This window comes from Pseudomonas sp. BF-R-26 (genome assembly GCF_019947395.1).
GTDB classification, from domain to species: domain Bacteria; phylum Pseudomonadota; class Gammaproteobacteria; order Pseudomonadales; family Pseudomonadaceae; genus Aquipseudomonas; species Aquipseudomonas farris.
Genome location: NZ_JAGYGK010000005.1, coordinates 57672 through 173014 on the forward strand (window position 1 = coordinate 57672; position 115343 = coordinate 173014).

Genomic DNA, 115343 nt, shown 5'->3' on the forward strand with positions numbered 1-115343 from the left:
TACACCTTGGTCGGAAGCACCACTGGGACCTACGGGCAAATTCTGCTCAATCCGGATGGCAGCTACACCTACACCTTGACGTCCGCACCAGCGACCACGCCCAACGCTAACGACGGGCCGAACACTCTGAGCGAAAGCTTCACCTATCAGGCCACCGATTCTTTAGGCAACAGCGTCACCAGCACCATCGTGATCAACATCGTCGATGACGTGCCGACTGCGCACTGCGATTCAGTCGCGGTGGTAGAGGGCGGGACAGTCAGCGGTAATGTACTGGACAACGATGTGCTCGGTGCTGACGGCCCGGCATTGGGAGGTGCAGTGGTCGGTGTGCGCGCCGGCAGCGACACATCGACTTCGGCCATCGGCGGCTTGAACAGCCAAATCAACGGCACCTACGGCTATCTCACACTGGATGCCAACGGTAATGCCGTGTACCACAGCAACCCCAACTCGGTTGGTGAGCCGGGCGCCACGGACGTGTTCACCTATACCGTGCGCGATGCCGACGGCGATGAAAGCACCACCACCCTGACCATCGACGTGTCCAACAACTGCCTCGTAACGGTCACCGATACCGACGTGACGGTCTACGAAAAAGCCCTGGATTTGACCCGAGACGGCCAGGACCTGGCAGCGGGCACAGTCACTGGCAGCGAGCCGGGCAACACCGGTGAAACCGGCTCCGGTACGCTGGTCGGTGCGGTCACCGGCGCCAGCGGTGCGATCACTTACACCCTGGTCGGCAGTGCCACCGGAACCTACGGGCAGATCCTTCTCAACCCCGACGGCAGCTACACCTACACCCTGACCTCGGCGCCGAAAACTTCGCCCACCGCCAACGACGGCGCGAACACCCTGAACGAAAGCTTCACCTACACCGCCACCGATGCCGTGGGCAACAGCACCACCGGCACCCTTGTGGTCAGCATCGTCGATGACGTGCCCAAAGCCGTCACCTCGGACCGTTCGGTGCCCGCGGTGCAGATCGACTCCAACCTGCTGCTGGTGATCGACGTGTCCGGGAGCATGGTCGACCCTTCCGGTGTATCGGGACTGTCGCGGCTGGACCTGGCCAAGCAGGCGATCAGCGCATTGCTCGACAAGTACGACGATCTGGGCGACGTGAAAGTGCAGATCGTCACCTTCAGCAGCAGCGCCACGGACCAGACTTCGGTGTGGGTCGATGTGGCGACCGCCAAGTTGATCATCGCTACGCTGACGGAGGGCGGCGGCACCAACTACGACGCAGCCGTGGCGACCATGCAAACCGCATTCAACACCTCGGGCAAACTCACCGGAGCGCAGAACGTCGGCTACTTTTTCTCCGATGGCAAACCCAACGAAGGCGACATCGGCCCCGCGGACGAGGCCGCGCTCAAAGCCTTCCTCGACGCCAATGGCATCAAGAACTACGCCATTGGCCTGGGCAGTGGCGTCAGTAACGCCAGCCTCGATCCAGTGGCCTATGACGGCAGCACGCACACCGACACCGACGCCGTGATAGTGACCGACCTCAATCAGCTCAACTCGGTACTCTCGGGCACCGTGCAAGGCGCGCCGGTCACCGGTTCGCTGCTGGGCGAGGGCGGTACATTTGGCGCCGATGGTGGCTTCATCAAATCCATCACGATCGACGGCACCACTTATACCTATGATCCGAAAGCCAACAGCAATCAGGGTTCGCTGAGCTTCAGCGGCGGCGCCAACCACGGCACCTTCAACACCGCCAACAACACCCTGAGCATCGCCACCAATGACAGCGGCACCCTGGTGGTGAACCTCGATACCGGCGAGTACACCTACCTCTCGCAGAAAACCACGGCCGCGGTCATCACCGAAAACATCGGCTTCACCGTCAGCGACAACGACGGCGATCTGGCCAGCTCCACGCTGGTGATCAACGTGATTCCGAACACGCCGCCGGTGGCGGTCGATGACCACGTCATTACCAACGTGCTGTCGGGCAGCATTGTGCTGCCGGGCGAACTGCTGCTGGCCAACGACAGCGACGTCAATGGCGACACGCTCACGGCATCGCCGACCACCTTCAACACTGGCTGGACGGCCAGGGGCGGGGACTTTACCGGCACCAATCCGAACTTCAGTTTCACCGCCAATAACACCCAGGCAGTGACCATCGCCCGCAGCGCATTCGTCGCCAACACAGCCGCCATGACGGCGATGTTGGTGGTCAGCGGGGCGCTGGGGGCGGTCAGCGCCAACAATACCAATGATGAGGACCGGATCACCGTCAACCTCAAACAGGGTGAAACCCTCAACCTGGACCACAATCTGGCGGCCGGCCACGTCACCATGGAGTACTCGGTCAACGGCGGTGCTTTCATTGCCATCGCCGATGGCCAGACCATCACCGCCACGGCGGACGGCACGTACCAGATCCACATCACCAACATCGACGACGGCGGTCCGGGCAACAGCGGGAAGGGCGCGGAAAACTACCAGCTGACCATGACCGTCAACTACGCCGGAGCCCACGATGCCACGCCGGACTTCCACGGCACCTACACCGCCAACGACAACCACGGCGGCAGCGACTCGGCCAATGTGACCATCAGCTATCAGGATGGCCATACGCTGACCGGCACTTCTGGGGACGACGTACTGGTGGCGGGCGCGGGCAACAACGTCATCAATGCCGGCGACGGCAATGACGTGCTCACCGCAGGTTCCGGCAACAACGAAATGCACGGCGGCGCCGGCAATGACTTGCTGTTCAGCGGCGCGGGCAATGACCTGCTCGACGGTGGCACCGGCAACGACACCGCGAGCTACGCCCACGCCACTGCCGGGGTCACCGCCGACCTGAACCTGCTTACCGCGCAAAACACCCTTGGCGCGGGCACTGACACTCTGACCGGCATCGAAAACCTCACCGGCTCAAACTTCAACGACAGCCTTATGGGGGACAACAACAGCAACATCATTAACGGCGGTTTGGGTAACGATGTGCTCAACGGCGGGGGCGGCGATGACTTCCTGATCGGCGGCCTCGGCAACAACACCCTCACCGGTGGCAGCGGCGCCGACACCTTCCAGTGGCTCAAAGGCAACAGCGGCCACGACGTCATCACCGACTTCACCCCAGGCACCGACAAACTCGACCTGTCGCAACTGCTGCAAGGCGAAAACGGCACCGCGGCTTCGCTGGATGACTACCTGCACTTCACCGTCAGCGGCAGTGGCGCGTCAGTGATCACCAGCATCGACGTCAGCGCCATGGCCGGCGCCACGCCGAACCAGACCATCGACCTGGCGGGTGTGAACCTGGCCAGCCACTACGGCGTCACGCCGGGGGCGGATGGGGTGATTGCTGGTGGTCACGATACGGCGACGATCATCAACGGCATGCTCAATGATCATTCGTTGAAGGTGGATACCGTGTGAACTGAAGGCTGAAACGACAAAACCCGCCCTCCCGGTTAAACCGGAGAGCGGGTTTTTGTTTGTCCGTGCTTGAGCGCCGGTGATGCATTGCCTGTTGGATCGTCATCGCGAGCAGGCTCGCGATGACCCCCTGTGGCCTCAGTTAATGGTCAGGACGGCGGGTCGAGATTATCCAATACCCGATTCACCGACGGATCCCTTGAATTCTTACCTGAGCGGCTGATCCCCGACGAACGGTAGCAAAACCTGCTATTTCTGACAGTAGCCAGTACCTGACAGCGGGCATTAAATGAAGCCATCTCGTTAAGCGCGTATTCAATCTCAAGGCGCGCAGCCCACGCATCCTCGTCAGGGAAGACTTGCAATGGTATCGCCCAATCAACCTAACGACCTGCTTGCTGCCGAGGAACCGCCTTCATCCTTCGGGGCCACAGACGAGCCGCCGAAAGTGCCGGCGGTCATCGAGCAGGATGATCCGAACGGGCTGCTGCCAAGGTCTGCGCTAGGAGCGCGATTGGCCGTTACGTTCACGGATTTTAAACAGGGGGTAGGACCAGACGAGGAGGATTGGGTCGAGCTTGGATTCATGCCTGTTGGGACCCCCTTCAGGCGGGTCGATGACCGTTGGTATCCCAACGCCGACCCTATCGGATTTCCGCAAACGCTCTTTGTCCCTCAGGAGCTTTTGTCGATCGGCATTTACGAGGTGTCGGTCAGGGTTTCTATTTCAGGGGTTAACCCGAAAGAGTCACCCAGAAAAAAACTGACCATTGACACCCAACCGCCCAACTTCGGCAGTAAACCCGATGCCGTGGTGTTTCCTGCCGAGCTGGGCGGCACGATTACCGAGACCTATTTGACCGAACATGGGCAGGTGATCGTTGACGTACCTTTTTACACCGATGTGATGGCGGGAGATCGTGCGCCGTATTTCTGGACGGATCGAGAGCTGCCGCCCGACAACGAAATACCAATTCGTGAACAGGAGTTCAGTCAGGAGGACATTGACAATAAACGACTGCTGATCACCGTTTACGCCGATGAAATTCGCCCTTGGGGTAAAGGAAAGCGCTACCTGTATTACTCGCTTAGAGATCGGGCCGGGAATACCGGCCCCAGATCCTATCTGGCGGATATTAACGTAGACCTGACCCCCGCCCCAGGCCAGCTGCCACCGCCCAAGGTTCCGCTGCCCAGAGGGTTGGTCGATCGTCAGCAGGCCCGTGATGATGTGCAAGTGGAGATCGATCAGTACGACTTTGCGGATCCGGGGCATTGGGTCGCCATTTTTTGGGACGACACCCCGCTGGCCGAATTTCCAGTAGACCCTGCAGCTCCTATTACGGCCACGGTACCTTGGCCGACGCTGCACGCCAAAGGTGATGGACCGTTGCGGGCGAAGGTTTATTACAAGATTCGACAAGGCAGTGCGTATGGGCCGCCTTCACCGGATATTTCGGTGGCCGTCGACCTCACGTTGGCCGGGCAGGATCATGACAAGGCGCCGGCGCGTACCAATGAAGACCTCGCATTCGTGGAGGTTTACGGCGAAAAATCCGGCATCAGGAATTCATTGCTGACAGAGGATCATGGTTATCCGGCCAAGGTTCTACTGAACTTGTATAACGCGCCCAAGCCAGGGCAAGTGCTTGAACTTTATTGGGGAAGTTACCCAGGGCCCGTCGCACGCTACGAAGTCAAAGTCGGGGACGTGGCCGGCGCGTCCATTGAGTTCATGGTTCCCTGGGAAGTTATCGACACCGATAAACAGAATCCGGCGTTACCCGTTTCCTACACCACCAGCAATGGCGTTAACGAACAGCAGTCCCTGCCGACCCCGGTCAGCGTGGCAATCATCTTGATCGAGAACCTGAAGGAACCCACGTTTCCTCATGGCGGGTTGAACGGCGTACTCCACTGTTGTTCGAGGCCTCGGCTCTGGGAAGGTGTGACGGTCAGAGTCAGGGCCGACCCCCGTATCGAACCGGGCGACAGGGTGATACTCGTCTGGCAGGGGTGTGCCGGTTTAAACGGCACTGATCCCATAGAAGGTGCTTACGACGAGATTATTAAAGACCTCACCACGTTTCAGCCCGGTGAGGACATCGATATTGTCGTCGCAGATTACAACAGGTTGATTGCACCAATGGTGAATAACGGCTCCGGGCTGGCTTATTACAAGCTTGAAAAACACGATGGTGGCAGGGGCGTTTCCAAGTCGGAGTTTGTTGTCATTAATCGAACCATGCCCAGTGGTGAGGTTTGTTCGCCGGAGAAAGATCTGTGTAACGAAAACTGACTGGTTTTCGCACGTGAAGTGAATGTCCGGCATCTGTATGGATGGTCTGCAGTTGATGACAGATGACTTGACGCGTCTACTGAAAAGGAGAACGAATAATGACCAATATGAATGTGTTATCGGAAGCAGAACTGGCCCGGAGAAAGTTGTCCATCTTGCGTCAATCTTTACGCCGTGCGGCCGGTAAGGCGCCTGTGGTAGAGAATTTATTGCCTGCGATACCCGGTGATGATATTGCGAAATTGCAGTCGAGTCGTCAGGGGCAGGCCTGCAAGGTGATTCTTGAAGATGTACAGGTGCCCGACGGAGCACAACCAGGCGATACTATAATCGCGTTGTTAAAGGATGATTTTGTGGTGTCAGCATGGGAAGAGCTTCCATTGCCTGTACCTAATCCTCATGAAATGATATTGCCAGGGACAGAAACGGCTACTCCAGGAATATTTCGTTTGAAGTATAAAGTGCTCTATGCGAGTAATTCCACTGAGTCTGACCCGTCCGAATTTTTCATCGATACCGTTGCGCCCAATCATGGCCGGCCAGGTAACAAACCTACCCCGCCAGTTGAAGTGGTAGATGGTCTTATTACTCGCGATATTCTGGATTTGTTGGGTGATATTACGATGATCATTGACCCTCCGGATGATGTTAGGAATGGGGATAAATATACGCTTTATTATGGTAAAAGTATTCCTGCTATTCCAGTTGGTGTTTTTAATGTCGATGAAGATTCTAGTTCGCCAATTGAGATTAAAGTCCCCAAAGCTATGATTGAAATTGGCGAAGGTGACTTCATTTGTTACTGCAAGTTTGAAGATCGGGTGGGAAATGTTGGGCCCGAGTCAATGCCGCTCAACCTTCGTGTTGAGCTCACACCGGTGCCCAGTGGATTACAACCACCAGAAGTGCCGGAGAGCGATGACGGTGTGGTCGATTTGAATGATGCCCATCCCGATGTAGCGGTGGTTATCCCGACTTTCGATAATGGATTGCCGACAGATCAGGTCAGGGTAACGTTTAATGGCAAGGTGCAACCCCCCCAGCCCACGGACGGCACCGCTCAAGTGATTGTTGACGTGCCATTCGCGGATGTGGCGGAAGGCGGTGATGGTCCGAAGGATGTCACGGTGACCTATGCCATCGTACGAGACGGTAAGGACTTTCCGGAACCGGTTGGTAAAACGTTCAACGTTAACCTGACGATTCCAGGGCCGGCCAACCCCGAACCGGATCCGGATTTGGGTAACCCGAACCTGAATGAATTAGTGTTGAAAGGCTCAACAGGTGATAACACCTTGGTGGAAGATGATGTTGGTAATGAAATCGATATCGATCTGACGATTTATACGGGATTCAAGGACGGAGACATTGTCAACTTGAAGTGGGAGGGGAAGGTTGTACCTCCTCCGGGTGGACGTTACGCGGTAGATGGCACTGAAGATCCAGCTTTTAAAATTCCGTTTAAACTCCCGTCGGCAATATTTGAAGCGACCAGTAACGGGAAAAAAATAGCACGTTATGTAATCACCAATCCTACTGATAATGGTGAGAATGAAAATCCGTCACCGCCAACCGAAGTAGATGTGTATATTTATCCTGTTACGCTTCCAGTTCCTGTCATTCAGCATCTGTATACAAATCCTATTGGGCGGGAGTACCTCGATTGCAGTTCGCTACGGGATATACCTGTGGTGGGTAAGGCAGCGATTATCAGAGTGGAGGGGGGTGGCTCACTTGAACCTGAAATGACGTTGGAATTTAAATGGTCAGGGACGAAGTTTCCAGTGGGTAGTGATCCTGTCGATGATTATCTGTTCGAAAAAACATTGCAAGGAACTGAACATATAAACGGATTCGAAGTGTATCTGCCGTTCAATATTGCGCTTAAAACCATTGCAGACGGAGAAGGAGCCATTGTTTATACCGCGACAATTGATGGTCGCACCCATAGTTCTGTTGAGCATAAGGTTCGAGTGGTTGTGATCGATGCGGATCAAAACTTCTGCTCTGGCACTCGAGCCGAATAAGCGTTAGTTATAACCATCAGAGGTGGAGGATACTCTCCACCTCTTTGTTACATTTCAGTGAGAGTTAATTCTCGTTAAATTGGAGATAAGTCCTACAGAAAAGTCGCTTTTCTCCTTGTACTCTGCGCTCACATTTTTCATGCCTTCCTCTCGCGAGAGGACATGTCTTGCTCAATAGTTAGAAGGAGTCATCATGGAAACGTGTTTGCAGTTGTTTCCGTTACAGCGAATCAAAAAGTCTCTGGTGTGGCTGACCTTGGCCCCAACCCTGTTATCGAGCCCTCTGGTGTTTGCATTGACCTCGATCGAATCTGGGCAAACCCTGGACATCGATCAAAATACCCCGCTGGACAACTACCGAGCCCGTAATGGTGGCGTGTTGAATTCCAATGGTGCGAATACCTTTGAAGTGTTGATCAACACCGATGCGAAGTTCAATGCGGTGGGCGGCACCTATGCCGGACGTCTGGGTAATGCCGGGGTTTCGATCACCAATGCCAGTGGCAACCTGACCGATGCCACAGTGACCGGAACCCGAATGGGCATGCTCATCAATCGGGTCAGCGGAACCACGACCGGTTCGAACGTAGTGATCAGCGGCAGCCGGATCACCGGCATAACGGCCGGGATCGAAACCGGTGGCGGCAGTCTCATTCAATTGACCGATACACAGGTGACCGGTAGCGGGCCGACCGGCATCGGTCTGAACTCGTTTGGCGCAGATGTCAGCGCCGCAGGTGGCAGCATCACCGGTGGTGCGACCGGTGTTCGACTGCGGGCTGACGCAGAAGGTGTGGGAGGGGGCGCCAATCTGTCGTTGAGCAATGTCCAGGTGCAGGGGCAGACCGGGTCGGCGATTCTCGCTGATGCCGGCGTGACCACACAGATACAAGTGCTGAACAATACCCGTCTGCTCGCCGGCAACAACATTCTGCTCGACGTGAAGGACGCCTCGACCGCCACCATGACCGTCGCCAACAGCACCCTGCAAGGCAACATCAACATCGACGGCAACAGCACTGCCAACCTCACCTTCGATCAGGGCCACATGACCGGTGATGTGGTGTTGGTCGATGACCCCTCAACAGCCACCGTCACCCTGCAAAACAATTCGACGTTCACCGGCCGCCTGGACCAGGTCAACGGCGTGACGATCAACAGCGGGTCGACCTGGACGCTGACCGGCAATGACACCGTGGGTGCGCTGGCCATGGGCGGCGGTAATCTCAAGTTTGGCCCCGACGATCAACCCGATACGTTTTACCAACTCAATGTCGGGACGCTGGTCGGTAATCCGGGCACCAACCTGATCATGATGAAAGGTAACTTCGCCAGCGGCGAGCACGATTTCCTCAACGTAACCGGGGTGGCCACCGGTGATTTCGGCTTGGCGGTCAGTGCTTCCGGTCTGGATGCCGTTTCGCCTCAGGCGTTGACTCTGGTGCGTACCGGCAGTGGGCCTGCTCAATTCTCCCTGGTCAATGGGCCGGTGGCGCTGGGCGCCTGGTCCTACCAACTGGCCAGTCGCTCTAACGGCGAAGCCACTGAGTGGTACCTGGACCCGACCACCAAAACCGTCAGCCCCGGCGCGCGTTCGGTGTTGGCGTTGTTCAATGCCCCGGCGACCATCCTGTACGCCGAGGGCGCGACCTTGCGCAGCCGGATGGGTGAGTTGCGCTTCAACGGTGGCGATTCGGGCTTCTGGATGCGCACTTACGGCAACAAATACAATGTCGCCGACGGTTCCGGCGTGGCGTATCAGCAGACCCAACAGGGCCTGTCCCTTGGTGCGGATGTGCGCTTGGGTGACAGCCAGTGGCTGGCGGGTGTGATGACCGGTTACAGCCATTCCGACCTGAACATCGAGCAGGGCACTTCCGGGACGATCAAGAGTTACTACCTGGGGCCTTATGTGACCTGGCTGGATGACGAGAGTGGCTATTACTTCGACGCTCTGCTCAAGTTCAACCGTTTTCACAACGACGCCAAGGTCGGCATGAGCGACGGCACCCGGGCCAAAGGCGATTACACCAGCAACGGCGTCAGCGCTTCAGCGGAGTTCGGGCGCCACATCAAGCTGGAGCAGGACTACTTCATCGAACCCTACGGCAAACTGACGACTGCCGTGATTCAAGGCAAGAACTACGACCTGGACAACGGCATGCACGCCGACGGCGATCGCACCCGCTCGGCGCTCGCCGAAGCCGGCATGACCGTTGGCCGCAACTTCGCCCTGGGCAATGGCCGCGTGGTTCAACCCTATGTGCGTGCAGCGGTGCTGCATGAATTCATCAACAACAACCGGGTTACGGTCAACGAGAACAACGTGTTCAATAATGACTTGTCCGGTACGCGCGGGCAGCTTGGAGTGGGGGTTGCGCTGGCACTTTCCAAGGAGTTTCAGGTACATGCCGATTTCGATTATGCCAAGGGTGAGCATATCGAGCAGCCGTATGGGGTGAATGTGGGGTTGCATTGGGCCTGGTAAAACTGTATTTGCCACCGTCCGTTTACGAGGTGAGCAGAAGGACTCGACCCCGCCACCAACACCCGGATCGCTTTCAGACGCAGCATCTTACTTCAGGCTCTCGCTAGTCTTGCGGTTCGAGGTTATCCAGCGCCCGATTCACCGTCAATTCACCAAGCATGACCACCTGCGGAATACCCAGCAGGGTGTGGCGATACGGCGTGCCCAGCAACCCGGCGAAATCGCTGAGCATCACACTCGCCGAGGCCAGGGATTCGCAGGCATTGACCAGCAGCTCTTCGGTTTTTTTATCCGGCGCGACCATGAACATGGTGCTCGGTTTACGCGGAGTTGCCCAGCCGGACAAACAGTGAGGTTCGGTTTTGTCCGGCCGGCCAACATTACACCATCAATGCCATCACGGTTGGAATTGATATTAAAAACAAACAGCTATCAATTCAGTTTCTGGGTACGAACGCTACAATGCCGCGGCGGGTTATATCTGTTGGGTGAGAAGCATATGTCGAAAGTCGATATCTGTTTTCGATCGCTGACCTTACATACGCCGGAACTCCACTTGACGTGCAATAGTTAGTCGCGCTGAAGTTTAATAGCACGTGGGTAGGATTCACCAAATTGTCATTAAGCAGGCCCGAAATGTTTGTGCCGTAGTATATGTCTACGCCTCCTATTGATCTCATGTACGCCATCGCCTCTGCACTTGTTCTTGTCTGGTCATGTATCACTTTAAGGTCATAAGTATTGCGCACTTGGACCACATAACGTGCAGATTGGCCACTATTGTCAGTGACAGTGATGGTCGCCGATCCATTTCTCATACCGGTGACAGTTCCGGTCGACGAATGGACCTGCGCCACTTGGGGGGCTGAGGAACTATAGTTGTAAGGTGGACGACCCCCGCTGGGGATTCGCGTCTGACTGTATGATGGGCGAGCATGCATAGCGAATGTTGGATGAAAAAGTTTGTAACCTGACATATACATTTGGTTTGTATTGATGACCAGCACGGTCGTAACGGTCAAGGTGCGTGCTGGCGTTGACACCTGCCCACTGCCATACAGCGCTTTGGCGGTGAAGCTGTGGGCGGCCACGCTCAGGCCGGTCATGGGATGGGTCCAAATGCCGCTCGTTGGATCGGCAATAGCCTCCCCTTTGGATGTGGTGTCGTCCAGGATCCGGACTTTCTGACCGTTACTGGCAGTCCCCGTGAGTGTCACGGCGGTGTCGACGGTGATGCCGGCTTGACGAATCTCAACCCCCTTGGAGTCTTCGGCCCGGGTGATGGCGGGAGCTGCCACGGCCGTGACGGTCAAGTTGCGTGCTGGCGTTGAAACTTGCCCATCGCCATACAGCGCCTGGGCGGTGAAGCTGTGAAACGCGACGCTCAGTCCCGAGACCACCAACGTCCAGATTCCCGTCGTTGGGTCGGCAGTCGGCTGACCCTTGGACACGGCACCATCGAGTACATCGACTTTTTGACCTTTGCTGGCCGTGCCGGTCAGCGTCACGCTGGTTTCGATGGTTGTGCTGCCATGGGGGATTTCGACCCCGCTCGGCGAGCCTTTTACCGAGGAAATAGTCGGTGCGACCAATGCTGTCACGGTCAACGTCCAGGCCGCTGAGACCGCGCCCGACCCATACAGCGCCTTGGCGGTGAAGCTGTGAGGCGCGACGCTCAGTCCCGAGACCACCAACGTCCAGATTCCCGTCGTTGGGTCGGCAGTCGGCTGACCCTTGGACACGGCGCCATCGAGTACATCGACTTTTTGACCTTTGCTGGCCGTGCCGGTCAGCGTCACGCTGGTTTCGACAGTCGTGTCGCCGTTGGGGATTTCGTCCCCGCTTGAGGTGCCTTTTACCGAGGAAATAGTCGGTGCGACCAGATCCCCCACCAGTAGATTCAGTGTGCCCGAATAACTGTACAAACCAGTCGCGGCATGTTTTAGCGTGTAGCGCACTTTGACGTACTGCCCGATATTGGCGGTGACATAGTCGGCATCCACCCGAAAGCGCACCGGTTTTCCCTGCGAAACCGAGGTAATCGGCAGCCAGTCACTGGTGCTGGCGAAGGGTTTGGGGCTGGTCCAGTAGCAGGTGAAAATATCGTCCTTGAGTGTCCCAAGGTATTCGATCAGCACGTGCACGTTATCGAACACTTTCGACGGATCCAGCAAATCGCCATCGGCCTCCTCGACCTTGGGCGCCGGCAGCGTGGCCCGAATGGCCTGAACGTCAACCAACAGGTGCTCGGACTCACTCACCCCGTAAAGCGCCGCCTGATCGTTGGACACTCTGTAGGACAGATCGAGCTTGCCGTCAGCCAGCACACTGATGTGTTCACCCAGCACGTAGATCGTGATGGCCTTGCGTTCCTCATCCCCTTGGCTGACGGTGTACTCCTCCTCATGGGCGTAGGGTTGGCCGTTGGATCGGGTACCCAGCCAAATCAGATGGACCAAGTCGCCGTTGGCCATGCCCGGATACGTGATGTCCACGGTTGCAATGGTGTTGTCCGGTTCGAGGACGCTGCCCACCAGTTCCCGAATCGTCGGCGCCGGATGGGCATACACATCGCCGATCACATCGGCGAAGGCACGTTTGGAGGAGAGCGGCGGATTGCCATTGGCTTTGGTCAAGACATAGGACGCATCGGCCGAGCCCATGGCGATGGCGCGAACATCGGCGTAGGGCACTTTGAAGTCATGGATGCTCGGGATGTTGTCGACTGTCCAGGAGACGGTGTAAATCAATGGCTTGCCAACGGGCGGTGTTCCGATCCAGGTCATCGTGATCGTATCGCCGATCTTGAAGTCGCCGTCCTGTATGTGAACTTGCACCGTGACGTCCTGCTGGTTCAATTGCTTGAGGTCGATCACGCCGTTGACCGACTCCTTGATGATCGGTGCGTCCAGACGCCCGGCACCGGCTTCGACGCGGACACGGGTGCTCTGTGAGTGCCTTACTGCCCAATTCCAGACTCGGTCGTAAATATCGTACCGCAGCACCAGCGCGTCACTGTCTCCGCCATTGAGAATGGCGGCCTGATCCGCAATGATCTCGATGGGCTCCGTTCCGGCAGCTTGTGCTTCGGTGACAGTGTGGGGCGCCAGTGCGGTACTGCCCCAATGCATTAGAATCGTGTCGTGCGCAGTAATTTCCGGGTAGAAAGGAATGGTGACGGGTACTCCTTTTTTTGCCCACTCGGCATCGACTCCTTGGTCGATGACCTCTGGCGGCAATTGCACGTGATGCAGTTCGGAATGCCCGTCGGGCAGGTGAGGTTTCTTGTCGATCCCTCCAGGTCGGTTGAGCTTGACCAGCAGACGCAGGGGCGTCGAAGGGTCATCAGGCGTCGCCTCCCCGTTGCGCTGCAACCGGTAATAAAATTCCTCGATCCAGCCGGGCACGAACAATGTTGCCGGCAGGTAAAAGAACAGACGCTGGTTGACATCGTCTGCCAGCACCTCCAGGTGGAATACCGGCACCGTGTCCAGGTAGATGTCGATCTTGTCGCCCGCTTGCATGTGGCTATAAGGATTGACGACGCACAGCACGCCCTGTTCATCATCGACCACCGCGATGCTAATGCCGCCATCACCGTCCACGATCGGATGGGTCATGTCGGCCACCAATGGCGGGCGCAGCGCGAGCGGGGAGGCGGCATACTCGAAAACGGGAAACAGAAACGGGCGGAAAGTGGTCATGGCCGGAGCTCCCTGTCCAAAACCTTGCGGTGGGTTCATGTAGATGCGATGACTTTGATTGGGCCCCACGGATGCGCGGCTGGCTACTGTCAGAACTAACAGGTACGGGTGGTTTTTCGATGAGTGGTATAGGCTTGGCGGCTTTGAACTCAGGGGCTGTGGAGTTCACCAGGCATAAAAAACGGCCGAAGCGATACTGACATCGCTGATGACACCGTTGGGTTTTACAACAACGAACGGCTGCACTCGAAACCGGGAATTTGCCACCGTCCGTTTACGACCACGGCAGTAGTTGAGCCACCAATTCCCGTAGGAGCGAGGCTTGCCCGCGAAGGGCGCACCGCGGTTTAACCGAATGACCGCGTTATCGTTCTTCGCGGGCAAGCCTCGCTCCTACAGGGGTTGCAATGTAGCCAACGAAATCGAGGTCGTACGCGGACAGGTGGTGTATGTAACCCAAACGAAATCGAGGTCGTACGCGGACACCGTAGGAGCTGCCGAAGGCTGCGATCTTGGCGCCCGTTGTTTCACCGCAGACCTCCAGAAAGCCAAAAGGCCCGCATCGTTGCGGGCCTTCTTTTTTGGCGGTGGAGCACTCCACAGGTGTTCGGTGCCGGTTTTCTGCAATATCGACTTATCCGACAGCAATGACCGAGACGAAGTTGCAAAGGGGATTGCAAACAAAGATGCGGGTGCCATCTGGGCTGACGGCGACTCCATTTGGCCCCTCTATAACGGGAATGGTTTGAATCACCTCCAGCTCCACGGTATCGATTACCGAAACCGTGCTCCAAACCCAATTGCAGACATAAGCGCGGGTGCCGTCTGGACTCACAGCGACCCCTTTTGGTTGAAGGTCAACCGGAATGGTCTTAATCACCTCCCGCATCGCGGTATCGATTACCAAGACCGCGTGAGACCCACTGCTGACATAGACGCGGGTGCCGTCCGGGCTGAAGGCGAGCGCGTCCGGTTGATTCCCGACGGGAATCGTCTCAATCACGCTCAGAGTTTTAACATCCATCACCGAGACGGTGCCATTAAATGGACTGGAAATATAAATGCCGGTGCCATCTGGGTTGATAACGATTTGCGTCGGCGCGTTTCCAGCGGGAACGGTCAAAATCACCGCCAGACTCACGGTATCGATCACCGAGATCGTGTCATCTAAATTATTGCAGATATAGACGCGGGTGCCATCTGGACTGACGGCTAGTCCCGCCGCGTTATTTCCAACGGGAATGGTCTTAATCACCGCTTGAGTCGCGGCATCAATCACCGAGACTGTTTTTTCCCAACTATTGGAGATATAGGTGCGGGTGCCGTCCGGGCTGACGGCGAGCGCGCGCGGCCGAAGCCCGACGGGAATCGTCCTAATCACGCTCAGATTAAGAATATCCAACACCGATACGGTGTTATCGGTGGAATTGCAGACGTAAACTCGGGTGCCATCCGGGCTAACGGCGATAACATTCGGATCAAGCCCTGTGGGAATAGTCCCAACGCCCCCTTGGGAAGTAATACTCAAATTTGCCGTGGCGCTTGCGAATCCGCTGTCGGCGGTCAACGTGTAAGTACCAGGACTGGTATGGCCTTTGACACCGTTGACACTGAGCAGGCCGTTTTCGTCAGTCATGAATCGACGTGTACCGCTGCTGCCATCGGGATACTCAAAGTTGAGCGGGATGGTCAAGTCAATCATGCCCGAGACGGGCTTATCGTCTTTGCTCAGAAGAAGCTCAATATTCTTTACCCGGCCAGCAGGGGCAATGACATAAGGCGGGTTGGTGAGCGTCGGGATGAGCTCCAGTGCCGCGCCCACGCTGAACGTCAGCGGCTGCGAATACCGCGTGGGTTCACCCGCACGCACGACGGAATACCGCGCCGACACGGTGCCGCCGTCATTGTCCTTGATCTGTTTGGCGCTGATGTCAAACGGTACCGGTCTGCCGGCGGTGAATGAGTTCAGCAGGATCGAGTCGCGGGACAGGCCGGTTTTCGAGCCTTCCCATTCCCGGATCACTTCGTCATTGTCCAGGGTGTTGAGCCAGGTGGCGGTCAGTGTGGTGCCGTTGCGGTCCGGATCGAGCACGCCGTCGACCACGCCGTCTACCGTTGGCTCCGGCAGTTCCTGGCGGGGTTCGCCAACGTTGAGCAGCGACGCGTGCTCGGATTCGCGAACCGCGTGCAACGCCGTGTAGCGATCCAGCGTCGCCAGCACGCTGTCTTCAATCCACAACTGGTAATAGAGCTCCAGCGTGCCGCCTTCCAGCGGCTTGATATGGACGGCGTCCACGGTGATGTACAGCGACAGTTTGGCGTCGATGTCGCCTTGGGAAATCGGGCGCAACGGCAGGTCGGGCAGATAGGGGCTGTGATCCGGCAAGGTGCCGAGCCAGAACAGCTTGATCACCTGACCGGCCTCGAACGACGTGTCGAACGGAATTTCGATGCGCGTGCGCGACAGATCCGGATCGAGCGTGCCCTGGCGGGCGTCTTCGGCAATCGGTGGCTTGAGGCGCTGGATTTCACCGATCACGCTGATGAATTGCCCTTTGGAGTGAAAATCGGCAGAGCCATCGGCCTTTTGGATGCGGTACGACAGCACCATCTGGGTCTTGGCCAGGCGCCGCAGCAGCGCATTGGGGATGGCTATTTCAGGGATGCTCGGCATGTTGGTCAGCGGGAAGCCAGCCATCTCCTGGTCGATAGGTGCGCCTTCCACCGGCGTGCCCCTGACCCTGACAAAGATGGTATCGCCCAGGGCGAAAAACTCGCCGTCTTGGGCCGAGACCTGGGCGGTGCCATTGGCGTCGCCCAGCTTGTCGACATCGAGGACGTTGTTCAGCGCTTCCTTAAGCAATGGCGCAAGGGGGCGTTTCTGGTCGATGGTGACTACCACCCGTTGAGCGGCGCTCCAGTCTTCGGAGCGATTGTCGACCACGTCATAGACCTCGAACACCACCGCCAGACCGTTTACGGCGGAGTCGCCGGCCTTGCGGATCGTGGCTTCATCGACGTGCACGATGATCGGCGTCGTGCCATCGACCTGCTCCTGGGTCAGCGCCAGGCTGAACACGAAAGCGCCGCCCCAGCTCAGCCGGATCACATCGCCCACGGCGATGTTGGGGTAGCGCTCGATGGTGATGTCGACGCCGTCCGCCACGTTGTCCTGATCGATGCCGCCCTCAAGTATTTCGCGCGGAATGAGCATGATCAGCTTGGAGTGACCGTCCTCATCATTGTCATCATGGCCGCCGGGGCGGGTGAGCTTGACCAACACCTTCATCACCTCGGAAGGCTCGGGGGTCTGCCCCAGGCGGGTCACGGTGTAGGAGATATCATGAGGCCCCTCGTCGAGATGCTTCGACTCAACGAACATCGTCAATGCCTTGCCGACTTCATTCTCGTCCACGATCTCTTGCAGCACCTGATTGCCGCTGCCCCGGAAAATCACCAGCCGATCAGCGACGCCCATGGTGCCCCAAGGTCCGGCGAGGCATTGCAGGCCGTGACGGGGAAAGTTGTCCTTCACCGCCGCAATGTTCAGCCCCCAGACATCGGGGTTGGTCGATACCGGAACCTTGGTGCGGCCGGGGATGTTCAGTTCGCGCAGGAGGTTGATGGCATTATCTAGTTGCTGGGCTGAAGTCATGGTGAGGCTCCCGTCGATGAGAATGGAGTGGACGGGGTTATTACGCCTGCGCGAGGGAGAGGCCGACTACTGTCAGATCTGATAGTAGCGATGAGTGGTTATGTCCGTCGGGTCCCAAACAACGAAAAAAGCCCATTGAGCCTGTGGAGGTCAATGGGCTTTTTGCCGGGCTTGGAGATCTATCGCGACTCAGGTCGCCTCGTTCAGGTATTTGCCCACGGTCGCCACGTTGTCGAGCGAGTACTGCTTGCTCAGGTTGGCGATCATTTTGTTCAGGGCTTCGGTCACGTTGAACTGATTGGTGGAGCTGTCGGTGTTTTGCTCGCGGCCGGTTTGCAGGGCGGTTTTCAGTTCATCGCTGCTGACGCCACCGCTGCTGTCGCTATCCAGGATCTTGAGCAATGCGGCGCTGGTGTCGGTGCTGGTCGACGAGGTGCTGTCGCTGGCCAGGGCGCTGCTCAGTTCGGTGGCGGTGACACTGCCGTCGCTGTCGGTATCGAGCTGGCTGAACAGCTCTTCGCTGGACATCTGCTGAGGTGGCGGTGGCGGTGGGGTCAGGCTGGCGACGAGTTCGTCCTGGCTGACGGTGCCGTCTTCGTTCTTGTCCAGGGCCGAGAAGATTTCTGCGCTGTCGGCCGTGCTGCCGGCGCTGGTGAGGCCGTTGCTCAGCTCATCGCTGCTGATGGCGCCGTCGCCGTCTGTGTCCAGAGCGCTGATCAGCGCGTCGGCCAGTTCGGTGCTCGGTGCCTGATCATGCGGCGGCGGAGGGGCCATCGCGGCCATTTCTTCGCTGCTCAGGCTGCCGCTTTCGTCGCTGTCCAGGTCGCTGAAGTTTTTGCTCAGGCTGACCAGCAGACCGTCATCGGTTTTCTGCGACAGGGCGCTCGTGAGCTCGTCCTGATCCACCGCGCCGTCGCTGTTGCTGTCGAGTTTGGCGAGCAGTTCTTTCTGGAATTGCTGGCTGCGGGCGCTGTTGGTGGAGGTGCTGCTGGTGCTGGTATAGCTCGTGTAGTTGCTGACACTACCGATCATTGTGCTCACTCCTTGGAATGGGAAAACCGGTGAGTGCACCGGCTCATGCAGCCTCAAGGGGTGAGTTGTCGTGGGTATGTGAGGTTTGTACCGATTGGTACACACAAGTAATTGGCCGGGCTCAGATCCTGTGGAAGCGGGCTTGCCCGCGATGAGGCCGGCACATTCAACATCGATGTTGGCTGTCAGACCGCTATCGCGGGCAAGCCCGCTCCCACAGGAGAGTCGTTGTGGCTTAGAGACGGGGTAGGCGGATGACCGCCGTCAGGCCTCCCCCGTAGGTTTCTTCCAGGCTCAACTGCCCGCCCAGACGCTCCGCTGCTTCCCGGGCGATGGTCATGCCCAGGCCGACGCCGCCGGAGTTGCGATTACGTGAACCTTCCAGGCGAAAGAACGGTTCGAACACCGCTTCACGTTTATCCGCCGCGATACCCGGGCCATGGTCGATGACCCGGATCACCAGCTCCTCGCGGCTGTCCTCAAGCGTGATCAGCGCGTCCCCGGCATAACGCAGGGCGTTGTCGAGCAGGTTATTGATGCACGAGCGCAAGGCCATCGGCTGAACCTGCAACGGGGCGCAATGGCCGCTGGCCTGGACGTTGGAACCCTGGTCCTGGGCGTTTTCGCTCAGGGATTCCACCAGCGCCTGCACGTCCATCCATTGCGGCGCCTCGCTGGTGCGCTGTTCGTGGAGGTAGGTGAGGGTGGAATCGAGCATGCTGATCATGTCGTCCAGGTCCTGACGCATCTGGCCTTGCAGCTTGTCGTCATCGATCTTCTCCAGTCGCAGCTTGAGTCGCGACAGGGGTGTGCGCAGGTCATGGGACACCGCGCCAAGCATCCGCGAGCGCTGCTGCATCTGTTCAAGAATGCGTTGCTGCATCAGATTGAAGGTGTGGGCCGCTTGCCGCGCTTCCCGTGGGCCGGACTCATCCAGCGGTGGACTGTCGAGATTTTCACTCAGGCGCTCGGCTGCGTCGCTCAGGCGTTGAATCGGACGGGTCAGCAGCTTGGCGCCGTACCAGGCGGCGATGATCAGCGAGACAAACTGAAAGGTCAGCGGCACCAGCGGCCCGCCAAACCAAGGCCGTGGCGGCCGGTTGCCGAAGCGCGGGTCCGGTGGTGGGCGTTGTCCGTCGAAGCGCTCGGAAAACTCCGACGGCGGAGGAGGGGGAGGCGGTGGACCGTAATGCTTGAACCAGAGGAACGCCAACAGGTGCGCCAGTACGATCGCCAGCAGCAGCACGCCAAACAGGCGGCCGAACAGCGTATCGAAGCGCGCACGCATCAGCCGATGTCTCGTGCGTCGAACAAATAACCCTCGCCGCGAACGGTCTTGATCAACTGTGGTGCTTTCGGGTCATCACCGAGTTTCTGGCGCAGGCGCGAGACGAGCAAGTCGATGCTGCGATCAAAGGCTTCGATCGAGCGACCACGGGCGGCGTCCAGCAGTTGTTCGCGGCTGAGTACCCGGCGCGGACGTTCGATGAACACCCAGAGCAAACGGAATTCGGCGTTGGACAACGGCACCACCAGGCCATCGGCGGCGATCAACTGGCGCAGCACGCTGTTGAGGCGCCAGGTGTCGAAGCGAATATTCGCACGCTGTTCGGTGCGGTCGTCGCGCACCCGACGCAGAATGGTCTGAATCCGTGCGACTAGCTCCCGCGGCTCGAATGGCTTGGCCATGTAGTCGTCGGCGCCCAGTTCCAGGCCGATGATCCGGTCGGTGGGTTCGCAGCGGGCGGTGAGCATCAGGATCGGGATGTCCGATTCGGCGCGCAACCAGCGGCACAGCGACAAACCGTCTTCGCCCGGCAGCATCAGGTCGAGCACCACCACGTCGAAATGCTCGGCTTGCAGCGCCTGACGCATGGCGGCGCCATCGGTGACGCCGCTGGCGTGGATACTGAACCGGGCCAGGTAGTCGATCATTAATTCACGGATCGGGACGTCATCGTCTACGATCAGGGCGCGAATGCTCCAGCGTTTATCGTCGGCCGGCGCTTTTTGATCGTCGTTCTGAGGTGCTGGGGAGTTGTGCATGCGTGCGTTCATCTGCCAGATAGGCTGCCAACCACAAAGATAGGCTGCGAGGTTGTGGCTTCAGCATAGGCGTCCGGCCGTGAGGCGGGAAGTGCTGTAGGACCTGTTGCGGCTGCCGAGGGTAGCGTTGAAGGGTGTTGCGGGCGTGTCGTGTGTGTACCGAACTCGACACAATTGCTGCAGTAGCTAGTCTTGTATTAACCGCGACGACGAATTACCGATCATCGGGTCCCGCAGCGGCGCTGGTTCCGCTACAATGCGCGCCGATTTCGACTTGCCTGAGAGCCCACTCATGTCCGCCTGCCAGACGCCTATTATCGTCGCCCTGGATTTCCCTACCCGTGACGCCGCACTGAAGCTGGCCGATCAATTGGACCCGAAGCTGTGCCGGGTCAAAGTCGGTAAAGAACTGTTCACCAGTTGCGCCTCGGAAATCGTCGGCACCCTGCGCGACAAAGGCTTCGAAGTGTTCCTGGACCTCAAGTTCCACGACATTCCGAACACCACCGCCATGGCCGTCAAGGCCGCCGCGGAAATGGGCGTGTGGATGGTCAACGTGCACTGCTCCGGTGGTTTGCGCATGATGGCCGCCTGCCGTGAAGTGCTTGATCAGCGCAGCGGCCCGAAACCGCTGTTGATCGGCGTGACCGTGCTGACCAGCATGGAGCGTGAGGATCTGGCGGGTATCGGCCTGGACATCGAGCCACAGGAGCAGGTGCTGCGCCTGGCCGCGCTGGCGGAAAAAGCCGGGATGGACGGTCTGGTCTGCTCGGCCCTGGAAGCCCGGGCCCTGAAAACCGCTCACCCGTCGCTGCAACTGGTGACCCCGGGGATTCGCCCGGCGGGCAGCGCCCAGGACGATCAACGCCGCATCCTGACCCCGCGTCAGGCGCTGGAGGCTGGTTCCGATTACCTGGTGATCGGCCGTCCGATCAGCCAGGCGGCGGATCCGGCGAAGGCGTTGGCGGCCGTGGTCGCAGAGCTCGCTTAAACGCCACTAAACCTGAGGGAGCGGGCTTGCCCGCGATAGCGGTGTATCAGACAACATTGATGTTGACTGACACGCCCTCATCGCGGGCAAGCCCGCTCCCACAAGGTTTTGTTGTCGTCAGGTAATACGTTAAACCTTCAAAACCAACTTCCCGAAATTCTCGCCGCTGAACAACTTCATCAGCGTCTCCGGGAATGTTTCCAGTCCTTCGACAATATCTTCCTTGCTCTTGAGCTGCCCCTTGGCCATCCAGCCGGCCATTTCCTGCCCGGCAGCGGCGAACTGTGCGGCGTAATCCATCACCACAAAGCCCTCCATCCGTGCGCGGTTGACCAGCAACGACAGGTAGTTGGCCGGGCCTTTGACCGCTTCCTTGTTGTTGTACTGGCTGATGGCGCCGCAAATCACCACCCGCGCCTTCATGTTCAGGCGGCTCAACACGGCATCGAGAATATCGCCGCCGACGTTATCGAAATACACGTCGACGCCTTTCGGGCATTCGCGCTTGAGGCCGGCCTGCACGTCTTCGCTTTTGTAGTCGATGGCACCGTCAAAACCCAGTTCGTCGATCAGGAACTTGCACTTATCCGCGCCGCCGGCAATGCCGATCACCCGGCAACCTTTGATCTTCGCAATCTGCCCGGCAATGCTGCCCACCGCACCGGCCGCGCCCGACAACACTACGGTGTCGCCGGCTTTCGGCGCACCGACATCGAGCAGGGCGAAGTAGGCGGTCATCCCGGTCATGCCCAGCGCGGATAAATAGCGCGGCAGCGGTGCCAGTGTCGGATCGACTTTATAGAAACCTCGTGGTTCGCCGAGGAAGTAATCCTGCACGCCGAGGGCGCCGTTGACGTAGTCCCCCACGGCGAAACCCGGATTGTTCGAGGCGATGACTTTGCCTACACCCAATGCACGCATGACTTCGCCAATGCCGACCGGAGGGATGTAGGACTTGCCCTCGTTCATCCAGCCACGCATGGCCGGGTCCAGGGACAGGTATTCGTTCTTGACCAGGATCTGACCCGCCGCCGGCTCGCCGACCGGTACTTCTTGATACGTGAACGTCTCACGGGTGGCTGCCCCTACGGGGCGTTTGGCGAGCAGGAACTGGCGATTGGTCTGGGTAGTCATGACAGGCACTCAAGATGAATGAAGTCTTGTTGATAGACCTTCATTGGCGATGCTGCAAGGTTGGCTGACGCTGCGAATGCACATCGATCCAGTGCAGTGATAGTCACGGCGCCGGTTCTATCACTGCAACTCATGGGTGCCCAACCGGCCTTCTGATAGTGCTGCCGTGCCATACGCCCCTATGACTAGACTGGGCACACGCGATCCCCCGCATTCTTCCCTCCGAGGACATAACAATGAGCATGACGTTTTCCGGCCAGGTCGCCGTTGTGACAGGCGCGGCCAATGGTATTGGCCGCGCGACCGCTTTGGCGTTCGCCGCTGAAGGTTTGAAGGTGGTGGTCGCCGATCTGGACGCGGCCGGTGGTGAAGGCACTGTGGCGCTGATTCGCACCGCGGGCGGTGAAGCGACTTTCGTGCGCTGCAACGTCACTCTGGAAAGCGATGTAAAAAATCTGATGGACGAGGTCGTGAATACCTACGGCCGTCTTGACTATGCCTTCAACAACGCCGGTATCGAAATTGAGAAAGGCAAACTGGCCGACGGCACGATCGATGAGTTCGACGCGATCATGGGCGTCAACGTCAAAGGCGTCTGGCTGTGCATGAAGTATCAGTTGCCGTTGCTGCTGGCCCAGGGTGGCGGCGCGATCGTCAACACCGCTTCGGTGGCCGGCCTGGGCGCTGCGCCGAAAATGAGCATCTACGCCGCCTCGAAACACGCGGTGATCGGCCTGACCAAATCGGCGGCCATCGAATACGCCAAGAAAAAGATTCGCGTGAATGCGGTGTGCCCGGCGGTGATCGACACCGACATGTTCCGTCGAGCCTATGAAGCGGACCCGAAAAAGGGCGAGTTCGCCAACGCCATGCACCCGGTCGGGCGTATTGGCAAAGTCGAAGAAATTGCCAGCGCGGTGCTGTACCTGTGCAGCGACGGCGCGGCATTCACCACCGGTCATTCGCTGGCGGTGGATGGTGGGGTTACGGCGTTTTAATGTTCCAGTTCGCGATGAAATCTTTGTAGCAGCTGCCGAGCCCGCGAGGCTGCGTTCGGCTGCGAAGCAGTCGTGACTCCGGTCGACGCGGTCTGCCTGACGCACCGCAAGTACTGATTTTACGACTGCTTCGCAGCCGAACGCAGTCTTCGGCAGCTGCTACAGATCGCATTACGGCTTATCGATCGGCACCGGCTCCCTGAATACGCCGGTCATTGTGTTTCAAATGGTTAGAACCGAGGGTTTTGGCGGCGTTGTCGCACATCCCCCGGAGCGCTCCTGTGATTAACTGTTTTCCGCAAAACTGACAGGAGTTTGCTTGCTCATGGAGTTGAGAATCGATCGACAGGCATTGGTGCCTGTCGTGCAGCAAATCGTCGACGCACTGGCCGACTGGCTCCGTTGCGACGAGGTATCGCCGGGAACGCGTTTGCCTTCCGTGCGGCAAATCGCGCGAATCAATCTGCTCAGTCAGTCCAGTGTCGTCGAGGCCTGTGAACGGCTTGTGGCTCAAGGTGTACTGGCGACGCGCAACGGCGCGGGTTTCTTTGTCGCGGCTACGGCGCTGACCGCTCAGGGGCAACGGGATTTTCCCTGGTCCGAAGGGGTTGAGCAGCAGAGCGGCCTCGTCGACGAACTGAAACTGGGTTGCGGCGGATTACCCGAAAGCTGGCGCGAGACTGACGACCTGAGCTACGCCATACGCCAGGTCAGCCGCACCGACATGGCCGGGTTGTTCAACTACAGCACGCCACTGGGCTTGCCTGCTTTGCGCCAGCAGATCCTCAAACGGTTGAAGCAACTCAGTATCGAGGTGGATGAAAGCCGAATCCTGACCACGGCGGGGGCCAGTCATGGGCTCGATCTGATTGTGCGTACTCTATTCAAACCGGGCGATTGCGTGGTGGTGGAGAGTCCCGGTTATTCGATGCTGTTCGAGCTGCTCAGGCTGCACGGGGTCAGCATGATTGAGGTGCCACGAACCCCTCGCGGGCCCGATACCGAAGCACTCGAGGCATTGTTGTTGAAGTACAAACCCCGTGGCTTGTTCATCAACAGCTTTTATCACAACCCCACCGGCAGCAGTTTGACCCCGGGGGTGGCTCAGAAGGTCCTGCAACTGGCCAAAAACCATGGCGTGCTGGTGATCGAAGACGACGTCTATGCGGATTTTCACAGCGGTCCCGGCACACGCCTTGCGGCGCTGGGCATCGATGACAACGTGATCTACGTCAGCAGCTACTCCAAAACCCTCAGCAGTTCGTTGCGGGTCGGCTTTGTAGTGGCCAGTGCCGATGTGATTTCGCGACTGGCGCAGGTCAAGATGATCAGCAGCATGGGGGCTTCGCGGTTTAGCGAGTCGGTGCTGGCTTGCCTGTTGGCCAGTGGTGCCTATCGCAAATTGGTGCAGCGTCAGCGCCAGCGTTTAAGCACTGGCAGGGAAGCGGCCTTGCAGGTGCTCGAAGACGCGGAGTGGGAGGTTTTCGGCAAACCGGCGGGCGGCCTGTTCATCTGGGCACGGTCGCGCAAGTCTGACTACGCTCAGGTGCGAACTCAGGCACGGCGCTTCGGTGTCCTGCTGTCTTGCCCAACGGCGTTCAGTCCGACCGGCAAGGCTCATGACTGGCAGCGCATCAACGTTGCTTATGCCTGTGATCCTCGCGCACGGGCATTTTTTCAGGCCACCGCCAGGGTCTGTTGACGTTTGGTGACGAACCGCGTTGCGATGCCAAGCGTCAACAGACCCTGAGGATCGACCTCAAGCGTTCTGAAAGCGACGCGGGCGTAGCTTTTTGCCATTATTCCGACGCCGGAGACTTGTGTTGGCACAAGCCCGTTGCGAATCTGCATCAACAGACAATGGCAGGGGACTAAGCGCAATGATTTCGGCCGTGCAAGGACGTTTTGCCAACCTCGGTATGGCGAAAAAACTGGGTGTCGGGTTTGTACTGGTACTGCTGTTGACAGCCTTGGTGGCGGCCATCGGCGTATGGTCCCTGCAAACCATCAGTCAGCGCTTCGACGGGCTCAAGCAGATGTCGTCGCTCAACAGCGGTTTGCTCAAGGTGCGTTTGCTTGAGCAGGAATACGCCTTGCACGGTAATCCGAAAACCGCGGACGCCTTGCGCGCCGGGGTGGACGCTCTGATCGTCCTGGCCACCCAGCTCAAGGCCCAGTCAGCGGCCAACGTGCCGGTGATGAATGACGTCGAGCAATCTCTGGGTGCCTATCGCAAGGCGTTTGACGAGTTCGTCTCGCTGAGTCAGGCCAAGGACCTGGCGCTGGAAATGGCCAGTTGGTCAGTGTCCAGCGTGGCCAATAACCTGGACGTGCTGCAGGCCGGGCTCGCCGATGATGGTGCCTATACCTTGAAGGAATCCGAGGGCAAGGACGGCGCGCAATTCATCGAGCAGGCCAATCAGGTCAGCCAGGTTTCGCGGCTGATGTTGCAGGCCATGAACGAAGCGCGCGTACGCCTGGACCAGAGCCGCAAGGGCGACGACAGCGGCGGGCAAGGCAAGATTGAGCAAGCCGATCAGGCATTGACCCAGGCCGAGCAACTGAAAACCACGATCAAGGATGAGGGTTACCAGACCGTCCTCAATGAAGTGTCCGGTCACATCGCCGGTTTCAGTGAAAAACTTGCCGAATACACCGGCTTATTGGCGCAGGAAAAGACCGTCTACGAGCAACTTCACCAGCGCGCCGCTCAAGTGGTGGAGCGGGTGGATCAGGCCTACGTTGCCGAAGATCAGTCGATGCAGGCAGAGCTGAAAAAGAACTCGCTGTTGATCATCGGCTCCTCGGCACTGGCCTTGCTGGTGGGGCTGATTGCTTCGTGGGTAATTACCCGGTTGATCGTTACCCCACTGCGCAGTGTTATCCGTGTTGCTCAACAGATCGCCGCGGGCGATTTGAGTGCAACAATTGAAGTGACCCGCCGTGATGAGATCGGCCAGTTGATGCAAGCCATGCAGCAAATGGGCGCAGGGCTCAGCAATATCGTCAGTGGTTTGCAGGCCGGTATCGAACAGCTGGCAAGCTCTGCTCAATCGCTGTCGGCGGTGACCGAGCAGACCAACCTTGAAGTCAGCAGCCAGAAGGAAGAAACCGAGCAGGTCGCCACCGCGATGAATCAGATGACCGCCACGGTGCACGACGTCGCACGTAACGCGGAAGAGGCCGCCCAAGCGGCGCAGACTGCCGACGGCAAGGTCGAGAGCGGTCAGCAGGTGGTGCGTCAGAGCATGGCGCGAATCGAACAATTGGCGGACTCGGCCACCTCGGCCAGCTCCAGCATCGAAAGCCTCAGTGCGGAAATCCAGAACATTGGCACGGTGCTCAGCGTGATCAAAAGCGTTGCCGAGCAGACCAACCTGTTGGCGCTCAATGCGGCCATCGAGGCGGCGCGGGCCGGTGAGCAGGGCAGGGGCTTTGCGGTGGTGGCCGATGAAGTTCGGGCATTGGCCAAACGAACCCAGCAATCGACCGAGGAAATCGAACGGCTGGTCAGTGCCTTGCGCTCGGCGGCGCACTCGTCGGTGCAGCAGATTCAGAACAGTGGCGAGTTGGTGAAGCTGGCGGTGAGCGATGCGTTGCAGACCGAGAGCGCCTTGGGGAGCATTGCGGCAGCGGTGTCGTTGATTCAGCAGATGAACCAGCAGATTGCGGCGGCTGCCGAAGAGCAGAGCTCGGTGGCCGAGGAGATCAATCGCAGTGTCACCAGTATCCGCGCCAGTGCGGATCAGTCGTCGTTGGCGATGCGCGGCAATGCGGCGTCGAGTATTGAGTTGGCGCAGCTGGGGGTTGAGCTGAAGGGCATGGTGGGGCACTTCAGGCTGTAGGGGCTGCCCTCCATCAATCCCAACGCAAAAAAAAGCCACCTGACCCGGTGGCTTTTCAGCATTTGCATGATCAGTCGTAGATCGCTTTTTTCTTCCAGTCGGCATCAGCCTCGACGTCTTTGAGGCCTTCGGTCAATTGGTTCACCTCGCCTTCAACCGGAGCAATCTTGTCCATGACCTGGGCGTTGGCGCGGGCCAGGAGCTTTTCCAGATATTCCAGCTGTTCTGCGTAAACCTGCGGTTCCTGTTGTTTGCGCAGGTATTGCACGCCACGTTCGAAGGCGAGTCGAGCCTGACCGGGCTGGTTCTGTTGCAGAGAATGCTGGCCCAGGTTGTTGAAGAATTCGATGTGCAACAGGACCAGGATGTGACGGACCTCGCGGATCCAGCGTTTGGCTTCGTTGGTCGGCAGGAAACCGTCCTGTGCCGCGCGGGTGATCTGGCCATGCAGGGCTTCGAGCAGGAAACGCACGTCTTTGGCTTTGGCTTCGGTCTGGATCGGTGCCGGCGGGTTGTTGACCGGGATCGATTCGCCCTGGGCGACGAGGCCACTCAGCTCGGTAATCCGTGCTTTCAACGTGGCGTTGGTTTTTTCCAGGTTCAGCAGGCGCTGGCAGACGTTCAGTTCCAGACGGGTCAACAGCAGCTTGAGCGCCGGCGTCATCAATTGACCGGGGAAGGTCTCGGTGATTTCGCCGCAGCGACGCAGGCGGTCGTTGAGTTCAACCTTGGTGCGGGCCCTTTCCAGCTTGTTGTTTTCCACCACATGGTTCATGTAGCCAATGGCGATCAATAGTGCGATCCCGGCTACAACTAGCAGGGTGATCATGAGTGGTGTCACCGGTAAGACCTCTTTATGGGGTTCGCGTGCGAGTCGAGTGTAGTGGCTTGGCATTTGGGCGCCTAGCGCCGCTCGACGGGTTGAATCGGTTATGGCTCTGCTTATATCGGCCGTATTGCTGCATATATAAGTAAATAGCGTGCGAGGTGCACATTGCCATCATCTCGGCGCGGACTATAGCGTCTTGATGGATGCCAGAATATAGGCGCCCAGGGTCAGGCGACGGAAAAGCCTGAATCGCTGCTGAAAGCAGGGCGAAGTCATTGATTTAAATAAATTTATATCTGGGGGTTGACGACCCCTCAATCCATCCATAGAATGCGCGCCACTTACAGCGTAAAGCACACAGCGAAACGCGGTAGGGAGTGAATGTTGTACGTGTGTCCCCTTCGTCTAGTGGCCTAGGACACCGCCCTTTCACGGCGGTAACAGGGGTTCGAGTCCCCTAGGGGACGCCAATGCGGGAATAGCTCAGTTGGTAGAGCACGACCTTGCCAAGGTCGGGGTCGCGAGTTCGAGTCTCGTTTCCCGCTCCAGTTTTAAACGGCTTTGCTTTCGGGCAGGGCTGAGTGAAACCAGAACCAAATCTTCGGATGCGGATCTGGGCACCGAAACACACACCATGTGTTCCGGGCAGCGTGTCCCCTTCGTCTAGTGGCCTAGGACACCGCCCTTTCACGGCGGTAACAGGGGTTCGAGTCCCCTAGGGGACGCCATTTGCGGGAATAGCTCAGTTGGTAGAGCACGACCTTGCCAAGGTCGGGGTCGCGAGTTCGAGTCTCGTTTCCCGCTCCAAATTCAAAAAAACGCCGCTCATTGAGCGGCGTTTTTTTATGCGCGTTATTTGTCATTTGCATTAATTGGAATAAAAACCTTTGGGGCATCCGTAGCAGCTGCCGAGCTCGCGAGGCTGCGAAGCAGTCGTGAATCGGTCTGACACGGTCTGTCTGACGCGCCGCGAGTGCTGATTTTACGACTGCTGCGCAGCCGAACGCAGCCTCGCAGGCTCGGCAGCTGCTACAAAGGAGTGTCGGCTAAAATTGGTTGCGCATGAAAAACTGCCTCAACTTCCGAGGCTCTGCACCAGGCTTTCGAGCGCTTCAGCGGTTGTATCCTCCAGCGCCGGTTGTGCTGCTACCGCTCTGAGTTGGCAGGTCAAACGGTATTCGCTGGGCGTGCAGTTGACGAACTGCTTGAAGGCGCGAGCGAAGTAGGACGGGTCCTTGAAGCCAGCCTCATAGCCGATGCTGGTAATAGGCATCTGGCTGTTGTCGAGCAGTTGCTTGGCGAAGCTCATGCGCTTGTCCAGGATGTAATCGGTGAAGCCAACGCCATTGGCTTCCTTGAACAGGCGGCTGAAGCGAAAGGTCGTCATACCGCAGCGCTTCGCCAAATCCCTCTGATCGATGCTGTCCCGAAAGTGCTGATCGATGTACAGCATGATGTTGCTCAGCGCCTGGTGTTTTTGGTGCCCCGAGGTCAGGCGGATGCTGTCCGGCAGGGTCGGAGAGTGATCAATCAGCGATGTCTGGCCTTGGCCGTTGATGTTTCGGCGCAACTCGCACAGCTGCACCACTGCCGTCAGGTAGCGCTTTTTCTCAGTACCTGAGAGCGGGAGCACCATGTATTCCCAGACACTGGAGCGCATGGCCCAGACGGCCAGTTCTTCCGAGTGCTGGACGGTGAACATGGTGATCGGGATGGTGGGAGTGGTGCGTTTGATCTCCAGCAACAGCCTCAAGCCTGGTGTGTCGGGGCGGTCGAAATGGATGCAGATCATGTCTGCCTGTTCCCCGTGGGGCAACACGGAGTTTTTCGCCAATTTGCAGTCGCAGGTACCCTCGAACTGCGCGATGAGTTCCTTCGTGGAACGATCGTGGGTCAGATCGAACCACAGTAGCGATGGCCTTCTGGTCAAATTGGACGTCATGTCTCTACTCTGGGGTTCTTAGCGCCGCTCTTCGCTGAGTAGTATTGCTAACGTTCGATCACTTTGCAGACTAAATGCTTATAAGGAACTCATGCTTTAGTTCTATGCGCTCTATATTTCGTTTGAAAATCGACCCTGCCCGATTGTTTGTTAGCGTGGAATCAATGCCCCAAGCCTCAACCGCTCGTCGCTTGTGAATCAACGACAATCGCACTCGCAAGTCATTTCCTTCTTTACCCCGTCATTCCTTCCAAAAGCCAACTAACGGTAGTTGGCACCACCCGCAAAAAAGTCCTAGTGATGTGCAAAATCTTCCTAACGCCTATGCCTTGCCCCTGACTAGTGTTGCATCCAGGCAGAGCAAAACGCACTGCCTCAGAAAAAACAACATTCGAGTGAGGTGGGCAAAATGATCATGCAAACAATCAAGGCTTCGGTAGTGAAGTTCGCCAAAGACGAAGACGGCCTGACCATTGTGGAGTACGCGGTGGCAGGTGGGTTGATCACAGTAGCTGTGGTCGGGGCGTTCACGCTTCTCGGCGGGGTTGTGGATACCAGAATCCGGGCTATTTGTAACGCCATTGTTCCTGGCTCCTGCTAATAACAACAACTCTGTTAGGGAGATGCGCAATGTCCATGGAACAGCTGGTAGCGACCGTTGTGCTGATAGGACTGCTGGGCGTGGCGGTGGTGAGCGACTTGCGTCGCCACCGCATTCCCAACCTGCTGATCCTGGTAGGTCTGGCCTTGGGATTGGCCGGCCAGACTTATTCAGGTGGGATTAGCGGGATGGGGGACGGCCTGATGGGCCTCCTGATCGGTTTTGCGCTGTTCCTGCCCATGTATGCCCTGGGCGGCATGGCTGCCGGCGACGTCAAGCTGATGGCCATGGTTGGCAGTTTCCTACCCCCCCATTACGCCTTGTGGGCTGTGTTCTTCAGTCTGCTATGGGGAGGCTTGTGCGGTTTCCTGATCGTGCTGATGCGCGGTCAATTATTGCAAACCCTGGGACGTTATCGGTTGATGCTTCGGGCGCGGGCCTATATGACCCCGAGCTCGGACGAGGTGGCCGGTAAGCCCTTTCCTTATACGGTTGCGATCCTGCTCGGGACGTTGAACAGCGTCTACTGGCAACTCGTTGCCGGTGGATTTGGAGGTTAGTCATGCACGTCATCGTCGATAGTGATGCCTACCCCAGCGAACGAGAAGCGGTGCAGCGGTTGGCTCCTCAGCCCTGCACTATCCGCGAGACTGGTCTGAGCGACAGTTTCCTCGGCGAGTTGGTGTGCAAGCATTTGCATGACGCCGGCGTGCTGGACATGTCGCGGCTGGTGGAGCGCCTGGCGCTGACCGGCGCCGTACTTGAAGAGGTCCTGGCGTTCCTGCGCAAGGATGGCCGTGTTGAAGTGCTCGGCCAAATGGGCCCGCAAACAACGGGCGGGCAGATGTTGCGTTATGGCCTGACCGAACGCGGTCGCAGTGCTGCCCGCGACGCTCTGTCGCGCAGTGGCTACATCGGCGCGGCACCTTTTCCGGTGAGTACCTATCGGTCCCTGATCAAAATCCAGACCATTCACCACGGTCGCATCACTGCCAATGAAATGCACAGGGCCCTCGCCGGCGTAGTGCTCACGGAAGGGATGCTCGATCAGCTGGGCGTGGCCCTGAACTCCGGTCGCGCAATCATGATTTATGGCCCCGCGGGTACCGGCAAGACGTATGTCAGCAGTCGGCTGATTCGTCTGTTCGCCGAGGCCATCTGGGTGCCGCATGCCATCGTTATCAACGAGTCAGTGATCGAGATTTACGACCCGCAGGTGCATCAGCGTCTGGATGACAACAGTCAACAGAACAATCTGATGCTCAACGAAGGGATCGACCGTCGACTGCTGTGCTGCAAACGCCCTATCGTTATTACGGGCGGCGAGTTGAGCATGGAACAGCTGGACGTTCGCTATGACTCCTCGACCCGTCAGTACCAGGCCGCCTTGCAGCTCAAGGCCAGTAATGGCCTGTTCATCATCGACGACATGGGACGCCAGCGCATGGCGCCCGCCGAGCTGTTGAACCGCTGGATCGTACCGATGGAAGAGAAACGCGATTTCCTCAACCTGGGCGGCGGTCGGCATTGCGAGCTGCCGTTCGATCTGATTCTGGTGTTCTCCACCAACCTCAATCCTCTGGAACTGGCCGATGAGGCCTTCCTTCGCCGGATTGGCTACAAACTGCAATTCGGTTACCTGAAGCCTGAGGAGTACGAAAAGATCTGGCGTCAGGAAAGCGAGCGTCTGGGTATTCCTTTTGACCCGCTGCTGCTGCGGTATGTCCTGCAAAGACTTTATGCAAGTGAAGGCATGCCCCTGGTGCCTTGCCATCCCCGCGATCTCCTGAACATGGCGCTCGATCGTCAGCGTTATATGGGTGGTTCCGGACCATTGTCACCGCAAGAGTTGGAATGGGCCTGGCACAACTACTTCGTCCAGCTCGACTTTCTTTGATACGGAGATACTGACATGAGCTCTCGTACTCTTACCCTGGTAGGCGTTTCCCTGGTCATGGGCCTTGGTGCTGCATGGATGGCCGACTCCTGGCTGAGCGCCCGGCTCAATGCCAGCCCGGATGACCACCTACGAAGCGTGGTGGTCGCCACGGTAGAAATTCCATTCGGGCAGATGGTCGAGGCCCAACAGGTCACGACCATGCGCATGCCCATGGACACGATTCCAGACGATGCCTTCGACTCCACCGACAAAGCAGTGGGCAAGATCGCGACGTTCGACATCCTGAAGGGCGACATCATGCGCGGCGCGCGCCTGAGTGAGCATTTGGGGGGCAGCACCCTGGCTTCATTGATTGCGACAGACAAACGTGCCATATCGGTACGCGTGGACGATGTGGTCGGCGTGGGCGGATTCCTCTTGCCGGGTAACCGGGTCGATGTGCTGGCAACCAAACGCACTGATGGCAGCGGCAACAACGCCGTGTCCAAGACCATCCTCGAGAACTTGCGGGTGTTGGCGGTGGACCAGACGGCGGGTACCGACAAGACCCAACCGGTGGTGGTGCGCGCAGTAACGCTTGAGATGACGACCGCAGAGGCTGAAACCCTGGTCACCGCGCAAACGGAAGGGAAATTGCAACTGACCCTGCGCAATCCGCTGAACGCCGAGAAAAAAATCGCGACCGTTGCGCCTGCCGCACCGGTCATGGCGATGGCCGCTGCCCCGGCGCCAAAACGCGTGGTGCGCCGCGGCAATGGCGAGGTTGGTGGGGCTATCACCATTATCCGTGGGACCCAAGCCAGTGTAGTCAAACGTTGACAGGGCGGTAGGGTGCCTGGGCACCAGGTATTGGCAGCCGATCCGAGTCAGTTTCGGCAAATGAGGGCTTGATGATGAATCTTCGTATTCGGCAGCCGTTCACTGCGACGCCAAGGCGCCAGGCTGGATCGGTGAGCGTGTTGATGGTAATCGCGTTAGCGGCGATTTTAATGATGGCGGGTTTGTCCCTCGACGTGGGCCACATGTTGTTGAACAAAACGCGCCTGCAGAATGCTGTAGACGCCGCCGCCCTGAGCGGTGCCAAAACCCTGAGCCAGGTGGAAGGTGGTAGCAACCCTGCCAGCGTAACGCGCACTGCCGCGCTCAATACGCTGGCGCAAAATGCCAATGCCATGGGTAATAGCGAATTGGCCACGGCGATGGTTGGCAACGCAGGCTTCGCGGTAGTGGAACTGGCAAGCAGCGTCTATGGCCCATTTACCTATCCGGGGCCTGCGGATGCCAAATATGTTCGGGTATCGGTACCGAACTATGGCCTGACAGGATTTTTCTGGAACTTCGTCCAGACATTCGGCACTAGCGGCTTGGGGAACAAAGCAGTGTCGGCGATCGCCACCGCAGGCCCCAGCCCTACCAGCCCCTGTGATCTCGCACCTTTGATGGTCTGTGGCGATCCGGCTCAATACGACCCGGACGCCGGTATGTTCTGGGGCTTCCAATTTGGTGATTTGCAAGTATTGAAGTCGGCTGCCGGCAATTCGTCCCCCATTGGTCCAGGCAACTTTCAGTTGCTCGATTTTGGTTCGGGCGGCAGTTCGGTCAGGACAGATATGGCCGGAGGCGGCTCAATCTGCCGCAACGTGGGGGAAAATGTCCAGACCAAACCCGGCAACACGGTGGGCCCTGCGTCTCAAGGCTTGAATACGCGCTTCGGCATCTACAACGGCCCGGTCAGTGCCTCGGCCTATCCGCCCGACCTGGTGACCACGTCCAGCAATCCCGCGATCACTTACGACGACTCAGTTTCCCCACCACAAATGAAATACCAGGGGCAAACCGTCACCTCGAACAACGGCGATCTCACGGCGGGCGGCAACGCGATACAGGACTACAACGACTGGCGTGTGAGTGCTGCGGCCTGTGTGGCAGGGTCCGGCAGTGGCTGTCAGAGCAATGGGGTGTTCGAGCGCCGGATGCTGAAAATCGTGGTGGGCAACTGCACCGGCCAACAGGGCGGTACCACCTCGATCCCTGTCCTGGGTTTTGGTTGCTATTTCGTGGTGCAGCCAATGAGTAACGGCGGCACGGAAGCGCAGATCTTCGGCCAGTTTGTGAAGGAGTGCGAAGGCGACAATGTGCCCGGTCCTAATCCGACGAACGATTCCGGCCCACAGATCATTCAGCTCTACAAAACCTATCTCAACGGCAGCGGCACTCCGAGCACAGACTCATAGGAGGCGTCATGAGACTTCACGCGATTAAACATCCGCGGCGCCAGCAGGGCCTGGCCATGGTGGAATTCACCCTGGCCCTGCCGGTGCTGCTGTTGCTGTTGCTGGCCTTCGGTGAGTTCGGCCGCATGCTCTACCAGTACAACGTACTGCTGCAGGCCAGCCGTGATGCCGACCGTTTCGTCGCCAGCCAAGCCTGGAACTCGACGCTCGGTGCGGTCTCCCTGAGCAATACGCTGCAGACCCAGACGAAAAACGTCGCGGTCTATGGCGTGCCTAGCCAGACCGGAACCCCAGTGATATCCGGATTGACGGCCAACAACGTGGTCGTCGCCGCCGTGGGCACCGACCATGTGCGAGTCACCATCACTTTTACATTCTGCCCGGTGATTGGCGGTGGCAATTGCACCGGATCGCTTCCCGGGTTTTTCGGTAATCCGATTGCGCTGAGCATTCCGCTGGTCGCCACCACTGTCATGAGGGCACTGTGATGAATCGCAAACGCATGCAAGGCACCTATGTGGTGGAGTTCGCCATCATCGGCGCGCTGATATTCACGCTGTTGTTCGGCGCGTTGGAAATCGGCCGCCTGTACTTCACGATCAATGCGCTAGATGAAGTCGTGCGCCGTGGTGCGCGCCTGGCGTCGGTGTGCAATATCAGTGATCCGGTGGTGTTGCGGCGGGCGATCTTCAATGCCGCGACCGACGCCGGTGCGAGCCAGATCATCACCGATCTGGCCACCACCAACTTGACGTTGACCTATCTGGACGTAGACGGCGCTCAGGTGGGCAACCCCGCCGACACGAGTGGAGTCAACGGCTTTCGTGCCATCCGCTACGTCCAGTTGAGCCTGCAAAACTTCGTTTTCAACCTGTTTATTCCCGGGTTCGGCGTGCCCATTACCTTGCCCACATTCAGGGCAACGTTGCCACGCGAAAGCCTCGGGCGTCATTCCGATTCCGGGGAGATCACACCATGCTGAATACCAAGGAAACGCCAGTCTCCAGCTCGACTGGCAAAGCCGGGCTCCGGTTGCTGATTAGCAGCCGTGATGCCACCTCTTTGCGCGATCTGCAGAGTGTCTGCCAGCGCATGCCCGGCCTTGAGGTGAGCACTCGCTTGGTGAGCAACGGGCATGTCGACCCGCTCTACGGTCTGGACCGCATGCCCGATCTGTTGCTGTTGCGCGTCAGCCATCTGTGGCGTGAGGAGCTGGCGGCGCTGTTGCTGCACCCGGCCCATGAACGTCCGCCGATGTTGGTCTGCGGTCTGCTGAGCGAACAGGAAGGCATGCGTATGGCGATGCAGGCCGGCGCCCGTGACGTGCTGCCCGAGCCCATCGCCGAGACGGAATTGGTTGCCGCCTTGAATCGGCTGGTCATGGAGGTTCGGACCGGCAGTGGGGCGGAAGGGAAATTGATCGCCGTGATGAGCGCCAAGGGCGGCTCCGGCGGAACCCTGGTGGCCTGTAACCTGGCTCAGCAGCTCAGCGCCAGGGGCGGCAGTACCCTGTTGCTCGATATGGATCTGCAATTCGGCAGCGTGACGCATTATCTGGATGTGGCGCAGTCGCACAGCCATCTGGAGGTGTTGCACCAGATCGACGGCATGGACAGCGTCGCGCTACGCGGTTTTTGCAGTCACTTCAGCCCCACCTTGCATGTGCTGGGTGGCCGGGCCGGTGAGCTGTGTCTGCCGCAAGATGCCCAACCCGAGCAACTTGACACCCTGTTGAAGTTGGCCCGCGCCAGTTATGACTGGGTGGTGATTGACCTGCCGCGGCAAATCGACCACCTCACCGGCTCCGTGCTGGAACAGGTGGATCGGGTGTACGTGGTGGTGCAACAGAGCGTCAGCCATTTGCGCGATGCCAGCTCCCTGGTGCGGATTCTTCGCGATGACCTGGGCGTGCGCGGGGATCAATTGCAGATAGTGGTCAACCGCTATGACAAGGCGGGAGCGATCAGTCTCAAAGATATCGGCGAGGCGCTGCGCTGCACCAATCTGTCGAAATTACCCAACGACTTCAACCTGGTCAGCCAGAGTCAGAACACTGGCGTGCCGTTGGGGCTGCATGCGCCGAGGGCAGCGATTACTGCCGCACTGCGCGACATGACCGAGGACCTGGTCGGTCAACAGGTGGCCGGGAACAAAGGCTTACTCAAACGCGCCTTCAACCGTTTTTTCGGGGGATGACCCATGATCAGCGACTTTCGTAACCGCTTGCGCAAACAGTCCGCTAAACCCGCCTCATCGTCGGCGACCGACGACCTGCTGGACCCGGCAGAGGAAATAATGGCGTGGGAACGTGCGGTACCGGATGTTCTTTACGAAACCAGAAGCCAGGTCACCCCGGTGGAAGCCGAGTGGCGGGAAAAGATCTACCAGCAGTTGCTCAAAGTCATGGACCTGTCTTTGCTGGACTCCCTTGAACAGGCCGAGGCCTCGCGGCAGATTCGAGATATTTGCCAGCGCTTGCTCGATGAGCATTCGGCGCCAGTGAGTACCTCCAGTCGCCAGTTGATCATCAAGCAGATCACCGACGAGGTGCTCGGCCTGGGTCCCCTGGAACCGTTGCTGGCCGATCACAGCGTGTCCGACATTCTGGTCAACGGTTTTGCCTCGGTCTATGTCGAGCGCTTCGGCAAACTGCAACGGACCGATGTGCGCTTTCGCGATGATCAGCATTTGCTGAACATCATCGACCGCATCGTTTCCAGCCTGGGTCGTCGTATCGACGAGTCCTCGCCATTGGTGGACGCCCGGCTCAAGGACGGTTCGCGGGTCAATGCGATTATCCCGCCGCTGGCCATCGACGGTCCGAGCATGTCGATTCGCCGCTTTGCGGTGGACCTGCTCAATACCGACAGCCTGATCTCGGTGGGGACGTTGACCCCGGCCATTGCCCTGCTGCTCAAGGCGATTGTCCGTGGACGCTTGAACGTGCTGATTTCCGGCGGTACCGGCAGCGGCAAGACCACCATGCTCAACGTGCTGTCCAGTTTCATTCCACAGAACGAGCGGATCGTCACCATCGAAGATTCGGCTGAACTGCAACTGCAGCAGCCTCATGTAGTGCGCCTGGAAACCCGGCCTTCGAATATCGAGGGGCGTGGCGAGGTGAGTCAGCGGGAGTTGGTACGCAACAGCCTGCGGATGCGCCCGGATCGCATTGTGATCGGCGAAGTGCGCGGCGCGGAGGCGCTGGACATGCTGACGGCCATGAACACCGGTCACGACGGCTCCTTGACCACCATCCACGCCAACACCGCACGCGATGCGTTGGGGCGAATCGAGAACATGGTGTCGATGACCGGGGCGACCTTCCCGATCAAGGCCATGCGTCAGCAGATCGCTTCGGCCATTGATGTGGTGATCCAGCTGGAACGTCAGGAAGACGGCAAGCGCCGACTGGTCAGCGTGCAGGAGATCAACGGCATGGAAGGCGAGATCATCACCATGACCGAAATATTCTCCTTTGCGCGCCAAGGCATGGGCGAAAACGGTGAGGTGCTCGGTGATTATCGCCCCAGCGGCATGATCCCGGCCTTCCGCGATGTACTGGCCAAGCGTGGCATCGAGTTGCCGCTTAACATGTTCAGGCCTGAGTGGATGGAGGCGCGGCAGTCATGAACAATATTCCTGGTGAATTCATTCTGATGTTCCTCGGCATGGTGTTTATTGCCGCGTTCCTCCTGTCCCAGGGCGTGGTGGTGCCGGTGTTTGGCGAGGCCGGCAAGATGCGCAAGCGCATCCGCGGCCGCTTGCATGTACTGGAGAAGGCCAACAATCTGCCTAACATGCAGACAGTGTTGCGGCAGAAATACCTGACGCGCCTGTCGCCACTGGAGGCCATGCTTGAGCAGTTGCCTTTTATGGCGAACCTGACACAGGTGATCGAGCAGGGCGGACACGAATACCGGGCGTATCGGGTGCTGTTGCTCGGGCTGTTCCTGGGCGTCTGTGCGGGCATTTCGATCTGGATGATCTCGTCAGTCTGGTGGATGGCGCTGCTGGTGGGCTTCGGGGTGTTCTGGTTACCCGTGCTGAAAATTTTTCGTGACCGTGGCAAACGTTTCGCTGAGTTCGAGGAAGGCCTGCCGGATGCGCTGGATGCCATGTGCCGTGCCCTGCGCGCCGGACACCCGTTCAACGAAACCTTGCGCCTGGTCGCCGAGGAGCACAAGGGGCCGGTCGCTCATGAGTTCGGTATGACCTTCGCCGATATCAACTATGGCAACGATGTACGCCGGGCCATGCTCGGCCTGCTGGAGAGAATGCCGAGCATGACGGTGATGATGCTCGTGACCTCGATCCTTATTCACCGCGAGACCGGCGGCAATCTGACTGAGGTACTGGAGCGTCTGAGTCGGCTGATTCGCGGGCGCTTTCGCTTTCAGCGCAAGGTCAAGACCTTGTCGGCCGAAGGGCGGATGTCCGCCTGGATACTGGTGGCCATTCCTTTCGTGCTGGCGGCGGTGATCGTAATCACCAGCCCTAACTACTTGCCTTTGCTACTCAATGACCCGATCGGCCATAAGCTGATATTTGGGGCTTTTGGTTCCATGTTGGTCGGGATTTTCTGGATTCGCAAAATCATACGGATTCAGGTTTAAGCCTTATTCACCATGTGGAGGTGCAGGTCATGGACTATTTGCTGGGGTTGTTCAATCGAGTGACAGGCAATGAGGAGATGGCGCGCCTGTTGTTTGTCGGTGCGATGAGTCTGAGTGCAGTACTCGCGATCGTTACCGTGGTGCTACTGCTGTTGGGGCTGCAGGACCCCGTACAGCGTCGTCTGGCGCTGATCAAACGCGGTCATTCAGGAAGTACATCCGGGCAGGACGCACCGGGTAATCTGCAATTATTGCTGGAACGGGTCGGCCAACGCTTTGGCTCGACTGATGGCGCTCAAACGTCTGCCACCCAAACCCTGTTGACGCACGCTGGTTATCGCTCACAATCGGCTGTTCAAATGTACTGGGCGGTGCGTTTGCTGTTGCCATTGATATTGGTAGGCCTTGCGCTGTTGGTGTTGCCGATAATCCCCAAACTTTCTCTGATTACGGGGTTGTTGATAGTGTTAGCGGCGGCTGCTGTCGGCTGGCTGGTACCCGCGCTGTATGTCGGAAAACGCAAGCAGGCTAGGCAGGGCAGGCTGCGTGCCGCTTTTCCAGATGCCCTGGACCTGATGGTGGTCTGTGTGGAGTCGGGCCTGGCCTTGCCTCTGACGATCGAACGGGTGGCTGAAGAAATGTCAGTCAGTCAGGTTGAACTGGCTGAAGAACTGGCCTTGGTCAATGCGCAAATCCGCGCGGGCATTTCCAGTACCGAGGCGCTCAAGCAACTGGCTGTGCGCACCGGTCTGGATGACGTCCAAGGGTTAGTCAGTCTGTTGGCGCAGAGCATCCGTTTTGGTACCAGCGTGGCCGATACTCTGCGCATCTATGCCGATGAGTTCCGTGACCGGCGTACGCAGGCCGCCGAAGAGGCAGGGGCGAAAATTGGCACCAAACTTATCTTCCCGCTGATTTTCTGTCTGTGGCCGAGCTTCTTTCTGATAGCCATTGGTCCTGCCATGATCGGGGTACTCAAGACATTCGGGAAGTAACAAGGTCCTTGCTGTCGAACAGGATGGCCTTGCCAACCGAGCTTTTACACATCCCCCTGTAGGAGCTGACGCAGGCTGCGATCTTTTGATTTTTCTGGCAGGCAATTCGTTGCCCAGGCCTCTGAATCAAAAGATCGCAGCCTGCGTATATCTGTTAATCACGACCTGGCGCTGATTGTCGCGATACGTTCGGTGACAGGCTGGTCAAGGCGCAAGCGATAGTTACCAGACACCCCTTTAAGGAACACCGCGGTCAAGCGTAGGATCTGGCGAAGCCTGCGATCTTTTGATTTTGATGGCCGAGTGATCGTGGAAGAGCAAAAGATCGCAGCCTGCGGCAGCTCCTACAGGGTAATTCGGCCAGGCTTGGATAGTGTGTAGATGCCAATGCTTTCCTGCATGCGACGTCTGGCCCGGCTTTGCAGCCAGGCCACTCTGAACGACGCCAGAGGCTGATCACCCCTTGACGTGCCTCAGTTGCTGATGGTCATTTTTCCCGCTGCATCCTGATCAAAAAACTCCGGAATCGGGTAGAGGAAGCTGTTCAGCCAGCGCTGCATGGCCAGGTCACGTTCGGTGGCCGAAGCGGTTTGCAGTTTGGGCGAAGCAACGATGCCGCGAATCTGTAGCTGCATCCACTGCTCGGTGCCTTTTTGCTCCTTCGAAGAGGGGCCTGGTTCAAAAGCCCAGGCACTGGTGGACAGGCAAGCCATGCACACGATCAACAGCCTCTTGGTATTCATCTCGACTCCTCGTACGTTTTACTTGGTCGCACTGGATGAGGCAGCGGCTACCTCAGTTCTGCGATTCCCCTCGGATGCCACTGCTTTTTTAGCAGAAGCCTTGAGTTTTTCCGCGCGGCTCTGAGCCTCTGCGACTTGCTGAGGACTCAAGCTGGCGCGGGTCACGAGTTCGGAAGCTGCCTTCCAGTTATCCTGATAGATCAGCAGCGTCACCATATTCAGTGCCGCCAGTGAATTGGACTGTTTGAGCTCCATGGCGGTCATGAACTCGAAGCGTGCTTCAGGGATCCGTCGCTGATTGAGGTAGACCACCCCCAGGTCATTGCGCATCCTGTCGTCGGTGGGGGCCATCTTCACCGCACGCTCAAGGTGAGTGGTAGCGTTGGCGTAATCATTTTTGGCTGCGGCCAATTGGCCTAAGCCATGTTCGCCATCAGCGGCCAGACAGGTGCCGAGCAAACTTTGATACAACGGGCCTGACTCGTTACGCCCCATCAAGCGCAGCACCCGAGCCTTGCGCAGGCGAACCTGAACCAGGTTGTCGGGCAAACCTTCCAGATTCGCCAGGCTGGCATACAAACGGCCCTCACTGACCATGTTATCGGCCAAGCTCAGGGCCAGCTCTTGATCCGAAGCGGGTTTGGCACACTCAGCCGGTCGCGACGACAAGCCATTGCTGGCACAACCTGTGAGCATTATTGTCGCCGCTATTGCAATGACTGCTTTCATCGAGTGTCCTCTGGCTACAACACGTTGAACGCCTGGCCAATGGCAATAAAGCTGGCTTGGCAAGCGTTCAAGATCACCGTTACGAGTGAGGTCGAGGCAAGTCTGATTCAGGCTCATTGCGAGAGCCCGGAGCGACTGTCGAAATCGCCATTTTCGAGGAAGAACATGCGGTAGAAGTTCGGGTCGTAATTGCGCAGCTGTTCGCCAGGCAATGACGGTAGTTGTGCATTGGCAGCCAGTGGCTGGACCAGATGCGGGGTAACGATCATCAGCAGTTCACGCTCTTCACGGTTGATGCTGTTGTCGCGGAAGAACGCGCCCAGAATCGGGATGTCGCCCAGCCCCGGAAACTTGTTCACCTGGGAACTGTTGCGGGTGCTGATCAGGCCGCTGATGACGAAGCTTTCGCCGTCGGCCAGGGAGATGCTGGTGTCGGTACGTCGAATGGTCAGCGCCGGAACGATGGTGCCGGCGATGCTCACGGCGTTGGTGAAGTCCAGTTCACTGACTTCCGGTGCCACCTTCAGCGCGATACGGTTTTTCCCGATGATGGTCGGCGTCAGGGTCAGGCGGATACCGAATTCCTTGTACTCGATGGACACGTTATCGCTGCCGGAACTGGGCACTGGAATCGGCACTTCACCACCGGCCAGGAAGCTCGCACTCTGCCCGCTGAGCGCTACCAGGCTTGGCCGTGCCAGGGTGTAGGCGAAACCGCTGCCTTCCAGTGCGTTGATCGACACTAGAGTATCGCTGGACGCAAAAGCGAAGTTGAACATGCCGTTGTTCACCGGCACCGACGGCGTGACAATGCCGCCGACGGTGGGCAAGGTTCTCGGTGAGCCGAACAGGAAGTTGCCTTGGCGGCCAAAAATCGAGGCATTGGCTTCCTTGAGTTTGGTCCGGCTGACTTCAACGAAGCGGATGTCAGTTTGCACCTGGATCGGCAACAGCGGGTCTTCGGAAGGCACTGTCGAGACGCTGGTGAGCGCCGCGGTGGCCTTGCCCTTGACGAACACCATGCTTTGGCGCGGCGTTGTCGAACAGGCGGTCCAGACCATCAGGCTGGTGGTCCCCGGCGCCATACCGGTGAGCAAGAAGGCATTGGGGTTGTTGCCGCTGGGTTGCACGTCGGCGATTTTCGGATCGCCGACTGCCAGCTGTGTCACCGGGACGGGGACGCGCAGTTCATTCTGGAGCCCCTGACCGACCTCAAACGTTGTCGGCATATTATCCAGTTGCGAACAATTGGCCGGCGCGGCCTGAGCCGCATTCACGCTGAGGCCCGTCCAGAACAGGCCTTGGATAATTCGCTTGAAAGCGGGCACGGTACGATAGCTCATTAAGTGCATCCTCGCTGAATAGGCCATCTTTGAGGCTAACTAGGTTGCCTCGGATCACTACAAGGGGCCTTGGTCGGCCCTCTACCCCGCCAGACCCCTGACTAATGGCCCCGGCAATATTCCGTGGTGCTACATGCAAGCAACTGCAATACGCTGTTCTGACGGAACAACGAGCGACCTTCGCTATAACGGTTTTTAGTGATCCAGATACCTGAGCTGTCGAGCCGAACGATAGGCTCGGGCTCGACAGCAACAGCAGCTAAAGACGGCACTTTGCGCCGACCTGACTCCCCTAAAAAGCAACCGGCAATCAAAGCAAAGAGCCGGAAAATGCTTGCCAGGACCATAGTGAGGTAACTCCTTTTGCCATTCCGCTATCTGATCGCTGAACCTAACGTGGCATTTCGAACCGTTATGTCTTCTTCTTGTTTGAAAGGTAGTTCAACCAAGGCAAAGCGCCATGCTTTGAACGAAAACTTTCGATACAGATGCTGGTTTTTTTCTGAAAGCCACGGTCAGGCCACGCAATCATTGGTATTGCGCCAGATGCTGATGAAATAAGGGGTGCTTTACGCTCCCGCGAGTTTTTCTTGGGGTTTTGCGCTGCATATTTCACAAAAACGCCACTCATTGAGTGGCGTTTTTCAGGCGTGCCGGTTTGTACTTTTCGAATGCAGACCAAACCTAACAATGGCGTCTGAGGGGATATGACAAGGAAGCTGAATACGGCTGATTGTGTAGCTCTACACCTGCGAAGTGCAGGTCGGAATATTGGCCGTAATGTACTGAATCACCTCTTCAAGCGTGTCGATGTCAGGAACATTGTTCACTAATGCTTGCGAACTGCACCATGGGTAGTCCAGTTGCGATACCCACTCCATGATGCAGTGCAGATCAGTCGCCGGCAGGGTTTTCATGTGCTCAATGGTGATAGTGAGCCTCTCGACAAGCCCCGACCCGGGGCTGAACTGCCACTCATACAGACCGCAACCGACGCGGGCTTCGCCGGAGCTCTTGTCGGACATGCCGACCAGCCATTTGCACTGGAATGCTCTGGCCTGCGGTTCAGGTGGGAGTCCCAGGCAAAAGGTATAGACGTTTTCGAAGGTCTGGCCGAATCGCCTGACCAGCACATCGCCGATGGGGCCAAGGCCTTCAACGTGGGGTGGAAACGAGATAGACCCGGTGTGCACGACCATGTCCAGGATCGCGTCTGGCGCAAAGGCCTGGGGTAACAAATGTGGGCGGTTACCGTCCTTGGCGTTTATGTACTGTCGAATCGATTGTTGAGCAGTGTTCATTGTTTGTCCGTGGCATCCATATCAGGTTGAAAACAGTCCAATCCAAGGCTCACGTTACTATTTCACGCGAGCCCGCACTCATTTACAAAGCACTATTCAAAACATCCGTTACCAGCATGCAGCCGGGGGCGTGGGTGATGCACAGTGGTGGACGCGAAGTTTGCACCACCGATTGCGGAGTCACACCGCAGGCCCAGAATACCGGGATTTCGTCGGCTTCGACTGGCACGGCATCGCCGTAGTCCGGGCTGCTTAGTGAATCGATGCCGATCAGCGCCGGATCACCGATGTGCACAGGCGCGCCGTGGACGTTGGGCATGCGTGCGGTGATCTGGATCGCCTGGATCGCCGCGGCGGCCTTCATCGGGCGCATGCTCACCACCAGCTTGCCGCTCAGGCGCGCGGTAGGGCGGGTGTCTATGTTCGTCCGGTACATGGCGACATTGCGCCCCAGATCGATGTGCCTGAGGGTGATGCCGGCATCCAGCAGCGGTTGTTCGAAGGAGAACGAGCAACCGATGGCGAAGGCCACCAGATCGTCCTGCCACAAATGCTCGATATCTGACGGTTCTTCGCTCAGTTCGCCATGGCGATAGACCCTGTATCGGGACACCTCGTGGCGGATATCAATGGCTGTGCCGAGATTGCGAAAATACGGATCACCCGGTTCGGTAACGTCGAGCACCGGGCAAGCCTGCCGATTGAGCGTGCAATAGCGGAGAAACTCGTTAGCCCAATCATTGGGCAGAATCACGATATTGGCTTGCACCCGACCTTGGGCCAAGCCGCTGGTGTGGCCCTGATATTGTCCGGCAGCGATGCATTGGCGCAGGGCCAGTGGAACGCTGTGCTTCAGTTGTTCGAAAGACAGGGTGGGTTGGCTCATCACGGCATCTCTTCAGGTTCGATGACCCTTTTTAGAAAACCATGACGATGGCGTCCAACCAGGAATGTTGTTACCCCGGGACAACTAAAAGTTATTCAAGAGTCCGTCGGCTGTTGAGACCGGGTGCCGGAACCATTCGAAGCGGGCCGACATCCGCAGCGTATTGGGACACCACTTGGCGGCTCATGTCGACGATGCTTTCGATCAATTCCAGGCCGACTCCGGCGCGCCATGAAGCCACGACATCCAGCTGCGGCAAGCGGGTGCCTGGTTCCAGCTGAATCAGCTCGCCGCTGGCCAAGGGCTTGGCCACCAGCGCGGCCGGCAAGGCGCCAATGCCGAAGCCGTCACGAATCAGCCGGGTCATGGCCGACACCGAGTTGACGCAACTGACGCGTGGCGTACCGATGCCATGGGCGTGCAGCAGGTTGAGCACATCCTGATGCGGCCGGGAGTTTTTGACGAAGGTGATGATGCGCTCACTGGCCATTTCGGCCAGTGAGGCATAGGGGCGGGCATAGATTGAGTTACTGGCGGCGATCCAGTGCATGGGGTAGTGCGCCAGTTCGAGGTTGCGCACACTTTCGTGGCGGATCAGGTCCGTCTGGAACACGATGTCCAGGTAGCCCTTTTGCAGCTGATCGCACAGATTGCGTGCGGCGTCGGCCGTGATCTCGATTTCCACGGCGGGGAAGGTCTGCATCAAGGTCGACATCAACGGGCTGAGCCAGGTGTGGATCACCGTATCCATCACACCGATGCGCACCAGGCCCTGTTGCGGGTTGGTGTTGTCCAGCGAGTGTTTCAACGCTCGCTGAACCTCGAGCATCTGCTCGGCGTAGTCGAGCACCTTGAGACCTTCGAGCGTGAGCGACACACCGCGCGAATCGCGCACGAACAAACGCAGGCCCAACTCTTCTTCCAGCGAGGCAATCCGGCTGGAGATAGCGGCCTGAGTGCTGAACATTTTCTCTGCGGTGAGGCTGAAGCTTTGCAGGCGTGCGACCCAGACGAAGGTTTCGAGAAATTTGAGGTTCATGGCGGTTCTCGTGGTAGGGCGTTCACTGTTTTCCACAGAGAACCGTGGTGGGGGTGCAGTAATTGTTACTCCAGAGTTCGTCGCCGGGGGTATCAAATTTTCTTATGCATAACCTCGTTTTTTTCCCGTTTGACGCCGTTTGGCCTTGGCGCGAAGAATCCGCTCCACGACGCAGCCACTGCGTCCGCCCCCCACGACAACGCCTTCACAAAAAAATAATGAGGCGTGTCCGTCATCTTCGCTTGCTGCCGCAGGAACTCCCATGGAAAAGACCATGACTGACCACGTGCTTTCAGGTTCGGGCCGCACCGGCCCGTTCAGTTGGTACGGCCCCCTGTCGAAAAATGAAAAGCGTACCTTCTGGAGTTGCAAGATCGGCTATGCCCTGGATGGCATGGACACGCAGATGCTGAGTTTCGTCATTCCGACCCTGATTGCCACTTGGGGCATCTCCAAGGGTGATGCCGGGATGATTGGCACTTGTACGCTGCTGGCCTCGGCGGCGGGTGGCTGGATCGCCGGAATACTGTCCGACCGTATCGGCCGAGTGCTCACCCTGCAACTGACGGTGCTGTGGTTCGCCTTCTTCACCTTCCTCTGCGGACTGGCACAGAACTACGAGCAACTGCTGGTGGCCCGGACTTTGATGGGCTTTGGTTTCGGCGGTGAATGGACAGCGGGTGCAGTGCTGATTGGCGAGGTGATTCGCTCCCAGGATCGCGGCAAGGCAGTGGGCATGGTGCAGGCCGGATGGGCGCTGGGGTGGGGGCTTACGGCATTGCTCTATGCCGGATTATTCAGCTTTCTGCCGCCGGAAGAGGCTTGGCGGGCGTTGTTCATGATCGGGTTGGTGCCAGCGCTATTCGTATTGGTGATCCGCCGGCTGGTGAAGGAGTCGGACACCTTCGAGCAGGCCTGCATTGAGCGCAAGGCCAAGCCGGAGAAGGATTCGCGTTGGGCCTTCTTTGAAATCTTCGCGCCTCGGATGCTCAGTACCACCTTGCGCGCTTCGTTGCTGACCACTGGCGCGCTGGGCGGTTATTACGCGATCACCACGTGGTTGCCGACCTACCTGAAAACCGAGCGCGGCCTGAGCGTGCTCGGCACGGGCGGCTATCTGGCGATGGTGATCGTCGGCTCCTACATCGGCTATGTGACCAGTGCATTGCTGACCGATGCCATCGGTCGAAAGAAGAACTTCATCCTGTTTGCCGTCGGCTCCATGGCGATCGTTCTGGCCTACACCCAACTGCCCATCGACAACACCTGGATGCTCTGGCTGGGCTTTCCGTTGGGTTTCTTCGCTTCGGGCATTTTTGCCGGTATGGGCGCTTTTCTGACCGAGTTGTTTCCGACTCGCATGCGCGGTTCGGGTCAGGGCTTTTGCTATAACGCCGGGCGTTCCATTGCAGCGCTGTTTCCGTTGTTCATCGGTGCGCTGAGCGAAACGTTGCCGATTGGTACGGGGATCGGAATCTTCGCTGCCGGTGCCTATGGCGTGGTGATTCTGGCCGCGTTAAGCCTGCCGGAAACCCGCGGTCGCCAACTCGAATCCTGAACCACGACACGTCTGGGCAATTGTGCCCAGACGTCGCTGATCCATTGCTAATCGACAAACATCGGTCGCGATCGCAACGCCCCCGAGAGGGCTCGCTCGCGTCCGAAACAGGAGCACGGCATGCACTATTCGCTTTCCACCCAACGGTTGTACCTCCCGGTCGGCACATTGCTCGGTTTGAGCTTGTTTGGCGCACCGGCCGCTCAGGCGGATTTCATTGCCGACAGTAAAGGCAGCCTGGAAGCACGCAACTTTTACTTCAATCGCGATTTCCGCCAGGACGGCTCGCGAGACAAAGCCGAGGAATGGGCGCAGGGTTTTCTGTTGCGGATGGAGTCCGGGTATACCGCTGGCACGCTGGGGTTCGGTCTGGATGCGCTGGGCATGGCCGGTTTTAAACTGGACTCCGGCGGCGGCACGGCGGGCACCAATCTGTTGCCGCCGGATTTGTCGGGCGGCTCGCAGGATCGCTATGGCGAGTTGGGCCTGACCGCTAAAGTGCGCTTGTCCAAGAGCACCCTGAAGCTGGGGACGTTGCAGATCAAGGATCCGGTGGTGAACTCCAACGACACTCGCCTGTTGCCGTCAACTTTCAAAGGCGGCCTGGTCAATGTGCAGGAAATAGACCGTTTGAAGCTCACCGCCGGTCAACTCACGCAGATCAACTTTGTTGATTCCACTGACTATCAGGACATGACTGCCAATCGCATCGGCGGGCAAAGCGACAAGTTCCAGTTCGCCGGGGCTGACTATCAATTCCTGCCGAACCTGACAGCGCAGTACCGCTACGGCAAGCTGGAAAATATCTACCAGCAAAACTACCTCGGATTGGTCCACCTGCTGGATCTGGGGGCCGGTCAGTCGCTCAAGAGCGACGTGCGCTATGCGCGCAGCATTGAAGATGGCAACTTTCGTGACCTCGACAACCAGGCTCTCGGTGCGATGTTTACCTACAGCCTCGGCGGTCACGCGCTGGGCTTCGGCTACCAGCGCATGAGCGGCGACGATCCGTTTCCGTACATCGGACGCAGCGATCCGTACCTGGTCAACTTCGTGCAGATCAATGACTTCGCCAACGTTGACGAACACTCCTGGCAAACGCGCTATGACTATAACTTCGCCGCATTGGGTGTGCCGGGGTTGAGCTTTATGACCCGCTACATCTCGGGTGATAACGTGCAGCGCAGTGCTGCGGGTGAAGGCAAGGAGTGGGAGCGCGACACCGATATCGCTTACGTGGTGCAGGACGGTACGTTGAAAGGCTTGGGCTTTAAATGGCGCAACGCGTCGGTGCGTTCGAACTTTGGCAATGATCTGGATGAGAATCGCTTGATCGTCAGCTATACCCTGGCGCTTTGGTAAATGTCCGGGTTATCAAGCAAGCAATGAATCGACGGCCCGCTAGTCAGACTGGCGGGCCGTTTGTTTTACATCGACAGAATCAACCGGCCAGCGAACAGAATCAGGATCACCCCCATGGTTCGTTCGAACCAGTGCCCCATGCGCATGAACAGCAATCGCACCCGGGCACTGGAAAAAAACAGCGCCACGATCACGAACCACAAGGCATTCACGAAACACATCCACAGCCCGTACAGCGCCTGAATCTGCAGCGGCGTCGTGGCGCTGATGATGGTCGTGAAGATCGCCAGGAAAAACAGCGTGGCCTTGGGGTTGGTGGCGTTGGTCAGAAACCCCGTGCTGAAGGCCTTGAACAAGGTCTGCCGTTCAGCTGACGCTTCTGCACCCTTGTCGCCTTCAATTGCCGATTTGGGTTTGCTGCGTATCAAGCTCACGCCGAGGTACAAAATATAGGCACCCCCCACCACCTTGGCCACCGTCAACAACCAGGGCGTGGTATGCATCAGCGCGCCGACGCCGAGCAAGGTGTAAAGCACATGCACGGAAATGCCCGCGCCGATACCCAGAGCCGTGCAGATGCCCACTAAGCGGCCGAAACGCACGCTTTGGCGAATGGTTACGGCGAAGTCCGGTCCGGGGGCGACCACGGCCAGAAAGTGGATCGTTGCCAGCGCCAGAAATTCGCCCAGGTAATTCGAAAACATCTCAGCTCCAGAAAGTCAGGGGTGAAGCATTGCCGCGATAGCCGACAAAGAAGGAAAGGCTCAATCGCGGGTCGTCCACCCCCGGGGTCACCGAGTGCATGCAGCGCGAATTGAACATGATGAAATCACCCGGCTCAGGACGAATCTCCAGGGTCGGAGGGCCGAGCAAGGCAGGGTCGATGCCGTAACTGTCGCCACGCATTTCGTCGAACTGGTCTGGGGAAATGTCGTGGTCCCACATCTGCAACGCGCCGCCCTCGGTCGGCATGTTCAGATAAACGTTGCAGGCGAACTGCGCTTCCAGGCTTCTGGCCTGGAAGCTGTCCGGGGCATCCTTGGCGAAAATGTCGTGATGGGCGAGGAAGCACACCCCGGGTTTCACGACCCGGGATAGCCCCACATACATCTTGCGGCCATAGAGATTTTCCAGATGCGCCCCCGCCGGCCAAGACTCGTCGAGCATGCAGCGCAACGTATCGACAGGAGAGGAGTAGGGCGCACAACGGCTGCGCAATTCGGCGATATTGCTGGTGGCGCGCTCGAAGTAATCCTCGATCAGCAGCGGCTGGTTTTCCGCTTCATAAAACGCCATGCCAATGCGACCGATGCTCGGTGCGTTGATGTAGCCTTCGAAGCCCGGGGCAAGAATCTTGTCGCCGATCTGGATCGCCAGCGGCCGAGGCAACAAGCCTTTGACGCGGATGGCGAGGACTTCTTCGTTGGCCAGTTTTTGTATGCACGTCTCATCGAGACGCTCGACGTCAAGCATCATGTCTTTAGGTCCATCTATCAGATAGTCAACAGAACCCGCGAACGCAGGTTCCCCCGGCGTCAGGCGATGACGGGGCCGACATCGCCCGAATGCTCAATCCACGCTGTAGTGGACTGACAGCGTTCCCTTTTTCTGTGAGAGGGAAGCGATCGTGACCGTGCCCAAATCCTTCAGGCTCCGTACATGGGTGCCGCCGCAGCCGTAGGCGGGCAGTTCACCGAAGCCGATTTCCCGGGCGCCTTCGCGCAACGACGTCAGGCGAGGCAGGTCATGCGCGATCCATTGCTTGATGCCGTGTTGAATCGTCTGGGCATCGACCTCCTGCGCGCTTTCTGCCGGCTTGAACTGGACACGTCCTTCATCCGGCCAGTGATGAGCCTTGATCGGCATCCAGCCCATCGCCTGGACGAAGTGGCCGATCAGATGCCCCGCCGAATGCATGCGCGTGTTGAACCGGCGTCGTTGCTCGTCGACCCGAATCTGGATCATGCCGAGTTTTACCGGGTGGTCGACGAAGTGGATGATCCGGTCCGGATCCTGTACCACGCGCAGCACCTGACTTTCGCCGATCCAGCCGGTATCCCAGGGTTGCCCGCCGCCTTGGGGATGAAACAGTGTGGCGCGCAGCACTACTGCGAATTCGTTCTCGTAGGGCGTGCAATCCAGGACTTCCACATTGGCCTTGAGGTCATCACTATGGAAAAAGAGGCGAAGCGTCATATTCCATGCCCTTATTAAAGTTTCTATTTTTATTATATGAACCGTGGAATTGCGTGATAATCCGTTCAATCATCAAAGGACTGTTGCGCTGTGAGCATAAATCTTCCCCTGCCGCTGCTCGGTGAAATGGCGATTTTCGTCAAGGTTGTCGAGACCGGCAGTTTTTCCGAAGCCGCGCGTCAATTAGGTTCTTCACCCTCGGCGGTGAGTCGCAGCATTTCTCGGCTGGAGAAGGCACTCGCCACGCGGTTGCTGCAACGAACCACGCGCAAGCTGCGCCTGAGTGACGGTGGCGAAGAGGTGTTCAAGCGTTGCCAGGAGATGGTCAGCGCGGCGAAGTCGGTGATGGAAATCAGCGGTCAGTTCACCCATGAGGCAGAAGGGCTGGTGCGTGTCAGCGTGCCCAAAGCCGTCGGGCGATTCGTGATTCATCCACACATGCCGGAATTTCTGCGGCGCTATCCCAAAGTGAATGTGGAGTTGTTGCTCGAGGACCGTCAGGTGGATTTGATCGACGACAACGTCGATCTGGCGATCCGTATCACCGATCGCCCGCCTGCAGGGCTGGTGGGGCGGCAGTTGCTGACCATCGATCATTTGCTCTGCGCAACCCCGCAATACCTGGCCGAACACGGCACCCCGACTCATCCCCACGACTTGCTCAACCACAGCTGCATCTATCTGGGCGAAACCCCGAGCGATGCGCGCTGGAAATTCAAGAAAGGCAGCAAAGCCGTGACCGTCGGCGTGCGCGGACGTTATGCCGCCAATCACACGGGTGTGCGACTGGGCGCGGTATTGCAACACATCGGAATCGGCAGCCTGCCGTACTTCACCGCCCGTTATGCGCTGGAACAAGGGCTGATCGTGCAGGTACTGCCGGACTGGACTTTTCTGGCGTCCTACCACGGAGGCGCCTGGCTGCTGCATTCGCCAACCCGCTATCTACCGCCCAAGTTACGGGTGTTGATCGACTATCTGGTGGAATGCCTGGAGAAGGAGCCAACGTTGAGCAGGCCGGGCAAGCCAAGTGCAGTGGGCACGGTCGCGGTGGCGTATGAGTTGCCGGAGAGTGATGGGTTGCTTTGATTTTCACGAACCAATAAAAAGGCCCGCATGTTCAACCATGCGGGCCTTTTGCATTACTGACTGTGGGATCAGTGCTTGCTGTCCTGGTTCGACATCGCCAGCAGCTGTTTTTCCTGATTCCAGTCGAACGGCTCGTCGTTCTGTTCGGCTTCGAAGCGACGTTCTTCGAGGGCCTGGTACAGGTCGATTTCATCATCGGGCATGTAATGCAGGCAGTCGCCGGCGAAGTACCACAGCAGGTCGCGCGGGACCAGGTGGGCGATTTGCGGATAACGAGTGATCACCTGACACAGAATGTCCTGGCCCAGGTATTGGCTTTCGATCGGGTCGACCGGCAGCAATGCACGCAGTTCGTCGAAGCGCTCCAGGAACAAGGCATGGCTTTCTTCGGGAACCTGTTCGGCCTCACCTACGGCGACCAGGATGCTGCGCAGGTGGTCGAGCAAGACGAGATGATCGGCAACGACGTTGGACACGAGATAAGTCCTCAAGAGCAAAACGGGCGCGAGAGTATAAAGCTCCTGCGCCCCTTTTTCACATGGTAAAGAGCCCCCATGATAGCGAGAAGACACACGGTCTGCTGGATCAGCGAACCTTGCCTTTGGCCAATACCAGCTCCTTGGGGTCGAAATCATCGACATCGATCACCTTGCGTCGTGCCACTTCTGCCTCGCGCAAAGTCTGGGCTTCAACCGGTTGCAAAACGCCGGCCTCCAGGGCGGTATCGATGACAGATTCTCCGAGAGTGGGTTTGACCTGGCGACTTTTCAGCGCCGTATTGAGTTTTTTCTGTAGCGGTTTGGCGGCGTTCAGCAAATCGCAGGCGTGCTGCAGAGCACCGACCGAGTCTTCTGGTGATTGCGGGCGATAGCAGCCCCCCAGTAACTCCTCAAGCGTTGGATCGCCCTTGGGACGGCCGATGACGGCTGCGACGTTGGCCGCCAGTCTGTCCGACGGGCCTCTGTGGCGACGACCGAACGGGAACACCATCACCCGCAGCAGGCATCCAAGCACCTTGTTCGGGAAGTTGGTCAGCAGTTCGTCCAGCGCACGTTCGGACTGGCCGAGGCTCTCTTCCATGGCCCAGGCGAACAGCGGGTGCATATGCTCGGGCGAATCGAGATCGTGATAACGCTTGAGTGCGCCGGAGGCCAGATACAGATGGCTGAGTACATCACCCAGACGTGCGGACAGCCGTTCGCGGCGTTTCAGTTCACCGCCCAGCAGCATCATGCTCAGGTCTGCCACCAGGGCAAAGGCCGCGGCCTGGCGGTTGAGGGCGCGGAAATAGCCTTGGCTGAGTTTGTCCCCGGGCATGTGTTCGAAATGCCCGAGGCCGAGGTTCAGCACCAGGGTGCTGGCAGCATTGCACACGGCAAAACCAATATGGTCGAGCAGCAATGCGTCGAATTCGACCAGTGCCTGTTGTTTGTCTTCGCGATGGGCGAGGGCCATCTCCTTGAGTACGAACGGATGGCAGCGAATAGCACCCTGGCCGAAGATCATCAAACTGCGTGTCAGGATGTTCGCACCTTCGACCGTGACGGCAATAGGTGCACCTTGCCAGCTACGCCCCAGGTAGTTGTTCGGACCCATGATGATGGCCCTGCCGCCGTGAACATCCATGGCGTGGCTGATGCATTCGCGACCGCGTTCGGAGAGGTGGTATTTGATAATGGCCGAGGGTACTGACGGCTTTTCGCCGAGGTCGACCGCGTTGGCGGTGAGCATCCGTGCGCTGTCCATCAGCCAGGTGCTGCCGGCGATCCGCGCCAGCGCTTCCTGAATCCCTTCGAAGGCTGACAGCGGTGCGTTGAATTGTTCGCGAACCTGCGCGTATTGGCCTGTCACCAGACTGGTGAACTTACCCGCAGCGGTACCGATGGCAGGCAGCGAAATGGAACGCCCGACTGACAGGCAGTTCATCAGCATCATCCAGCCTTCGCCGAGCATCTCCTGACCGCCGATAATGAATTCCAGCGGTACGAACACATCCTTGCCGGAATTCGGGCCGTTCATGAACGAGGCGCCCAGTGGCAGGTGACGGCGACCGATTTCTACACCGGGGGTCTGGCTCGGAATCAAGGCGAGACTGATGCCCAGGTCGACTTTGTCGCCCAGTAGATGATCCGGGTCATAGGCCTTGAAGGCCAGGCCGATCAAGGTCGCCACCGGGCCGAGGGTGATGTAGCGCTTTTCCCAGTTCAGACGCAGGCCGAGGGTTTCTTTGCCTTCCCATTCACCTTTGCAGATCACCCCGGTATCGGTCATCCCGCCGACGTTGGAGCCCGCCATCGGGCCTGTCAGGGCAAAGCAGGGGATATCGTCGCCACGGGCCAGCCGTGGCAGGTAATGATTGCGCTGTTCGTCAGTGCCGTAATGCAGCAGCAGTTCCGCGGGGCCGAGGGAGTTGGGTACCATGACCGTCGAGGCCAGGTCGCCGCTGCGGGTGGCCAGTTTCATCGCCACTTGAGAGTGGGCATAGGCCGAGAAGCCTTTGCCACCGTATTCCTTGGGAATGATCAGGGCAAAAAAGCCATGTTGTTTAATGTGATCCCAAGCCTTGGGCGGCAGATCCAGCAACTGGCCGATCTGCCAATCGCTGACCATGGCGCAGAGCTCTTCGGTCGGGCCATCGATGAAGGCTTGTTCCTCTTCGCTCAGTTGCGCTTTCGGATAGGCCAGCAGCTTGTTCCAGTCCGGGCGGCCGTTGAACAGCTCGCCGTCCCACCAGACCGTGCCAGCTTCAATGGCTTCACGTTCGGTTTGCGACATCGGCGGCAGGTTTTTCTGAAACCAGCTGAACATCGGCGCCGTGAAGAGTTTTCGGCGCAGATCCGGCAGCAACAGGAAAGCGGCCACGGCTGCGAGCATCACCCAGAAAATCAGCATCAGCCAGACGGGGGCATGGCTGAAGATGCCCATCGCCAGCAAATAGACAGCGATGATGCCCAAGGCGGGCAGAGGCGCAGTGCGGCGATGGGCCAGATAGGCAATCCCGACCACCAGAACCAGTATCCACAACAGCAGCATATTCAATTCTCCATGAAGCCAAGGGCAAAACCACTTTCAGAGCTTAGACGGCATCCATAAAAGTGGAGGTCAGAGCGATAGGTCTGAGTTTGTAGGAAGCAACGGCTGAAACTTGTCAGTTATTTCGAGGGCAGACGGTTGAGCGCTGTTATCGACAGGGCGGCAAACGCTGATATTTGGCCGAAACGTCGTTATCTCTGTGCTGAAGGTGTCGCTAGACTCGTGGCTTCCCCCAGGAGATTGTTCCCATGCACGCATGTCTGAGCCCCGGCCGCTTCATCGATAGTGACCACCCCTCGGTGGTGGAGTTCGCCGAAAAACATCGTGGCGCCGGGCGCGATCCGCTTGAACAGGCGATCAATCTCTATTACGCAGTGCGCGAGGCCGTGCGCTACAACCCGTACACCTTCAGCCGCGATCCAGAGACCTTGCGCGGCAGCTATGCGCTGGCGGCGGGGGAGAGTTATTGCGTGCCCAAGGCCACGCTGCTGGCCGGTGCAGCCCGGCATTGCGGGATCCCGGCGCGTATCGGTCTGGCGGATGTGCGTAATCATTTGTCGACGCCGCGTCTGCTCGAATTGCTCAAGAGCGATGTGTTCGCCATGCATGGCTACACCGAGTTATATCTGAACGATCGTTGGGTCAAAGCCACGCCGGCTTTTAATCAACAACTCTGCGAACTGTTCAATGTCGCGCCGCTGGAGTTCGACGGGATCAATGACAGCGTGTTCCACCCCTTCAACCGTGACGGCGAGCAGCTGATGGAGTACCTGATCGATCACGGCCAGTTCACCGATGTGCCGGAAGCATTCTTTTTCGAACACCTGGAAAAGTGCTATCCGCATCTGTTCGACGAGCAACTGCCGGTGCTGCTGGGTGACATGCAGAGCGATTTGAGTCGCGCCTGATCCGGCGTATGCTGCCTGCGCATTCATCCAAAAAGGGGCGGTCATGCTGAAGATTTGGGGTCGGAAAAATTCGTCGAATGTCAGGAAGCCGTTGTGGGCGGCCGAAGAACTGGGCCTGGCCTATGAAGCCATCGATGCCGGCGGCGCCTTTGGCGTGGTCGACACGCCTGAGTACCGCGCGATGAATCCCAACGGCCGCGTGCCGGTGATCGAAGACGACGGTTTTGTGCTGTGGGAATCCAACACCATCGTCCGTTATCTGATGGCCCGTCATGCCAGCGATACGGCTTGGTATCCGACAGATCTGCAGGCCCGTGCCTCGGCGGAAAAGTGGATGGACTGGACCACCTCAAGTTTTGCCGCCCCGTTTCGCACGGTGTTCTGGGGCGTGTTGCGCACTCCGGAAGACCAGCAGGACTGGCCGGCCATCAAGGCCGCGATCAAAGAGTGCGACGGTCTGCTGTCGATGGCCGATCAAGCGCTGGCGGCCAAACCGTACCTGTCCGGCGATGAGATCGGCATGGGCGACATCCCATTGGGCTGCTTCATTTATGCCTGGTTCGAGATGCCGATCGAGCGTGCGCCGCAGCCTCATTTGCAGGCCTGGTACGAGCGCCTGAAACAGCGTCCGGCGTATCGCAAAGCCGTCATGACCGCGTTGACTTAATACTCACTATCGACACGCTTGACTGTACTTGTGCGGCAGCGACAAGCACCATTGCGCTCATGCGCCGCGGTTGCATTGCTCGCCGCCCGCCCTTATTTATTCCTTTCTTCCCTTCTTGGTGCGTAAATCCGATATGAGTTCCGCTCTGTCCATCCGGCAGTTAACCAAAACCTACGGCAACGGTTTCCAGGCCTTGAGTGGTATCGATCTGGACGTCGCCGAAGGTGACTTTTTCGCCTTGCTCGGCCCCAACGGCGCCGGCAAATCCACGACTATCGGCATTCTCTCGACCCTGGTGAACAAGACCAGCGGAACAGTGAATATCTTCGGTCATGACCTGGACAAGGAACCGGCGGCGCTCAAGCGCTGCATTGGTGTGGTGCCCCAGGAATTCAATTTCAACCAGTTCGAAAAGACGTTCGACATTGTCGTGACCCAGGCCGGTTACTACGGCATTCCGCCGAAAATCGCCAAGGAACGCGCCGAGCAGTACCTGACCCAACTGGGCCTGTGGGACAAACGCGATGTGCCGTCGCGCTCCCTGTCCGGCGGCATGAAGCGCCGACTGATGATCGCCCGTGCGCTGGTTCACGAACCGCGCCTGCTGATCCTCGACGAACCGACGGCGGGGGTAGACATCGAATTGCGTCGCTCGATGTGGACCTTCCTCACCGAACTGAACAAGAAAGGCATCACTATCATCCTCACCACTCACTATCTGGAAGAGGCTGAGCAGTTGTGCCGCAACATCGGCATCATCGACCACGGCACCATTGTCGAGAACACCAGCATGAAGCAGTTGCTCAGCCAACTGCATGTCGAAACCTTCCTGCTAGATATGAAGAACACCTTGCAAGTGGCACCGCAGTTGCTGGGTTACCCGGCCAAGCTGATCGACAGTCATACCCTGGAAGTTCAGGTCGACAAGGCCATGGGCATTACCGCGCTGTTCACCCAATTGGCGCAGCAGAACATCGAAGTGTTGAGCCTGCGTAACAAAACCAATCGCCTCGAGGAGTTGTTCGTGTCCCTGGTGGAGAAAAATCTGTCGAAGGTGGCGGTATGAGTTCCGAGCTGCAACCCAACCTCGTTGCCCTCAATACCATCGTTTACCGTGAGGTCAAGCGCTTCACCCGGATCTGGCCGCAGACCCTGCTGCCGCCGGCAATCACCATGGTTTTGTACTTTGTTATCTTCGGCAACCTGATCGGTCGGCAGATTGGCGACATGGGTGGCTTCACTTACATGGAGTACATCGTACCGGGGCTGATCATGATGTCGGTGATCACCAACTCCTACGGCAACGTGGTGTCGAGTTTCTTTGGCAGCAAGTTCCAGCGTTCCATCGAAGAATTGATGGTGTCGCCGGTGTCACCGCATACGATTCTGATCGGTTACACCTTGGGCGGCGTGCTGCGCGGGTTGATGGTCGGGATCATTGTGACCCTGCTGTCGCTGTTTTTCACTCATTTACAGGTGCATCACTTGGGCGTGACCGTTCTGGTGGTGGTGCTGACGGCGACGATCTTCTCGCTGCTGGGTTTCATCAACGCGGTATTTGCGCGCAACTTCGATGATATTTCGATCATCCCGACATTCGTGCTGACGCCGTTGACCTACCTGGGCGGAGTGTTCTACTCGATCAGCTTGCTGCCACCGTTCTGGCAGACAGTGTCACTGGCCAACCCGGTGCTGCACATGGTCAACGCTTTCCGTTACGGCATCCTCGGTGTGTCTGATATCAAGATCAGCGTGGCGATCACCTTCATGCTGATAGCGACTGTTGTGCTGTACATCGGTTGTGCGCGGTTGCTGGTGAGTGGGCGCGGGATGCGTACGTAAGGAAGGCCGAGTCGCCTTCATCGCGGGCAAGCCCGCTCCCACAGTGAATTGGCGTTGGCCACATTATTTGTGAGCGACACAGATCCCTGTGGGAGCGGGCTTGCCCGCGATGACGTCAGCCCAGGCACCGCAAAAAAAAACGGCCTCCGCATTGGAGGCCGTTTTACATTCTCACATTCGACTTTTCTTACGCCGTTTCCACTGCCGACTCACCCACCAGCGCCAATACATCATCACCAGGCAATAGGCGAGGGCACCCAGCACCAACCCCGTGACCACCGAACCGAGCAAGAACGGTTGCCACAGGCTCGAGAGTTCGCCGCTGATCCATTCCCAGGTCAACTCATCCGGCAGGCTGCGGGCGGGGACGTCCATCAGCCAGGCGCCGGTCTGGTAAGTGCAAAAGAACACCGCCGGCATGGTGATCGGGTTGGTCAGCCAGACCAGGCTGACAGCTATCGGCATGTTGCCGCGTACCACAATGGCAAGGATGGCCGCCAACAGCATCTGCAACGGGATGGGCAGGAACGCCGCGAACAGACCGACCGCCATGGCCCGTGCGACAGAGTGGCGATTGAGGTGCCAGAGGTTCGGGTCATGCAGCAGGGTGCCGAGAAAGCGTAAGGATTTGTGTTCCCTGATGCTGGTCGGGTCTGGCATGTAACGTTTGAATAAGCGCCGGGGCATAAGGCTTCTCGGTCGGTTCAGGCGGCAAGTATGTCTGGATTCTACGAACCGCCCATTCAGACTTTGTGACAATTGATAACGACAGACGTGCGACGGACCGGCTAAGCCTAGGGCGGGGACTCTCAAGGACGGGCTTATGCGCACAGGGATGATGGCGCTGGCGTTGGGTCTGCTGGCCCTGCGTTTTTTACCGGTATTACCGCCGGCGGGGTTGTGGCTGTTGTTGCCGGTAGTGGGTTTGATGTTGCTGCCGTTTCGCACCTTTCCCCTGGCATTTTTTCTGTTCGGTTTCAGTTGGGCGGGCGCGAATGCACAGTGGGCGCTGAATGATCGCCTGGCACTGAATCTTGATGGCGAGACTCGCTGGGTCGAAGGTCGTGTGACCGGGTTGCCGCAGCAGGCCGAGGGCGTAGTGCGTTTCGAACTGACGGACAGTCAGTCGCGTCGCACCAGACTGCCTCGGCACCTACGCCTGGCCTGGTATGACGGGCCGCCCGTCAACAGCGGTGAACATTGGCGGCTGGCGGTCAAATTGAAGCGTCCTGTCGGGTTGCTCAACCCGCATGCGTTCGATTACGACGCCTGGTTACTGGCCCGGCACATCGGCGCCACCGGAACCGTCAAGGACGGCCAGCGCCTGAGGGAGGCACAGTGGGCCTGGCGCGACGGCATCCGTCAGCGTTTGCAGGCCGTGGATGCCCAGGGGCGAACGGGCGCGCTGACGGCGTTAGTGCTAGGGGATGGCGCCGGGTTGAGTCGTGAGGACTGGCAGGTGCTGCAAGACACCGGCACCGTGCATTTGTTGGTGATTTCCGGGCAGCACATTGGTTTGCTGGCGGGCGTGATGTATCTGCTGATTGCCGGGTTGGCGCGTTACGGCTTATGGCCCAAGCGCTTGCCGTGGTTGCCATGGGCATGCGGACTGGCGTTCGCGGCGGCCCTCGGTTATGGGCTGCTGGCCGGCTTCGAAGTGCCGGTGCGCCGGGCCTGCCTGATGATCGGTCTGGTGCTGTTATGGCGACTACGGTTTCGTCACCTCGGCGCATGGTGGCCGCTGTTGCTGGCGCTTGACGGTGTTTTGCTACTGGACCCGCTGGCGAGCCTGCAACCGGGTTTCTGGTTGTCGTTTGCGGCGGTGGCAGTGCTGATTTTCACCTTTGGCGGACGATTGGGTGCGTGGCGCTGGTGGCAGACCTGGACCCGCGCCCAATGGCTGATAGCGATCGGTCTGTGCCCGCTGCTGTTGGTGCTGGGGTTGCCGATCAGTCTCAGCGGGCCGCTGGCCAATTTGCTGGCGGTGCCTTGGGTCAGCCTGGTGGTTCTGCCGCCGGCTCTGCTTGGGACGATGTTGTTGCCCGTTCCTTATGTGGGCGAAGGATTGCTGTGGCTGGCCGGCGGTCTGATCGATCTTTTGTTCAAGGCGTTGGCGTTGATGGCCGGGCAATTGCCTGCGTGGGTACCGGTGGCGGTCCCGTTGTGGATATGGGCGCTCGGTATGTTGGGGGCCTTTGTGCTGTTACTGCCGCGAGGCGTGCCGTTGCGCCCGTTGGGCTGGCCGATGTTGCTGTTACTGGTTTTTGCACCCCGGCACACATTGCCTGAAGGCATGGCCGAGGTCTGGCAGCTGGATGTCGGTCAGGGTTTGGCAATCCTGGTGCGTACCCGTCATCACACCTTGCTGTATGACGCCGGGCCACGGTTCGGCGATATCGACCTGGGAGAGCGGGTGGTGCTGCCATCATTGCGCAAACTGGGTGTGAACGGCATTGATCTGATGCTGATCAGCCATGCCGATGCCGATCACGCCGGCGGTGCGCGAGCGATTGCCAATGGAATACCGGTGAAGCAAATACTGAGTGGCGATCATCTGGCCCTGCCAGACGAACTGCACGCCGAGGGCTGCGAGAGTGGTCAGCAATGGGCCTGGGACGGCGTGAAGTTTCAACTCTGGCAGTGGCCGTCTGCCAGCGACAGCAATCAGAAATCCTGCGTGTTGCAGATCGAGGCCAACGGCGAGCGGTTGCTGCTGACCGGTGACATCGATGCCGCAGCCGAGCGGGCGCTGCTCGACGGTCCATTGGCGGTGCCGACAGATTGGTTGCAGGCTCCGCACCATGGCAGTCGCAGTTCGTCTTCAATGGCGCTGCTCAGCACCTTGCAGCCCAAAGCGGTGCTGATCTCCCGTGGCAACGGCAACTCTTTCGGCCATCCCCATCCCACGGTCGTGGCGCGGTATCAAAAGCGTGGTGTGGCGATCTACGACAGCGCCGAGCAAGGTGCCATTCGTCTGCAACTGGGGCGCTTCAAGCCGCCGTGGACGATGCTTCAAGAACGGCGCTTCTGGCGCGGTCCGCCACCATCCAGCCAGTAACCCGAACTATTGAAGCCCGACCGGATGCGACATCGCGGTCTTCGGTGCGTCCACCCCCTATGTTAGAGTGGCGCACTTTTCGAGGGGACTGTCACTGTGTGGGAATTGGTCAAATCCGGCGGCTGGATGATGCTGCCGATCATTCTGAGCTCCATCGCGGCCATGGCGATCGTCGCTGAGCGTCTATGGACCCTGCGTGCCAGCCGCGTGACCCCGGAGCACTTGCTCGGGCAGGTCTGGGTCTGGATCAAGGACAAACAACTCAATAAAGAAAAACTCAAGGAACTGCGCGCCAACTCTCCGTTGGGCGAGATCCTGGCTGCCGGTCTGGCGAATTCCAGGCATGGTCGCGAGATCATGAAAGAGTGCATCGAAGAGGCCGCTGCGCGGGTGATTCACGAGCTCGAACGGTACATCAATGCCCTCGGTACCATTGCCGCCATGGCCCCGTTGTTGGGGTTGCTGGGTACAGTGCTGGGCATGATCGATATTTTCAGTGCGTTCATGGGCACGGGCATGGGCACCAACGCCTCAGTGCTGGCCGGTGGTATTTCCAAGGCACTGATCACCACTGCCGCAGGCCTGATGGTCGGCATCCCGGCCGTGTTCTTCCACCGTTTTCTGCAACGCCGCATAGATGAGCTGGTGGTGGGCATGGAGCAGGAAGCGATCAAGCTGGTCGAGGTAGTGCAGGGTGACCGCGACGTGGATCTGGCTGAGGGCAAAGCGTGAAATTCCGTCGTAAACCACGGGAAACGATAGACATCAACCTCGCGTCGTTGATCGACGTGGTGTTTATCCTGCTGCTGTTTTTCGTTGTGACCACCACCTTCACCCGTGAAACCCAGTTGCGCGTCGACTTGCCGGAAGCGGTCAGCGGTTCCCCGGCCGAGGACCAGCAGGCCAAACAATTGGACATCGCCATCAGCGCCGAAGGTGTGTTCTCCGTGAACAACCAGTTGTTGCCCAAGAATGACCTGACCAGCCTGATGGAAGCGCTACAGAAAGAATCCAATGGCGATACCAACCTGCCATTGTCCATCAGCGCCGATGGCAAGACGCCTCATCAGTCCGTCATCACTGCGATGGACGCTGCCGGCAAGCTCGGTTTCAGTCACTTGCGCATGACCACTGTCGAGGCGGCGCCGGCGTCCTGATGGCCATGTCCGATCGATTGCTCGCTGCGTGGTACGGAGGCCATCCGGCGCTGAAGCTGTTGCAGCCTCTGGAATGGCTGTATCGGCGCGTGGTTACCGGCAAGCGCAAGCGTTTTCTGGCGGGTGAAGGCGAGATCTATCAGCCGCCGGTGCCGCTGATTGTGGTCGGCAATATCACGGTGGGCGGTACCGGCAAGACACCGCTGATTTTGTGGATGATCGAGCATTGCCAGCGCAGCGGGCTGCGGGTCGGCGTGGTCAGCCGTGGCTACGGCGCCAAACCGCCGCAATTGCCGTGGCGGGTCAAGGCGGACCAAAGCGCGGACGTGGCGGGCGATGAACCGTTGTTGATCGTCCAGCGCACCGGCGTGCCGCTGATGATCGACCCGGACCGCAGCAGCGCAGTCAAAGCCTTGCTGACGAGCGAGCCGCTGGACCTGATCCTCTCCGACGACGGCATGCAGCATTACCGGCTGGCCCGGCACCTGGAACTGGTGCTGATCGATGCCGCCCGGGGTCTGGGCAACCAGCGTTGCCTGCCTGCCGGGCCGTTGCGCGAACCGATTGAGCGTCTGCAAAGCGTCGATGCGGTGCTTTATAACGGCGCCACGGCCGACCGCATGGACGGTTTTGCCTTCCAGCTGCAACCCACCGCGCTGGTCAATCTGCAAAGCGGCGAACGCCGGCCTCTCGACCACTTCCCCGCAGGCCAGGCCATTCACGCCGTGGCCGGGATCGGCAATCCCCAGCGTTTCTTCACGACCCTCGAAACGCTACACTGGCGGCCAGTGCCGCATGCATTTGCCGACCACGCCGAGTACAGCGTGCAGGCCTTGAATTTCACACCGTCATTGCCCGTGGTGATGACGGAAAAAGACGCGGTGAAGTGCCGTGCCTTCGCCGCCGCCGATTGGTGGTACCTGGCGGTCGATGCTGCGCCATCGCCGGCCTTCGTGGCCTGGTTCGATACGCAGCTGGTGCGCCTGTTGCCGGCTCGTCTTTTGCCTTAACTCCGTTTCTATCCAGGGAATGTTCATGGACACCAAATTGCTCGATATTCTCGCTTGCCCGATCTGCAAAGGTCCGCTCAAGCTCAGCGCCGACAAAACCGAGCTGATCAGCAAGGGCGCTGGCCTCGCATACCCGATTCGCGATGGCATCCCGGTGATGCTCGAAAGTGAAGCGCGTACCCTGACCACCGACGAGCGCCTGGATAAATGACCACAGCCTTTACCGTTGTCATTCCATCGCGCTATGCCTCCACCCGTCTGCCGGGCAAACCTCTGCTGCTGATCGCCGGCAAGCCGATGATCCAGCACGTCTGGGAACAAGCGAGCAAAAGCAGTGCCCAGCGAGTGGTCGTTGCCACTGACGATGCGCGCATTGTCGAGGCCTGCAAAAGCTTTGGTGCCGAAGTGGTACTGACGCGCGAAGACCACAATTCCGGCACTGACCGTCTGGCCGAAGTCGCGGCGAAACTGGGCCTGGCCCCGGACGCTATCGTGGTCAACGTTCAGGGCGACGAGCCATTGATTCCGCCGAGCGTGATCGATCAGGTCGCCGCCAACCTGGCCGCCCACACCGAGGCGCGCATGGCCACCCTGGCCGAGCCGATCGAAGACGTGGAAACCCTGTTCAATCCCAACGTGGTCAAGGTGGTCAGCGACCTCAATGGCCTGGCGCTGACGTTCAGCCGTGCCACCTTGCCGTGGGCTCGCGATGCGTTCGCCAAGAGCCGCGAGCAATTGCCGGAAGGTGTGCCGTATCGCCGCCACATCGGCATTTATGCCTATCGCGCCGGTTTTCTGCATGACTTCGTCACTTGGGGCCCGTGCTGGCTGGAAAACACCGAGTCTCTGGAGCAACTGCGGGCGCTCTGGCACGGGGTGCGGATTCACGTTGCCGATGCGCTGATCGCCCCGCCTACCGGCGTCGATACCATTGAAGACCTCGAGCGCGTTCGTCGCTTGCTGGAGGCCTGATGCGGGTTCTGTTCGTCTGCCTGGGCAATATCTGCCGATCCCCGACGGCCGAAGGCGTATTGCGGCACAAACTGCGTGAGGCGGGGCTGGCCGATCATGTCGAAGTAGCTTCCGCTGGCACCGGTGACTGGCACGTCGGCAAGGCTCCGGACAAGCGCAGCCAGGCCGCGGCGAAACTGCGCGGCTACGACCTGTCCGCCCAGCGCGCTCAGCAAGTGACCCGCGCCGATTTCGCCAGCTACGACCTGATTCTGGCGATGGACAACAGCAACCTGCGTCACCTCAAGGCCCTGCAACCGGCCAAGGGCAAGGCCGAGCTGGACCTGTTCCTGCGTCGCTATCAGTCGGAAATCGATGAAGTGCCGGATCCTTATTACGACGGCGACCAGGGTTTCGAACAGGTACTGGACCTGATCGAACGCGCCAGCGACCTGCTGGTGATCGAATTGAAGGGGCGGTTATGAGTTTGCAGGTACATCCGCTGGTATCGCTCAAGCCGTTCAACAGCTTTGGCGTGGATGTTCAGGCCCGGCTGTTTGCCGAGGCCCATAGCGATGCTGATGTGCGCGAAGCCCTGGCCTATGGGTTGGAACATGATGTGCCCGTGCTGGTGATCGGTGGCGGCAGCAATTTGCTGCTGACCGCTGATGTGCAGGCACTGGTGCTGCGCATGGCCACACGCGGGATTCGCCTGCTGAGCGATGACGGCAACCAGGTGGTGATCGAAGCCGAGGCGGGCGAGCCGTGGCATCCGTTTGTGCAGCACACGCTGGCGCAAGGATTGTCGGGGCTGGAGAACCTCAGTCTGATTCCCGGCACTGTGGGCGCGGCACCGATGCAGAACATCGGCGCTTACGGCGTCGAGATCAAAGACGTTTTTGCCGGCCTGACGGCCCTTGATCGCCAAACCGGCGAGTTGCGGGATTTCACGCTGGCCGAGTGCAACTTTGCCTACCGTGACAGCCTGTTCAAACAGGAACCGGGGCGCTGGTTGATCCTGCGGGTGCGTTTCACCCTCAATCGCACCGCTCACCTGCACCTGGAATACGGGCCGGTTCGCCAGCGCCTGACGTCGCTGGGCATTGATCACCCGACGCCTACCGATGTCAGTCAGGCTATTTGCAGCATTCGCAATGAAAAACTCCCGGACCCGACGGTGCTCGGCAATGCCGGCAGCTTCTTCAAGAACCCCTTGGTGCCGGCGACATTGGTGGCGCAACTGAAGGAGCAATACCCGGAGCTGGTAGCCTACGCGCAACCTGACGGGCAAATGAAACTGGCGGCGGGCTGGCTGATCGAACGGGCCGGCTGGAAAGGCTTTCGTGACGGTGATGCCGGTGTGCATAAATTACAGGCGCTGGTGCTGGTCAACTACGGCGCCGCAACAGGCCTGCAATTGCTGAACCTGGCGCAACGCATTCAAAAAGACATTTCAGAACGTTTCCACGTCGACCTGGAAATGGAGCCCAATCGGTATTGAGGCTACGCTTTCACGGCTGATTCCAAAGCCCTGCACATCTTCAAATGTGCAGGGCTTTTTTGTTAATGCTGGGTTAACTTAGCTACCTAACGATGCATGCATTTGCTCCACCAAAGGCCCGGTGCAGACGTTGCCGTCTGCATAAGAGAGCCCATTAGCCTGAGTCGATCTGCGTGAAGGAACCCACGCGGCAGATTGCTCGACCCCATAACCTCTATAACTATGCGGGCGTGCCCATGATTACCCTGAAACTCAATGGACAAGATCATCAACTCGATGTCACCGAGGACATGCCGCTGCTCTGGGCGATCCGTGACGTGGCCGGCTACAACGGCACCAAATTTGGCTGCGGCATGGGCCTGTGTGGCGCCTGCACCATTCATATCGATGGCGCGCCTGCGCGCAGTTGCATCACGCCGATCGGCTCGGTAGTCGGCCAGAACGTCACCACCATCGATAACCTGCACGCCGACCCGGTTGGCAAAGTCGTCCAGCAAGCCTGGCTCGACAGCGCCGTGGCTCAGTGCGGTTACTGCCAGGGCGGGCAGATCATGTCGGCCACCGCCTTGCTGAAAACCAACCCGAACCCCAGCGACGAGCAGATTGAAGAGGCGATGGTCGGCAACATTTGCCGTTGCGGCACCTACAACCGGATCAAGACCGCCATCCGCCAGGCATCCACTCACCTGAAGGAGGCCAAGGCATGAGCCAGTTACCGAATGACTTTGCGCTGAGCAACCTCAGCCGCCGTGGTTTCCTCAAAGGCGTGGGCGCCACCAGTGCGCTGGTGCTGGCGGCAAGCTGGGGCTGGCAGGACGCCCTTGCGGCCGAAAAAGACAAGAAGTTCGGCGCTGACGGCATGCCCAATGGCTGGATCGATGATCCAAAGGTTTATGTCAGCATCGCCGCCGATGGCAGCGTGACCGTGGTTTGCAACCGCTCGGAAATGGGCCAGGGCGTGCGCACCAGCCTGACCATGGTGGTGGCCGATGAACTGGACGCCGACTGGGCGCTGGTCAAAGTGCGACAGGCACCGGGCGACGAAGTGCGTTTCGGTAATCAGGACACCGACGGTTCGCGCAGCATGCGTCACTGGTACGAGCCGATGCGCCGTTGCGGTGCTGCCGCGCGGACCATGCTTGAGCAAGCCGCTGCCGCGCAGTGGAAAGTGCCGGTTAGCGAGTGCCATGCGCAATTGCATAAAGTCATTCACCAACCGACCGGTCGTGAACTGGGCTACGGCGCTTTGGCCGCTGCTGCCGGGGCACTGGCAGTGCCGGCCCGCGACAGCCTGCGGCTCAAGCAACCCTCGGAATTCCGTTACATCGGCAAGGAAGGCACCAAGGCCATCGACGGTGCGGACATCGTCAATGGTCGCGCGGTATACGGCGCCGATGTGCATTTCGACGGCATGCTCTTCGCCACCATCGCGCGTCCAGCGGTCTACGGCGGCAAGGTCAAATCCTTCGATGCCAGCGCCGCGATGAAAGTCCCGGGCGTGATCAAGGTCCTGCAAATCGAAAGCCGTCCATTGCCGTCCGAGTTTCAGCCTCTGGGCGGTGTGGCCGTGGTGGCCAGCAATACCTGGGCGGCGATCAAGGGCCGCGAAGCGCTGAAAATCGAGTGGGATGACGGCCCCAACGCCAGTTATGACTCGATCGCCTACCGCAAGGAACTCGAAGCCGCGTCCCTCAAGCCCGGCAAAGTGGTGCGCAATACCGGCAGCATCGACCAGGCCATGAGCAGCGCCGACAGCACCCTCGAAGCCTCTTACTACCTGCCGCACCTGGCACAATCGCCAATGGAGCCGATGGTCGCCATCGCCCGTTTCAAGGACGGCGTGTGCGAAGCCTGGGCCCCAAGCCAGGCACCGCAAGTCACCCGCGAACGGATCGGCGAGCGCCTCGGCATCCCGTTCGATAACGTCACGTTCAACGTCACCTTGCTCGGCGGCGGTTTCGGTCGCAAATCCAAGCCGGACTTCGTCGTTGAAGCGGCGATCCTGGCCAAGGAGTTCCCGGGTAAGGCGGTGCGGGTGCAATGGACCCGCGAAGACGACATCCACAACTCCTATTTCCACACTGTGTCGGCCGAATACCTGAAGGCCAGCCTGAACAAGGACGGTCTGCCGTCCGGCTGGCTGCACCGCACGGTGGCGCCGAGTATCACCGCGCTGTTCGCGCCGGGGATGAACCATGAGGCGGCTTTCGAGTTGGGCATGGGCTTTACCAACATGGCTTACGCGATCCCCAATGTGCGCCTGGAAAACCCTGAAGCGACGGTCCATACCCGGGTCGGTTGGTATCGCTCGGTGTCGAACATTCCCCACGGCTTTGCGATTCAGAGCTTTGTCGATGAACTGGCCCACAAGGCTGGCCAGGATCCGCTCAAGTACCAGATCAAACTGCTCGGCCCGGACCGTCAGATCGATCCGCGCACCTTGAGTGAAGAGTGGAACTACGGTGAATCCCCCGAACGTTACCCGATCGATACCGCACGGATGCGCACCGTGCTGGAAACCGCCGCCAAAGCGGCCGGTTGGGGGCGTGAGTTGCCCAAGGGCCGAGGCTTGGGCCTGGCGGTGCACTATAGTTTTGTCACTTATGTGGCGGCGGTGATCGAGGTCGAAGTCAAAGACGATGGCACGTTGATCGTGCATAAGGCCGACATCGCCGTTGATTGCGGCCCGCAGATCAACCCTGAGCGGATTCGCTCGCAGTTCGAAGGCGCCTGCGTGATGGGCCTGGGCAACGCGGTGTTGGGGGAAATCAGCTTCAAGGACGGTAAGGTTCAGCAGGACAATTTCCACATGTACGAGGTGGCACGCATGTCTCTGGCACCGAAAGAAATCGCCGTGCACCTGGTCACGCCACCGGGCGATGTGCCGTTGGGTGGAGTCGGTGAACCAGGTGTGCCGCCGATCGCGCCAGCGCTGTGCAACGCGATCTTTGCGGCCACCGGCAAGCGCATCCGTAACCTGCCGGTACGCTATCAGCTGCAGGGTTGGCAGAAGGCGCAAGCCTGATGGACAGCGTCGATCTGAACGTCCTGCGCAGCGTGCTGGAATGGCGCCGCGCCGGTCAGCGGGTGATGTTGTACAGCGTGGTCCAGACCTGGGGCACCGCGCCCCGGGCACCTGGTGCCATGCTGGCCTTGCGTGAAGACGGCGTGGTGATTGGCTCGGTGTCCGGTGGCTGTGTCGAGGATGACCTGATTGCCCGGCTGCACGATGGCCGTATCCCGGCCGACGGGCCGCCGGTGCAGTTGATTACCTATGGCGTCACCCGTGAGGAGGCCGCGCGGTTTGGTTTGCCATGCGGGGGCACATTGCGCCTGACCGAGGAGCGCGTCGGCGATCCGGCGTGGGTTGCCGAATTGCTGATGCGCTGCGAGGCGCATGAAATCGTTGCGCGTGAGCTGAACCTGGCGACCGGTGAAGTGATTCTGCAGTCAGCGAGCAAGACCGATGCGCTGGTGTTTGACGGGCAGACCTTGCGCGCCATTTATGGTCCGCGCTGGCGGCTGTTGCTGATCGGCGCCGGCCAACTGTCGCGCTATGTTGCCGAGATGGCGCGGCTGCTGGATTTCGAAGTGCTGATCTGCGATCCGCGCACCGAGTTCGTCTACGGCTGGGAAGAGCAACACGGTCGCTTCGTCCCGGGCATGCCCGATGAAGCGGTGCTGACCATCCAGACCGACGAGCGCACAGCCATTGTCGCGCTGACCCACGATCCACGCCTGGATGACATGGCGCTGCTCACGGCCCTGGACTCCAAGGCGTTTTATGTCGGTGCGCTGGGTTCGCGCGTCAACAGCCAGAAGCGCCGGGACAATCTGGCTCAGCTAGGCTTGTCACAACAGGCCATCGAGCGTTTGCACGGGCCGATCGGTTTGCACATCGGCAGCCATACACCGGCGGAAATCGCCTTGTCGCTGCTGGCCGAAATTGTGGCGATCAAGAACGGCGTCGAGCTGAAACAGAAGAAGCCGTTGCAGGAGGGCGTATGAGCGACCCCATCGGCGTTATCGTAGTGGCTGCGGGGCAGGGCAGTCGGTTTCGACAGGTAGCGGGTGACGATAAGGACAAGCTGCTGGTGGACTGCACCGGTCGTGATGGCGTCACCGTGCATTCGGTGATCGAGCAGGTGCTGGTGAATCTGCCCGCCGCGGTTGAGAAGCGCGTGCTGGTGACCACGGCGGATCGCCCGCAAGTGATTCGTATGGCTCAGGCCTATGGTTGCGAAATTGTGCGGATCGAGTCGACCGGTCTGGGCGACAGCATTGCGGCGGGTGTGGCGGCGTGCTCGCAACTCGCTGGTTGGCTGATTGTGCTGGGGGATATGCCGTTTATCCTGCCGTCCAGCATTGAACAGGTTGTTGCGAATATTGCGGAGGATGCGATCAGCGTGCCGGTGCATGAGGGGCAATATGGGCACCCGGTGGGGTTCGGGCGAAGCTTCGGTCCGGGATTGATGGCATTGACCGGTGATCACGGCGCTAAGTCTCTATTCGCACAGGCGAGGGTGGTCGAAGTGGCGGTGGAGGATCCCGGGGTGTTGTGGGATGTGGATGTGCCTGAGGCGCTGGTTTTTCAATAACGGTTGTCAGCGGGATTGCATTCGCACTTTCCTCGGAATAATCGGCTCTTCCATTCGCCCATTCGTATTTATCGATGGGTGCCAGATATAAAACTCGTTATTCAGCGGGTTCTATCCGACATACGATCATGTGGCGTGTGATGTTCACAGTTGGGGTGAACATCCGGTTAGTACTCATTAGAAAAAAAAGAGCCTAGATGATAAAGCACTATATGGATGCGTCGGTCAGTGTCAGTCCTTTGGAGCTGGACAGTGATATTCAGGAGTTGGGAGCATTGGAGCGGGCATTAAGTTCTGCAGATGTTTCTCAACCTGTTCCGCGTTATGTCAAAACACTTCGAGAACTTAGAAAAGCGTCGCAAACAATTAGTTGTCATCGCGACGAGATCAAGTTCGGGGTAACTTTTGGAGAGCGTTTGAAAGAACTGGGTGACGATTTCGGTTTGTCCCCGGAGCACTTTTCGGTCAATACCAGTGGCTCACCGCTGCTCGTCAAGGAGCAGGTCGGAGAACACCTGATTTCGCCCACTCATTTTGAAAACGGTGCGTATTTCAGCCACCCCCATGCCGATCATCAACTCGATCACTCGGCGCAGGATTTGCCTTCGATCAAGATTGGACAGTATGTGCGTTTTGGTCGTAACGCTGCGGTCAATGCCGGCGGCGATGTGGATATAGGCGATGGTGTCTGGCTATCGCCGGGAAGTCAGTTACTGCGTCAGGACCATGACCCGTATGGTCGGCTCTCCATCGGCTCGCGGACTGTCGCGATGACGCGCCTGCCACCGGTGCGACTGTGCGATTACGCGTGGGTCGGGCGTGAAGCGATTGTGGGTTGGAACGCGGATTACCTGGGTAAGGCGAGCATCGTCGGAATCCGTTCCTTCCTCAATACATGGGTCGGCGATTATTCCATCGTTGGCGATCAGGGAAAGGTCCTGCAATACCTGCCGTTCAAGGCTCACCTCATGGAAACCTACCAGCCGTCGATCGAGCAGACGCTGCAAGTCAGCAATTGGGCCGCGATCAATTCGGACTGGTTGATGATCTACCGTGACAGCCCGAAGCGCGAGACGCCGACATTGCCGGCACCACTGGCGGAGTATCTCGACACGCCGGGCAAAAAGTCCGTATTGCTGATTGCCCCATCCGATAACGCTCAGCTTCAAGCGTTCGGCCAGCACAGCCTGGATGTCATTTCCAGTTCCCGGCAGCCGTTTGCCCATCACTTGCAGTGGGCTCAGGACTACGGCCATAAGCAGCTCAGGTTGCGCGCCGATCTGGATTTTTCGAGGTTGCCATTCGCATCGGCCGGCGACTTTCACTATCGCCGTCGATTGGGTTACTCACTGATTGTCGCCAACAGTTCGCCTGTCGAGGCCGAGCCTTGCCGAGTCTATGTCAATGAACTGGCCCGGGTGCTGGCGACGCAGGCACTGTTGTTGGTGCCCATTACGGATGTGTTGCAGGCGCAACTGTCTGTGTATCAAGACTTGTTCCATCTGCGAGGGGAAGTCGAGTTCGACGGTGCCTCTTTCATGTTAATGAAGAAGATCTAACGGAGGCGTCAATGCCGTACTTATTACTTTCACTCGCTGCCGTGTTCTGGGGCGGTAACTATGTCGTCGGAAAGTTGATGGTGGTGGATGTTGATCCGGTGCTGCTGTCGCAACTTCGATGGCTGATTACCAGCGCTTTACTACTGCTGATTAACTATAAAGCCGTGATCGCCAGTTTGCCGGCCGCACGTAAGTCATGGTTGACTCTGGTTATGTTGGCGATCTGTGGCCAAGTTATATTTCCGCTGACCTTATATATCGGTTTGCAATACACCAGTTCGTTGAATGCGGCGATTTACCTGTCGGCCACGCCGTGTCTGGTACTGGCCCTCAACCGTTTCGTTTTCGGTGATTTCATCTCCAGGTCGAACATGCTTGGGGTGGTCATCAGTACGGTGGGTGTGTTCTGGCTGGTGACGATGGGGCATCTGTCCGATTTGAGCTTCCTGGAAGGCTTCAACAAAGGCGATTTCTGGACCATGGCCTCGGCTGCCAGTTGGGCTGTCTATTGCTCCTTTTTGCGGACAAAGCCAAAAACCATCGCCGGCAATGCGTTCGTGACGTATTGCGCGGTGGTGGGGGCGCTGTGCCTGATTCCGTTCAGCCTTGGTATTTGGGTGTTGCACCCTGATCTGACGTTCAACCTGGGGCAGGGCGCTGCACCGTGGCTGGGCCTGGCGTATCTGGTGATCTTCCCGTCCTGGCTGTCGTACTTGTTCTGGAGCAAAGGTATCGGTGAAATCGGTGCCACCCGTGGTGAGATCTTCACTCACTTGGTGCCACTGTCCGGTGGGCTGTTCAGTATCGTGTTCCTCGACGTGCAACTGCACGCCTATCACCTGGTCAGTCTGGTGCTGATTGTATGTGGGGTGATCCTCTGTTCCATTAAAAGGCGGGCACCGGTGGTACTGCGCACGGAGGCGGCTTGATGGACAGAATCATCGATTCGGTCGACCGTCACGGTGTGCGGTGGGTGGGGATTGTGCAGGGCAAGGGGGCATCGGCTACGGTCTGGCAGGTCGAAGATGCCGAAAGTTCTCAGGCGTTGGCTGTGCGATTCATGCGTAGCAAGCAATCCTGGGAGCACTTCAAAAGCAACTTGTCCTTGGTAGCGGTGCCGCTTGAAGCGCTTTCATTGATGACCTTTAACGTGCCGCTGCGGCCCGTACGGGATGCCGTGTGCATGGTGAGCGGTTTTGGTTACACGCATCGCTCGGTCAATGGTCTGCCCATGCCTCAGAGGTCCTCGCCGGACTGGTACTACAAAGGTAACGGCAAAGGGTTGGTGGCCGCTTCCCGGGCGATCAAATCACCGTGTCATGCCAGTGGCGCGGGAATCGAGATCGAGTATGCCTGTGTGTACCTCATCGACGACTGCCGAAACCCCCGCTATATCGGTTACACCTTGGCGGTGGATTTTTCTGACCCGGTGCTGCGTCACACTCAACCCGGGCTGGCTGGTCTCTCCAAGTTGCGCAATACCGCGTTGTGCCACGAGCTGGTGATCGCAGAACCACCGCGCTACTCAGTGGTGAGGAGTTCGATTGTCCGGCGTGGTGAAACCGTGTGGGACAAACAGTCGCTATTAGGGCTGGATCAGTTGATGTTTGCCAAACGTGAACTCGAAGCCCTGTTGTTCCAGCATGAAGAGCTTTGCGAGCCCGGTACGGTTCACTATGTTTTGCTCGGTGCCTCGTTAAGTACCGACAAGGATGCCTTCGAGTTGCAGCACGGTGACGTCATTCGGGCGAGCAGCCAGGAGGATGGACTGCAACTGTCCAACCTCTTCGAGGACGAGGTGGTGCGGCAATCGTGTAACTGCTGACGGGGGCCCGGCCCGTTACCCTTCCGTCAGCGGTAAGCGGGCCGGTTTTTCGAAGTCCAGCACCCATTGCGCAAGCGCTCTGGGGGCTGGTTTGCCAGGGTGATCGAAAAACACGAATTCGGTGGTCAGCGAGGCATATGAACCACTCAGGAAATATGTTTGCACCTGTTCACTGCGGCAGCACGAATCGACCAGTGACAACGGCACCAGGGCAACGCCCACGCCGTTGATCACATTAGAAAACAACAGCGGATAAGAGCCACACTCGATGATTTTTTCCGGGGTGATATTGCCCATCATGAATAGTTCGTCGAGATTACGTTGCGAAGCGCTGCGCCGGCTGTTGACCAGGAACACTTGGCCACTGAACGCTTTCAGGTCCTGGATGGCGGGGTGTGCTGCGCTGTAGATCAAGGCCAGCGGATCGTTGAACAGCGTTACCCGGCGATAATGCGAAGGTGCAAAGCCTGCGCCGACAATCACTGCGTCGAGCTTGCCGGCCTCAAGATCCTTGAGCAGCGACTGTGTATTTCCAATGCTGACATCCACTGCCAGCCCGTCGGGATTGGCAACGATGCTTTGCAACAGGTTCTGGCGAGTAATAGTGAGGTTTTCGATGACACCCAAACGCACCCGTGTTTCGGTTTTTGTCTGGTTCAGGCTGGCTTGAGCGCGAGCAACCAGTTCGAGGATTTGTGAGGCATAGGCATAGAGCTCCTTGCCTGGCGCCGTCATCGTGATACCGCGACCGGAGCGTTCAAACAGCTTGGTATCGAGCCGTGATTCGAGTGTCTTGATGCGGAAGGAAATACTGGATTGAGCGCGGTTTAACCTGATCGCTGCTTGTGTGACGCTGCCGTAGTCAACAATCGCTTTGAAAGCGTCCAGTTCAGCAATTTCCATAGTCACGCACTCTTTGCTCCATAACGGGCCGAAGGCTTTCGGGCCGTGGCAGGACCTACTTTGAGCCCTGCACCGCTCTATTCTGCACGTTGTACAGTTCTTTCGTAATACTTGCTTACAAATATTTAAGCGGGTGTTTAGCGAGGAATGCAATCGCCTCGGCAATAAACCGTTGCCAGGTAGCGACAGGCTTCAGATTCTATAAGCAAAAAAAGCCCCGCCTGGATCACCAGGCGGGGCTTTTTAGTGGCCGATGGAATCAGACGAGGGGTTTAGGCTCGTGCTCTTTTTCCTGGGCTTGCTCGTGTTGCTCTACCGCTTCCTGAACGGAGCGAGGTGCTTCGTCGATCGCGGATTCAACCGGCTCGGCAGGGGCTTCAGCGGCCGGGGCAGGGGCTGCCTCGACAACTTCAGCAACAACCGGTGCTGGCTCGGCAGCAGCCGGAGCAGCAGTGGCAGCCAATTCGGCTTCCTTCTGCAGACGCTCGGCTTCACGCTTGCGACGACGTACTTCACGCGGGTCGTTCGGCGCACGGCCACTTGGGGTCAGAGCGCTGACAGGGGCGGCTTCAACCACCGGTGCAGCCTCTTCGGCAACAACTGGCGCTTCAACAACCACTGGAGCAGGCTCGGCAGCAGCAACCACTGGCTCGGAGACCATGGCTTCAGCAGCCGGAGCTTCAGCGACTGGCGCTGGAGCTTCGACCGCTACAGGTGGCTCGGCAACCCAGTTGAACGTGGTTTGTTCCTCGCGAACTTCACGTACCGGTTCAGCCGGGGCTTCAACCACAGGCTCTGCAGCAACTACCGGTTCAGCGACGACGGCCGGTTCAGCGGCAGCTTCAACTTCAGGCTGGGCTTCACGAACCGGTGCTACTTCGATTTCCGGAGCGGCAGTTACTTCTACCGGCGTGGTCGCTTCAACCACTGGCGCTTCAACCGGAGCGGTTTCCAGAGTGGCGGCAGTGGCACGTTCAGCTTGCTCGTTGGCTTGTGCTTCAGCAGGTGCGCTGATCACGGAGCTGGCAACGGCTGCGGTAACAGCCAGGCCGGCGGCCAGATCGGCAGCGCTTGGCGCTTCGGCGTTTTCAGCCGATTCGGACTCTTCCGAACCTTCGATCACGTTGCCGTTGGCATCGCGTTGACGCTCACGACGGTTGCTGCGACGACGCTGGCCACGGGAGCGGCGGCGTGGACGATCGCCTTCGGCGCCTTCCTGACTGTCTTCCTGCAGTTGCTCTTCGCTGGTGGTCAGCTCTTCTTCAGCAACGGCAGCAGCGGCTTGCTCGGTACGTGGCTGACGTTCTTCACGCGGTGGGCGTGGAGCGCGTTCTTCACGTGGCTGACGGGCTGGACGCTCTTCAGCGTTGGCAGCGGCGGCCGGAGCGGCATCCAGAGGCTCGCGCAATTCACGAACCGGACGTTCTTCGCGCTCGCCACGTGGCTTGCGATCTTCACGCGGGGCGCGCGGTGCACGTTCTTCACGAGGGGCGCGTGGTGCGCGCTCTTCACGCGGAGCGCGTTCCTGGGCGACTGCTGGAGCTTCTTCGCGGGCTTCGCGTGGCTCACGTGGTGCGCGCTCTTCACGCGGTGCACGTTCCTCACGAGGCTTGCGCTCTTCATCGCGGCGACCGTTACGGTTGCGGCTCTGTTGACGGCCGTTACGGCGCTCTTCGTTGCGGGCAGGGCGTTCGGTAGCTGGCTTTTCAACCACAACCGGCGCAGCAGGCTCTTCCTTGGTGGCGAACAGGCTGACCAGCGACTTCACCAGGCCTTTGAACAGGCTTGGCTCTGGGGCTACGGCAGCTGGTGCAGCCACCGGAGCGGCGGCGACTTCGGTCGGAACCGGAGCGTTGGCGCGGGCCGGAGCGGTCTTGACCGCGGCTTCCTGGCGAACCAGGGTGCGGGTCGCGGCGGCTGGCTGGACTTCTTCGACTTCGGCAGCGGCAGCGGCGATTTCGTAGCTGGACTGATTGATGCTGGCTTCCGGGCTGTCATCGCGCAGACGCTGAACTTCGAAGTGCGGCGTTTCGAGGTGATCGTTCGGCAGAATGACGATGCGGGCACGGGTGCGCAGTTCGATCTTGGTGATCGAGTTGCGTTTTTCGTTGAGCAGGAAAGCTGCAACCGGAATCGGCACTTGTGCGCGAACTTCGGCGGTGCGGTCTTTCAGGGCTTCTTCTTCGATCAGGCGCAGGATCGCCAGCGACAGCGATTCAACGTCACGGATGATGCCGGTGCCGTTGCAACGCGGGCAGACGATGCCACTGCTTTCGCCCAGCGATGGACGCAGGCGCTGACGGGACATTTCCAGCAGGCCGAAGCGCGAGATGCGACCGACTTGCACGCGAGCGCGGTCGGCTTCCAGGCATTCGCGGACTTTTTCTTCCACGGCGCGCTGGTTCTTGGCAGGGGTCATGTCGATGAAGTCGATGACGATCAGGCCGCCGATGTCGCGCAAGCGCAACTGACGGGCGATTTCTTCGGCAGCTTCAAGGTTGGTCTGCAGTGCGGTTTCTTCGATGTCGCTGCCTTTGGTGGCGCGCGCCGAGTTGATGTCGATGGACACCAGGGCTTCGGTCGGATCGATAACGATGGAGCCGCCGGAAGGCAGTTCGACGACACGCTGGAAGGCGGTTTCGATCTGGCTTTCGATCTGGAAACGGTTGAACAGCGGAACGCTGTCTTCGTACAGCTTGATTTTGCTGGCGTACTGCGGCATCACCTGGCGAATGAAGGTCAGGGCTTCGTCCTGGGCTTCAACGCTGTCGATCAGTACTTCGCCGATGTCCTGGCGCAGGTAATCGCGGATGGCGCGGATGATCACGTTGCTTTCCTGGTAGATCAGGAACGGCGCGGAACGATCCAGCGAAGCTTCTTTGATGGCGGTCCAGAGTTGCAGCAGGTAATCGAGGTCCCACTGCATTTCTTCGCTGCTGCGGCCAAGGCCGGCAGTGCGAACGATCAGACCCATGTCGGCCGGGGCAACCAGACCGTTCAGGGCTTCACGCAGTTCGTTGCGCTCTTCGCCTTCGATGCGACGGGAGATACCGCCGGCACGCGGGTTGTTCGGCATCAGGACCAGGTAACGACCGGCCAGGCTGATGAAGGTGGTCAGGGCGGCGCCCTTGTTGCCACGTTCTTCTTTTTCGACCTGAACGATGACTTCCTGGCCTTCGCTCAGGACGTCCTTGATGTTGACGCGGCCTTCGGGGGCTTTCTTGAAGTATTCGCGGGAGATTTCTTTGAGGGGCAGGAAGCCGTGGCGCTCAGAGCCGAAATCGACAAAGGCAGCCTCAAGGCTTGGTTCGATGCGAGTAATCCGGCCTTTATAGATGTTGGCCTTCTTCTGCTCGCGTGCACCGGATTCGATGTCCAGGTCGTAGAGGCGCTGGCCATCTACCAGTGCAACACGCAACTCTTCGGGTTGAGTTGCGTTAATCAGCATTCTTTTCATGTAGTACCGTCGGTTTCCGGGCTGCCGGAAACGGCGTTCGGCACACACGACTTCTCATGGTCGGTGTCAGGTGCGTCAGGAGTGGTTGGCCACTCCAGTGTCTAGCGAACCCCGGCCAATTGGGCCGGTGTCGCGACGTACGCGTCCTGCTTGCTGTGGCTACTTAAGCACTCAGTCAGGAGGAGGAATCAACCGGCGGCTGTGGACGAGATGAAGCGTCTTGATAAAGCCTATTGCTACACAGTCCAGCGGTTGTGCATCTCCACCCTACACGTATCCCTGATAATTCGGGTGCTGCCGCGCGCAGAATCCGCAGCGGGTTGGCATTTACCGTGAGCTCCGAAAGGGGAGGTCACGCATCATGGCTAATTTAGGCGGTGTTTCCGAAGCGTTCGCTCGGGGTCGTTCGCAGCTGACTGCACTTTGTGAACTGGCCGTGAATATTTGCTCGGAAGGCGAGTGAAAACTCTGCTTTGCGGCATGATTCAGGCCTTATGTCACCTGCGCTCGTTACAACTGAAAACTCTGCCGTTACGTAGCGAAAGCCCCGTAGGACGGCCTCTCGTCCTCGTGAATTGCGTTGGTCAGGGCCGGTTTTTGACCGTTAGTCCGCTGTCCAGGCCACTTTTGGCGGCGTTCGCGACTATAGCAGCAATGATTAAGTGCTTCAATTCCATAAAAAATTGTTATCATCCACGCCATGACGACTACTGCCCCTTCGACCCCAGCCGTACAACTGCTGGAGGTCTCGCCGGAATATGCCGGCCAACGTATTGATAACTTCCTTCTCGCTCGGCTCAAAGGCGTGCCCAAGACCTTGATTTATCGCATTTTGCGCAAGGGCGAAGTGCGGGTGAACAAAGGTCGGATCAAGCCCGAATACAAGCTGCAGGCTGGCGATATCGTGCGCGTGCCGCCAGTTCGCGTGCCTGAGCGCGACGAACCCGTGCCATTAGCCCAGGGTCTGTTGCAGCGGCTCGAGGCCTCGATTGTCTACGAAGACAAGGCGCTGATCGTGGTCAACAAGCCTTGCGGCATTGCGGTTCATGGTGGCAGTGGCTTGACCTACGGCGTAATTGAAGCCTTTCGTCAGTTGCGTCCGGATTGCAAGGAGCTCGAACTGGTTCATCGTCTCGATCGTGATACCTCCGGCCTGCTGATGATTGCCAAAAAGCGCAGCATGTTGCGCCACTTGCACACGGCATTGCGCGGCGATGGCGTCGATAAGCGCTATATGGCGCTGGTGCGCGGCAACTGGGCGGCCTCGATCAAGCAAGTCCGTGCGTCGCTGGGCAAGAGCAATCTGCGCTCCGGCGAGCGCATGGTCGAAGTGGACGAGGAGGAGGGCAAGGAGTCTGTGACCGTGTTCAAGGTGCTGCGTCGCTTTGGCGACTTTGCCACTATGGTCGAGGCCAAGCCGATCACGGGGCGCACTCACCAGATTCGCGTCCATACTCTGCATGCCGGACATTGCATTGCTGGTGATACCAAGTACGGCGATGAGGGTTTCAGCAAAGAGATTCGTGATCTCGGCGGCAAGCGTCTGTTTCTGCACGCCTACATGCTGACTGTGCCGCTGCCTGATGGTGGTGAGCTCAAGTTGCAGGCGCCGGTCGACGAGATGTGGGCCAAAACCGTGGAGCGCTTGAGTGCACCCTACTGATTACAAGCTGCTGATTTTCGATTGGGACGGCACGCTGGCTGACTCCATTGGTCGGATTGTCGAGTCGATGCATGTCGCGTCCGAGCGGTCCGGTTTTCAGTTGCGTGATGATTTTGCCGTTAAAGGCATTATCGGTCTGGGCTTGCCGGAAGCGATCCGCACGCTGTATCCCGAGATTGGCGACACCGAGCTGATAGCATTCCGTCAACACTATGCGGATCACTACATTGCGTCGGAAGCCGTGCCTTCTCCGCTGTTTGAGGGTGTTATCGAGTCTCTCGAAGCGTTTCGTGTCGAGGGGTATCATCTGGCAGTAGCGACCGGCAAGGCTCGTCGTGGGCTGGATCGGGTGCTGAAGTCTCACGGCTGGGAAGATTATTTCGACATCACCCGTGCCGCTGACGAAACTGCCAGCAAACCCCATCCGCTGATGCTTGAGCAGATTCTCGCCCATTGCGAGGTTCGTCCCGAGCAGGCGCTGATGGTTGGCGATTCGTCGTTCGACCTGCAGATGGCGCGCAATGCGGGCATGGATTCAGTGGCGGTCAGCTATGGCGCTCAATCTATCGACGCCTTGAAGCTATTTGAGCCGAGACTGGCCATTGATCGTTTTTCAGAGTTGCACGCCTGGCTGAATCAGCGGGTTTAATTGGTTTTTTTGCTGGGGTACATGGCATGACCGACGAATGGAAAGCGCCCGCCAAGGCGAGTGCGGAAAGCGGTGACGAGAAAAGCTGGAAGCTGCTGGAAAAAACCTTGCTGGCAGGGGTGCAGGAACAGCGTCGGTCCCGTCGCTGGGGAATATTCTTCAAGTCGCTGACTTTTTTGTACCTGTTCGGCGCGTTGATTCTATTGTCGCCGTTGGTAGATATGGAGAAGGGCGCGACCCTCGGCTCCGGCTACACGGCGCTGATCGATGTAACGGGCATGATTGCCGACAAAGAACCGGCGAGTGCCGACAATATTGTCGGCAGTCTGCGCGCAGCCTTCGAGGACAAGAAGGTCAAGGGTGTGATTCTGCGGATCAACAGCCCTGGCGGCAGTCCGGTGCAGTCGGGTTATGTCTACGACGAGATTCGTCGTTTGCGCGGCCTGCATCCGGATACCAAGGTTTACGCAGTGATCTCGGATCTGGGCGCTTCCGGTGCTTATTACATCGCTAGCGCTGCGGATCAGATCTATGCCGACAAGGCGAGCCTGGTGGGTTCCATCGGTGTGACAGCGGCCGGTTACGGTTTTGTCGGGACTATGGAGAAGTTGGGTGTGGAGCGTCGTACCTACACCTCCGGCGAGCACAAATCGTTCCTCGATCCGTTCCAGCCACAGAAACCCGCGGAAACCCAGTTCTGGCAGAGCGTGCTCGATACCACTCATCAGCAGTTCATCAGCAGCGTCAAGAAGGGTCGTGGTGATCGCCTGAGGGATAAAGATCATCCGGAGCTGTTCTCCGGGCTGGTCTGGTCCGGCGAGCAGGCGCTGTCGCTGGGCTTGATCGATGGTCTGGGCAATGCCAGTTCGGTTGCGCGTGATGTGATCGGTGAGAAAGAGCTGGTGGATTTCACTGTCGAGGAATCGCCATTCGATCGCTTCTCGAAAAAACTCGGCTCCAGCGTGGCTGAGCATTTGGCGATGTGGATGGGCTTTCAGGGGCCGTCGTTGCGCTGATCTTCTTGCTGCATAAAAAAAACCGGCTTTTAGCCGGTTTTTTGATCTTTAAGGCATCTGCACGCCTTCGGTCAGCAACATGTCCACCAGGCGAATCAATGGCAGGCCGATCAGGCTGGTGGCGTCAGGGCCTTCGGTGCTTTGAAGCAGGCTCACCCCCAAACCTTCGGCCTTGAAGCTGCCGGCGCAGTCGTAGGGCTGTTCGGCGCGCAGGTAGCGCTCGATGCGCGCTATGTCGAGTGTGCGCATGTGTACGGTAAAGGGCACGCAATCGACCTGGCAGTGGCCGGTCTGACTATTGAGCAGTGCCAGGCCGGTCAGGAAGCTCACGCTGACGCCGCTGGATGCCAGCAGTTGTTCGCGGGCCTTTTCGAAAGTGTGAGGTTTGCCGATAATCCGCTCGCCGAGTACGGCGACCTGATCGGAGCCGATGATCAGATGGGCTGGATGACTGCCTGCAAGTGCGCGGGCTTTTTCTTCGGCGAGGCGCTTTACCAGTTCGACGGCTGACTCGTCCGGACGGTGGCTTTCGTCGATATCCGGCGAGCTGCAGGTGAACGGCAGCTGCAAGCGGGCCAATAATTCCCGGCGATACACCGAGCTTGAAGCGAGTAATAAAGGCAGCATGCGCATCTCCAAAGGGCAGGGGCGAATTCTAGCGCAGGCTCAAGTGACGGACAGGGCTGAATTTCCTTTGACATGGCTGGGGGCATCCCTATAATGCTGCGCCTATGTTGAATGACCCGATTCCACCTCACGTTGACCCGCGCAAATTGGCTGACCGTGGCACCACCCTTCAAGGTGAACTGCTGCTGGCCGATTTGGAGAGACTCTGCGACCCGCTTTCCGATACTGTCGGTACGGTGCAGGCTAAATTCGTTTTTGAACGAGATGAACGTAAATCTGTGGTAATTCACAGCTTTATCGACACCGAAGTCAAAATGGTTTGCCAGCGTTGTCTTGAGCTGGTCACCCTGCCGATCCATAGCGAATGCAGTTATGCTGTGGTGAAGGAGGGTGCGAATACCCAGTCGTTGCCGAAAGGTTATGACGTGCTGGAACTGGGCGAAGATCCTTTGGATCTGCAGTCACTGATCGAGGAGGAGCTTCTGCTCGCCTTGCCCATTGTGCCTGCTCATCATCCGGAAGAATGCCAGCAGCCGGCGGGTCTCGATGAGCCCGAACCGAGCGAGGACGAGGTAACGCGGTCCAACCCGTTCAGTGTATTGGCGCAGTTAAAGCGTGACCCAAACGTTTAGGAGTTAATCAATTATGGCTGTTCAGCAGAACAAAAAATCCCGCTCTGCCCGTGACATGCGTCGTTCGCACGACGCTCTCGAGGCTAGCACTCTGTCTGTAGAAAAAACCACCGGTGAAGTTCACCTGCGTCACCACGTATCGCCAGAAGGCGTATACCGTGGTCGTAAAGTGATCGACAAGGGCGCTGACGAGTAATCCTTGTCCGCTCAAGTCATCGCGATTGACGCAATGGGCGGGGACTTCGGTCCCCGCAGCATTGTTCAGGCCAGCCTTGCTTGTCTGTCTGCTACACCCTCGCTGCACCTGACCCTCGTCGGTCAACCCTCCCTTCTTGAAGAACTGCTCGCCAGCCAATCGGCTGTGGATCGCGCGCGCCTGTCGATTACGCCGGCGTCCGAAGTCATCACCATGGACGAAAAGCCTGCCCAAGCCTTGCGTGGCAAGCTCGACTCGTCGATGCGTGTGGCGCTGGAATTGGTGCGCGACGGCAAGGCCCAGGCCTGCGTCAGTGCGGGTAATACCGGGGCGCTGATGGCGTTGTCACGGTTTGTGCTCAAGACCTTGCCGGGCATCGATCGGCCGGCGATGATCGCGGCCATTCCGACGCAGAAGGGCTACTGCCAGTTGCTCGACCTGGGTGCCAACGTCGATTGCAGCGCCGAGCACTTATTGCAGTTTGCCGTGATGGGCTCGGTCGCGGCAGAAACCCTGGGCATCGTTCGCCCAAGGGTGGCATTGCTGAACATCGGCACCGAAGACATCAAAGGCAATCAGCAGGTCAAACTGGCGGCCACCTTGTTGCAGAGTGCTCGTGGCATCAACTACATCGGGTTTATCGAAGGTGACGGTTTGTACCGTGGCGAGGCGGATGTGGTGGTGTGTGACGGCTTTGTCGGCAATATCCTGCTCAAGTCCAGTGAAGGCCTGGCGACCATGATTGCCGGGCGCATTGAGGCGTTGTTCAAGAAAAATTTCGCGTCGAAAGTGGTGGGCGCACTGGCGCTGCCGCTGATGAAACGCTTGCAGGCCGAACTGGCGCCGGCACGCCATAACGGCGCAAGTTTCCTTGGTTTGCAGGGAATTGTCGTAAAAAGCCACGGTTCGGCGGGGGTGCAGGGTTTTCAGAGTGCGATTCAGCGCGCGTTGATTGAGATCCAGGAAAACTTGCCAGAGCGGCTTCATGGGCGCCTGGAAGATTTGTTGCCTTAGGTGTTTTCGTCGGACAATGCTTAAATGTGACCGCTCAGTTCAATGGGCCATCCAACTGTGAGTTTCTTGCGTTCCACAAGCGGGACGTCAATTCTCCGACGACAAGATCATTAGGGGCTTGTTACATGTCTGCTTCCCTCGCATTCGTCTTTCCAGGACAGGGTTCGCAGTCCCTCGGCATGCTGGCCGAGTTGGGCGCGCAACATCCGGTGGTCCTCGAAACATTCAAAGAAGCTTCCGATGCTCTGGGTTACGACCTGTGGGCACTGACCCAGCAAGGGCCGGAAGAACAACTCAATCAAACCGATAAAACCCAGCCGGCCATTCTGACCGCCTCGATCGCCTTGTGGCGCCTTTGGCTGGCTGAAGGCGGCGCGCGTCCGGCTTACGTTGCCGGTCACAGCCTGGGCGAATACAGCGCCCTGGTGGCTGCAGGCAGTCTGAGCCTGGGTGACGCAGTGAAGCTCGTAGAGCGTCGCGGCCAGTTGATGCAAGAGGCCGTTCCGGCCGGGCAAGGCGGCATGGCTGCAATCCTGGGTCTGGAAGATGCCGACGTGCTGGCAGCCTGTGCCGAAGCGGCGCAAGGCGAAGTGGTTAGCGCGGTCAACTTCAACTCCCCGGGCCAGGTAGTGATCGCCGGTGCGAAGGCTGCGGTCGAGCGCGCCATCGAAGGCTGCAAGGCGCGTGGCGCCAAGCGCGCCATGCCATTGCCGGTCAGCGTGCCGTCTCATTGCGAATTGATGCGCCCAGCCGCCGAGCGGTTCGCCGAGTCGATCGCAGCGATCGACTGGCAGGCACCACAGATTCCTGTAGTACAGAATGTCAGCGCCAACGTGCCGGCCGATCTGGAAACCCTCAAGCGCGATCTGCTTGAACAGCTCTACAAGCCTGTACGCTGGGTCGAGTCGGTCCAGGCGCTGGCTGCCAAGGGCGCGACCGAACTGGTCGAATGCGGCCCTGGCAAAGTACTTGCCGGTTTGAACAAACGTTGCGCCGAAGGCGTGTCGACCTCTAACCTCAATACCCCAGACGCTTTCGCTGCCGCCCGTGCAGCGCTGGCCTGAACAAGGAGAAGCTTGCATGAGTCTGCAAGGTAAAGTTGCATTGGTCACCGGTGCCAGCCGTGGTATCGGCCAGGCTATCGCTCTGGAATTGGGTCGTCAGGGTGCCATTGTTATCGGCACCGCGACTTCCGCTTCGGGGGCTGAGCGTATCGCTGCTACCCTGAAAGAAAATGGTATTCAGGGCACAGGCCTGGAACTCAATGTCACCAGCGACGAGTCCGTAGCGACCGTGCTGTCGAGCATTCAAGAGCAGTTCGGTGCGCCGGCGATCCTGGTCAATAATGCCGGTATCACCCGCGATAACCTGATGATGCGCATGAAAGATGACGAATGGCATGACGTCGTCGATACCAATCTGAACAGTCTGTTCCGCCTGTCCAAGGGTGTTTTGCGCGGCATGACCAAAGCCCGTTGGGGACGAATTATCAGTATTGGCTCGGTTGTGGGTGCCATGGGCAACGCAGGCCAAGTAAACTACGCTGCCGCCAAGGCCGGTCTGGAAGGTTTCAGCCGTGCACTGGCGCGTGAAGTCGGTTCGCGTTCGATTACGGTAAACTCGGTGACCCCTGGGTTCATCGACACCGATATGACCCGTGAACTGCCCGAGGCGCAGCGTGAAGCCATGCAGACGCAGATTCCGCTGGGTCGTCTGGGGCAAGCTCAAGAGATCGCGTCTGTGGTCGCTTTTCTTGCATCCGACGGTGCGGCTTACGTTACTGGGGCTACAATCCCGGTGAACGGCGGGATGTACATGAGTTAAATGTGACGGATTGCTTCAAAAAAATGTCATACGAGCTGTCTAAAATCCGTTATAAAGCTGCAATCTATTTATAGACAGAGGGTCGGCGGGTTTGAGGAGTGAAGCTTTCAGTTGAAAAACTGAAAAGTCTTTCTATACACTTACCCACCGGCCAGCTGCCTGAATTTGTCCATTAGGAGTGAAAACAAGGTATGAGCACCATCGAAGAGCGCGTCAAGAAAATCGTTGCTGAGCAACTGGGCGTTAAAGAAGAAGAAGTGGTCAACACTGCTTCCTTCGTTGAAGACCTGGGTGCCGACTCCCTTGACACCGTTGAGCTGGTGATGGCTCTGGAAGAGGAATTCGAGACCGAAATCCCTGACGAAGAAGCTGAGAAGATCACTACTGTACAAGCAGCAATCGACTACGTTACCAGCCACCAGGCGTAATAGTTTTTAGTCGTCGCTCGCTGTCATGGAAAAACCGCACTGCCATCATGGCGTGCGGTTTTTTCTTTAGGCCTGATGCAAAGTCGTCATTTGAAAAAGGAGAGTGCTGTGTCGCGTAGACGCGTCGTAGTCACCGGTATGGGTATGTTGTCGCCACTGGGCACGGATGTGCCGAGCAGCTGGCAGGGCATTCTGGCTGGCCGCAGTGGCATTGGTCTGATCGAACACACCGACCTTTCTGCCTATTCCACCCGTTTTGGCGGCTCGGTAAAGGGCTTCAATGTCGAGGAATACCTGTCGGTCAAGGAAGCTCGCAAACTCGACCTGTTCATTCAATACGGTCTGGCTGCAGGTTTTCAAGCCGTGCGTAACGCAGGTCTTGAGGTCACCGACGCCAATCGCGAGCGGATCGGCGTGGCCATGGGTTCGGGTATTGGCGGTCTGACCAATATCGAAGAAACCAGCCGCACGCTGCATGATTCCGGCCCACGACGGATTTCTCCGTTTTTCGTGCCTGGCTCGATCATCAATATGATTTCCGGTTTCCTGTCCATCCACTTGGGTGCACAGGGGCCTAACTACGCCATCGCTACAGCGTGTACCACCGGTACGCACTGCATCGGCATGGCGGCACGCAACATCATGTACGACGAAGCCGACGTCATGATCGCCGGTGGTGCCGAGATGGCCGCGTGTGGTCTGGGCATGGGCGGCTTCGGTGCCTCCCGCGCACTATCGACCCGCAACGACGAGCCGACCCGTGCCAGCCGTCCATGGGACAAAGGCCGTGATGGCTTCGTGCTGTCCGACGGCGCCGGCGCGCTGGTTCTCGAAGAACTGGAGCACGCCAAGGCCCGTGGCGCGACCATCTACGCCGAGCTGATCGGCTTCGGCACCAGTGGCGATGCTTACCACATGACCTCGCCACCGGCCGATGGCGCGGGTGCTGCGCGTTGCATCACCAATGCCTTGCGCGATGCGAAGATCAATGGCGATCAGGTTCAATACATCAACGCCCACGGCACTTCGACCTCGGCGGGCGACCTCGCCGAAGCCTGTGCGATCAAATCCGTGTTCGGCGATCACGCCTACAAGCTGGCCGTCAGTTCGACCAAGTCCATGACCGGTCACCTGTTGGGTGCGGCGGGCGCGGTCGAGGCGATTTTCAGCGTACTGGCAATCAACAGCCAGGTAGCACCGCCGACCATCAACCTCGATGAGCCGGACGAAGGCTGCGACCTCGACTTCGTACCCCACACCGCGCGTGGCATGGATATCGACGTGGTGCTGTCCAACTCCTTCGGATTTGGCGGTACCAATGGCTCGCTGGTGTTCCGCCGGTTCGCTGACTGATGGACAGCTGGGTCGACGGTCAACCGGCTGACGCTTTGTCGCTGAAGGATCGCGGCCTGGCTTACGGTGATGGTCTGTTCGAGACCATCGCAGTCAAGGGCGGGCAGCCGCTGCTGCTGGATCGACATTTGTCGCGTCTGGCGGAGGGTTGTTCGCGCTTGGCGATTGCCGCCGATCATGAATTGATCCGCGCGGAGCTGCTGGCCTATGCCGCCGCGCTGGGCGAGGGCGTGCTCAAACTCATCCTCACCCGCGGCGACAGCCTGCGCGGTTACGCCGTCGATCCCTCGGCTCAGGCTCGACGCATTCTGCAAGGCAATCCTCCTGCGGCTTATCCGGCTGTTCATGCGGAGCAGGGTGTTCGTCTGTTTCCTTGTGCGACACGGCTTTCCAAACAACCACTGCTCGCCGGTCTCAAGCATTTGAATCGTCTGGAGCAGGTCATCGCCCGCGCCGAATGGCAGGATACCGAGCATGCCGAAGGCTTGATGCTGGATCAGGTCGGGCGGGTGATCGAAGGCGTGTTCAGCAATCTGTTCCTGGTGCGCGATGGCGTGCTGGTGACCGCCAATCTCAAACGCTGTGGCGTGGCGGGCGTGATGCGCGCCGAATTATTGTTTCAAGCCAAGTCATTGGGGATTCCCACGCAAATCACCGATATCACCCTCGAGCAGCTGCAATGGGCTGACGAGGTCTTTGTCTGCAACAGCGTGTATGGCATTTGGCCGGTGCGCGCCTATGCCGCACTGAGCTGGCCGGTTGGGCCGCTCACCCGTAAACTCCAAACCATTGCTCGTGCGCTACTGGATGCTTGATTCGTGAGACGTAAATTCTTGCTGCTGCTGGAAACCGGATTGGTTCTGGCGGGGCTGTTGGCGGGCGCTTGCGCCTGGAAAATCAATTCGGCGCTGGAACAGCCGCTGAGCATCGCCCAGGAAGAGCTGCTGGAAGTGCCCAAAGGCACTACGCCAAACCGCACTTTCCTGCGACTTGAAGCTGATGGCGTCATCAAGGACGCTTTCTGGCTGCGCGTGTATTGGCGCTTTAACCTGGCAAGGCAACCGCTGCACAGCGGCGAATACCGCATGGTGCCCGGTATGACAGTCAACGGGCTGATAGACCTGTGGAAGCGTGGGGAAATGGTGCAGTACAGCCTGACACTGGTTGAAGGCTGGAATTTCCATCAGGTTCGCGCGGCCCTGGCCAAGGACGAAAAACTCGAGCAGACCCTCAACGGTCTGAGCGACAGCGAAGTGATGGACAAGCTCGGGCACAGCGGGATTTTTCCGGAGGGACGATTCTTCCCCGATACGTACCGTTTCGTGCGGGGCATGACCGACGCCGATCTGCTCAAGAAAGCTTACGACCGCCTCGATGAGGTCCTCCTCAAGGAATGGAACCAGCGCGCTGCCGACGTCCCTTACACCGAGCCCTATCAAGCGCTGATCATGGCCTCGCTGGTGGAAAAGGAAACCGGTGTGCCGCAGGAGCGTCGCCAGATCGCCGGCGTGTTCGTGCGGCGCATGGAGATGGGCATGCTGTTGCAGACTGATCCGACCGTGATTTACGGTCTGGGTGATCGTTACAACGGCAAGTTGACCCGCGCTCATCTCAAGGAGCCGACGCCGTATAACACTTACATGATTGCTGGGCTGCCACCGACGCCGATTGCGATGGTGGGCCGCGAAGCGATCCATGCGGCGCTGAATCCAGCGGACGGCAACAGCCTGTATTTTGTCGCGCGTGGTGATGGCAGCCACGTGTTCTCCGATGATCTGGATGCCCACAATAATGCGGTGCGCGAGTTCCAGATCAATCGACGTGCCGATTACCGGTCCAGCCCTGCGCCGACTGTTACGCCGTCGACGGAAGATAGCCAGGCGCCAATCCCGGCGGCTTCGCCCAATACGGCGTCCGAAGAAATGCCGCCAGTAGCGCCGCAAGACTCTGTGCAAGATCCCGCACAAGAATCTGCGCCAGCACCCGAAGCGGATGCGCCCGCGCCGCAAAGCCCGCAATGACTCTGACTAAGGACTGCCTGTGACTGGCTTGTTTATTACCCTGGAAGGCCCGGAAGGCGCCGGCAAGAGCACCAATCGCGAATACCTGGCCGAACGTCTGCGCGCTGCCGGGATCGAGGTGGTGTTGACCCGGGAGCCCGGCGGCACGCCCTTGGCTGAACGGATTCGTGACGTGTTGTTGGCGCCGGTCGATGAGGTCATGAATCCCGACACCGAGCTGCTGTTGGTGTTCGCCGCGCGAGCCCAGCATCTGGCCGAGGTGATCCGCCCGGCGCTGGCCCGTGGTGCGGTGGTTTTGTGCGATCGCTTTACCGATTCAACCTATGCTTACCAGGGCGGTGGTCGTGGTTTGTCACTGGAGCGCATCGCGACCCTCGAAACGTTCGTCCAGGGCGATCTGCGTCCGGACTTGACGCTGATCTTCGATCTGCCGGTAGAAGTGGGCCTGGCCCGCGCCAGCGCCCGCGGTCGCCTGGACCGCTTCGAGCTCGAAGGCCGAGCGTTTTTCGATGCGGTGCGCACAGCCTTCCTTGAGCGTGCCAAAGCGGATCCTGCACGTTATGTCCTGGTGGATGCCGCTCAGCCGCTGGCGCAGGTTCAGCAGTCTCTGGATGCCTTGTTGCCACGTCTGCTGGAGCTGACCCGTGGCTGAAGCCTATCCGTGGCAGGACAGTCTCTGGCAGCAATTGGCCGGCCGTGCCCAGCACGCCCATGCCTATTTGCTGCATGGCCCGGCCGGGATCGGCAAGCGTGCGCTGGCCGAGCGTCTGATGGCCCATTTGTTGTGTCAGCGCCCGACCGCCCAAGACGCCTGCGGTGAGTGCAAATCCTGCTTGTTGCTGAAGGCCGGCAGTCACCCCGACAACTACATCCTGGAGCCGGAAGAGGCAGACAAGGCGATCAAGGTCGATCAGGTGCGTGATCTGGTCAGCTTCGTGGTTCAGACCGCGCAGATGGGCGGTCGCAAAGTGGTGCTGATCGAGCCAGTCGAATCGATGAACATCAACGCCGCCAACGCCTTGCTGAAAAGCCTTGAAGAGCCGTCTGGCGATACCGTTTTGCTGTTGGTCAGTCACCAGACCAGCCGTCTGCTGCCGACCATCAAGAGCCGTTGCGTGCAGCAGGCCTGTCCGTTGCCGAGTGAAGCGATGAGTCTGGCTTGGCTGGCCAGCGCTTTGCCGGACTGTTTGGAAGAAGAGCGCATCGAGCTGCTGACCCTCGCCGCCGGTTCGCCATTGGCCGCGGTCAAATTGCAGGCACAGGGCGTGCGCGAGCAGCGGGCACTGGTGGTTGAAGGCGTGAAGAAACTGCTCAAGCAGCAGCAATCGCCGACGCAACTGGCCGAGGAGTGGAAAACCATTCCCATGTTGCTGCTGTTCGACTGGTTCTGCGACTGGTCGAGCCTGATCCTGCGTTATCAATTGACTCAGGATGAAGCAGGGCTGGGCCTGGCAGACATGCGCAAGGTGATTCAATACCTGGCGCAGAAATCCGCACAGGACAAAGTCCTGAATATCCAGGACTGGATTCTCGCCCAGCGGCAGAAAGTGATGAGCAAAGCCAACCTCAATCCTGCGTTGTTGCTGGAGGCGCTGTTGGTGCAATGGGTATCCTTACCTACCCAGAAGTGACCGTCTGACACTAGACTCTGATCATCAGACAGTGGAGGTCAACATGAACGAACCCATCAGTCCGGGGCCGCGCAATGGCATTTTGTCCTTGACCATCAAGGACAGGGCCGTGCTCTACGCGGCCTACATGCCGTTCATCAAGAACGGTGGCCTGTTTATTCCGACCAACAAAAGCTACAAATTGGGCGATGAGGTCTTCATGTTGCTGCACCTGATGGACGAACCGGAAAAGATTCCGGTCGCCGGCAAGGTCACCTGGATCACCCCCAAAGGTGCCCAGGGCAATCGCGCCGCCGGGGTTGGCGTGCAATTCAACGAAGGCGACAACACCGCGCGCAGTCGAATCGAAACCCATCTGGCCGGAGCCCTGAAGTCCGACCGTCCCACTCATACGATGTAAGTTGCAGCCCTTTTATGCTCGTAGATTCCCATTGTCACCTTGATCGCCTCGACCTTACCGCCCACGACGGCTCCCTGGATGCCGCGCTCGATGCGGCACGTGCGCGCGGGGTAGGGCACTTTCTGTGTATTGGCGTCAGCGCCGATAACGCCGCCGACGTCAAAGCCCTGGCCGAACGTTACGACGATGTCGACTGTTCGGTCGGCGTGCATCCACTCGATGTGCAGCCGGGTGCCGCACCGGCGCTGGATTGGCTGTTGCGCGAGCTCAATCATCCGCGGGTGGTGGCGATCGGTGAAACCGGCCTGGATTATCACTACGAGCCGGAAGCGGCAGCGTTGCAGCAGGAATCGTTCCGTCTGCACCTGCAAGCGGCGGGGCAGACCGGCAAACCGGTGATCATTCATACCCGTGGCGCGCGGGCCGATACCCTTGAACTGCTACGCGAAGCGGCGCTGCCTCAGGCGGGCGTGCTGCATTGCTTCACCGAAGACTGGGAGATGGCCAAGGCTGCGCTGGACATGGGGTATTACATTTCCTTGTCCGGTATTGTCACTTTTCGCAATGCCGATGCCCTGCGGGATGTGGCCAGCAAGGTACCGGCTGACCGGTTGTTGGTGGAAACCGACTCGCCGTACCTGGCGCCGATCCCTTATCGCGGCAAACCGAACCTGCCGCAATACGTACGTGAGGTAGCGGAGTTTCTGGCAATGTTGCGAGGTGAGTCCTACGAGCGATTTGCCGAGCAGACCACCGAGAATTTCAAGCGTTTGTTCCCGTTGGCGCACGTCAGGGCATCGGTGTAACGTTAGAAAAGCTCGCAGCCTATGGGATTTTTGGCCGCTGAATCGCAGGCAAAAAAAACCCGGGTTCTGGGGGGTGAATCCGGGTTAAGACCATTAGGAGTAAAACAAAGGCACGCAATCCTTTGGTACCTTCATCGGCGCGACACTTGGGGGAGATGCCTCGCCGACAGTTGAAGTATTGATCAGTATTGCGCCGAGTCCAGTTTAGCTGGTCGGGTTTTTAAACAAATTTGGAATACGCGCGCTTCGGTTGAGTTCTCATCAACCGACGAGGGTGTTCGAATTCATCAAGAAACACATATATGGTCGGATGATCCGTGCATTTTGGCGTAAGTTAGGCATAATACGCGGCTTCGAATTTTGACCCCTACAGACCTTTTCTTATGCATAAAGAACCTCGTAAGGTCCGTGAGTTTCGTCGCCGCGAGCAAGAAATTCTCGATACCGCGCTCAAGCTGTTCCTCGAACAAGGTGAAGACAGCGTCACCGTCGAGATGATTGCTGATGCCGTCGGTATCGGCAAAGGCACGATCTACAAGCACTTCAAATCCAAGGCGGAGATCTATCTGCGCCTGATGCTCGATTACGAGCGCGATTTGAACGAGCTGTTGCATTCGGCCGATGTCGATAAGGACAAGGAAGCCCTGTCCAGGGCCTACTTCGAATTCCGCATGCGCGATCCGCAACGCTATCGGTTGTTCGATCGCCTGGAAGAAAAGGTGGTCAAGGGCAACCAGGTGCCGGAGATGGTCGAGGAACTGCACAAGATCCGCGCCTCGAACTTCGAACGCCTGACCCTGCTGATCAAGGGCCGGATCAGCGAAGGCAAGCTCGAAGACGTGCCGCCTTACTTCCATTACTGCGCGGCCTGGGCGCTGGTGCACGGCGCCGTGGCGCTGTATCACTCGCCGTTCTGGAGCAACGTGCTGGAAGATCAGGAAGGTTTCTTCCAGTTCCTGATGGACATCGGCGTGCGCATGGGCAACAAACGCAAGCGCGACACCGACACGCCGAGCAGCTGAACCATTCAGTTGCCTTATTGCGCCATGATTTAGCTACATGGCGCAGTACCGCAGGAATATACTCAGGCATAGGGCTTGCTAAAACTTGATTTGTGAGTCAAGTTTTGCGCGTTCGAATCTTCTTTCGCCGGAGTGATCCATGATCGTTGACCGTCAAGGCAGGCGTTTTCGCAATTTGCGGATCAGTCTGACCTCAGCCTGCAATTACGCTTGTACCTACTGCGTGCCCAACGGCAAGCGGCTGGTGGCTGCGCAGGATGAGTTGTCGGCGGAGGCCATGGCGCGCGGCGTGGCCTATCTGATCGAGGCGGCGGGCATCGAGCGTTTGCGCATTACCGGTGGCGAGCCACTGGTCAGTCCCAAACTCGAAGCCTTCATGACCGCCGTCGGGCAGATGGGCCTGGCGGATATCAGCCTGACCACCAATGGCCAGTTACTGGCGAAGAAGCTGCCACTGCTGGTGGATGCCGGTATTCGGCGCATCAACGTTTCCCTCGATACCCTGGATGCCAGCGCTTTTCGCAGCATTGCGCGCGGTGGTGATCTGGCGACCGTCCTCGACGGCATGGGCCAGGCCGCCGCGGCCGGCATGAAGATCAAGGTCAATATGGTGCCGTTGCGTGGGCAGAACCTCGATCAGGTGATGCCACTGCTCGACTATTGCCTGGAGCGCGGCTACGAGTTGCGTTTCATCGAGTTGATGCGCATGGGCCATCTGGCCAGCGATTCCAACGCCTTCCTGCAGCAGTTCGTCAGCCTTCAGCAGTTGCTGAGCCTGATCGGCGAGCGCTACGAGTACCTTCAGGCCGATGCGCCGGTCGATGCTACGGCGGTGCGTTACCAGATTCCGGGGCTGGGCCACTTCGGCGTGATCGCCAACGAAAGCGTTCCGTTCTGCCGCACCTGTTCGCGTCTACGCTTGTCGTCCACTGGTTGGCTGCATGGCTGCCTGTCGTCGAGCAATCGCCACTATGTCGGCGACCTGCTGGACAAGCCTCGTCATCAGGCGCTACCAGCGTTGCAGCGACTGCTGGTTAAAGCGTTGGGGGACAAGCAGGAAGTGGCGTTCTCCGGTGGCGCGACCATCATGAAAATCATCGGCGGCTGATCGGGCCTTGTGGTGAGGGGAGCTTGCTGTGGCGAGGGAGCTTGCTCCCGCTGGGTCGCGAAGCGGCCCCAAAAAAAATCCCCGTTTCGTCAGAATTAGCGCATTCATCGCTCTACGACGGCTACGCCGCCGAACGGGAGCAAGCTCCCTCGCCACAGGTCTGTATTCTCAGCCTGAAAATGCACATGACCTGAGCTGGCGCGGAAGCTGCATCCCATGGCCATTCGCCGGTTTTCCGTCACCGGCCTCTGGAGGGTAGGATGCGTAGCCTGGTTTTGCTGCTGGCCGTTTTGGCGCTTGGTGGCTGCATGAATGTCAGCGATATGGCCGAAGGGACTCGCTACCACATGAGCGACGCGGGCCTGCTGGACCACAGCGACAGCCGTCGCGTGAATAACTTCCGCATTCAGCCGGACTCGTTTATCTACATCGCCCAGGGTGCTTTCGTGCCGCCGGGCAATGCCTACCCGCGCCCTAACGTGGTGGCCGAAGAGGCCTTCAACGGCTTTATCGAATATTTCCCGATGGTCCGCCGCGCCCGTGCGCCGGAAGGCCTCGACGCTGCCATGGGCGAAGCCCGTGCCGCCGGCGCCCATTACCTGCTTTACACGCGTTTCGCCAAGGCCGACGACCGCATCGGCAACTCGGACGAATGGCTCGACCAGGAGCACGTGGATCGCCTCGGCATCGACAACGGCGTGATTCAAATCATGTTGATCGAGACCAGCACCCAGTATTTGATTGATACTGCACGTATCAAGAGTCGTGGCGGTTTACTGACGTTCCACGACAACAAGCCAGAAGACTTGCTGGGCCCGCCGCTGGAGCAATACGCTCGTAGCCTGCTGGGGCTCAGCGACCAGTAATTCATAGGAGAACGCCATGAGTGGCCCGCAAAAAGCCAACGACCTGTTGGGGCAAATCCCCAAAACCAAAGGCTTGCCGCCCGTCCACTTGTGGAACCCCGACTTCTGCGGCGATATCGACATGCGCATCGCCCGCGATGGCACCTGGTATTATCTGGGCACGCCGATCGGGCGCAAGCCGATGGTCAAGCTGTTCTCCACCATTATTCGCCGCGATGGCGATGATTACTTTCTGATTACCCCGGTCGAAAAGGTTGGCATCAAGGTCGACGACGCGCCGTTCGTGGCGATTGCCGTGGAGGTCGAAGGCGAGGGTGAAGCTCAGGTCTTGCGCTTTACCACCAACGTTGATGAAACGGCCGATGCCGGCGCCGAGCACCCTATGCGCGTGGTGATCGATCCGGTTACTCAAGAGCCCGCGCCATACGTGCATGTGCGCACCAACCTTGAAGCACTGATTCACCGCAATGTGTTCTACCAACTGGTGGAACTGGCGGTGAGCCGTGAAATCGACGGGCAGCGTTGGCTAGGCGTGTGGAGCGGTGGCGAATTCTTCCCTATCGGACTTGAGCCGTAACGCGCTGTGCTTCTGTGCTGTAAAAAAAACGGCCCGTTATTTCAACGGGCCGTTTTTTTTCGCTTACAAACCTTTGCTCCTGAGTCGCTCTGCATGTTCCAGGTAGAGCCTGACCGGGCTCACGTTCCAGCTGTCGACTCCGGCTATCTGATTGACTGCATCAAAGTGGTCCATCGGGTAATCCGAGCGAATCACTTTGCCCAAGTGCGAGCTGTAGCGGCCGACCAGCCCATCGTTGGCGTTTTCCTCTTTATAAAACAGCTTCGATAGCACGATACAATTCAAATGACTCGGGTCGAGTGGTTGCAGACTTTGGAAGTTCTGCACGATCCCGCTCCAGGAGTAGTAATACACGCCGTTTTCAACTTCGTTGCCTTCCCCGCCCCAAACCTTTGGCATCCCTTGCGGGTACTTGCGATTGAAGGCCGCCAACCCTGCGCTGGTCAGCGATTCGAATGCCGCCTCAGCATCAATCGGGTTTTCCGGATGGCCGCTGATCAGCGAAATGAAGGTGCCGACTGCGCCCAGCAGGGCCAGTACGAACGCTTCGGGTAACTCACCGGGCGTCAGTGCCTTATGCAGTTGATCGGCAATCTCGGAGCCATGATTGGGGCAACTGACCGAGGTGACCGACGCGACTTTTTCCGGGTGCAGCGCTGCTACGTAGCGTGCGGCCAGGGGGCCTTGGCTATGGCCGATCAGATTGACCTTGGCAGCTCCGGTTTCCAGCAAAATGCGGTTGACGTGTTCGAGCAGTTTTTCACCGCGTTCCTCATTACCGTTGACGGTTGGAATATTGACGGCAAACACCTGGGCGCCGGCGCGTTCCAGGGCTTCCTCGATTTCGAAGAAGTAGGGATAACCGGCGATTTTATCGAAGCCGAAAAGACCGTGAACCAACACAATGGGGTATTTCGTAGACGCATCCATGTCCATGTTCATACCTATCAATAGCGGATTTGAAGGGGAGCAGATCGCTGACTGCCTGATCTGTTGCGGCTAACCGTAGTTTACAAAGTGGATGGGATCAAAGCGCTTCGAGCAGGATTCGGACGAACAGCCATGTCCATGTTGGCGGGGCAGCTGAAAATCCAATTGACACCCAATCATATGATGATTAGCGTGGACACCCATCGCGAACGGCTTTGTGTCGTTTGTTTTTTATCACCGGTCGACGAGGTACCCATGTCCAGCAGTTTTCATGCGTCGACGGTCGACTGGCTGGGGTGCTGGATTGCTGCCGGCCAAGTCAAACCCGGCGAAACCATCAAAGTCGAAGCCGATTTGGGTGAGCAACTCGGTGTCAGTCGTACGGTCATCCGCGAAGCCATCAAAACCCTGGTGGCCAAAGGCATGCTCGAAGTCGGGCCAAAGGTTGGCACACGGGTATTGCCGGTGCGGCGCTGGAATCTCTTCGACCCGCAAGTCGTTGGCTGGCTGTCGCGCAGCGGCTTGCCGGAAAACTTCGTCGACGACTTGCTCGATCTGCGCCGCACCATCGAACCCATGGCGGTGCGCTGGGCTTGCGAGCGGGCGACGGTGGAACAAGTGCAAGCCGTACTCCAGGCCTATAACGCGCTGGAACGGGCGGTGGACAGCGGCATCGATTACAACCGCGCCGACCAGTTCTTCCACGAGTGCATCCTCGCCGCCAGTCACAATCAATTCATCGAACAAATGGTCCCGGCCCTCGGCGCGTTGCTGGCAGTGTCTTTCGAAGTGTCTGCCGCAGACCCGGACGAACTGCGCCGAACCTTGCCAATCCACAAAGACATGGCCGACGCCATCGCCGCCCGGGATGCCGCGCGGGGGGTATGGGCTTGCATGACCCTGATCGATAACGCGGACTTGGCGATCAAGCGCTTCTACCCACAAGTCATGGCCGACAAAAAGGCCAGCTAACCAGACGAACTCTGTGGGAGCGGGCTGTGTGGCGAGGGGGCTTGCCCCCGTTCGACTGCGAAGCAGTCGTAAAACCAGTCAACACTTTCTAAATTCAAGATCGTGGTGACTGTTGTTAGGGGGGCTTCGCACCCCAACGGGGGCAAGCCCCCTCGCCACACAAGCCCGCTCCCACATAAAAGCAATAAAAAGGAGGTTTCATGACGTGGACTGCGGTTACCGGACACCGTGCGCAACTCGGCGAAGGCCCGTTTTGGGATGCACCCACCCAAGCGCTGTATTGGGTAGATATCGCCGGTAAACAAGCGCTCAGGCTGATCGGCGCCAATGTGGAAATCTGGCAGATGCCGGAGCACGTGTCCGCGTTCATCCCCTGCGAAAGCGGCGATGCCCTGGTGACATTGAGCAGTGGGGTTTATCGGCTGGATCTGGATTCTCCAGGCCTGGAACCTCGGCTGACCTTGTTCTGCGTCGCCGATCCGCAACCCGGCAATCGCCCCAACGAAGCCCGCTGCGATGCCCAGGGCCGGCTCTGGCTGGGCACCATGCAAAACAACATCGGTGAGCAGGGCGAAGATTTGCCCGTCGTGCGCCGGTCCGGTGGCCTGTTTCGCATCGACCGCGATGCTCGGGTCACGCCGCTGCTACGAGGATTAGGCATCCCCAACACGTTGTTGTGGAGCGACGACGGCACAACCCTGTATTTCGCCGACAGCCTCAACAGCACGCTTTACCGGCATTTCATCCATACCGACGGCAACCTGGACACCGCCTATGTCTGGCTTGGCCCCCACGAACGCGGCGGCCCCGATGGTTCGGCGATGGATGCCGAGGGCTATATATGGAATGCCCGTTGGGATGGCAGTTGTCTACTCAGATTGAACCCCGAAGGTCATGTGGATCGGGTGATCGAACTGCCGGTCAGTCGTCCCACCAGTTGTGTATTCGGTGGCGAAGACTTCAAAACCCTGTACATCACCAGCGCCGCAAGTCCGCTCAATCACCCACTGGACGGCGCGCTGTTATCGATTCGAGTGGATGTGCCCGGAAAAGCCTGTCAACGGTTTGCTGGATAGATCCCTAAATATGGGATGTAAAATTATATATTGAGATTGTTTGGTGGTCGGGTTTATAGTCGGCCCCATCAGTTACACGCACTCACACTTAAAAAAACAAAACAGGTGAAGTGATGCAGCGATATTCCACCGCACTCCCTTACGGAGTCAGTGCTTCAGGCCGCCTCGGCGCTCGGGCGTTTTCGCGCCTGCCTGCCTATTCCCAACAGCTTTCTGACCGGACATCGACAGATGTCCGGTTTTCGTCGTGCCTTCGAACAGGAGTGTTGATCCATGGCTGAACCTCTTTCCTTGCCACCGGTGCCCGAACCGCCCAAGGGTGAGCGCCTGAAGAACAAGGTCGTGCTGCTGACCGGTGCCGCTCAGGGGATCGGCGAAGCGATTGTCGCAACCTTCGCCTCTCAGCAGGCCAAGCTGATCATCAGTGATATCCAGGCTGAGAAAGTTGAAAAAGTCGCGGTGCACTGGCGTGAACAAGGCGCGGATGTCGTAGCGATCAAGGCCGACGTGTCGCGCCAGCACGACCTGCACGCCATGGCCAAACTGGCCATCGAACTTCACGGCCGGATCGACGTGCTGGTCAACTGCGCCGGGGTCAACGTGTTCCGTGATCCGCTGGAAATGACCGAGGAAGACTGGCGTCGTTGCTTCGCCATCGACCTGGACGGCGCCTGGTATGGCTGCAAAGCGGTGTTGCCGCAAATGATCGAGCAAGGCATCGGCAGCATCATCAACATCGCCTCGACCCATTCCACCCACATCATTCCCGGCTGCTTCCCGTACCCGGTGGCCAAGCATGGTTTGCTCGGGCTGACCCGCGCCTTGGGCATCGAATACGCACCCAAAGGCATTCGCGTCAACGCCATCGCGCCGGGCTACATCGAAACCCAACTGAACGTCGATTACTGGAACGGTTTTGCCGACCCCCATGCCGAACGTCAGCGGGCCTTCGATCTTCATCCTCCGCGGCGTATCGGCCAGCCGATTGAAGTGGCGATGACCGCTGTGTTCCTGGCCAGCGATGAAGCGCCATTCATTAACGCTTCATGCATCACCATCGATGGTGGGCGCTCGGTCATGTATCACGACTGAATAACCTGGGTTTCAAGCGCGAAACTACGTTTGAAATCCAATCATCATACGATATGACTATTGGCTGCATGCTTCGACCGCTGTATTGGCTTTCAAATAACGCTCAAAAAAAATAACAAGGAGTCAGCTTATGAAACGTCGTCGTGGGATCCGTTCCCTGTGCTGTGCCGCTTTGGCGGTCACCGCGGTCAGCCTGAGCAGTACGTTGTTGGCGGCCGAAGAAGTGAAGATCGGTTTTCTGGTCAAGCAAGCGGAAGAGCCCTGGTTCCAGACCGAATGGGCCTTCGCCGAAAAGGCCGGCAAGGACAAGGGCTTCACCGTCATCAAGATCGCCGTGCCTGACGGCGAGAAAACCCTCTCGGCCATCGACAGCCTGGCGGCCAACGGCGCCAAGGGCTTCGTGATCTGCCCGCCGGACGTCTCCCTCGGCCCTGCAATCATGGCCAAGGCCAAGCTCAACGGTTTGAAAGTTATTGCCGTCGATGACCGTTTCGTCGATGCCGGCGGCAAGTTCATGGAGGACGTGCCGTACCTCGGCATGGCAGCCTTCGAAGTCGGCCAGAAGCAGGGCGCCGCCATGGCCGCCGAAGCGAAAAAACGCGGCTGGGACTGGAAAGACACTTACGCGGTGATCAACACCTACAACGAACTCGACACCGGTAAGAAACGCACTGACGGTTCTGTCAAAGCGCTGGAAGACGCCGGTATGCCGAAAGACCACATCCTCTTCTCGGCGCTGAAAACCCTCGACGTACCGGGCAGCATGGACGCCACCAACTCGGCCTTGGTGAAGCTTCCGGGGGCGGCGAAAAACCTGATCATCGGCGGCATGAACGACAACACCGTGCTGGGCGGCGTGCGCGCCACCGAAAGCGCCGGTTTTGCCGCGGCCAACGTGATCGGCATCGGCATCAACGGCACCGATGCCATTGGCGAACTGAAGAAGCCCAACAGCGGCTTCTTCGGCTCGATGCTGCCGAGCCCGCACATCGAGGGCTACAACACCGCGAGCATGATGTACGAGTGGGTCACCACCGGCAAAGAACCGCCGAAATACACCGCGATGGACGACGTTACGCTGATCACGCGCGACAACTTCAAGCAGGAACTGGAAAAGATCGGCCTGTGGAACTGAGGCGCGGTTGATTTCATCGGCGGCCCTGGCGACGGGGCTGCCTGACCGGTGTGATGAGGTGGGTTTATGCACGCACAAGTACAGACAGATCAACAGAGCATTGGCGGCAGCCTGCGCTTCAACGGGATCGGCAAAACCTTTCCCGGGGTGAAGGCGCTGGACGGCATCAGCTTCGTCGCCCATCCGGGGCAGGTTCACGCCTTGATGGGCGAGAACGGTGCCGGTAAATCCACGCTGCTGAAAATCCTTGGTGGTGCTTACACGCCGAGCAGCGGCGATCTGCAGATCGGCGAGCAGAAGAGGATCTTCAAGTCCACCGCCGACAGCATTGGCAGCGGGGTCGCGGTGATCCATCAGGAGCTGCACCTGGTGCCGGAAATGACCGTCGCCGAGAACCTGTTTCTCGGCCATCTACCGGCGAGTTTCGGCCTGATCAAACGCGGCGTTTTGCGGCAACAGGCATTGGCCTGCCTTAAAGGCCTGGCCGATGAAATCGACCCGCAAGAGAAAGTCGGGCGCCTATCCCTCGGCCAGCGACAACTGGTGGAAATCGCCAAGGCGTTGTCCCGTGGCGCGCATGTGATTGCATTCGACGAACCCACCAGCAGCCTGTCGGCACGGGAAATCGATCGCTTGATGGCGATCATCGGGCGCCTGCGCGACGAAGGCAAAGTGGTGCTTTACGTCTCCCATCGCATGGAAGAAGTGTTCCGTATCTGCAACGCGGTGACGGTGTTCAAGGATGGTCGTTTCGTGCGCACCTTCGAGGACATGAGCGCGCTGACCCATGATCAGTTGGTGACGTGCATGGTCGGTCGCGACATTCAGGATATCTACGATTATCGCAGCCGTCCGCGCGGCGCAGTGGCGCTCAAGGTCGACGGATTACTGGGGCCGGGCTTGCGTGAGCCGGTGAGTTTCGAGGTGCACAAGGGCGAAGTCCTCGGGCTTTTCGGCCTGGTCGGGGCCGGGCGCACCGAGCTGTTCCGGATGCTCAGCGGGCTCACGCGCAACACCGCCGGGCGCCTGGAGTTGCGCGGTCGTGAACTGAAACTGCGTTCGCCGCGCGATGCCATTGCGGCGGGGATTCTGTTGTGTCCCGAGGACCGCAAGAAGGAAGGCATCCTGCCGCTCGCAAGCGTCGCCGAGAACATCAACATCAGCGCTCGTGGCGCCCATTCCACCTTCGGCTGCCTGCTGCGCGGCTTGTGGGAAAAGGACAATGCCGACAAGCAGATCAAGGCGCTGAAGGTGAAGACGCCCAACGCGGCGCAGAAAATCATGTACCTGTCCGGCGGCAATCAGCAGAAGGCGATTCTCGGTCGCTGGCTGTCGATGCCAATGAAAGTCCTGCTGCTCGACGAGCCCACCCGGGGCATCGACATCGGTGCAAAAGCCGAGATCTACCAGATCATCCATAACCTGGCGGCCAGCGGCATCGCGGTGATTGTGGTGTCCAGCGACCTGATGGAAGTCATGGGCATTTCCGACCGCATCCTGGTGCTCTGCGAAGGCGCGATGCGCGGCGAACTGACCCGCGAACAAGCCAATGAATCCAACCTGCTGCAACTGGCGTTGCCACGCCAACGCGCTGCCGACGTGGCGAACTGAGAGGTGACTATGACCATCCAAAACAATGCTTTGCCAACCCCGCGCAAACCGCTGGACTTGCGGCGCTTTCTCGATGACTGGGTGATGCTGCTGGCGGCCGTGGGGATCTTTGTGCTCTGCACCTTGCTGATCGACAACTTCCTGTCGCCACTGAACATGCGTGGCCTGGGCCTGGCGATTTCCACTACCGGGATTGCCGCGTGCACCATGTTGTATTGCCTGGCGTCCGGGCATTTCGACTTGTCGGTGGGCTCGGTGATTGCCTGTGCCGGCGTAGTCGCGGCGGTGGTGATGCGCGACACCGACAGCGTGTTCCTTGGCGTGAGTGCGGCGCTGGTGATGGGGCTGATTGTCGGGCTGATCAATGGAATCGTGATCGCCAAGCTGCGGGTCAATGCGTTGATCACCACGCTGGCGACGATGCAGATCGTGCGTGGCCTGGCTTACATTTTTGCCAACGGCAAAGCGGTGGGCGTTTCGCAGGAGCAGTTCTTCGTGTTCGGTAACGGTCAGTTGTTCGGTGTGCCGGTGCCGATTTTGATCACCATCGTCTGCTTCCTGTTTTTCGGCTGGTTGCTGAATTACACCACCTACGGGCGCAACACCATGGCCATCGGCGGCAACCAGGAAGCAGCGTTGCTGGCCGGCGTAAATGTCGACCGGACCAAGATCATCATCTTCGCCGTACATGGTGTGATCGGTGCATTGGCCGGGGTGATTCTGGCGTCGCGCATGACCTCCGGTCAGCCGATGATTGGCCAGGGTTTCGAGCTGACGGTGATCTCGGCTTGCGTGCTCGGCGGGGTATCGCTGAGTGGCGGGATCGGGATGATTCGGCATGTGATTGCCGGGGTGCTGATTCTGGCGATCATCGAGAATGCGATGAACCTGAAGAATATCGATACGTTTTATCAGTATGTGATTCGTGGTTCGATCCTGCTGCTGGCGGTGGTGATCGACCGGTTGAAACAACGCTGATTTTCCTTTGTGAGAGTGGGGTGTCACCGATCGTTCCCACGCTCTGCGTGGGAATGCAGCCCGGGACGCTTCGCGTCCCAACAGCAGACGCAGAGCGTCCATTGAGGCATTCCCACGCGGAGCATGGGAACGATCATTTGGAAGATCCTTCACCCACTTTCACAAAATATCCCTTGCTCGCCCCAACCCGTTTCAGCTATGACGGTACACCCGAGGTGTACATGATTAGACCGCTACGAATTGACAAGAAACAACAGGTGCTCGACGAGCTCGTCCGGCGCATTGAAAACGGCCTCATGGAGGACGGCGTTCTATTGCCGGGCGAACATCAGTTGGCTCAAGAATTCAAGGTCAGCCGAGGCACGCTGCGTGAAGCCCTGGCCGAACTGAAACGGCGCCACTACATCGCTACGCAAAGCGGGGTGGGGTCCATCGTCACGTTCGACGGTGTGGTGCTCGATCAGCGCAGCGGCTGGGCCCAGGCGCTGGCCGACAATGGAGCGCTGATCAATACCGAAGTGCTGCGGCTGGAGGCGGTCAGCCGTCCTGACCTGCTACCACGTTTCGGCATCGATCAGTTCATCACCCTCGACCGTCGTCGTCGCGGCACCGATGGCACGCTGGTGTCCCTTGAACGTTCATTGATGCCCGCCACCGGAGGCCTGGAAGGCCTGCCGCGAGTCGGTCTGATCGATGACTCCCTGACCATCACATTGGCCGCCTACGGCTACATTGGCGATCACGGGGATCAGTGGATCGGCGCCGAACCCTTGAATGCCGAAGACGCCGAATTGCTCGGGCGCCCGGAGGGCACGGTGTTCCTCAAGGCCCTGCGCACCACTTACGATCGTCAGAACCGCTTCATGGAACAGGTCGAAAGCCTGCTCGATCCGGTGCATTTTCGTCTGCACCTGCAAATTGGAACTTCAAAATGACCGCGCTCGACCGTGCGCTGGGCGCCTTCTATGGGCTGGCCCTGGGCGATGCGTTGGGCATGCCGACACAATCCCTGAGCCGCGCCGAGATCAAGGCGCGCTTCGGCGAGATCACCGATCTGCAAGACGCTGGCCCGGATCAACCGATCGCTGCAAACATGCCCAAAGGCTCGATCACTGACGATACCGAACAGGCGATCCTGGTAGGTCAGTTATTGATTGAAGGCGAGGGCTGGATCGAACCGGCGGTGCTGGCCCGGCGCTTGATCGAATGGGAAGCCGGGATGCAGGCCAAGGGCTCGCAGGATTTGCTCGGCCCCTCAACCAAGCGCGCGATCGAGATGATCCTCGCCGGCCACTCGCTAGAAGAGGCCGGCCGCCACGGCACCACCAATGGCGCGGCGATGCGCATCACGCCGGTGGGGATTGCGGCCGATGTTGCCGATCCCGAACGTTTCATCCGCGCCGTGGTGCAAGCCTGTCAGGTGACCCACAACACCACGCTGGGAATTGCCAGTGCGGCGGCGGTGGCGGCGGTGGTTTCTGCCGGGATCAACGGCTTGGACCTGGGCGAGGCATTGAACCTCGGCCAGCAGATCGCTCAGCAAGCCGAAAGCCATGGCCACTGGGTCGCTGGCGGACGTATCGCTTCGCGGATCAGTTGGGCGCGGAGCGTCAGCGTCGACAGCGACAAGGCGTTGCTGGCGGACTTGCTGTACGACGTGATTGGCACGTCGGTGGCCTCGCAGGAATCGGTGGTGGTGTCGTTTGCGCTGGCTCAGCAAGTAGCCATTAATGAGATGAGTGCCTTCGAAGCGCTGTGCATGGCTGCCAGTCTGGGCGGTGATACCGACACCATCGCGGCAATTCTCGGCGCCATGCTTGGGGCTTGTCTGGGGCTTGAGAGTTGGCCGGTGGCGATGATCGAGCAGGTTAAAGCGGTAAATGATTTGCAGCTGGAACCGTTGGTGCAGGGGCTGCTGGCCTTGCGTTGACTGTACTAAAGCCATCGCGGGCAAGCCCGCTCCCACAGGAATAGTACAAACCTTGAGATGCACGCCGTACGTCATCGCGGGCAAGCCCGCTCCCACAGGAATAGCACTAACCTTGAGATGCACGCCGTACCTGTGGGAGCGGGCTTGCCCGCGATAGGCGCACCGCATATTTGAATTTTTCATCCGCAATGGAGCGCACTGATATGGCCAGGACCGCCGGAAAGTTATGTCGACTTCCGAATTGCCCACAATCACAACAATGGCAACAGGAGCAGTTTTCATGAGTTCATCGAACACCGGACAAAGTGCCGGACAATTGGAAACCCGTGGCATCGAGCCGGTGCCGGAAGGGGAGTGCAACGGTCACCCACTGCAACTGTTCTGGGTCTGGTTCGCAGCGAACATTTCCATTCTTGGTTTGCCGTTGGGCGCCACCCTGGTGGCCTTCCGCGGCCTGGCGATCTGGCAGGCGATCATCGTCGCCATCCTCGGTGCCGCCGGCTCTTTCGCGGTGGTCGGGATCATCTCCATTGCCGGTCGCCGTGGTCGCGCACCGAGCCTGACGTTGTCGCGAGCTATCTTCGGTGTGCGCGGCAATATCGGCCCGACCCTGGTCTCACTGATGTCGCGTCTGGGTTGGGAAACCGTCAATACCACCACCGCCGCGTTCGTCTTGCTGTCGTTGTGCTCGATTCTGTTCGGCTCGCCGGTGGAAGCCAAAAGCGCGCCGCTGCTGACCCTGGTGTTCATCGCGATATTTGTACTGTTGACGTTGTCGGTATCCGGCCTCGGTCACGCCACGTTGCTGGTGATCCAGAGATGGGCGACCTACGTGTTCGGTGCGTTGAACATCCTGGTCGGCGGTTTCCTCTGCGCGACCATCGACTGGAGCGCCGTGTTCAATGCGACGCCAGCGCCCCTGAGCGCAATGATCATCGGCATCGGCACCATGGCCGCTGGCACCGGGATTGGTTGGGCCAACGCCGGTGCCGACATGTCACGCTACCAGCACCGCAGCGTCAAAGCCGTGCGTCTGGTGGCGTCGGCGGCGTTCGGTGCGGGGATTCCGCTGGTGCTGCTGATCACCCTCGGTGGTTTGCTGTCAGTGGGCAACAATGATCTGGCCTCGGCGACTGACCCGATTGTCGCGATCCGCGACATGCTGCCGACCTGGATGGCCGTGCCGTACCTGATCACCGCATTCGGCGGGCTGCTGCTGTCGAACAACCTGTCGGTGTACTCCGCCGGTTTGACCACGTTGACCCTCGGCCTGAAGGTCAAGCGCGTGTATGCGGTGGTGCTCGATATCATTGCGATCTTCGCCGGTTCGATCTACTTCATGCTGATCGCCGAGAGTTTTTACGGCCCGTTCATCACCTTCATTTCCTTGCTGGCCGTGCCGATCACGGCGTGGGTCGGAATTTTTGTGATCGACCTGATTCACCGGCATTACTACAGCCCCAAAGACCTGCTGGACGTCAGCCCGAGCAGCGCCTACTGGTATCGCGGCGGCGTCGAGTGGCGCGCCTTCGGTGCATGGGCGCTGGCGATTGTGTTGGGTTTCAGCTTCACCACCATTGGCACCACTGAACAAGATGTCTGGTTCCGCGGCTTTTTGTCCGACTCCTGGCTGGGCCACAACGGCCTGGGCTGGATCGTGACGTTCCTGGTGGCCGGTGGCATTTACTGGGTACTCGGCGGTGCCAAGGACCGCCGCGCCGCGTTGATCGAGCCGGCTCATGCCTAAAATGCTGCACACCGGCCAGGTCATGATCGATCTGGTCATGGCCGTGGATAAGTTGCCTCAGTCGGGCGGTGACGTGCTGGCGCAAACCGCCCGTTTCGAGGCTGGCGGTGGCTTCAATGTGATGGCTGCGGCCCGGCGAAACGGCTTGCCGGTGGTCTACCTCGGTGGCCATGGCCAGGGCCGTTTCGGCGACATGGCCCGAGAGGCGATGACGGCTGAAGGCATTCGGATCGGCATCGATCAGAGCACCGAGCGCGACACCGGGCTGTGCGTCGCGCTGACCGAAGCCTCGGCCGAGCGCACGTTCATTTCCTGCATCGGTGCCGAAGGCGAATTGACCGCCGAAGACCTGGCGAGTGTGCCAGCCGAGGCGGGCGATTTTGTCTATGTCAGCGGCTATAGCCTGCTGCATGGCGGCAAGGCTCAGGCGCTGGTGGATTGGGTGCTGGATTTGCCGGACGGGATCAAGGTGGTGTTCGATCCGGGGCCATTGGCGGATTCACCGGACGCGCCGCTGATGAAGGCCTTGTTGCCACGCATCGATCTGTGGACCAGCAACCGTGTCGAGGCGCAGCGGTTTACCGGGGCGACGGACATCGGCGGGGCATTGAATCGGCTGGCGAATCATCTGCCGACCGAAGTGTTGACGGTGGTACGCGATGGGCCGCAAGGGTGCTGGATCAGCCAGCGCGGCAATCACCAGCATGTGCCGGGATTCAAGGTCGTGGCAGTGGACAGCAATGGCGCCGGGGATGCTCACGCGGGAGTTTTTGTCGCCGGGTTGGCGTACGGATTATCGGCAGTCGAAGCGGCGCGGCGGGCGAATGCGGCTGCGGCGTTGGCGGTCACTCGCTGGGGGCCGGCGACTTCGCCGGGGGCGGCTGAGGTGGATGCGTTGATTCGCGAGACTTTCGGCGTCTGATCCACCGCTATCGCGGGCAAGCCCGCTCCCACATGGGTTTGTGTCGTTAACAAATCCCCTGTGGGAGCGGGCTTGCCCGCGATGAGGCCCTCAAACTCTCCATCAATTCAGATCTTCAACCCGCCTTGCGCAACGCCTCGATCAACTCTTGCTTGCGCATGCTCGAGCGCCCTGGAATCTTCTTCGCCCGGGCTTCTTTCATCAGGCTGTCCACCGTCTGCGTATCGCGCGAAGCCTTACTGTTGCGCGGCTTGCCTTCACGGGTGGCCACCGCACGTCGGGCCGATTCCTTGCGATCTGCAGACTTGGCGCTGGCCGGCTTCTTGCGCCCCGAGCCGCCGGCGCGTTCACCTCCGCCCGACTGCTTGTTCACCGTGGCCCAGGCGCGAGCTTCGGCTTCATCTTTCGACACGCCTTTGTGCTCGTAGCTTTCTTCGATGTGTTCGGCCTTGCGTTTTTGCTCGGCGGTGTATTTGTCTTTACTTCCACGAGGCATGGGATTTCTCCTGGTTGTAGGAGCTTGCGATCTTTTGCGCTTCAAGCATTCACAGGCAAAAGATCGCAACCTGTTGCAGCGCTATCGGTTAGACATCCAGCTTGCGCGCCTCCTCAACCCCAGCGGCGCTGAGTTTGATCGGCAGGTTCAACGAGTGCTCGCCGGCTTCGTTGCAGACCACATGACCGTGCTGGATCAGCCCGCGTTCCTGCAGAGTCGCGAGCGTGCTGGCCACGACTCTCTCCCCCCGGTAATTGTCCAGAACCTCCTTGCCCAAGCCATTTGGGTGGGCGTGCAGCAGGCGGGTCAGGACTTCTTTTTCCAGGTTTTTATCAACGTTCATGGTTACCTCTTCGTCAGGATGGGTAGGTATTGCATGTTCCCTCGCATCGGCGAACTTATTGATTGACGCTACGGCCTTCGGAGCCCGAGCCACCGGTGGTGGTTTTCGAGCCGACGCCGGTTCCGGCGTTATCGGGAGTCTGGGTGCCGGGTGTAATCATCCCGCCCTGAGCGCCTGCGTCGTCGTGATAAATCCGTGGGTCTGTGGCCGTCGGAGAAGGCGACCGGCCGCTGTCGATGCCTTGGGTGGCCGCAGATTCGGGCCTTTCGATTGGATCGGTCGGGTCGGTCCCGGAAGAGCTGGTCGCGGCGAACGCGACAGAGGTGAGCAATGTGGTGAGAGCGAAGGTGGTCAGTCGGGACGTGATCATGGTGTCGTCTCCGTTGATTAGAGTCCTTACCCGATATTGGTCCTTTCTGACCTGGATTGGTGCCTGATGAACGACGAGTGGTGTCGTTCTGGCTGATTAATCGACACCGATTTCTTCTTTGAACTGCTCCATGAAACCCTTCAGGCGTTCGTGACGAATCTGTGCCAGACGTTGACCGGTGGTCGTTTGGAAACCGTCCGCCAGGTGCAGCAGCTTGGTCTGGAAATGATCGAGGCAAAAACGTTTGTCGTCGTAGTCCCGTTTTTTTGCCTCTGGGTCCAAAGGATCGTACAACGCACTGCCAATGCGTCCGGCGATGTAGAAAGTACGCGCCACGCCGAGCATGCCAAGGGAGTCCAGGCGGTCGGCGTCCTGGATGATTTTCGCTTCGAGGGTGATGGGCGTGATGTTGGCGCTGAAGCTATGGGCTTCGATGGCATGGACGACCGCAGTGATTTTTGCGCCAGGCCAGTCCATGGCTATCAGAACTGTCGAAGCTTTCTGCGCCGCCAGTCGTGATGCCTGTGAGCGCAGCGGCGAGTTCTTCTCTACCGCCACGCAATCGTGCAACAGCACGGCTGCCAGCAGCACCTCAAGATCACCGCCTTCTTCTGCATGAAGCGTGCGCACGTTGTGCCACACCCGCTGTAAGTGCGACAGATCATGGGCACCGTCCTCGCCAGGTTCCAGCGCGTGGGGCAGCAGTTCAGAAGCCAGAGTGTGCAGCGGCGCGAAAGCGGCAGTGGTCATAAAAGTCCTTGGATTCGACTCGGTTTTTGTGATCAATGAGCACCCTGTGGGAGCGGGCTTGCCCGCGAAGACGTCAGTACAGTCACGCTGATTTCGCAGGCTGGCCCGTTCATACAAAGCGCCACAAAACATCAATGCTACATGACGTTTTGCTTTCAAATGTGACGAGCGCCGCGCGCGGACTTAGTATGGCGTTTTCAATTTTTGACAAGGCACGTTCATGACGATCGAAATCCGCCCGGCAACCCCCAGCGATGCTCCGCAAATTCTCGCGTTCATCACTGAACTGGCGGACTTCGAACGTGCCCGCCACGAAGTCATCGCCAGCGTCGCCGACATCGAGCGTAGCCTGTTCAGCGAGGGCGCCACCGCCCATGGCCTGATCTGCCTGCGCGATGGCTTGCCGATTGGCTTTGCGGTGTTCTTTTTCAGCTATTCCACCTGGTTGGGCAGCAACTGCCTGTACCTCGAAGACCTCTACATCACGCCTGAACAACGGGGCGGCGGCGCCGGTAAAACCTTGCTGCGCCATCTGGCGAAAGTCGCCTGCGCCAATGACTGCGGCCGTTTCGAATGGAGCGTGCTGGACTGGAACAAACCGGCGATCGAATTCTACAAATCCCTCGGCGCACAGCCGCAGGAAGAGTGGGTGCGGTATCGGATGGATGGGGCGGTGTTGCGCGAGTTTGCCGAGGGACGTTGATTACTGGTGGCTATCTGACATGAATCAGTTGTTCGCACCACTCTAGTCCGGCATTCTGTGCGCCCTTTGCGCGCTCACGGACGACACCTGCAATGCCTTTTGCACTCTTTCTCCACGCCCGTGGAGCCTTCGCCGCGTCAATGAGTGACCGGCGATGAGCGGACTTCGGGCGACTATGCGTCTGTATGGCCTGGTGAAAAACCTCGGCTCCACGGACGACCGCCATCGCCAGCCGGTGGACATCCTTTGCACCCTCAACCGCGCGAGCGGTAAGGCAATTCAGGCGTTTGTTTCGCGTCTGGACGCCGAGTTGATGACGCGCAGTCGCGGTCTCGAGGAGTACCGTGTCATACCGCTTCGCACGTTCGATCCGAATCCTTTTATCCAGGAACATCAGGGCTGGCTGACGCTGCACGTCTGCTGTGGCTTCGTCGCTCCGGCGGATCAATCGCTACTGAACGACGGCACGCTGTCGCCCATGGGCTGGTACGTCTATTCCGACATCGGCCAATGGACCGCAGAGCATTACATCGATTTCGGCCCGCAGATGGCCAGCCTGTTGCGGACGTCCTATGACCGGATCGGCCTGCGCGACTACAACACCGTGCTCAATGACCTCGATAGCGTCTCGGATGCAGATCTGAAATGGCAAGTTGCCGAGGTTTGGCAAACCCTTCACAACGTTTCATCCCCCGACAGCCATGACGATTGTCATGCGCTGTTCGACCCGGTCGAGAACCGTTGGTGCTTCGCCGCGACCGACATTGATATTTATCAGCCTCACCCTGAACCTCAGAAGCAAGGAGCTTTGACTTGAGTGGAAAACCTGCTGCGCGCGTCACCGACCCGACCGCGTGCCCGTTGCCAGGCCATGGCACCAACCCGATCGTGGCCGGCTCCCCGGACGTGTTCTTCGACGGTCTCGGCGCTGCCCGCATGACCGACAAATCCGCTTGCGGCAGCCCGATCACCGGCGCCGTGTCTGGCACGGTATTCATCAACGGCCTTAATGCTGCAACGCTCGACAGCACGGGCGGCCATGGCAACGTGGTGATTGGTGGCTCTGGCACGGTAATTATTGGCCAGAGTGGCGGAGGGGCGGCGTTTAGTGGGTTGTTGCCGATGCCGGTGCATTTTACTGACAGGTTGCAGGTGGTTAACGAAGCGACCGGAGAGCCCGTTCCCTACCACCCCTACACCATTCAGCGTGGTGACGGCAGTGAGGAGCATGGCATCACGGATGCGTCCGGATTCACCCATACCGTCAGTTCGCATTTGGCTGAAACTATTAAATTGTTTGTGGAGTGATCAGGTATGCCTGATGAAAGCGCGACAGTAGAAGCACCTTTGGCGAAAAGAGAGGTGAAAACGCATACGCTCACATGCAAGACGGATCAGTCCGTCAAGCAGGTTTCCGTTGGATTGCGGGATCTGGTTATATTTTTTATCGGTGGTGCGGGGGATCAAGAAAGTTATTATCTTACTGGTCCAAATAATAATATTGGTTATGTTCGTGATGTAACTGTTGCGGACGCAAAAAAGTTGAATGTATTAAGTCGCTGTCCTTCGTGGTCTCTCAGCTATAATGCATTCATTAGTGATGAAGACTTAGAGAAGAATGTAATCAGTCGGATACCCAATTGCTCCACGGCGGTTTACATTGTTGGTCATAGTCTCGGTGGGTGGAATGGCGCTCATCTATCCAGTGTATTGACCGAAAGAGGATTTAAAGTAAAGATGCTGATGACTTTGGACCCTGTAGGTGAGGGTGAAATTGTTTACGGTATTTCAAATATTTACAAGCGAGAGCCAAAGCCGAAAGCCGAGTACTGGGTGAATATACGTGCTGCTGCTGTCGATTGGAATTTTTCGGATCTGGTTGCAGACTTCGGTGAACAATGGGAAATCACCCAAGGTCCGAATGTAATGGGCAGGGTCGATATCAACCACGCGGATGCCAATCTAATGTTCATGCAGGTATTGCCAACCGGAAAATCGGCTCGTCAGATATTCAATGAGTCGATTTTAAGCTATTTCAGGGAGTGATGTTTGGATGCGTAAGCTATTTCTTTTTTTTGTAATTTTAATGAGTTCAGCCTGTTCTTTAAATCACGGAAAGCCTATCGCTACGCTCCAGTACTCAAAAACTGAACAATTTCTAGATACAAGTATCTATCAGATTTATTTTACGTCTGATATAGCGATTCTTGATTTGTTCAAGTCGCGAATTGGCGAAGGGCTTGTATGTTCGCTGGAAGATGATATGGATTTCTCTCAGGCGCATCACATTAGGCGCTCCGGTTTCGGTTTTGTTGAAAAGGTTGTGGGTAATCCACAAGCAACCTATAAAGCTGATGTGATTTTTAGCGAGTCTGAAAGCGGCAAGGGAGGAGAGAAGTATTTGCAAGGCGAGACGTTAGTCCCATTGTTGGAAGGTCGTGATTATATTTCTTGTGTGTTTAGAGTTCATACCACTACGTACAAAACATATTTCTCAAATGTCATGCATGTACCGGCCGGGGAGTTGGTGAAGGCCGCTGCTAAAAAATAACAATACAAACTTCCCCGATGAGGCTCGCCGAATTTTCAAAGAGTAAGCGGCCTTGTCACTCCGTCATTTCCCAATTACCACTAAGCAAACCATCAAGTGTCTGCCGTACGGTGATCTTGAAAGCGCCGGCCTTCCCTTCATCGAAGGCCGCTTTCCAGTACGTATACCCCTGACTGAAATCCGGAATCTCTGCGGTCTCACCCACACGGCGAGTGAGGCTGCGTTGCAGAGCTTTGGCCTGGAAGGGCAGGTGAGGCATTTCATTGAATTCATTGCCGACTACCGGGTTGATCATCCGGATGCCGTCGACCCTGATGTGCACGACCTTGCCATATTTTGGATAGTTTTCGATTTTCAGAATGGTCAACGTAGAGGCCTCTTCACCGGGGCGGGTTTTGTAGGCCCAGATGTCACCTTCCTTCAATGCTGGTGCTGCGCTGAACAC

106 protein-coding genes, 4 tRNA genes and 1 pseudogene (2 of these 111 cut by a window edge) are annotated in these 115343 nt (G+C 58.6%); 81 read left to right on the forward strand and 30 right to left on the reverse strand.

Features of this window, described 5'->3' with window-relative positions:
- The 4 genes from KGB18_RS08040 to KGB18_RS08055 all read left to right on the forward strand — a co-directional run.
- Window positions 1-3408, forward strand: the 3' portion of a protein-coding gene (locus KGB18_RS08040; protein ID WP_223569664.1) for a retention module-containing protein. Its footprint begins 2988 nt before the window's first position; only the last 3408 of its 6396 coding nucleotides appear in the window; its start codon lies off the left edge, out of view; its stop codon occupies window positions 3406-3408.
- Window positions 3409-3772: 364 nt separating this feature from the next.
- A complete protein-coding gene (locus KGB18_RS08045; protein WP_223569665.1) occupies window positions 3773-5707 on the forward strand; it encodes a hypothetical protein in 1935 nt (644 codons plus the stop codon).
- Between the two features lie 98 nt (window positions 5708-5805).
- The gene (locus KGB18_RS08050) at window positions 5806-7734 is read left to right on the forward strand and encodes a hypothetical protein (RefSeq protein ID WP_223569666.1); all 1929 of its coding nucleotides are present in this window, start codon (window positions 5806-5808) and stop codon (window positions 7732-7734) included.
- Between the two features lie 193 nt (window positions 7735-7927).
- The gene (locus KGB18_RS08055) at window positions 7928-10222 is read left to right on the forward strand and encodes an autotransporter outer membrane beta-barrel domain-containing protein (RefSeq protein WP_223569667.1); all 2295 of its coding nucleotides are present in this window, start codon (window positions 7928-7930) and stop codon (window positions 10220-10222) included.
- A gap of 103 nt (window positions 10223-10325) precedes the next feature.
- Here KGB18_RS08055 and KGB18_RS08060 read toward each other — a convergent pair whose 3' ends face one another.
- The 6 genes from KGB18_RS08060 to KGB18_RS08085 form a co-directional block, all read right to left on the reverse strand.
- The gene (locus KGB18_RS08060) at window positions 10326-10568 is read right to left on the reverse strand and encodes a DUF6124 family protein (RefSeq protein WP_123723033.1); all 243 of its coding nucleotides are present in this window, start codon (window positions 10566-10568) and stop codon (window positions 10326-10328) included.
- 91 nt (window positions 10569-10659) lie between these two features.
- A complete protein-coding gene (locus tag KGB18_RS08065) occupies window positions 10660-13926 on the reverse strand; it encodes an Ig-like domain-containing protein (protein ID WP_223569668.1) in 3267 nt (1088 codons plus the stop codon).
- Window positions 13927-14560: 634 nt separating this feature from the next.
- Entirely contained in the window at window positions 14561-17581 is a 3021-nt protein-coding gene (locus tag KGB18_RS08070) for a beta-propeller fold lactonase family protein (RefSeq protein WP_187326506.1), read from the reverse strand.
- A 189-nt stretch (window positions 17582-17770) separates the two neighbouring features.
- A complete protein-coding gene (gene xopAW, locus KGB18_RS08075; RefSeq protein ID WP_123723036.1) occupies window positions 17771-18613 on the reverse strand; it encodes a XopAW family type III secretion system calcium-binding effector in 843 nt (280 codons plus the stop codon).
- Between the two features lie 235 nt (window positions 18614-18848).
- Window positions 18849-19901: a sensor histidine kinase gene (locus KGB18_RS08080; RefSeq protein ID WP_223569669.1), complete on the reverse strand. Its 1053-nt coding sequence runs from the start codon at window positions 19899-19901 to the stop codon at window positions 18849-18851.
- Window positions 19901-20659, reverse strand: coding sequence for a response regulator (locus tag KGB18_RS08085; protein WP_052964899.1), 759 nt, complete (start codon window positions 20657-20659; stop codon window positions 19901-19903). The genes KGB18_RS08080 and KGB18_RS08085 overlap by 1 nt, the downstream gene beginning before the upstream one ends.
- A gap of 292 nt (window positions 20660-20951) precedes the next feature.
- Between KGB18_RS08085 and pyrF the strand changes: the two genes are divergently transcribed.
- A complete protein-coding gene (pyrF, locus tag KGB18_RS08090; protein WP_008011684.1) occupies window positions 20952-21650 on the forward strand; it encodes an orotidine-5'-phosphate decarboxylase in 699 nt (232 codons plus the stop codon).
- 129 nt (window positions 21651-21779) lie between these two features.
- On the opposite strand, the gene KGB18_RS08095 is transcribed toward pyrF, so the two are convergent.
- Window positions 21780-22784 (reverse strand): NADP-dependent oxidoreductase, encoded by a 1005-nt coding sequence (locus tag KGB18_RS08095; protein ID WP_223569670.1) that lies wholly within the window; start codon window positions 22782-22784, stop codon window positions 21780-21782.
- A gap of 236 nt (window positions 22785-23020) precedes the next feature.
- On the opposite strand from KGB18_RS08095, the gene KGB18_RS08100 reads away from it, so the two are divergent.
- The 4 genes and pseudogenes from KGB18_RS08100 to KGB18_RS30005 all read left to right on the forward strand — a co-directional run bounded on the left by KGB18_RS08100 (window position 23021) and on the right by KGB18_RS30005 (window position 27627).
- Window positions 23021-23782, forward strand: a complete 762-nt coding sequence (locus KGB18_RS08100; protein WP_123723039.1) for an SDR family oxidoreductase — start codon at window positions 23021-23023, stop codon at window positions 23780-23782.
- A 325-nt stretch (window positions 23783-24107) separates the two neighbouring features.
- Window positions 24108-25484, forward strand: coding sequence for a PLP-dependent aminotransferase family protein (locus tag KGB18_RS08105; RefSeq protein WP_123723040.1), 1377 nt, complete (start codon window positions 24108-24110; stop codon window positions 25482-25484).
- A 1057-nt stretch (window positions 25485-26541) separates the two neighbouring features.
- A pseudogene (locus KGB18_RS30000) lies at window positions 26542-26718 on the forward strand (HAMP domain-containing protein); the annotation flags it as partial.
- A 204-nt stretch (window positions 26719-26922) separates the two neighbouring features.
- Complete coding sequence (locus KGB18_RS30005) at window positions 26923-27627, forward strand: methyl-accepting chemotaxis protein (RefSeq protein WP_410003860.1); 705 nt, start codon at window positions 26923-26925, stop codon at window positions 27625-27627.
- Between the two features lie 70 nt (window positions 27628-27697).
- Here the strand turns inward: KGB18_RS30005 and KGB18_RS08115 are convergent, their stop codons facing one another.
- Window positions 27698-28456 carry a hypothetical protein gene (locus KGB18_RS08115; RefSeq protein ID WP_187326507.1) on the reverse strand — a complete coding sequence of 253 codons (759 nt, stop codon included), beginning with the start codon at window positions 28454-28456 and terminating at the stop codon, window positions 27698-27700.
- A 394-nt stretch (window positions 28457-28850) separates the two neighbouring features.
- On the opposite strand from KGB18_RS08115, the gene KGB18_RS08120 reads away from it, so the two are divergent.
- From KGB18_RS08120 to KGB18_RS08135, 4 genes are all read left to right on the forward strand, one after another.
- Window positions 28851-28926 (forward strand) — tRNA-Glu (locus KGB18_RS08120).
- A gap of 2 nt (window positions 28927-28928) precedes the next feature.
- Window positions 28929-29004: transfer RNA gene (locus KGB18_RS08125), tRNA-Gly, on the forward strand.
- Window positions 29005-29108: 104 nt separating this feature from the next.
- Window positions 29109-29184, forward strand: a tRNA-Glu gene (locus tag KGB18_RS08130).
- Window positions 29185-29187: 3 nt separating this feature from the next.
- Window positions 29188-29263: transfer RNA gene (locus tag KGB18_RS08135), tRNA-Gly, on the forward strand.
- A gap of 268 nt (window positions 29264-29531) precedes the next feature.
- On the opposite strand, the gene KGB18_RS08140 is transcribed toward KGB18_RS08135, so the two are convergent.
- Entirely contained in the window at window positions 29532-30398 is an 867-nt protein-coding gene (locus KGB18_RS08140; protein ID WP_223569671.1) for an AraC family transcriptional regulator, read from the reverse strand.
- 409 nt (window positions 30399-30807) lie between these two features.
- Between KGB18_RS08140 and KGB18_RS08145 the strand changes: the two genes are divergently transcribed.
- The 11 genes from KGB18_RS08145 to KGB18_RS08195 all read left to right on the forward strand — a co-directional run bounded on the left by KGB18_RS08145 (window position 30808) and on the right by KGB18_RS08195 (window position 40744).
- Complete coding sequence (locus tag KGB18_RS08145) at window positions 30808-30999, forward strand: Flp family type IVb pilin (RefSeq protein WP_123723044.1); 192 nt, start codon at window positions 30808-30810, stop codon at window positions 30997-30999.
- A 29-nt stretch (window positions 31000-31028) separates the two neighbouring features.
- Window positions 31029-31559, forward strand: a complete 531-nt coding sequence (locus tag KGB18_RS08150; RefSeq protein WP_123723045.1) for a prepilin peptidase — start codon at window positions 31029-31031, stop codon at window positions 31557-31559.
- 2 nt (window positions 31560-31561) lie between these two features.
- Window positions 31562-32896: an AAA family ATPase gene (locus tag KGB18_RS08155; RefSeq protein WP_123723046.1), complete on the forward strand. Its 1335-nt coding sequence runs from the start codon at window positions 31562-31564 to the stop codon at window positions 32894-32896.
- A gap of 15 nt (window positions 32897-32911) precedes the next feature.
- Entirely contained in the window at window positions 32912-33718 is an 807-nt protein-coding gene (cpaB, locus tag KGB18_RS08160; protein WP_123723047.1) for a Flp pilus assembly protein CpaB, read from the forward strand.
- A 71-nt stretch (window positions 33719-33789) separates the two neighbouring features.
- Window positions 33790-35133 (forward strand): pilus assembly protein TadG-related protein, encoded by a 1344-nt coding sequence (locus tag KGB18_RS08165; RefSeq protein WP_123723048.1) that lies wholly within the window; start codon window positions 33790-33792, stop codon window positions 35131-35133.
- 8 nt (window positions 35134-35141) lie between these two features.
- Entirely contained in the window at window positions 35142-35621 is a 480-nt protein-coding gene (locus KGB18_RS08170; protein ID WP_123723049.1) for a TadE/TadG family type IV pilus assembly protein, read from the forward strand.
- On the forward strand, window positions 35621-36115 hold the full coding sequence (locus KGB18_RS08175; RefSeq protein WP_123723050.1) for a TadE/TadG family type IV pilus assembly protein: 495 nt from the start codon (window positions 35621-35623) through the stop codon (window positions 36113-36115). Before KGB18_RS08170 ends, KGB18_RS08175 begins: the two co-directional genes overlap by 1 nt.
- Window positions 36109-37329, forward strand: coding sequence for an AAA family ATPase (locus KGB18_RS08180; protein ID WP_123723051.1), 1221 nt, complete (start codon window positions 36109-36111; stop codon window positions 37327-37329). The genes KGB18_RS08175 and KGB18_RS08180 overlap by 7 nt, the downstream gene beginning before the upstream one ends.
- A gap of 3 nt (window positions 37330-37332) precedes the next feature.
- On the forward strand, window positions 37333-38766 hold the full coding sequence (locus tag KGB18_RS08185) for a CpaF family protein (protein WP_201060624.1): 1434 nt from the start codon (window positions 37333-37335) through the stop codon (window positions 38764-38766).
- Complete coding sequence (locus KGB18_RS08190) at window positions 38763-39749, forward strand: type II secretion system F family protein (protein WP_201060625.1); 987 nt, start codon at window positions 38763-38765, stop codon at window positions 39747-39749. The genes KGB18_RS08185 and KGB18_RS08190 overlap by 4 nt, the downstream gene beginning before the upstream one ends.
- A 29-nt stretch (window positions 39750-39778) precedes the next feature.
- The gene (locus KGB18_RS08195) at window positions 39779-40744 is read left to right on the forward strand and encodes a type II secretion system F family protein (RefSeq protein ID WP_123723054.1); all 966 of its coding nucleotides are present in this window, start codon (window positions 39779-39781) and stop codon (window positions 40742-40744) included.
- Window positions 40745-41217: 473 nt separating this feature from the next.
- On the opposite strand, the gene KGB18_RS08200 is transcribed toward KGB18_RS08195, so the two are convergent.
- From KGB18_RS08200 to KGB18_RS08225, 6 genes are all read right to left on the reverse strand, one after another.
- Entirely contained in the window at window positions 41218-41487 is a 270-nt protein-coding gene (locus tag KGB18_RS08200; RefSeq protein ID WP_201060626.1) for a DUF3613 domain-containing protein, read from the reverse strand.
- A gap of 18 nt (window positions 41488-41505) precedes the next feature.
- Window positions 41506-42216 carry a tetratricopeptide repeat protein gene (locus KGB18_RS08205; RefSeq protein WP_123723056.1) on the reverse strand — a complete coding sequence of 237 codons (711 nt, stop codon included), beginning with the start codon at window positions 42214-42216 and terminating at the stop codon, window positions 41506-41508.
- A gap of 113 nt (window positions 42217-42329) precedes the next feature.
- Entirely contained in the window at window positions 42330-43559 is a 1230-nt protein-coding gene (locus KGB18_RS08210) for a type II and III secretion system protein family protein (protein ID WP_123723057.1), read from the reverse strand.
- Window positions 43560-44302: 743 nt separating this feature from the next.
- Entirely contained in the window at window positions 44303-44860 is a 558-nt protein-coding gene (locus KGB18_RS08215; protein ID WP_123723059.1) for a hypothetical protein, read from the reverse strand.
- 82 nt (window positions 44861-44942) lie between these two features.
- Window positions 44943-45746, reverse strand: a complete 804-nt coding sequence (locus KGB18_RS08220; RefSeq protein WP_123723060.1) for a putative hydro-lyase — start codon at window positions 45744-45746, stop codon at window positions 44943-44945.
- Window positions 45747-45837: 91 nt separating this feature from the next.
- On the reverse strand, window positions 45838-46785 hold the full coding sequence (locus tag KGB18_RS08225; protein ID WP_123723061.1) for a LysR family transcriptional regulator: 948 nt from the start codon (window positions 46783-46785) through the stop codon (window positions 45838-45840).
- A 274-nt stretch (window positions 46786-47059) separates the two neighbouring features.
- On the opposite strand from KGB18_RS08225, the gene KGB18_RS08230 reads away from it, so the two are divergent.
- Together KGB18_RS08230 and KGB18_RS08235 are read left to right on the forward strand one after the other, a co-directional pair.
- A complete protein-coding gene (locus KGB18_RS08230) occupies window positions 47060-48343 on the forward strand; it encodes an MFS transporter (protein ID WP_038983634.1) in 1284 nt (427 codons plus the stop codon).
- A gap of 120 nt (window positions 48344-48463) precedes the next feature.
- The gene (locus KGB18_RS08235) at window positions 48464-49705 is read left to right on the forward strand and encodes an OprD family porin (protein ID WP_223569672.1); all 1242 of its coding nucleotides are present in this window, start codon (window positions 48464-48466) and stop codon (window positions 49703-49705) included.
- Between the two features lie 65 nt (window positions 49706-49770).
- Here the strand turns inward: KGB18_RS08235 and KGB18_RS08240 are convergent, their stop codons facing one another.
- The 3 genes from KGB18_RS08240 to KGB18_RS08250 form a co-directional block, all read right to left on the reverse strand.
- Window positions 49771-50409, reverse strand: coding sequence for a LysE family translocator (locus tag KGB18_RS08240; RefSeq protein ID WP_052964877.1), 639 nt, complete (start codon window positions 50407-50409; stop codon window positions 49771-49773).
- A 1-nt stretch (window position 50410) separates the two neighbouring features.
- A complete protein-coding gene (locus tag KGB18_RS08245; protein WP_123357826.1) occupies window positions 50411-51181 on the reverse strand; it encodes a 2OG-Fe(II) oxygenase in 771 nt (256 codons plus the stop codon).
- 93 nt (window positions 51182-51274) lie between these two features.
- Entirely contained in the window at window positions 51275-51901 is a 627-nt protein-coding gene (locus KGB18_RS08250) for an alanyl-tRNA editing protein (RefSeq protein ID WP_223569673.1), read from the reverse strand.
- A gap of 90 nt (window positions 51902-51991) precedes the next feature.
- Between KGB18_RS08250 and KGB18_RS08255 the strand changes: the two genes are divergently transcribed.
- Window positions 51992-52990, forward strand: coding sequence for a LysR family transcriptional regulator (locus KGB18_RS08255; protein ID WP_123723064.1), 999 nt, complete (start codon window positions 51992-51994; stop codon window positions 52988-52990).
- A 68-nt stretch (window positions 52991-53058) separates the two neighbouring features.
- Here the strand turns inward: KGB18_RS08255 and KGB18_RS08260 are convergent, their stop codons facing one another.
- Both KGB18_RS08260 and KGB18_RS08265 read right to left on the reverse strand, forming a co-directional pair.
- Window positions 53059-53466, reverse strand: coding sequence for a PA2817 family protein (locus KGB18_RS08260; RefSeq protein ID WP_007905217.1), 408 nt, complete (start codon window positions 53464-53466; stop codon window positions 53059-53061).
- 109 nt (window positions 53467-53575) lie between these two features.
- The gene (locus KGB18_RS08265) at window positions 53576-56023 is read right to left on the reverse strand and encodes an acyl-CoA dehydrogenase (protein ID WP_123723065.1); all 2448 of its coding nucleotides are present in this window, start codon (window positions 56021-56023) and stop codon (window positions 53576-53578) included.
- Between the two features lie 248 nt (window positions 56024-56271).
- Between KGB18_RS08265 and KGB18_RS08270 the strand changes: the two genes are divergently transcribed.
- The 4 genes from KGB18_RS08270 to KGB18_RS08285 all read left to right on the forward strand — a co-directional run bounded on the left by KGB18_RS08270 (window position 56272) and on the right by KGB18_RS08285 (window position 59440).
- The gene (locus KGB18_RS08270) at window positions 56272-56931 is read left to right on the forward strand and encodes a transglutaminase-like domain-containing protein (RefSeq protein ID WP_123723066.1); all 660 of its coding nucleotides are present in this window, start codon (window positions 56272-56274) and stop codon (window positions 56929-56931) included.
- A gap of 43 nt (window positions 56932-56974) precedes the next feature.
- On the forward strand, window positions 56975-57598 hold the full coding sequence (locus tag KGB18_RS08275) for a glutathione S-transferase family protein (protein WP_123723067.1): 624 nt from the start codon (window positions 56975-56977) through the stop codon (window positions 57596-57598).
- A gap of 133 nt (window positions 57599-57731) precedes the next feature.
- On the forward strand, window positions 57732-58664 hold the full coding sequence (locus tag KGB18_RS08280; protein WP_123723068.1) for an ABC transporter ATP-binding protein: 933 nt from the start codon (window positions 57732-57734) through the stop codon (window positions 58662-58664).
- Window positions 58661-59440, forward strand: a complete 780-nt coding sequence (locus tag KGB18_RS08285; protein ID WP_052964869.1) for an ABC transporter permease — start codon at window positions 58661-58663, stop codon at window positions 59438-59440. Before KGB18_RS08280 ends, KGB18_RS08285 begins: the two co-directional genes overlap by 4 nt.
- A gap of 171 nt (window positions 59441-59611) precedes the next feature.
- Here the strand turns inward: KGB18_RS08285 and KGB18_RS08290 are convergent, their stop codons facing one another.
- Complete coding sequence (locus KGB18_RS08290; RefSeq protein WP_123723069.1) at window positions 59612-60127, reverse strand: DUF2062 domain-containing protein; 516 nt, start codon at window positions 60125-60127, stop codon at window positions 59612-59614.
- Window positions 60128-60263: 136 nt separating this feature from the next.
- Between KGB18_RS08290 and KGB18_RS08295 the strand changes: the two genes are divergently transcribed.
- From KGB18_RS08295 to KGB18_RS08365, 15 genes are all read left to right on the forward strand, one after another.
- A complete protein-coding gene (locus KGB18_RS08295; RefSeq protein WP_123723070.1) occupies window positions 60264-62498 on the forward strand; it encodes a DNA internalization-related competence protein ComEC/Rec2 in 2235 nt (744 codons plus the stop codon).
- Between the two features lie 96 nt (window positions 62499-62594).
- Complete coding sequence (locus tag KGB18_RS08300; protein WP_008067747.1) at window positions 62595-63230, forward strand: MotA/TolQ/ExbB proton channel family protein; 636 nt, start codon at window positions 62595-62597, stop codon at window positions 63228-63230.
- The gene (locus tag KGB18_RS08305) at window positions 63227-63655 is read left to right on the forward strand and encodes an ExbD/TolR family protein (RefSeq protein WP_007904055.1); all 429 of its coding nucleotides are present in this window, start codon (window positions 63227-63229) and stop codon (window positions 63653-63655) included. The genes KGB18_RS08300 and KGB18_RS08305 overlap by 4 nt, the downstream gene beginning before the upstream one ends.
- The gene (gene lpxK / locus KGB18_RS08310; RefSeq protein ID WP_223569674.1) at window positions 63655-64665 is read left to right on the forward strand and encodes a tetraacyldisaccharide 4'-kinase; all 1011 of its coding nucleotides are present in this window, start codon (window positions 63655-63657) and stop codon (window positions 64663-64665) included. The genes KGB18_RS08305 and lpxK overlap by 1 nt, the downstream gene beginning before the upstream one ends.
- 25 nt (window positions 64666-64690) lie before the next feature.
- Window positions 64691-64876 carry a Trm112 family protein gene (locus KGB18_RS08315; protein WP_003174668.1) on the forward strand — a complete coding sequence of 62 codons (186 nt, stop codon included), beginning with the start codon at window positions 64691-64693 and terminating at the stop codon, window positions 64874-64876.
- The gene (kdsB, locus tag KGB18_RS08320) at window positions 64873-65637 is read left to right on the forward strand and encodes a 3-deoxy-manno-octulosonate cytidylyltransferase (RefSeq protein WP_123723071.1); all 765 of its coding nucleotides are present in this window, start codon (window positions 64873-64875) and stop codon (window positions 65635-65637) included. The genes KGB18_RS08315 and kdsB overlap by 4 nt, the downstream gene beginning before the upstream one ends.
- Window positions 65637-66101 (forward strand): low molecular weight protein-tyrosine-phosphatase, encoded by a 465-nt coding sequence (locus KGB18_RS08325; RefSeq protein WP_123723072.1) that lies wholly within the window; start codon window positions 65637-65639, stop codon window positions 66099-66101. Before kdsB ends, KGB18_RS08325 begins: the two co-directional genes overlap by 1 nt.
- Window positions 66098-67117, forward strand: coding sequence for a UDP-N-acetylmuramate dehydrogenase (gene murB, locus KGB18_RS08330; RefSeq protein WP_123723073.1), 1020 nt, complete (start codon window positions 66098-66100; stop codon window positions 67115-67117). The genes KGB18_RS08325 and murB overlap by 4 nt, the downstream gene beginning before the upstream one ends.
- A 236-nt stretch (window positions 67118-67353) precedes the next feature.
- Window positions 67354-67824, forward strand: a complete 471-nt coding sequence (locus KGB18_RS08335; RefSeq protein WP_038982082.1) for a (2Fe-2S)-binding protein — start codon at window positions 67354-67356, stop codon at window positions 67822-67824.
- Entirely contained in the window at window positions 67821-70142 is a 2322-nt protein-coding gene (locus KGB18_RS08340; RefSeq protein ID WP_123723074.1) for a xanthine dehydrogenase family protein molybdopterin-binding subunit, read from the forward strand. The genes KGB18_RS08335 and KGB18_RS08340 overlap by 4 nt, the downstream gene beginning before the upstream one ends.
- Window positions 70142-71125: an XdhC family protein gene (locus KGB18_RS08345; RefSeq protein ID WP_123723075.1), complete on the forward strand. Its 984-nt coding sequence runs from the start codon at window positions 70142-70144 to the stop codon at window positions 71123-71125. Before KGB18_RS08340 ends, KGB18_RS08345 begins: the two co-directional genes overlap by 1 nt.
- On the forward strand, window positions 71122-71715 hold the full coding sequence (locus KGB18_RS08350) for an NTP transferase domain-containing protein (RefSeq protein ID WP_123723076.1): 594 nt from the start codon (window positions 71122-71124) through the stop codon (window positions 71713-71715). Before KGB18_RS08345 ends, KGB18_RS08350 begins: the two co-directional genes overlap by 4 nt.
- A gap of 416 nt (window positions 71716-72131) precedes the next feature.
- Complete coding sequence (locus KGB18_RS08355; RefSeq protein WP_201060637.1) at window positions 72132-73274, forward strand: acyltransferase; 1143 nt, start codon at window positions 72132-72134, stop codon at window positions 73272-73274.
- Window positions 73275-73285: 11 nt separating this feature from the next.
- Window positions 73286-74203, forward strand: a complete 918-nt coding sequence (locus KGB18_RS08360) for a DMT family transporter (RefSeq protein WP_123723078.1) — start codon at window positions 73286-73288, stop codon at window positions 74201-74203.
- Window positions 74203-75099: a hypothetical protein gene (locus KGB18_RS08365; RefSeq protein ID WP_123723079.1), complete on the forward strand. Its 897-nt coding sequence runs from the start codon at window positions 74203-74205 to the stop codon at window positions 75097-75099. The genes KGB18_RS08360 and KGB18_RS08365 overlap by 1 nt, the downstream gene beginning before the upstream one ends.
- 15 nt (window positions 75100-75114) lie before the next feature.
- Here KGB18_RS08365 and KGB18_RS08370 read toward each other — a convergent pair whose 3' ends face one another.
- Window positions 75115-76002: a LysR family transcriptional regulator gene (locus KGB18_RS08370; protein ID WP_123723080.1), complete on the reverse strand. Its 888-nt coding sequence runs from the start codon at window positions 76000-76002 to the stop codon at window positions 75115-75117.
- A 259-nt stretch (window positions 76003-76261) separates the two neighbouring features.
- Window positions 76262-79459 (reverse strand): ribonuclease E, encoded by a 3198-nt coding sequence (rne, locus tag KGB18_RS08375; protein ID WP_123723081.1) that lies wholly within the window; start codon window positions 79457-79459, stop codon window positions 76262-76264.
- Between the two features lie 700 nt (window positions 79460-80159).
- On the opposite strand from rne, the gene rluC reads away from it, so the two are divergent.
- Genes rluC through sppA form a run of 3 tightly spaced genes read left to right on the forward strand, consistent with a single transcriptional unit; the run spans window position 80160 to window position 82787 of the window.
- The gene (gene rluC, locus KGB18_RS08380; protein ID WP_038982087.1) at window positions 80160-81122 is read left to right on the forward strand and encodes a 23S rRNA pseudouridine(955/2504/2580) synthase RluC; all 963 of its coding nucleotides are present in this window, start codon (window positions 80160-80162) and stop codon (window positions 81120-81122) included.
- The gene (locus KGB18_RS08385; RefSeq protein WP_038982088.1) at window positions 81109-81771 is read left to right on the forward strand and encodes an HAD-IA family hydrolase; all 663 of its coding nucleotides are present in this window, start codon (window positions 81109-81111) and stop codon (window positions 81769-81771) included. Before rluC ends, KGB18_RS08385 begins: the two co-directional genes overlap by 14 nt.
- Window positions 81772-81797: 26 nt before the next feature.
- A complete protein-coding gene (gene sppA, locus KGB18_RS08390; protein ID WP_123723082.1) occupies window positions 81798-82787 on the forward strand; it encodes a signal peptide peptidase SppA in 990 nt (329 codons plus the stop codon).
- A gap of 48 nt (window positions 82788-82835) precedes the next feature.
- On the opposite strand, the gene KGB18_RS08395 is transcribed toward sppA, so the two are convergent.
- Entirely contained in the window at window positions 82836-83414 is a 579-nt protein-coding gene (locus KGB18_RS08395; RefSeq protein WP_123723083.1) for a Maf family protein, read from the reverse strand.
- 104 nt (window positions 83415-83518) lie between these two features.
- Here KGB18_RS08395 and KGB18_RS08400 point away from each other — a divergent pair, with 104 nt between their 5' ends.
- The 17 genes from KGB18_RS08400 to KGB18_RS08480 all read left to right on the forward strand — a co-directional run bounded on the left by KGB18_RS08400 (window position 83519) and on the right by KGB18_RS08480 (window position 97292).
- A complete protein-coding gene (locus KGB18_RS08400) occupies window positions 83519-84046 on the forward strand; it encodes a YceD family protein (RefSeq protein WP_004371317.1) in 528 nt (175 codons plus the stop codon).
- A 13-nt stretch (window positions 84047-84059) separates the two neighbouring features.
- Window positions 84060-84242 carry a 50S ribosomal protein L32 gene (gene rpmF / locus KGB18_RS08405; protein ID WP_003179396.1) on the forward strand — a complete coding sequence of 61 codons (183 nt, stop codon included), beginning with the start codon at window positions 84060-84062 and terminating at the stop codon, window positions 84240-84242.
- A gap of 3 nt (window positions 84243-84245) precedes the next feature.
- Window positions 84246-85256 carry a phosphate acyltransferase PlsX gene (gene plsX, locus KGB18_RS08410; RefSeq protein WP_123723084.1) on the forward strand — a complete coding sequence of 337 codons (1011 nt, stop codon included), beginning with the start codon at window positions 84246-84248 and terminating at the stop codon, window positions 85254-85256.
- Between the two features lie 125 nt (window positions 85257-85381).
- The gene (gene fabD, locus KGB18_RS08415; protein ID WP_052964852.1) at window positions 85382-86320 is read left to right on the forward strand and encodes an ACP S-malonyltransferase; all 939 of its coding nucleotides are present in this window, start codon (window positions 85382-85384) and stop codon (window positions 86318-86320) included.
- A 16-nt stretch (window positions 86321-86336) separates the two neighbouring features.
- A complete protein-coding gene (gene fabG / locus KGB18_RS08420) occupies window positions 86337-87080 on the forward strand; it encodes a 3-oxoacyl-ACP reductase FabG (protein ID WP_123723085.1) in 744 nt (247 codons plus the stop codon).
- A gap of 191 nt (window positions 87081-87271) precedes the next feature.
- Complete coding sequence (gene acpP / locus KGB18_RS08425; protein ID WP_003175607.1) at window positions 87272-87508, forward strand: acyl carrier protein; 237 nt, start codon at window positions 87272-87274, stop codon at window positions 87506-87508.
- Window positions 87509-87616: 108 nt separating this feature from the next.
- Window positions 87617-88861 carry a beta-ketoacyl-ACP synthase II gene (gene fabF, locus KGB18_RS08430; protein WP_052964851.1) on the forward strand — a complete coding sequence of 415 codons (1245 nt, stop codon included), beginning with the start codon at window positions 87617-87619 and terminating at the stop codon, window positions 88859-88861.
- Window positions 88861-89676, forward strand: a complete 816-nt coding sequence (pabC, locus tag KGB18_RS08435) for an aminodeoxychorismate lyase (RefSeq protein ID WP_123723086.1) — start codon at window positions 88861-88863, stop codon at window positions 89674-89676. Before fabF ends, pabC begins: the two co-directional genes overlap by 1 nt.
- 3 nt (window positions 89677-89679) lie before the next feature.
- The gene (mltG, locus tag KGB18_RS08440; protein ID WP_123723087.1) at window positions 89680-90882 is read left to right on the forward strand and encodes an endolytic transglycosylase MltG; all 1203 of its coding nucleotides are present in this window, start codon (window positions 89680-89682) and stop codon (window positions 90880-90882) included.
- Window positions 90883-90901: 19 nt separating this feature from the next.
- Window positions 90902-91534, forward strand: a complete 633-nt coding sequence (tmk, locus tag KGB18_RS08445; RefSeq protein WP_008067785.1) for a dTMP kinase — start codon at window positions 90902-90904, stop codon at window positions 91532-91534.
- Window positions 91527-92513 carry a DNA polymerase III subunit delta' gene (locus KGB18_RS08450; protein ID WP_123723088.1) on the forward strand — a complete coding sequence of 329 codons (987 nt, stop codon included), beginning with the start codon at window positions 91527-91529 and terminating at the stop codon, window positions 92511-92513. The genes tmk and KGB18_RS08450 overlap by 8 nt, the downstream gene beginning before the upstream one ends.
- A gap of 43 nt (window positions 92514-92556) precedes the next feature.
- On the forward strand, window positions 92557-92913 hold the full coding sequence (locus tag KGB18_RS08455; RefSeq protein ID WP_008014345.1) for a PilZ domain-containing protein: 357 nt from the start codon (window positions 92557-92559) through the stop codon (window positions 92911-92913).
- A 14-nt stretch (window positions 92914-92927) separates the two neighbouring features.
- Window positions 92928-93719 carry a TatD family hydrolase gene (locus tag KGB18_RS08460; protein WP_123723089.1) on the forward strand — a complete coding sequence of 264 codons (792 nt, stop codon included), beginning with the start codon at window positions 92928-92930 and terminating at the stop codon, window positions 93717-93719.
- A 383-nt stretch (window positions 93720-94102) separates the two neighbouring features.
- The gene (locus tag KGB18_RS08465; RefSeq protein ID WP_007942012.1) at window positions 94103-94741 is read left to right on the forward strand and encodes a TetR/AcrR family transcriptional regulator; all 639 of its coding nucleotides are present in this window, start codon (window positions 94103-94105) and stop codon (window positions 94739-94741) included.
- A gap of 139 nt (window positions 94742-94880) precedes the next feature.
- Complete coding sequence (locus KGB18_RS08470; RefSeq protein WP_095055312.1) at window positions 94881-95849, forward strand: GTP 3',8-cyclase MoaA; 969 nt, start codon at window positions 94881-94883, stop codon at window positions 95847-95849.
- 260 nt (window positions 95850-96109) lie between these two features.
- Complete coding sequence (locus KGB18_RS08475) at window positions 96110-96715, forward strand: DUF4823 domain-containing protein (protein ID WP_007903975.1); 606 nt, start codon at window positions 96110-96112, stop codon at window positions 96713-96715.
- A gap of 16 nt (window positions 96716-96731) precedes the next feature.
- On the forward strand, window positions 96732-97292 hold the full coding sequence (locus KGB18_RS08480) for a DUF1285 domain-containing protein (protein WP_008067797.1): 561 nt from the start codon (window positions 96732-96734) through the stop codon (window positions 97290-97292).
- Between the two features lie 63 nt (window positions 97293-97355).
- Here the strand turns inward: KGB18_RS08480 and KGB18_RS08485 are convergent, their stop codons facing one another.
- Window positions 97356-98228 carry an esterase/lipase family protein gene (locus KGB18_RS08485; RefSeq protein WP_123723247.1) on the reverse strand — a complete coding sequence of 291 codons (873 nt, stop codon included), beginning with the start codon at window positions 98226-98228 and terminating at the stop codon, window positions 97356-97358.
- Between the two features lie 249 nt (window positions 98229-98477).
- On the opposite strand from KGB18_RS08485, the gene KGB18_RS08490 reads away from it, so the two are divergent.
- From KGB18_RS08490 to KGB18_RS08535, 10 genes are all read left to right on the forward strand, one after another.
- Window positions 98478-99194: a FadR/GntR family transcriptional regulator gene (locus KGB18_RS08490; protein WP_050683259.1), complete on the forward strand. Its 717-nt coding sequence runs from the start codon at window positions 98478-98480 to the stop codon at window positions 99192-99194.
- Window positions 99195-99394: 200 nt separating this feature from the next.
- The gene (locus KGB18_RS08495; RefSeq protein ID WP_123723090.1) at window positions 99395-100270 is read left to right on the forward strand and encodes an SMP-30/gluconolactonase/LRE family protein; all 876 of its coding nucleotides are present in this window, start codon (window positions 99395-99397) and stop codon (window positions 100268-100270) included.
- A gap of 273 nt (window positions 100271-100543) precedes the next feature.
- Window positions 100544-101362 carry an SDR family oxidoreductase gene (locus KGB18_RS08500; RefSeq protein ID WP_201060649.1) on the forward strand — a complete coding sequence of 273 codons (819 nt, stop codon included), beginning with the start codon at window positions 100544-100546 and terminating at the stop codon, window positions 101360-101362.
- Between the two features lie 130 nt (window positions 101363-101492).
- The gene (locus KGB18_RS08505; protein WP_008012080.1) at window positions 101493-102497 is read left to right on the forward strand and encodes a substrate-binding domain-containing protein; all 1005 of its coding nucleotides are present in this window, start codon (window positions 101493-101495) and stop codon (window positions 102495-102497) included.
- A 66-nt stretch (window positions 102498-102563) separates the two neighbouring features.
- Complete coding sequence (araG, locus tag KGB18_RS08510) at window positions 102564-104108, forward strand: L-arabinose ABC transporter ATP-binding protein AraG (RefSeq protein ID WP_223569675.1); 1545 nt, start codon at window positions 102564-102566, stop codon at window positions 104106-104108.
- A gap of 9 nt (window positions 104109-104117) precedes the next feature.
- Window positions 104118-105086 carry an L-arabinose ABC transporter permease AraH gene (araH, locus tag KGB18_RS08515; protein ID WP_123357792.1) on the forward strand — a complete coding sequence of 323 codons (969 nt, stop codon included), beginning with the start codon at window positions 104118-104120 and terminating at the stop codon, window positions 105084-105086.
- Window positions 105087-105307: 221 nt separating this feature from the next.
- The gene (locus tag KGB18_RS08520; protein WP_123723093.1) at window positions 105308-106021 is read left to right on the forward strand and encodes a GntR family transcriptional regulator; all 714 of its coding nucleotides are present in this window, start codon (window positions 105308-105310) and stop codon (window positions 106019-106021) included.
- On the forward strand, window positions 106018-107016 hold the full coding sequence (locus tag KGB18_RS08525; RefSeq protein ID WP_223569676.1) for an ADP-ribosylglycohydrolase family protein: 999 nt from the start codon (window positions 106018-106020) through the stop codon (window positions 107014-107016). Before KGB18_RS08520 ends, KGB18_RS08525 begins: the two co-directional genes overlap by 4 nt.
- A gap of 280 nt (window positions 107017-107296) precedes the next feature.
- Window positions 107297-108763 carry a purine-cytosine permease family protein gene (locus tag KGB18_RS08530; protein ID WP_123723095.1) on the forward strand — a complete coding sequence of 489 codons (1467 nt, stop codon included), beginning with the start codon at window positions 107297-107299 and terminating at the stop codon, window positions 108761-108763.
- Complete coding sequence (locus KGB18_RS08535) at window positions 108756-109685, forward strand: PfkB family carbohydrate kinase (protein ID WP_123723096.1); 930 nt, start codon at window positions 108756-108758, stop codon at window positions 109683-109685. The genes KGB18_RS08530 and KGB18_RS08535 overlap by 8 nt, the downstream gene beginning before the upstream one ends.
- Window positions 109686-109800: 115 nt before the next feature.
- Here the strand turns inward: KGB18_RS08535 and KGB18_RS08540 are convergent, their stop codons facing one another.
- The 4 genes from KGB18_RS08540 to KGB18_RS08555 all read right to left on the reverse strand — a co-directional run bounded on the left by KGB18_RS08540 (window position 109801) and on the right by KGB18_RS08555 (window position 111644).
- Window positions 109801-110181: a Rho termination factor N-terminal domain-containing protein gene (locus KGB18_RS08540; RefSeq protein ID WP_050683264.1), complete on the reverse strand. Its 381-nt coding sequence runs from the start codon at window positions 110179-110181 to the stop codon at window positions 109801-109803.
- 88 nt (window positions 110182-110269) lie between these two features.
- Window positions 110270-110524, reverse strand: coding sequence for a hypothetical protein (locus KGB18_RS08545; protein WP_123723097.1), 255 nt, complete (start codon window positions 110522-110524; stop codon window positions 110270-110272).
- A gap of 55 nt (window positions 110525-110579) precedes the next feature.
- A complete protein-coding gene (locus tag KGB18_RS08550; RefSeq protein ID WP_123723098.1) occupies window positions 110580-110894 on the reverse strand; it encodes a hypothetical protein in 315 nt (104 codons plus the stop codon).
- A gap of 96 nt (window positions 110895-110990) precedes the next feature.
- Window positions 110991-111644 carry an HD domain-containing protein gene (locus KGB18_RS08555; protein ID WP_223569677.1) on the reverse strand — a complete coding sequence of 218 codons (654 nt, stop codon included), beginning with the start codon at window positions 111642-111644 and terminating at the stop codon, window positions 110991-110993.
- 220 nt (window positions 111645-111864) lie between these two features.
- On the opposite strand from KGB18_RS08555, the gene KGB18_RS08560 reads away from it, so the two are divergent.
- The 5 genes from KGB18_RS08560 to KGB18_RS08580 all read left to right on the forward strand — a co-directional run bounded on the left by KGB18_RS08560 (window position 111865) and on the right by KGB18_RS08580 (window position 114898).
- A complete protein-coding gene (locus tag KGB18_RS08560; protein WP_123723100.1) occupies window positions 111865-112347 on the forward strand; it encodes a GNAT family N-acetyltransferase in 483 nt (160 codons plus the stop codon).
- Between the two features lie 154 nt (window positions 112348-112501).
- The gene (locus tag KGB18_RS08565) at window positions 112502-113164 is read left to right on the forward strand and encodes a hypothetical protein (RefSeq protein WP_123723101.1); all 663 of its coding nucleotides are present in this window, start codon (window positions 112502-112504) and stop codon (window positions 113162-113164) included.
- On the forward strand, window positions 113161-113655 hold the full coding sequence (locus KGB18_RS08570) for a PAAR domain-containing protein (RefSeq protein WP_123723102.1): 495 nt from the start codon (window positions 113161-113163) through the stop codon (window positions 113653-113655). The genes KGB18_RS08565 and KGB18_RS08570 overlap by 4 nt, the downstream gene beginning before the upstream one ends.
- A gap of 6 nt (window positions 113656-113661) precedes the next feature.
- On the forward strand, window positions 113662-114393 hold the full coding sequence (locus KGB18_RS08575) for an alpha/beta hydrolase (protein WP_123723103.1): 732 nt from the start codon (window positions 113662-113664) through the stop codon (window positions 114391-114393).
- Between the two features lie 7 nt (window positions 114394-114400).
- On the forward strand, window positions 114401-114898 hold the full coding sequence (locus KGB18_RS08580; protein ID WP_187326508.1) for a hypothetical protein: 498 nt from the start codon (window positions 114401-114403) through the stop codon (window positions 114896-114898).
- Window positions 114899-114953: 55 nt separating this feature from the next.
- Here the strand turns inward: KGB18_RS08580 and KGB18_RS08585 are convergent, their stop codons facing one another.
- A protein-coding gene (locus tag KGB18_RS08585) for a hypothetical protein (RefSeq protein WP_123723104.1) crosses the window boundary here: on the reverse strand, window positions 114954-115343 show its 3' portion. The gene runs 54 nt beyond the window's last position; 390 of the gene's 444 nt are visible here — the last part of the coding sequence; its start codon lies off the right edge, out of view; its stop codon occupies window positions 114954-114956.

Coding starts and splice junctions, on each gene's coding strand:
- KGB18_RS08045 (WP_223569665.1), top strand. CDS start 3,773: ATGGTATCGCCCAATCAACCTAACGACCTGCTTGCTGCCGAGGAACCG.
- KGB18_RS08050 (WP_223569666.1), top strand. CDS start 5,806: ATGACCAATATGAATGTGTTATCGGAAGCAGAACTGGCCCGGAGAAAG.
- KGB18_RS08055 (WP_223569667.1), top strand. CDS start 7,928: ATGGAAACGTGTTTGCAGTTGTTTCCGTTACAGCGAATCAAAAAGTCT.
- KGB18_RS08065 (WP_223569668.1), bottom strand. CDS start 13,926: ATGACCACTTTCCGCCCGTTTCTGTTTCCCGTTTTCGAGTATGCCGCC.
- KGB18_RS08070 (WP_187326506.1), bottom strand. CDS start 17,581: ATGACTTCAGCCCAGCAACTAGATAATGCCATCAACCTCCTGCGCGAA.
- xopAW (WP_123723036.1), bottom strand. CDS start 18,613: ATGATCGGTAGTGTCAGCAACTACACGAGCTATACCAGCACCAGCAGC.
- KGB18_RS08080 (WP_223569669.1), bottom strand. CDS start 19,901: ATGCGTGCGCGCTTCGATACGCTGTTCGGCCGCCTGTTTGGCGTGCTG.
- KGB18_RS08085 (WP_052964899.1), bottom strand. CDS start 20,659: ATGCACAACTCCCCAGCACCTCAGAACGACGATCAAAAAGCGCCGGCC.
- pyrF (WP_008011684.1), top strand. CDS start 20,952: ATGTCCGCCTGCCAGACGCCTATTATCGTCGCCCTGGATTTCCCTACC.
- KGB18_RS08095 (WP_223569670.1), bottom strand. CDS start 22,784: ATGACTACCCAGACCAATCGCCAGTTCCTGCTCGCCAAACGCCCCGTA.
- KGB18_RS08100 (WP_123723039.1), top strand. CDS start 23,021: ATGAGCATGACGTTTTCCGGCCAGGTCGCCGTTGTGACAGGCGCGGCC.
- KGB18_RS08105 (WP_123723040.1), top strand. CDS start 24,108: ATGGAGTTGAGAATCGATCGACAGGCATTGGTGCCTGTCGTGCAGCAA.
- KGB18_RS30005 (WP_410003860.1), top strand. CDS start 26,923: ATGACCGCCACGGTGCACGACGTCGCACGTAACGCGGAAGAGGCCGCC.
- KGB18_RS08115 (WP_187326507.1), bottom strand. CDS start 28,456: ATGATCACCCTGCTAGTTGTAGCCGGGATCGCACTATTGATCGCCATT.
- KGB18_RS08140 (WP_223569671.1), bottom strand. CDS start 30,398: ATGACGTCCAATTTGACCAGAAGGCCATCGCTACTGTGGTTCGATCTG.
- KGB18_RS08145 (WP_123723044.1), top strand. CDS start 30,808: ATGATCATGCAAACAATCAAGGCTTCGGTAGTGAAGTTCGCCAAAGAC.
- KGB18_RS08150 (WP_123723045.1), top strand. CDS start 31,029: ATGTCCATGGAACAGCTGGTAGCGACCGTTGTGCTGATAGGACTGCTG.
- KGB18_RS08155 (WP_123723046.1), top strand. CDS start 31,562: ATGCACGTCATCGTCGATAGTGATGCCTACCCCAGCGAACGAGAAGCG.
- cpaB (WP_123723047.1), top strand. CDS start 32,912: ATGAGCTCTCGTACTCTTACCCTGGTAGGCGTTTCCCTGGTCATGGGC.
- KGB18_RS08165 (WP_123723048.1), top strand. CDS start 33,790: ATGATGAATCTTCGTATTCGGCAGCCGTTCACTGCGACGCCAAGGCGC.
- KGB18_RS08170 (WP_123723049.1), top strand. CDS start 35,142: ATGAGACTTCACGCGATTAAACATCCGCGGCGCCAGCAGGGCCTGGCC.
- KGB18_RS08175 (WP_123723050.1), top strand. CDS start 35,621: ATGAATCGCAAACGCATGCAAGGCACCTATGTGGTGGAGTTCGCCATC.
- KGB18_RS08180 (WP_123723051.1), top strand. CDS start 36,109: ATGCTGAATACCAAGGAAACGCCAGTCTCCAGCTCGACTGGCAAAGCC.
- KGB18_RS08185 (WP_201060624.1), top strand. CDS start 37,333: ATGATCAGCGACTTTCGTAACCGCTTGCGCAAACAGTCCGCTAAACCC.
- KGB18_RS08190 (WP_201060625.1), top strand. CDS start 38,763: ATGAACAATATTCCTGGTGAATTCATTCTGATGTTCCTCGGCATGGTG.
- KGB18_RS08195 (WP_123723054.1), top strand. CDS start 39,779: ATGGACTATTTGCTGGGGTTGTTCAATCGAGTGACAGGCAATGAGGAG.
- KGB18_RS08200 (WP_201060626.1), bottom strand. CDS start 41,487: ATGAATACCAAGAGGCTGTTGATCGTGTGCATGGCTTGCCTGTCCACC.
- KGB18_RS08205 (WP_123723056.1), bottom strand. CDS start 42,216: ATGAAAGCAGTCATTGCAATAGCGGCGACAATAATGCTCACAGGTTGT.
- KGB18_RS08210 (WP_123723057.1), bottom strand. CDS start 43,559: ATGAGCTATCGTACCGTGCCCGCTTTCAAGCGAATTATCCAAGGCCTG.
- KGB18_RS08215 (WP_123723059.1), bottom strand. CDS start 44,860: ATGAACACTGCTCAACAATCGATTCGACAGTACATAAACGCCAAGGAC.
- KGB18_RS08220 (WP_123723060.1), bottom strand. CDS start 45,746: ATGAGCCAACCCACCCTGTCTTTCGAACAACTGAAGCACAGCGTTCCA.
- KGB18_RS08225 (WP_123723061.1), bottom strand. CDS start 46,785: ATGAACCTCAAATTTCTCGAAACCTTCGTCTGGGTCGCACGCCTGCAA.
- KGB18_RS08230 (WP_038983634.1), top strand. CDS start 47,060: ATGACTGACCACGTGCTTTCAGGTTCGGGCCGCACCGGCCCGTTCAGT.
- KGB18_RS08235 (WP_223569672.1), top strand. CDS start 48,464: ATGCACTATTCGCTTTCCACCCAACGGTTGTACCTCCCGGTCGGCACA.
- KGB18_RS08240 (WP_052964877.1), bottom strand. CDS start 50,409: ATGTTTTCGAATTACCTGGGCGAATTTCTGGCGCTGGCAACGATCCAC.
- KGB18_RS08245 (WP_123357826.1), bottom strand. CDS start 51,181: ATGATGCTTGACGTCGAGCGTCTCGATGAGACGTGCATACAAAAACTG.
- KGB18_RS08250 (WP_223569673.1), bottom strand. CDS start 51,901: ATGACGCTTCGCCTCTTTTTCCATAGTGATGACCTCAAGGCCAATGTG.
- KGB18_RS08265 (WP_123723065.1), bottom strand. CDS start 56,023: ATGCTGCTGTTGTGGATACTGGTTCTGGTGGTCGGGATTGCCTATCTG.
- KGB18_RS08270 (WP_123723066.1), top strand. CDS start 56,272: ATGCACGCATGTCTGAGCCCCGGCCGCTTCATCGATAGTGACCACCCC.
- KGB18_RS08275 (WP_123723067.1), top strand. CDS start 56,975: ATGCTGAAGATTTGGGGTCGGAAAAATTCGTCGAATGTCAGGAAGCCG.
- KGB18_RS08280 (WP_123723068.1), top strand. CDS start 57,732: ATGAGTTCCGCTCTGTCCATCCGGCAGTTAACCAAAACCTACGGCAAC.
- KGB18_RS08285 (WP_052964869.1), top strand. CDS start 58,661: ATGAGTTCCGAGCTGCAACCCAACCTCGTTGCCCTCAATACCATCGTT.
- KGB18_RS08290 (WP_123723069.1), bottom strand. CDS start 60,127: ATGCCCCGGCGCTTATTCAAACGTTACATGCCAGACCCGACCAGCATC.
- KGB18_RS08295 (WP_123723070.1), top strand. CDS start 60,264: ATGCGCACAGGGATGATGGCGCTGGCGTTGGGTCTGCTGGCCCTGCGT.
- lpxK (WP_223569674.1), top strand. CDS start 63,655: ATGGCCATGTCCGATCGATTGCTCGCTGCGTGGTACGGAGGCCATCCG.
- KGB18_RS08315 (WP_003174668.1), top strand. CDS start 64,691: ATGGACACCAAATTGCTCGATATTCTCGCTTGCCCGATCTGCAAAGGT.
- kdsB (WP_123723071.1), top strand. CDS start 64,873: ATGACCACAGCCTTTACCGTTGTCATTCCATCGCGCTATGCCTCCACC.
- KGB18_RS08325 (WP_123723072.1), top strand. CDS start 65,637: ATGCGGGTTCTGTTCGTCTGCCTGGGCAATATCTGCCGATCCCCGACG.
- murB (WP_123723073.1), top strand. CDS start 66,098: ATGAGTTTGCAGGTACATCCGCTGGTATCGCTCAAGCCGTTCAACAGC.
- KGB18_RS08335 (WP_038982082.1), top strand. CDS start 67,354: ATGATTACCCTGAAACTCAATGGACAAGATCATCAACTCGATGTCACC.
- KGB18_RS08340 (WP_123723074.1), top strand. CDS start 67,821: ATGAGCCAGTTACCGAATGACTTTGCGCTGAGCAACCTCAGCCGCCGT.
- KGB18_RS08345 (WP_123723075.1), top strand. CDS start 70,142: ATGGACAGCGTCGATCTGAACGTCCTGCGCAGCGTGCTGGAATGGCGC.
- KGB18_RS08350 (WP_123723076.1), top strand. CDS start 71,122: ATGAGCGACCCCATCGGCGTTATCGTAGTGGCTGCGGGGCAGGGCAGT.
- KGB18_RS08360 (WP_123723078.1), top strand. CDS start 73,286: ATGCCGTACTTATTACTTTCACTCGCTGCCGTGTTCTGGGGCGGTAAC.
- KGB18_RS08365 (WP_123723079.1), top strand. CDS start 74,203: ATGGACAGAATCATCGATTCGGTCGACCGTCACGGTGTGCGGTGGGTG.
- KGB18_RS08370 (WP_123723080.1), bottom strand. CDS start 76,002: ATGGAAATTGCTGAACTGGACGCTTTCAAAGCGATTGTTGACTACGGC.
- rne (WP_123723081.1), bottom strand. CDS start 79,459: ATGAAAAGAATGCTGATTAACGCAACTCAACCCGAAGAGTTGCGTGTT.
- rluC (WP_038982087.1), top strand. CDS start 80,160: ATGACGACTACTGCCCCTTCGACCCCAGCCGTACAACTGCTGGAGGTC.
- sppA (WP_123723082.1), top strand. CDS start 81,798: ATGACCGACGAATGGAAAGCGCCCGCCAAGGCGAGTGCGGAAAGCGGT.
- KGB18_RS08395 (WP_123723083.1), bottom strand. CDS start 83,414: ATGCTGCCTTTATTACTCGCTTCAAGCTCGGTGTATCGCCGGGAATTA.
- KGB18_RS08400 (WP_004371317.1), top strand. CDS start 83,519: ATGTTGAATGACCCGATTCCACCTCACGTTGACCCGCGCAAATTGGCT.
- rpmF (WP_003179396.1), top strand. CDS start 84,060: ATGGCTGTTCAGCAGAACAAAAAATCCCGCTCTGCCCGTGACATGCGT.
- fabD (WP_052964852.1), top strand. CDS start 85,382: ATGTCTGCTTCCCTCGCATTCGTCTTTCCAGGACAGGGTTCGCAGTCC.
- fabG (WP_123723085.1), top strand. CDS start 86,337: ATGAGTCTGCAAGGTAAAGTTGCATTGGTCACCGGTGCCAGCCGTGGT.
- acpP (WP_003175607.1), top strand. CDS start 87,272: ATGAGCACCATCGAAGAGCGCGTCAAGAAAATCGTTGCTGAGCAACTG.
- pabC (WP_123723086.1), top strand. CDS start 88,861: ATGGACAGCTGGGTCGACGGTCAACCGGCTGACGCTTTGTCGCTGAAG.
- KGB18_RS08455 (WP_008014345.1), top strand. CDS start 92,557: ATGAACGAACCCATCAGTCCGGGGCCGCGCAATGGCATTTTGTCCTTG.
- KGB18_RS08460 (WP_123723089.1), top strand. CDS start 92,928: ATGCTCGTAGATTCCCATTGTCACCTTGATCGCCTCGACCTTACCGCC.
- KGB18_RS08465 (WP_007942012.1), top strand. CDS start 94,103: ATGCATAAAGAACCTCGTAAGGTCCGTGAGTTTCGTCGCCGCGAGCAA.
- KGB18_RS08470 (WP_095055312.1), top strand. CDS start 94,881: ATGATCGTTGACCGTCAAGGCAGGCGTTTTCGCAATTTGCGGATCAGT.
- KGB18_RS08475 (WP_007903975.1), top strand. CDS start 96,110: ATGCGTAGCCTGGTTTTGCTGCTGGCCGTTTTGGCGCTTGGTGGCTGC.
- KGB18_RS08480 (WP_008067797.1), top strand. CDS start 96,732: ATGAGTGGCCCGCAAAAAGCCAACGACCTGTTGGGGCAAATCCCCAAA.
- KGB18_RS08485 (WP_123723247.1), bottom strand. CDS start 98,228: ATGGACATGGATGCGTCTACGAAATACCCCATTGTGTTGGTTCACGGT.
- KGB18_RS08490 (WP_050683259.1), top strand. CDS start 98,478: ATGTCCAGCAGTTTTCATGCGTCGACGGTCGACTGGCTGGGGTGCTGG.
- KGB18_RS08495 (WP_123723090.1), top strand. CDS start 99,395: ATGACGTGGACTGCGGTTACCGGACACCGTGCGCAACTCGGCGAAGGC.
- KGB18_RS08500 (WP_201060649.1), top strand. CDS start 100,544: ATGGCTGAACCTCTTTCCTTGCCACCGGTGCCCGAACCGCCCAAGGGT.
- KGB18_RS08505 (WP_008012080.1), top strand. CDS start 101,493: ATGAAACGTCGTCGTGGGATCCGTTCCCTGTGCTGTGCCGCTTTGGCG.
- araG (WP_223569675.1), top strand. CDS start 102,564: ATGCACGCACAAGTACAGACAGATCAACAGAGCATTGGCGGCAGCCTG.
- araH (WP_123357792.1), top strand. CDS start 104,118: ATGACCATCCAAAACAATGCTTTGCCAACCCCGCGCAAACCGCTGGAC.
- KGB18_RS08520 (WP_123723093.1), top strand. CDS start 105,308: ATGATTAGACCGCTACGAATTGACAAGAAACAACAGGTGCTCGACGAG.
- KGB18_RS08525 (WP_223569676.1), top strand. CDS start 106,018: ATGACCGCGCTCGACCGTGCGCTGGGCGCCTTCTATGGGCTGGCCCTG.
- KGB18_RS08530 (WP_123723095.1), top strand. CDS start 107,297: ATGAGTTCATCGAACACCGGACAAAGTGCCGGACAATTGGAAACCCGT.
- KGB18_RS08535 (WP_123723096.1), top strand. CDS start 108,756: ATGCCTAAAATGCTGCACACCGGCCAGGTCATGATCGATCTGGTCATG.
- KGB18_RS08540 (WP_050683264.1), bottom strand. CDS start 110,181: ATGCCTCGTGGAAGTAAAGACAAATACACCGCCGAGCAAAAACGCAAG.
- KGB18_RS08545 (WP_123723097.1), bottom strand. CDS start 110,524: ATGAACGTTGATAAAAACCTGGAAAAAGAAGTCCTGACCCGCCTGCTG.
- KGB18_RS08550 (WP_123723098.1), bottom strand. CDS start 110,894: ATGATCACGTCCCGACTGACCACCTTCGCTCTCACCACATTGCTCACC.
- KGB18_RS08555 (WP_223569677.1), bottom strand. CDS start 111,644: ATGACCACTGCCGCTTTCGCGCCGCTGCACACTCTGGCTTCTGAACTG.
- KGB18_RS08560 (WP_123723100.1), top strand. CDS start 111,865: ATGACGATCGAAATCCGCCCGGCAACCCCCAGCGATGCTCCGCAAATT.
- KGB18_RS08565 (WP_123723101.1), top strand. CDS start 112,502: ATGAGCGGACTTCGGGCGACTATGCGTCTGTATGGCCTGGTGAAAAAC.
- KGB18_RS08575 (WP_123723103.1), top strand. CDS start 113,662: ATGCCTGATGAAAGCGCGACAGTAGAAGCACCTTTGGCGAAAAGAGAG.
- KGB18_RS08580 (WP_187326508.1), top strand. CDS start 114,401: ATGCGTAAGCTATTTCTTTTTTTTGTAATTTTAATGAGTTCAGCCTGT.